The following is a 114709-nucleotide window of genomic DNA, read 5'->3' as shown; positions in this document are numbered from 1 at the left end:
TGGTACGGCCTGAACCGCATACTCGAACCGATCTACGGCCCGATCCGCCGTATCCTGCCGAATATGGGCGGGCTGGATCTGACCCCTCTGGTCGTGCTGATCGGGGTCTATGCAGCACGGATTATCTTGATCAACAATGCGGGCTATTTCGTCTGACCTCTTGTTCACCGAATCTTAGTGTGTGATTGTCCTGTCTAAAGAGCAGATAAACCTTAAAACAGGGCAACCCCGCACATGTTCGACGCCGCACCCCTGCTGCGAGATGTCTTTGGATTCGACGACTTCCGCCCTGGTCAGGAAGAGATCGTCGATGCCGTGACCGCAGGTGAAAACGTGCTGGCCATCATGCCAACAGGCGGCGGTAAATCCCTGTGTTATCAATTGCCTGCACTGCTGCGCGACGGTGTGACGGTCGTGATCTCCCCTTTGATCGCTTTGATGCGCGATCAGGTCCGAGGCCTGCAAGAGGCCGGGGTTGAAGCCGGCGCGTTGACCTCGGGCAATACACCCGAAGAAACCGACGCGGTGTGGGAGGCGTTGGAGTCCGGACGGCTCAAACTCCTCTACATGGCGCCCGAGCGTCTGGCGGCCGGGTCTGCGCTGGGCATGTTGCGTCGGATCAATGTCAGCCTGATCGCCGTGGACGAGGCGCATTGCGTCAGCCAATGGGGCCATGATTTCCGCCCCGACTACCTGCGGATCGGAGAATTGCGGCGCGCCCTGAACGTGCCTCTGGCCGCGTTCACCGCCACGGCGGATGCCGAAACGCAGGATGAGATCGTTGAGAAACTGTTCGACGGCACCGCCCCACGCAAGTTTCTGCGGGGGTTTGATCGGCCCAATATCCATCTGGCCTTTGCCGCCAAGGACGGACCACGCAAGCAGATCCTCGATTTCGCCGCCGCGCGCAAAACCCAATCCGGCATCGTTTATTGTGGTACCCGCAACAAGACCGAAGTTCTGGCTAAGGCTCTGCGCGACGAAGGGCATTCGGCCTGTCACTATCACGGCGGCATGGACCCCGAGGACCGGCGCATCGTCGAAACCCGTTTCGCGCGCGAGGACGGGCTGATCGTCGTCGCCACTGTGGCTTTCGGGATGGGCATCGACAAACCCGATATCCGCTGGGTTGCCCATGCGGACCTGCCGAAATCCATTGAGGCCTATTACCAAGAGATCGGCCGCGCCGGGCGCGACGGAGGCCCGGCTGAAACCCTCACACTGTTTGGCCCTGATGACATTCGCTTGCGTCGATCGCAGGTGGATGAAGGCCTCGCCCCACCCGAACGGCGCATGGCGGATCACGCACGTCTGAACGCTCTGCTGGGTCTGGCCGAGGCGCTGGTGTGCCGCCGTCAAACTCTGCTGGGCTATTTCGGAGAAACGGCCGAACCCTGCGGGAAATGCGATCTCTGCGACACCCCACCCGAGGTTTTTGATGGCACAACCCCCGTCCGCATGGCGCTGTCGGCGATCCTGCGGACCGAGGAATGGTTTGGCAGTGGCCATCTGATCGACATCCTTCTGGCCAATGAAACCGATAAGATCCGCGCCCGCCGCCATGATACGCTGTCGACCTGGGGTATCGGTAAGGACTGGTCGCGCCCGCAATGGCAGGCGATCTTCCGGCAGATGATGGGCCATGATCTGGTCCGCCCCGACCCCGAACGCCACGGCGCCCTGCGCATGACCGAGGCCGCCAAACCGATCCTCAAAGGCGAGGCGCAGATCAACCTGCGCAAGGATACGATCCGCAAAGCCACGCGCCGCCCTGCGGTCAAGGCGATGGTGGCTGAAGAAGACGCGCCGCTGCTCTCTGCTCTTAAAGCCAAACGCCGTGCTTTGGCCGAAGCCCAGCGTGTTCCGGCCTATGTCATCTTCCCCGACCGCACCCTGATCGAAATGGCCGAGAAACGTCCGCAAACACTGGACGACATGGCCCGGATCGGAGGGGTCGGGGCCAAAAAGCTTGAACGCTATGGTGACACCTTCCTTGAGGTCATCGCCGGGGCCGTCGAAGCGTTCCACCCTGCGCGGCGCAAGCTGGCTGGGCGCGAGCAGGGCGAGATTTACGACCGCCTGCTCGAGGTGCAGTCACAATTGTCCCGCGGGCCAGAGGGGATCGACAAGCCGCTCAGCTGCACGGCTTCGCAACTGGCGAAGGTGGCGCAGATGCGACCCGATGACTCGCACGGGGTCGAACAGGTTTTGGGCGATCGTCGTCACGAAAGGTTTGGGGCGGCCTTTCTGGACGTGCTTCGGCAAGCAGGGTAGGTCGTTTCACGTTTCAAAGGCGTCAAAAGACGCGACCTCTCCCTACGGTCGACCTCGCCTTTTGACAAAATCTCTTTTGGTGAAACGTAAAACGACCTAGATACCCCAGGACAGGCAAGGAACGAGGGCGGATATGCTGGTAGTGATTTCCCCGGCCAAGCGGCTGGACTGGGCAGAACGGGATGTTGAGGCCACGCAGCCCGACTTTCAGGACGATGCGATCCGTCTGTCCAAGACCGCGCGCAATCTGACACTGGGCGACCTCAAGAAACTGATGGACCTCAGCGATGATTTGGCCCGGCTGAACCGGGACCGCTATCGCGCCTTCACCGACGCGCCCAAGCTTGAGGCCACCCGCCCCGCCGCATTGGCCTTTGCCGGTGACACCTATCAGGGGCTAGAGGCAGCCTCACTGGACGCTGATGAGATGGCATGGGCGCAGGACCACTTGCGGATCCTGTCCGGCCTCTACGGTGTACTTCGCCCTCTGGACGCGATTCAGCCCTATCGGTTGGAAATGGGCAGTAAGCTGAAAACTCGGCGCGGAAAGAACCTGTATGAATATTGGCGCGATCAGCTCAGCAAAGCACTGAATGCGCAAGGGGCCGAGGTTGGCAGCGAGGTCCTGGTGAACTGTGCCAGCCAGGAATATTTCGGGGCGGTCGACCTGAAATCGCTGAACCTGAATGTCATCACTCCAGTCTTCATGGAAGACAAAGCCGGTACGCCCAAAATCGTCAGCTTTTTCGCCAAGAAAGCGCGCGGTGCGATGGCGCGGTATATCATTCAGCATCGCCTGACTGATCCGGCCGGTTTGCTGGAATTTGACAGTGGCGGTTATGAATACCGCCCCGATCTATCGGAGGACGACAAGCCCGTTTTCGTACGCCCTTACACCGCGTAGAGGGCAGGAAGCGAGGGGCCAGCCCCTCGCGCTCCCCGAGATATTTTTGGCCAGATGAAGGTGGAATCCCTTTTCAAGGTTCTTGTACCTGATCACTGCCTCCAGGCGTGATAGGTTTGGCGTCTTCGGGGCAATGGTCCAAGATCATTTGCTGGATGAGGGTCTTTTGCAACGGCTTGGTCAGGTAGTGATCCAGACCAGCCTCTAGAATACCTTGATCATCCCCCGCCATGGCGTGCGCCGTCAGGGCGACGATCGGCACGTGACGACCGGTTTCAACCTCGCGGCGGCGGATTTCGGCAGTGGCTTGTTTGCCATCCATCCGGGGCATCGAAATGTCCATGAAGATCAAATCGGGTGAAAAGTCCTGATAGAGGTCAACGGCCTCTTGCCCGTTACCTGCGAAACGCAATTCGATGTTCAGATCCTTAACCATTTTCTTCAGGATAAGCTGGTTGGTCCGATTATCTTCGGCCGCCAGAACGCGCATAACGCGGTTCCCGTTTGGGTGAGTCTCAGGCTCGGGCTTCGGTCGGGTATCTGGCTGAGATGCAGGGTCCCCCAAAGCGATAAGTCGGCTGTATAGCTCAGACCGAGGAATGGGTTTTTGCAGAACTCCTTCGATCAGGTGCCGTGCAGGGCTGGCGTGAATGACCCCCGGATTGGTGGACATGATGACCACCGGCAATTCAGCCCAGCCGCGGTCGTGCAGGATGGTCGCAAGCTCCATCCCGTCCATGTCAGGCAGGTCATGATCGCATAGGAACAGATCAATCGAGGAATCCAGTTTCGACAGCGCTTCCCCTCCGGAATCGCAGACCGTGACCTTTGCCCCAAGGCGCCCCAGTTGCTTGGCGAGGATGGCCCGGTTCGCCGCCATATCCTCGACCAGCATCACGTGTTTCAGATGCCCTTGCAAGTCGGGCGGAGAGGGTTGCGGCCCCTCGGCAGTGGGCAGAGACACCCGAAAACCAAAACACGACCCTTGCCCAACTTCGCTTTCGACCCAGACATTGCCCCCCATCATGGTGATCAGGCGTTTGGTGATCGCGAGGCCTAGCCCTGTCCCTTCGAATTGGCGATTGCGTTCATCTTCGACCTGATTGAACTCACCAAAGATTTGGTTGATCTTGTCGTCCTCAATCCCGATGCCGGTGTCTTCGATGGCGATATGGACATCGCAATCCTGCCGGTCCGGATGGGGCACACCGGTCACTCGGATCAGCACATGCCCTTCGCTTGTGAACTTGACGGCATTGCCCAGGAGGTTGGTCAGAACCTGCCGCACACGGCCCGGATCCCCCACGAAAAGAGTCGGCAGGAAGAGGTCATAGTCCACCAGCAGGGTCAGGCCCTTGTCGCGCACGCTGGGCTGCAGCAGCATCGCAACCTCAAGGATGCAGCGTTCAAGGTCAAACTGCTCGGGGTGCAGGATCAGCTTGTCCGCTTCGATTTTGGAATAGTCCAGCACATCGTTGATGATGACCAGAAGGGCCTCACCCGAGTTGCGGATCGTATTGACATAAAGGCGCTGTTCTTCGTCCATCGGCGTTTCGGACAGCAGTTCGGTCATGCCGACGATGCCATTCATGGGCGTCCGGATTTCATGGCTCATATTCGCGAGAAAGGCCGATTTGGCGCGGTTCGCAGCCTCGGCCCGGTCGCGTGCAGCCTGCAATTCCGCCTCATGCCGGACGGATGCAGTGATGTTCAGGGCAAGACTAACCACATCACCGCCGCTGCCACGCTGGTCGATCAGGCGGATATATTGACTATTCCATAGTTGGATCACTTCGGGTGGCGGATTGGCCCGTGCCCAGCGTCTCTGCATGCGGGCCTGCCAGTCCCCGGCCTGCTCCGCGCCGGTGTCGACGATGCCTTCGTTGGTCAGCAATTCAAGAATGCGCGTGTACGAGATACCCTGCGCGACCTCATCCAGACCTTCGAACACGCTCAGATAGGCAGTATTAGCCCCGATCAGGCGACTGTCACCGTCGAAAAAGGCAAACCCGTCCTGAATGGTCTGGATCGAATGCCACAGGCGGCGCTCGGCCACTTCGACCTTGGCATGGGCCTCGGTCAGGTCGGATTTGACCTTTTCATTCTCATCCCGGACGGTTTCAACCTCAGCCTGGGTTTCGCCGATGCGTTTGGTCAGGGCCATCGCATGGCGGCCCAGTTTGCGGTTGGCCGAGGACAGCTCGGCCTGTTTCAACGCCAACATCCGTTCCGCCGCCAGGCGCGCGCGCCGTTCCTGTGCCAGTTTTTGTGCAAGGCTCATGATGCGTGATTCCGGTCTGCTCTGCCGTCAGCATCCGGGCAATCGGTGAAAAAGTGTTTAAGCCGTTGCCTGAGGGGCACCGCACGTGTCAAGTTGACCTGAAACAGGAGGTCACAATGCACCGCTTTGTATTTTTTTCAATAACTTACATCATTTCCACTTTCGCCCTAACCCTGGGCACGCTGGCTCAGACTGCCGTGCCCGAGTTCCGCTATATCGCGACCCGAGACGCGGATTTTTACGGCTCGGATCTGGATGCGCTGTTCGATACAGATTTGAAGTCCTGCATTCGCGCGTGTTCGGCCAATCAAAGCTGCACGGCCTTTACCTACAACACGCGATCGGATGCCTGTTTTCCCAAAAACGGCGTGAACCGGCAGGAGCCTTATCAAGGCGCAGTGTCGGCACAGAAAGTATTCACGCCAGAACAGACCCTAATATTAGGAGAAATGCGCGCCGAGGCCCTCACATTCCTTAGCCAGAAAGACCTGAGCGAAGCGTTTCAACAAGCCCGCGATCTTGGGTTTCGCCACTCTGCTGGAGGGCGTGACCTACAGACCTTGCTGGAGTCAGCACTCAACGCAGATACGGACCGGCTTGCGATGTTGTGGACCGGGGCGGCCGTGACTCTCAGCGATGCGTCTGACCTATGGGTTGAATACGCCCGGCTGCTGCTACGTCTGAACCCGAATGGATATCAGGAGCGGCAAGAGTTCCGCACTCGCGCGTTGAACGCCGCCATCAACGGATATCTGCGCGCGGACACACCGGGGGCCCAAATCGCGGCGCTGATGGTGATGTCGGATTCGCTGGAAGCGGTCGAACGCGGGCGGGATATGGTGTCGGCACTGCGGCTGGCCGAACAGGTCCAACCGCGTGAGGATGTCCTGGCGGCTTTGGACGATGCGATCGGTAAATACGGTTTCCGCATCATCGACAGCACGGTGGAAAGCAACGTCGCCGCGCCGCGAATCTGCGTTGAGTTCTCGGAACCCTTGGTCAAGGCGGGGGTCGACTACGACCCGTTTGTGCAACGCAGTGACGATGGGCTGGTGATGCAGGTCGATGGTAAAAGCCTTTGTCTGGATGGCGTTGCGCATGGTCAGCGCTATCGCTTTGCCCTGCGCGAAGGGCTTCCGGCGGCCTCGGGTGAGGCCCTGAACCGGACTGTCGAGTTGACGCACTACGTCCGTGACCGTGCTCCGTCGGTCCGGTTTCCGGGGCGCAGCTACGTGCTACCGAAATCGGCGGATGCAGCCTTGCCGGTCGAGACGGTCAATACCGGCTCTCTGGACTTGACCCTGCGACGCGTCAGCGACCGCAACCTGATCCGGGCGGTCCAGCAGGATTTCTTTGGCCGCCCCCTCAGCGAATGGCAGGAACGTGAGTTCTCGGACGAGATTGCCGAGGATGTCTGGACTGGCACAGCCGAGATCGCAAACGAACTGAACCAAAGCATGACCGCCCGCCTGCCCATGGCAGAGGCGATTGCCGATCAACCCGCTGGGATCTACGCCCTGACTGCACGCGTCCCCGAGGCCGATCCCTATGACGATCCGGGCGCGACACAGTGGTTTGTGCTGACCGACCTGGGGATCAGCACGGCTCTTGGCACCGACGGGCTGCATGTCACCGTACGCGGCCTGCACGACGCAACCCCGCGCGAGGGGATCGAGGTCTCGCTGGTTTCAAACGCCAACGCAGTGATTTCCAAGGCGCAGACAGATGCCAGCGGATATGCGCAGTTCGAAGCGGGCTTGACCCGCGGCAAAGGTGCAAGCGCACCGGCTTTGGTGATGGTGGCTGATGGGGATTCCGATTTCAGCTTCCTCTCTCTGACCGATCCCGCCTTTGACCTGTCGGATCGCGGGGTCGAAGGGCGCGCGCCTGCGGGTCCTGTCGATGTGTTCCTGACCACCGACCGGGGCGCCTATCGCGCCGGAGAGGTCATTCACATCACAGCCCTGTCGCGCGACAACACAGCTCAGGCCATCGAAGGCCTGCCCCTGACTGCCATTCTCTATCGTCCCGATGGCGTCGAGTATCGCCGCGCGGTCTCGGATGGCGGTGTTGCCGGGGGGCATGTCTTCAGCCTGCCCGTCGCCCCGGACGTGCCGCGCGGGACGTGGAAGATCGAGATCAAGTCCGACCCCAAAGCCGACGCTCTGACCCGTCAAACCGTGCTGGTCGAGGATTTCCTGCCCGAGCGCATCGACTTTGACCTCAGCCTGCCGGACGCGCCTCTGCGCCCCGGCGATACGCCGCCCTTGCAGATCGACGCCCGCTATCTTTTTGGCGCGCCGGGGTCGGATCTGAGCATTGACGGTCAGGTCATCGCCCGCCCAACTGACGCCGTTCCGGGTTTTGAAACCTATCACTTCGGCCGCTACGACGCCGAGACTTCAACCAAAAGCACCTATTTCGGCGATGCGCAGACGGATGCCTCTGGAAAGGCCTCGATTGCCATCGAAATCCCTGTGTTAGAGACAAATGGCAAACCTCTTAAGGCCGAAATCATCGCCCGACTGACGGACGGATCGGGTCGCCCTGTCGAACGCCGCCTGACGGCTCCGGTCCGATCCGCACAGGCGATGATCGGTATCCGCCCCCTGTTCGAGGATGTGATCCCCGAAGGCACCGAGGCCGCGTTCCAAATCATCGGCCTGTCTCCGGACTTGATCATTGAACCCATGCGCCTGCGCTGGACTTTGAACAGGCTGGAAACCCGCTATCAATGGTATCAGCTCTATGGCGATTGGAATTGGGAGCCGACCACGCGCCGCACCCGTATCGCCACTGGCGAGGTTGAGGCAGGCGCTGAGCCGCTGAACCTGTCGCAGCCGGTTGACTGGGGACAGTACGAACTGGTGGTCGAACGCCTCGACGGCGCCTATGCGGAAACCGCCGTGAAGTTCAACGCGGGCTGGTATCAGGCGGCAGACGCCTCAACCTCGCCCGACCGACTGGAGATGTCGCTGGACCGCGACAGCTATCGCCCGGGTGAGACGGCGCAACTGCGGATCGTGCCGCGCATGGCAGGCGTGACGCAGATCGAGGTCCTGTCGAACCGGCTGATCCACCGCCAGATGGTCGACGTGCCAGAGGGCGAAACCGTGATCCCGATCGACGTGACCGAGGATTGGGGCGCCGGAGCCTATGTCACCGCCACCGTGATCCGCCCCATGGATGTCGCAGCCGGCCAAAACCCGGCACGGGCTATGGGTGTGGCACACGCAAAGGTTGAGCCTGTCGGGCGCACGCTGGATGTGAGCATTGATGTGCCACAGGTGACCTCTCCGAGAAAGATGCAAAAAGCCTTAATTAGGGTCGAAAATGCACCGCAAGGAGAGCCTGTTTGGCTAACCCTGGCCGCCGTGGATATCGGCATCCTGAATCTGACCGGTTTCGAAAGCCCCGATCCGCAAGGCTACTATTTCGGCCAGCGCCGTCTGGGCGTGGACCTGCGTGATGTCTATGGCCGCCTGATCGACGGCATGAACGGTGCAATGGGCACGATCCGCTCGGGCGGTGACAATTCGGGGATGCAGAGGCAATCCCCTCCGCCCACACAAGAGCTGATGGCCGTTTTCAGCGGCCCGGTTCAGGTGGATGCAAACGGAGAGGTCGAGGTCGACATCCCTCTGCCCGCCTTCAACGGAACCGTACGGCTGATGGCGGTCGCCTGGTCGGCGGCAGCCGTTGGACAGGCCGAGGCCGAGATGATTGTGCGCGACCCCGTGGTCGTCACAGCCAGCCTGCCCCGTTTTCTGGCCCCTGGCGACCAAAGCCGGATGTTGCTTGAGATCGTCCACGCCGATGGCCCATCAGGTGAGATGGCGCTGGGACTGACCGCCTCATCCGGGTTGGAGTTGGGAACAGCGCCCACCAGCTTTGTTCTGGAGGATGGCGGCAAAGCGGTGTTCGAAGTCCCGCTTCGCGCGCTTGCCGTCGGAGACCCGGAAATCAGCGTGGCGATCACGACGCCTGATGGGCGTGACTTGTCACAAACCCTCCGGATGCCGGTACGCGCAAACGACCCTATTGTGGCTCAAACACGGCGCTTTTCGCTGGGTACGGGCGACAATTTCCTGTTCACCCAGGACGTGTTCGATGGCTTCCAGCCCGGCACCGCAAAGGCGATCTTATCCGCGGGAGCTTTGGCAAAGTTCGACACGCCCGCCCTGCTGGATCAGTTGAACCGCTACCCCTATGGCTGCACCGAGCAGATCACCAGCAAGGCTCTGCCGCTGTTGTACCTGTCGTCCGTAGCGCAAGCGTCGGGGCTGGGTGACGGGCCGATTGTGGATCAACGCATCGGCGACTCGATCCGCAGCATCCTGACCCGGCAGACCCCGAACGGAGCGTTCGGCCTCTGGCGTGCAGAAAGCGGGGATTTCTGGTTGGACGCCTATGTCACCGACTTCCTCTCACGCGCCCGAGCGCAAGGCCACCCGGTGTCGGACCGCGCCTTTGCTCAGGCCATGGATAACCTGCGCAACCGCGTGAACTATGCCCCAGACTTCGACGAAGGCGGTGAGGATATCGCCTATGCTCTGATGGTGCTGGCCCGCGAAGGCGCAGCCTCGATGGGTGACCTGCGATACTATGCCGATACCAAGGGTGACGCGTTCGACACCCCGCTGGCCGCCGCGCAACTTGGGGCGGCGCTGGCGTCCTACGGAGATCAGACCCGTGCCGATGCCATGTTCGCCCGTGCGGCCCAGCTGCTGCAGCGCCGACCCGCGCAGGAGCGCTACCTGTGGCGAGTCGACTACGGCACAGATCTGCGGGATGCCGCCGGTCTTCTGACCCTTGCGGTCGATGCTGGCAGTCAGGCAGTGGACCGGGACGCGCTGATCCAACGTGTCACCTCAAGCCGCGCGCATTTGTCGACGCAGGAGGCCACATGGTCCTTGTTGGCCGCGCATGCGCTTGTATCCGACCCATCCGGCTCGGGGTTGATGGTAAACGGCGCGCCGGTCTCGGGCCCCTTCGTTCAGGTGCGTGAGGCAGGGTTTACGGATGACCTGAACATCTCGGCCACCGCAGCCAACCCAACCGATATCACACTTACAGTGACGGGCATCCCAATCACTCCGCCGGAGGCCGGAGGCACCGGATACGCCATAAACAGAGCCTATTACTCGATGGAAGGCGACCCTCTGGACCCGTCCACCTTCACCGCCGGCGACCGCTTTGTAACCGTTCTGACCGTCACACCGTTCGAGAGCGGCGGCGCGCGGTTGATGATCGATGACCCTCTGGCAGCGGGGATCGAGATCGACAACCCCAACTTATTGCGATCAGGCGATGTGCGCGCGTTGGATTGGCTGGACCTGTCCGACGCGACCCATACCGAGTTCCGCGCAGACCGCTTCCTTGCGGCGGTCGATCTGTCCGGAGGCGAGACGGTGACGCTGGCCTATGTAGCCCGCGCCGTTACGCCCGGTACGTTCCACCACCCGGCCGCCTCGGTCGAGGATATGTATCGCCCGCAAAACCGCGCGCGCACGGATACTGGGCGGGTTGAAGTGCAGTGATCCCGCGCCCTCCAAATCGGCGCAAAGGGTTCGCCCCGGCGCTGCTGGCGCTGGCCTCTGCGCTCTACCTGACCGCCTTTGCGCGGGACCGGTTGGATGCGTGGGTAGACGCGACCGTCCTGCCACCTGTTCTGGCCGAAACCTCGGTCGAAGTCAGGGACCGGGACGGAGCCCTTTTGCGGGCCTTCCCGGTCGAAGATGGCATCTGGCGCATGCGCCCCGGACCGGTGGATCCGGCCTTTGCCGAGATGCTGATCCGGTATGAGGATAAACGGTTTTGGTCGCATTCCGGTGTCGACCCGGTCGCGTTCCTCCGCGCTGCCGGGCAAGCCCTATGGAATGGGCGTGCCGTTTCGGGTGGGTCAACCCTGACCATGCAGGTCGCGCGGTTGATCGAGGATGGCTCAACCGGACGTTGGAGTGGCAAAATTCGCCAAGTTAGGGTCTCATTGGCGCTGGAACGGCGGCTGAGTAAGCAGCAGATCCTTGACCTCTATCTGACCCACGCCCCTTATGGTGGCAATCTGGAAGGCCTCCGCGCAGGCAGCCGCGCGTGGTTTGGAAAAGACCCGGCGCGGTTGACCCCCGCACAGGCTGCTCTGCTGATTGCCCTTCCGCAATCGCCCGAGGTCCGGCGCCCGGACCGTGCCCCTTTGGCCGCCCGAGACGCGCGAGATCGGGTTCTGAAGCGGATGCAGTCTTACGGGGTTCTGACCGCGTCCGAGACGCACAGCGCGCTGACCGAAAGCATCCCGGATCAGATGCGCGCATTTCCCCGCTTGGCCCCTCACCTGACAGACCGAGCGCGGCGTGAAAACCCGGAAGCTGAGGCTTTGGACCTGACACTGGAAGCCGGGCTGCAGGAACGGCTGGAGCCTCTTGTCGCACAGGCGGCGGCGCGAGCGGGGCCACGTATTTCAGGGGCGCTGATCGTGGCTGATCACCGCAGCGGAGAGATTCTGGCCTCGGTCGGATCCGCCGGTTACACGGGGGCGCGGCAAGGGTTCGTGGATATGGCGCGGGCGCTGCGCTCACCGGGGTCGACGCTGAAACCTCTGGTCTATGGGCTTGCCTTCGATCAGGGACTGGCCCATCCTGAAACTTTGATCAGCGACAGTCCGGTTATGTTTGGCCGCTACGCGCCACGCAACTTCGATGGCGTATTTCGCGGCGATGTGCGGGTTCGGGACGCGCTGCAAATGTCGCTTAATATTCCAGTTGTACGCCTAACGGATGAGCTTGGGCCTGCGCGCGTAATGGCCGCCCTTAAGCAGACCGGAGCCCACCCGAAACTGAACGGAGGCACCCCAGGCCTTGCCATCTCACTTGGGGGTGTCGGGCTGAGCCTGCACGATCTGGTGCAACTCTACGCCACGCTGGCCGCAGGTGGGCAGGGGCCAAGCTTGCGCCACGAGGCCCTGGCGGCCCGCACTGAGACGCCTCGGGTTCTGTCAGATGCCGCGGCATGGCAGGTGAGCGATATTCTGGCCGGTCTTGCCCCTACAACAGGAGCCGCCGCATTTGGCTTGGCGTATAAGACCGGCACGTCTTACGGGCACCGGGATGCCTGGGCGATCGGCTTTGACGGCCAGCACGTGATCGGCGTCTGGCTCGGGCGCGCGGATGGTACTCCGGTCCCCGGCGCCTTTGGTGGAGAGCTGGCGGCCCCACTGCTGTTCGAAGCCTTCGGCCATCTGAAACCAGCTGCCACGCCATTGCGACCTCCGCCGCCATCGACCTTGATTGTGGGGGCCGCCGAACTGCCGCAACCACTGCAACGCTTTACACCCCGAGGGGCAGCGTTCGACGATGACCCAAGCGCCCCGGACCTGATCTTTCCGCCCAATAACTCTGTGTTAGAGATGGATGGAGGCCCGGTGACCGTGAAAGTGCGCGGCGGCGTTGAACCATTCTCGCTTTTGGCGGATGGCGTTCCGGTATTGACTGGGCAACGGCATCGCGAGTTCGACATCCCGAACCCGGGTCGCGGGTATTCCGCACTCGTGGTGGTAGACGCCCATGGCGCGTCGGATCGGGTGTCAGTTCGGATCGACTAGAGCGTTTCGGGTTTGACCCGAAGCGATCTAGCGACGGCCTTCGCGAAGCCATCCGCCCAGCAAGAACCCACCAGCCAGCAGCAGTACCAGCCACGGCGGCAGCAGCCCGGCTTGAGTAACGTCCCGCGTCTCATAGGCGTCGCGCGGGGTAAGACCGATCCAGCCACGCCCCGCCGCCGGACGCCCAGCGCGGACGTTGCGGATTGAGGGTAAACCCTCTTCCAGCCGGATCACGCCACCGCGCATTGCGGCGATCACGGGTTCCAACACGTCTCCTGTTGCGATGGTGCGCTCGAACTCTTTCGGTGCCGCAGGACCGAGGCCGATCACGGCCATCAAATTGCCTTCCTGCAAGCGATAGAGGCCAATCTCGGGTCCGAAATACTGCGCTTCGAACCGTCCGGGCGAGACCTCTTCAAGGGTGATCTCAAGCGTTTCGCCATTGGGCCGGGTGATCGTGACCGGCCCGACCTCTTCTTCGAGTGTCTGGCGAATGATCCGCATCGACTGGCCATTGGCCTCGGCCCAAAGCGCCTCCTCCTCAAGCTCGGGCTCTTTCATCATCCAATGGGCCAGACGGCGCAGCAGTTCCAACTGAGGCCCACCACCCTCAAAACCGCGGCTCCACAGCCAGGCGTGGTCTGACGCCAACAGGGCGACCCTCCCTTCACCCACCCGGTCCAATACCAACAGCGGCCGGTCCTCAAGGCCGGTCATCAGCACCTGGCCCGAGCGCTCATTCACGTCGATCTGGCGCAGCCACGCACCCCAATCCTCGGAGTTTCCCAGATTGGTGGTCACAGGGTGTCGATGCCCCAGATCGCTGACCATAGGAACATAACGCTCTTCGATCACCCGTGCCGTCGGTTGCGCTGGCAGACTACCTGCAAGGGGTGAGCGGAAAATGCTGTCTGCAGTGGCGAAATCGGGGCCTGCTGCAATCAGCACAGCGCCGCCGTTGTCGATATAATCAGCCACGTTATCCAGATAGATCGCAGGCAGGATGCCCCGGCGTTTGTAGCGATCAAAGATGATCAGGTCGAAATCGTTGATCTTTTCGAGGAACAGCTCGCGTGTCGGGAAGGCGATCAGAGACAGTTCATCCACCGGGACACCATCCTGTTTCTCGGGCGGGCGCAGAATGGTGAAATGCACCAGATCGACCGAGCTGTCGGATTTCAGCAGGTTGCGCCAGGTGCGCCCGCCGGGATGCGGCTCGCCCGACACCAACAGAACGCGCAGGCGGTCGCGCACGCCGTTCATCTGGATCAATGCGGTATTGTTCCGGTCGGTCAACTCACCCTCGGCCTCCGGGACCGTGAATTGGATGACGTTCCGCCCACCATGCGGCAGAGAAATCGGCAGTTCGACATCCACGCCAATGGGTATACGGAATTCCTCTGGCTCGCCCCCATCAACCGAGATCTCAAGCGGCGCGCTGGTGGCCCCGCCAGGAGCCGCCCCGCTGTCTTCGACACGCAGGGTCAGGGTTACAGGTTCACCAATGATGGCAAAGGCAGGCGCGTTGCGGACGATGAGCCTGCGGTCCCAGTCGTTCTCACGCCCGGTCTGCAAAAGGTGCAGCGGCGCAGGCAAGTCGGGCGCTTGATCCACGTCATGAACGATCCCGTCCGAGACCACAAGTATACCGGCCACCCGCGCACGCGGCTCCTCGGCCAGGGCCGCATTCACCGCGGCCATCACTTGCGTGCCTTCGTCGCCATCGCCGTCGCCCACGCGGATGCGGCGCAGTTCGGTATTGTCACGAGACTCGATCTCGGCCGCCAAGGCCTCAGCCGCTTGGGCGGTTTGGTCGGCCCTGTCCGAGAGCGTCTGGCTGGCGCTTTCATCCTCGATCATCAGAACGATATCTGTCAGCGGCGCGCGGTCTTCGACCTGATAGACCGGACCGGCAAGTGCCGCGATCACTACCAACACGGCCAACCCACGCAACGCCCATCCGGACAATCCCCGCCAGACCGCCAAGACTACGCCTGCAACGGCGATCGAGGCAACCAAAAGCAGAACGGGCCACGGGATCAGCGGATCAAAGATAACGGTTCCTGTCATTGTCCCAACCTGTCCAGCAGAGCAGGCACATGGACCTGATCGGATTTGTAGTTCCCGGTCAGCACATGCATCACCAGATTGACCCCGAAGCGATTGGCCAGCTCGCGCTGACGCTCCCCCGCATAGCCACGCCCGACCGGCAGCAGGGCTTGCCCATTGCGATCCACCGCCCAGGCCCCGGCCCAGTCATTGCCGCCGATCACCACGGGCGTCACGTTGTCGTTGAGGTTGCGGAAGGGCATACCTTCGATCTGTTCCGCATCCAGCGGAGCGGCCTCGACCCAGACATCAGTTCCGGCGTAGCGGCCAGGGAAATCCTGCAGAAGATAGAAAGTCCGCGTCAGCACGTGATCGTTCGGAATCGGCTCTAGCGCGGGGATATTCAGCGGGGCAGCCAGTTGCTGCAGCTTGCGCCCATTGGGGCTGGAGGCGCCGAACCCCGCGATATCCGCATCGCGCGTGTCAAACAGGATCATACCGCCCGAGCGCAGATAGGCATTCAGCTTGGCATAGGCCTCATCCGAGGGGCGCGGCTGATCCTGCGTGATGGGCCAGTAGAGCAGCGGGAAAAAGGCCAACTCGTCCCGTTCCAGATCAACGCCAATCGGCGCAGCGGGTTCGACCGAGGTGCGGTAGTTCAACGTCTGGGCCAATCCCTGCAACCCAGCTTGCGCGATGTCGTCCACCTGGCTGTCGCCAGTTAGCACATGAGCCAGAACCAGTTCATGGGTCGCGGCGAGGGCAAAGTCGGTCTCATCGGGCGTCTGCGCCTGCGCCTCGGGCGCCATCAGCACGGCCCCTAAAGCAACCGCCGCCGCCTTGGCCAGCCCCAAACGGCCCGACAAGGCCAGGGACGCGATGACATCCACGGTCAGCAGGACCAGCGCGAGACTCAACAATATTCCCCCGAGAGGTGTCTCGGTTGAAGCCTCCTGCCCGCGGATCGGAACATCTGCGGGCCAGACAACGGGGCTGAGCGTCGTCTCCTCGGACAAAACGTTCCGCGCCAGCTTTTGCTTCCCACTTTCATAGAGGCCAGGACGAAGGTCGGGCCCAATCTGTCCTGACACCAGCTCAACCCCATCCACACCCGCCAGCGTACCGGCATCGGACAACGCGCCGAACCCATCCATGATCTGGACCGGCTCCCACGTGGTGCCCTCCAATTGCGCGACCTGACGCGATTTCGCGGCCGAGGCAACGGCCAGACGGTCCAGCATTTCCACGAACAGGCCAGACAGCGGCAGGCTGGACCATTCCGCATCGGCGGTCACGTGGAACAGGACAACCTGCCCCAAACCCAGCGCCTTGCGGGTGACCAGAGGAGTACCGTCCGACAGCGACGCAATCACGCGATCGGCCAAGTTAGGGTCTGGTTGCGCCATGACCTGAGTAGACACGGTCACGTCATTTGGTATCTGCAACCCGTAAAAGGGCGAGTCCTCGGGGAACGGTGCCAGTGTCTTGGACTCCCCCCAGCTCATCGCGCCGCCAACGGTGCGCCCGCCGCTGCGCAGGCGAACGGGCAGCAGCGTATCCTCTTCGTCGCGCCCCAGATCACTCGCCGCCATGCGGGGTCCTGCAAACCGCAGCAATAGACCGCCCTGTTCGACCCATTCGATCAAGCCAACCTCTTCCGGACCCGAGATCTGGGCGACATCCGACAGCACAATTACATCGGGATTTGCAGGTAGAACCTCGGGCAGGCCGCCCTCGACAAATTCGGCGGTCGGGATCAGAACCTGTGTCAGGTAGTGCAGCGGCGACAAGAGTTCCAACCCCTCGCGGTTGAGGGTTCCGGCGATCAGCGCAACTTCGCGCCGCCGCAGGCTGTCATCGGTCAGGGTCACCGCCCCGGCAGAGCGCTGACCCTGCAGCTCGAACCGTGTGATCCGGGCGCGAAGTTCGGACGGCAGGGCGAGGTCGATTTGGGCCTGTGTCTTCCCGGCGGCAAAAGTCATCTCGGCCGATTGCAATACCCGTGCCGTGCCTGCCGGGTCACGGCCTTGTGCCAGAACAGTCACACTCTCCTCAGGGCCCGGTTCGGCCCGTAGTGCGGTCAATTGAATGACGCCGTCCTGATAAACGGCAGGCAAAAGCGCCAACGCCGCCGCGTTCGATCGGTAGACGGTGACCTGCCCGCGAGACTGCAATTCAGACACTAACTCAGGGTGTTTTTCATAGCCCAAGCGGTCACTGAACCAATGCGTATCAAACCCGCCGTCGACCTGATCCAGCGCGGCGATGACTTGATCAACTTGATCCTCGTTGGGCTGCCACGGGTTCGGAACAAGGCCCGGCAAACGGTTGCGCCACGCCTCGGCCGCCTGAAACACGGGCGGTTCCGGCTCGGTCAGGCGCAGGATCGAAACGGGGCGGCCCGCGCGTCCGGCTTCGGTCAATTGCGCGTCGATCTGGTCCAGCGTTGACGACCAGCGCGTGGCCCCGGCCCAGCTTGCATCCAGCACCAGCATCAGGGGGCCAGTGCCCGTCTGATCGCGCGACGGGTTCAACACGGGACCGGCCAAACCGATGATGATCGCCGCCGCCGCCAGCATACGCAGCAAAAGCAACCACCAGGGTGTCCGGTCCGATACGCTCTCATCGTCTTTGAGGCCGAGCAGCAGTGTGACCGCCGGGAACATCCGACGGATCGGCGCAGGTGGGACCGCGCGCAGGATCAGCCACAGGATCGGCAGGGTCAGCAGACCCAACAACACCCATGGCGCGGTGAAACCGATGCCCGCCAAAACGGTCATTGAACACCCCCGTCCAGCGCACGATAGAGCCACAATAGAGCCGATTGCGCGCTTTCTCCGGTGTGGTGCAGACCCAACTGCCAGCCGGTCGCGCGGCACAGATGCGTCAGCGCATCCTTGCGTGCAGCGAGGCGGTCCAGATACCGGTCGCGCAGCTCTCCGGCCTTCAGCGTTTCATGCCGAACGGTGCCGCCGACGCTTTCAAAAATGGTGCGGCCCGCGAAGGGAAACGTCTCTTCCCCCGGATCGAGGACTTGCAACAAAACGCCCCGAACGCCGCGATCTGCGGCTTTGGTCAGGGCCAGTTCAACCTCATCCATCGGGCCAAGAAAATCCGAGATGAACACCGCGCGGGCATGAGGGATCATGGCGCGGTGTTCCGGCGGGGCGTAGTCGACCTCGGAATCCTCGGACCAGGCCTGCGCCAAACGAATGATCTGCGCATTCCCGCGTCGGGGCGGCAGGGTTGTTCCTGTCAGGCCAACACGCTCGCCCCCGCGCACCAAGAGGATCGCAGTCGCCAGACCCAGCAGTCGGGCGCGATCCGCCTTGGAGGGCAGCACCTTATCCGACGTAAAGCGCATCGACGCCCCCTGATCGACCCACAGCATGACCGATTGCGCGATCTGCCACTCGCGTTCGCGCACAAATTGCTGATCCCCGCGCGCTGAACGGCGGTGGTCGATCATCCGGCGGCTGTCTCCGATCTGAGCGGGACGATATTGCCAGAAGTCATCCCCCATGCCGGATCGCCGCCGGCCATGGTCACCCAACAGAACAGTGCCTGCCAGATGCTCGGCGCGCGCCAATAGGGGCGGCAGCCGGGACGCCTCGGCCTCGGAACGTTGACGAAGGGTCAGCGCAGCATTCACGCCGCAGCCTCAGTGCGGATCAGGCCAGCCGCAGTGCTATCGATCAGGTCGGCAAGGCTGTCGCCCCGCGCGCGTGCCGCGAAGTTCAATGCCATCCGGTGGCTGAGAACCGGGCGGGCCATATCCAGAACGTCCTCGGCATTCGGGGCCAGACGCCCTTGCAGCATCGCCCGTGCCCGAACAGTCATCATAAGCGCCTGCGCCGCACGCGGACCGGGACCCCAAGCAACGGTTTCAGCGACGCGATCCGAGACACCCGCTTCCTCGGGACGGAACGCGCGGACCAGATCGAGGATCAGTTCCACAACCGAATCCCCAACAGGCATCCGGCGCAGCAGGACTTGGGCGGCCAACAGCTCTTCCTTGCTGAAAATCTGATGCGCCTCGTCCTCGGCCACGCCAGTGGTGGCCAGCAGGATGTCCCGCTCGGTCTGGCGATCGGGGTACTCTACGTCGATCTGCACAAGGAAACGGTCCAGCTGAGCTTCGGGGAGCGGATATGTGCCCTCTTGCTCAATCGGGTTTTGCGTTGCCAACACGTGGAACGGCGTACCCAGCACGCGGTCTTCGCCCGCCACGGTCACCGTGCGCTCCTGCATCGCCTGCAGCAAGGCCGACTGCGTCCGAGGGCTGGCGCGGTTGATCTCATCCGCCATCAGCAACTCGCAGAAGATCGGCCCCGAAATAAACCGGAAATGACGCGTGCCGTCATCGGCTGTGTCCAAAACCTCGGACCCCAGAATATCGGCCGGCATCAGGTCGGGCGTGAACTGAATACGGTTGCCATGCAGGCCCATCACGGTGGACAGCGTCTCGACCAGTCGGGTTTTTCCCAGACCCGGCAAGCCAATCAGCAGCGCATGCCCCCCGCACAGCAGCGCCGTCAGGGTTAGATCCACGACCCTCTCCTGCCCGATGAAGCGGCGGGTGATCGAGGATTTCGCCTCTTGCAGCTTGTTTTCCAACGCTTCGATCTCGGACACGAGGTCGGCAGGTTCGGACATGACATTCCCTTCCGTGGACTATTATAGATGAAGTCTATCGCGCTGAGAGGAAATGGCAAAAGCAATGAGCGGACAAAAACCTGTGAAACCTTCCCCTGACGGTCTTGCGGCCTCGATCAAAGCGACCAAAACCAAGGGTTTACCCCCCGTTCACCTCTGGAATCCCCCTTTTTGCGGCGATCTGGACATCCGGATCGCCAAAGATGGCACTTGGAGTTATTTAGGCTCGCCCATCACCCGTTTCGAGCTTGTGAAGCTTTTTTCCTCAATTCTTAAGCTGGAGGACGGGAAATACTATCTGGTGACCCCAGTCGAGAAGGTGGGAATCACCGTCGAGGATGCGCCGTTCATCGCGGTGGACGTCGATGCCTCGGGCGAGGGGCAGGCGCAGGCTCTGGCTTTCACCACCAAGGTTGGCGATGTCGCGGTGGCCGGGCCAGATCATCCGATCCGCGTTGTCATGGACCCGCAGACCCAGGAACCCTCTCCATACATTGTGATCCGCGACGGCCTTGAGGCCCGGATTGACCGCAAGAGCTTTTACCGATTGGTCGAGATGGGAACCCACCATGAGGGCTGGTTCGGAGTTTGGTCCGAACAGCGCTTCTTTCCGTTGATCAAGTCAGAAGACCTGCCGGACTAGGCCGCTTTTACAACTTTCCGATCCTGCGCCAGCACGACGGCCACCGCAACGACACCTGCGCCCAAAGCGCGGGTCCAGTTCCACTCTTCCCCCAGCACCAGCATGATCAGCATCACGTAGAACGGTGCGATGTTGATGTGGAATGAGGCTAATGCAACGCCCAGTTTCCCAACGGATCCGACAAACAGAACCTGGCTGAGGCCCATAGACACAAGAGCGTAGATCCCAAGCATTCCGACCTGTTGAACATCAATCTGCGCCGTTGGCATGACATCCATACCCACTTGGCGTGCCCCGAAGAACAGCAACAAAGCGACGACCAAGCCGCCGAAGAACGTAATAGTGCTGCGCCCGGTTTGGCTCAGTTCGGGAAAATCCCGCGCCGTTGCCATGGTCGCCCAGCAGAACAAACCGGTGGACACGATGGCGCAGATCGCGCCCAAACCTAGTTGCGCGGGCGCCACTGCACTGGTCGCGATCAGACCGCCAATGATGGACACCACAACGCCCAGCGCAAAATTCCAACGCAACCGCCGTGTCCCGGTCGCGAGTTCAATCAGAGTGGCAAACAAAGGCGCGCATGAAGCAATTATGGCAACCGTCACCGGATCTGTAAGCTTCTGCGCCACGATGATCAGGAACATCCCGGCCCCGAGTGTCCCGCCAACAAGCATCGCATGACCCCAACGGGCGCGCAAAACCCGGCTTGGCCCGTCGATCAGGAACCACAGAGGCACCATGACCGCCACGGCGAGCGTCAGGCGCGCCACGAACAGCGCGACCGGAGGCCAGGTCTGCAACAACACTTCAGCCGCGGGAAACCCCGCCGCCCAGGTCAGCATGGAGGCCACAGCCAGACCGTTTCCAGACAAGGCCGAGCTACGGCCAATGGACATAGGAAGAGTGTTCCCGCGCACAGGATCAGGGCTCATCGCCATGGGATCGGACCTTCTGTTGGAACGGCGCAGAAAAATGATTCGCCGTGTTAGCCCAAACATCCGCCGGTTTGGGCCTGCCTTCTTGTCGATTTTCGACAATCTGTCGTTTTCAATCCCTTTCCTCGAAAATCGGTGGAGACTAAGCTTGGGCGGATCACCGACCCAAAGGCCTCTCATGCCCAAATTCGCTGCCAATATCTCTCTGCTTTTTGCCGAACTCCCCTATCTGGAGCGGTTTCAGGCCGCGGCCGAGGCGGGCTTCAAGGCCGTTGAAATTCTGTTCCCCTATGAGCTGGCCGCGAAAGAGACCCGCCGTGCCCTTCTGGCCAACGGGCTGGAGCTTGTGCTGATCAACGCGCCTCCGCCAAACTACACCGGGGGTGAGCCGGGCTATGCCGCCGTTCCCGGCGGTGAGGCGCGGTTCCAATCCGATATCCGCCGCGTCTTGCGCTATGCCGATGTGCTCAAACCCGGCCTGATCCACATCATGTCCGGCTATGCATCGGGGCCTGAGGTGCTGGATTGCTTTGTTCGCAACCTGCAATGGGCCGCCGATACGGCCCCCGGCCAGACCTTCACCATCGAGCCGCTGAACCAAGTGTCCCAACCCGACTATTTCCTCAACGACTACGATTTGGCCGCGGAGGTTTTGGATCGCGTGGATCGCCCCAATCTGGGCCTGCAATATGACAGCTTTCACGCAGAGATGATCCACTCGGACCCGCTAGAGATTTGGGACCGCTTTCACAATCGCGTCATCCACGCCCAGATCGGCGCAGCACCCAAAAGGTCCGAACCGGGTAGCGGAGATCTGGATTTTCAGACCCTGTTCAAGGCGATGGAGGTCTCTGGCTATGAAGGATGGGTCAGTGCGGAATATACTCCCTCAACAGCTTTGACGAGCTCATCCCTGGATTGGATGCATAAGGCAGCTCTTGCCAATGCAGATCTCTGATCCGCAGATAGCGCCGCCCGTCCTACCTTAGATACCAAGGAAACGCCTTATGATCCCTGCCCGCTACGCCCGCGCCGTGTTCAGCCTGATCATGTCCGGGTTGATGTCCTGCATCGTCACCGGGATCGCAACAGTCAAAGCCATCGGCTTTGGCCCGTCCACCCTCAGCGATTGGATGGCCTCATGGGCCTTTTGTTGGCCCATCGCCTTCACCGTAATCCTGCTGTTTGGCCCCAGTGTGCAACGGTTCGTCAACCGCATGGTCAGGCCGCAGGACTGACCCGCTGCGAAGAGGGCCCGCCGGGCCTGATGAGCAGCGCCCTTTAGTGCGCTTCGGCCCAGTTCGCCCCCTGGCCAGCATCCACAACCAACTTCACGTCCAGCTTCACGGCAGGGTCCGAGGCGCCCTCCATCACATCCCGCGCAACGCCGATCACCTCATCCACCGCATCTTCGGCGACTTCGAACAGCAATTCGTCGTGGACCTGCAGCAGCATTTTGGCTGGTAGCCCCTTGATTGCCTCAGGCATCCGCACCATCGCACGTCGGATCACATCCGCCGCCGTCCCCTGAATCGGGGCATTGATCGCCGCCCGACGCGAGAACCCGGCATGAGGCCCCTTGGCGTTGATCTCAGGCGTATGGATCTTGCGCCCGAACAGCGTCTGCACATAGCCATTCTCTTTAGCGAAGGCGACCGTGTCGTCCATGTAGGCTCTAATACCCGGGAAACGCTCAAAATACCGATCGATAAAACCTTGCGCTTCGGCCCGCGGAATCCGTAGATTGCGCGCCAGACCAAAGCCCGAGATGCCATAGATCACACCAAAGTTGATCGCCTTGGCCTGACGGCGGATATCCGGCGTCATCTCGTCCAGTGGCACATCGAACATCTCAGACGCGGTCATCGCGTGGATGTCCAGCCCGTCTGCAAAGGCCTGCTTCAACGCCGGTATCTCAGCAATATGCGCCAGAATCCGCAGCTCGATCTGGCTGTAGTCGAGGCTGACCATCACATTGCCCGGCTCAGCGATGAACGCTTCGCGAATACGACGGCCTTCCTCGGTCCGGACGGGAATGTTCTGCAGGTTCGGATCGGTCGAGGCCAAACGTCCCGTGTTCGCGCCGGTGATCGAATAAGACGTATGCACACGGCCCGTGTCCGGATTGATATGGGTCTGCAGCGCATCCGTGTAGGTCGACTTCAACTTGGACAGTTGTCGCCAGTCCAGCACCCGGCGCGGCAACTCATGCTCGGTCGCCAGATCCTCGAGAATATCGGCCCCGGTCGAGTACTTCCCGGTTTTCCCTTTCTTGCCGCCTTCCAGGCCCATCTTGTCGAACAGGATCTCGCCCAACTGCGCGGGCGAACCGACGTTGAAGTTCTCACCGGCCAATTCGTGAATTTCAGCCTCTAACCCGGCCATTTTCTGCGCGAAGGCGTTCGACATCCGGCTGAGGACATCGCGATCCACCTTGATACCGTGCATCTCCATTTCTTTGAGAACCGGCACCAGCGGGCGTTCGAGCGTTTCATAGACGGTCGTCACCTGAACCTGATGCAGTTGCGGCTTGAACAACTGCCACAGGCGCAGCGTGATATCCGCATCCTCAGCCGCATAGGCCGTAGCCTCATCAATTGCGACCTTGTCGAAGGTGATCGCCGATTTGCCAGATCCCAGCAACGGTTTGATCGGGATCGGCGTGTGGCTCAGGTAGCGCTCGGACAGTGTATCCATCCCGTGCCCATGCTCACCGCCATGCATGGCGTAGGACATCAGCATCGTGTCATCGATCGGAGCCACCTCGATGCCATAGCGCGCAAAGATCTTGGCATCGTATTTCATGTTCTGCCCGATCTTGAGGATCGAGGGGTCTTCGAACAGCGGTTTCAACAGTGTTAGAGCCTCTTCCAGCGGCATCTGCCTTTCGGCCAGCGCGTCCGAGCCGAACAGATCATCCGCCGATCCGTCGCGATGGGTCAGCGGGATATAGCAGGCCTCTCCGGCTTCGATACAAAGCGAAATGCCAACCAGATCGGCGATCATTTCGTTCAGCCCCGTGGTCTCGGTATCTACCGCAACCCAACCACGCTCATAGGCCTGATCAATCCACTTCTGCAAAGCGCTGGCGTCCCGCACGCATTCGTATTTCGACGCGTCGAACGGAAGGGCCTCGACCTCTTCCGCCTCGACCGGCGCGGGCGCATCGGCGATAACCGGGGCCTCGGCCCCTAGCTTGTCGGCAATCCGTTTGGTGAGGGTGCGGAACTCCATTTCCGCCAGAAAGCCCAGCAGGGTATCGGGGTCAGGGTCCTGTACTTCGAGGTCGTCGAGTGTGAAATCCAGCGGCGTGTTTTCATCCAACTGCACCAGCTTCTTCGACAGCTCGATCTGATCGCGCTTTTCGATCAGCGTCTGGCGGCGTTTGGGCTGTTTGATCTCTTCCGCGCGGTCCAGCAGGGTTTCCAGATCGCCATATTCGTTGATCAACAGAGCCGCCGTCTTGACGCCGATCCCCGGGGCCCCTGGCACGTTGTCAACGCTATCCCCGGCCAGAGCCTGCACATCGACCACGCGATCTGGCCCGACGCCGAACTTCTCGACCACGCCATCCGTGTCGATGCGTTTGTTCTTCATCGCGTCCAGCATCTCAACGCCGCCGCCGACCAACTGCATCAGGTCCTTGTCGGAACTGACGATGGTCACGCGCCCGCCGGCCTCGCGCGCCTGCACGGCCAGCGTGGCGATGATGTCGTCGGCCTCATAGCCCTCAAGCTCTTTGCAGGCGATGTTGAACGCCTTCGTCGCCTCGCGGGTCAGCGGCATCTGCGGGCGCAAATCCTCGGGCATCGCCTCGCGGTTGGCTTTGTAGAGGTCATAGAGATCGTTGCGGAACGTATGCGAGCCCTTGTCGAAAATCACCGCCACATGGGTCGGCGCATCGGGGCCGGCATTTCCTTCGACATATTTCTGCAGCATGTTGCAGAAGCCCGACACAGCGCCAATCGGCAAACCATCCGACTTGCGCGTCAGCGGAGGCAGCGCGTGATAGGCCCGAAAAATAAAGGCCGATCCGTCGATCAGATGCAGGTGACATCCTTTTCCGAAATTGCTCATGCGCGTGCTCCCTGTCGGTCAGGGATGGTTCTGCCACAGGGCCGCGCGACTGACCAGTGAGGAACGTCAGTTAACCGCCAAACAGACCGCTGAACACGTCCGAGAAGCTGTTCAACAACGCCATGATCACCAGCACGCCGAGGAAGGCGAAGAAAGCCATCGCAAAGAACTGGAACAGGATCGCGCCGATGCCAATGGCAACACCCGCGATGGCCGGGCGCATCCGTTCGTGGCGCAGGATGCCAATAACAGAGACAACAATGGCCAAACCGCCCAGCATGGCGACACCGATCTGCAGGAAATCGTCCAGATCACGGGTTTGGGCGACGGGTTCTGGCTGCTCCAGCCCGGCAGCGGCGCGCAGGGTGGATTTCCCAAGCTCGGCCGCCAGCTCCCCGAGTGACACGCCGGTGGATTGCTGCGGCGCGAAAGGCCCAGCCCAGAACACGAACAGCGCCGCGAACAAAGCCATCGCTGCAAGGCAAAATCCGATCCAGCCGAACACAGGATTGGCAGTCTCAGTTGCAGTCATGTCAGTCATCACACTCACCTGCGTTGGTCTCGGCAAAGAGTTACCATTAAAAACGCGGCGAGATTGGGGCACCCCCCCCGTTTGGGCGGGCAATCAGTTTTGCTCTGTGCCCTTCAGGACATATTTGCAATCGCAATAGGGGCATTCGACCCAACCGGTGTCTTCCGGAATCTGCAGCCACACCCTCGGGTGTCCCAACGCGCCTTCGCCGCCATCACAGGCAACACGAGAAGTTTCCACGATCTTCGTTTCCGGCGCTTCGATTGTCACGGCTGGCGATCCTTCACTGGTTGTCGGCCTCGCGGGCATGCATTAGGTGCGTTTATGAGCGATGAGCAAACCGGGGGCAAGAGCCACATGAGCGATGCGGCAATCAGGATCGAAGGGCTGCGCAAGACCTATCGCGGCGGCAAAGGCCAGCCCGAGAAACACGCGCTGAAGGGCGTCGACCTAACCGTGCCGCGCGGGTCGGTCTTTGGCTTGCTGGGTCCGAACGGGGCCGGTAAATCGACACTCATCAACATACTTGCCGGATTGGTGGTGAAATCTTCCGGCCATGTTTCGATCTGGGGATATGATCAGGATAAGAACCCACGCTCGTCCCGCGCCGCCATCGGTGTCATGCCGCAAGAGCTGAATCTTGACCCCTTTTTCACCCCCCGAGGCGCGTTGGAGGTTCAGGCCGGTCTCTATGGCGTGCCCAAAGCCGAACGCCGCAGTGATGAGATTCTGGAACTGGTGGGCCTCAGCGACAAGGCCGAGGCCTATGCCCGCACACTGTCCGGCGGGATGCGGCGTCGACTGTTGCTGGCCAAGGCGCTGGTGCATCACCCCAAGATTCTGGTGCTGGACGAGCCGACGGCGGGTGTGGATATCGAGCTTCGCCAGATGCTCTGGGCCAATGTGCGCAAGCTGAACGAGCAAGGCATGACCATCATCCTGACCACGCATTACCTGGAAGAAGCGCAAGAGATGTGCGACGAGATCGCCATCATCAATCACGGTGAAAAGATCACCCAGGACAGCACCGCCAACCTGCTGGGCCGAATGGACAGCCGGACGATGGTGATCGCCCCTGACAGCCCCGTCACCGATTTGCCCATGACGGATGGCGTCGAGGCCACTTTGCGCGACGATGGCAGTCTTGTGCTGCAGTACCGCAGCGCACAGACCAGCGCTGAGCAGGTTCTGGAATCGGTGCGCGCCGCCAATATCCGCATCCGCGACGTCCGAACCGAAGAAGCAGACCTCGAGGATGTATTCCTTGCGCTGACCTCATCGCGTGCGGATGACACTCCGGCCGAGGATCAAGATCAGCCACGCCGCGGCATGCACCGGGTCAAGCTTTAGGCCCGATCGATCCGCGCCTGATAGCAATTGTTCCGCGCTGATCGGACGTGGATGTAGGCGATGTCCGGTTTGGCAAAGATATCAGCGATTTTGGCTCCGATCTGTTCGGTTGGCGTGATGGCACCAGTACCGTAGACGATCCGATCGTCCTCACCATAGCCCTTTATCAGGTAGTCGGGGGAAGAGGTCAGGATCTCCGGCAATGCATCGCCTTCATACCGGTCGCATGGTTTGGCACACAGGAAGATTGGTCCGGTTTCTGCATAGGGATGTGGCTCTAAAAAGGGCCTATGCGCCAAAATTAGCATGTCCTGCCCCTCGGGAATGTTCTGTAAGCAATGACGACAGGGATTACCTGCGCCAGTGGAAACAGCCCGCTCTGGCGTGGCGCCATATGCGTCCGGCCCGCCCGCCTGCAGGGCGCGAACTTCGTCAGTGGGGAGTGCGGTGATCTTGAACATTTCGGGTCTCCTTTTTTCCCAATCATGCCCATCCGATCAGCCGCAAGCGACCCGGTTCCTGCGCAAAGGACTCGAAAAAGAACAAAACGTGAATATAATAGTGACTCGCCATGTATGCCGAGCTGTCGATCACGTCAAACTTCACCTTCCTCACCGGGGCCTCTCACCCCGAGGAGTATATGGAGCGTGCCGTGACCCTGGGCCTGCTCGCCATCGCAATTGCCGATGACAACTCGGTCGCCGGGATCGTCCGTGCCCACACCCAAGCCCGCGAGATCGCACGCAAGGTGCATGAACGGCTGGAGTGGGAGGCGCAGAACACCTCCATTGGCCCGCCCTGCCCCGATCACATTCCCAAACCGCCGTCCTATCCGATCCACGCGGTGCCGCGCCTGATCCCAGCAGCGCGGCTGATCTTCACCGACGCGCCCACCGTCACCGCCCTGCCCCTGAACCGACAGGGCTGGGGAAACCTGTGCCGCATCCTGTCCAAAGGCCGCCTACGTGCGGAAAAGGGCGATTGCATCCTGCACCTGTCCGACCTGCTCGAATTCTCCGACGGCCTCCACCTGCTGCTCTGGCCACAAGCAGACCGGTCAAAGGGCGGCGCGAGCGGATGGCGGACACAAGCGCAACAGCTGACGCGCCGCTTTGGTGGGCGGATACATCTACTGATGCACCCTCGATATGATGGCGCAAATAGTACATATTTCTCTTTGTTAGAGACTGAATCAAAGCAACTCGATATCCCCACCCTCGCCAGTGCCGCGCCGATGATCCACCACGGCGCGCGTCGCAAGCTGGCCGACGTGCTGACCGCCATCCGCCTGCGCCGCAAGGTGGATGAGCTGGGTCGCGACGCGCTGGCCAATGGCGAACAGCGGTTGCGCTCCGAGGGAGAGATGCTGCGGATCTTCAAAGGTCACGAGGGGGCCGTCACCCGCGCCTATGACCTCAGCGAGCAGCTCACCTTCTCGCTGGATGAGCTGCGCTATGAATACCCCAGCGAAGGCAGTGAACAGGAAACCCCGGCCCAACGCCTGTACCGCCTGGCGCATGAGGGGTTGAAATGGCGCTATCCGGCAGGCGCATCCGAGAAGGCCCAAAAGATGCTGGCCCATGAGCTGAGGCTGATCGGCAAGCTGAAATATGAACCCTATTTCCTCACCGTCCGGGATATCGTCCATTTCGCCCGCTCGCGCGATATCCTGTGTCAGGGGCGTGGCTCGGCGGCCAATTCGGTGGTCTGTTTCTGCCTCGGCATCACCGAGGTCAGCCCCGAGATGGGCACGATGGTTTTTGAGCGCTTCGTATCCGAGGCCCGCGACGAGCCGCCCGATATTGACGTCGATTTCGAACACGAACGTCGCGAGGAGGTGATCCAGCATATCTACGACCGCTACGGCCGCGAACGCGCGGGCCTCTGCGCCACGGTTGTTCACTATCGCGGCAAGCGTGCCATTCGTGAGGTCGGCCGCGCCATGGGTCTGACCGAGGACACGATCTCGGCCCTGTCCTCACAGCTCTGGGGCTTTTTCTCGACCAAAGGGCTTGAGGCGCATCGGATGCGCGAAATCGGCCTCGATCCTGAAGATCGACGGCTAAAACAGACTCTAATGCTGGTTTATGAGATCGATGGCTTCCCCCGTCACCTGTCACAGCACGTGGGTGGCTTCATCATAACTGAGGGGCGGCTGGACGAGCTTGTTCCCATCGAGAACGCCACGATGGAGGGGCGCACGGTCATCTGCTGGGACAAGGACGATATCGACTCCTTGGGTATCCTGAAAGTCGATGTCCTCAGCCTCGGGATGCTCACCTGTATCCGCAAGGCGTTCGACCTGATCGGACAGCATCATCAGACCGGCTATACCCTCGCCACCCTGCCGCCCGAGGACCCCGAGGTCTATGATATGCTGTGCAAAGCAGACTCTATTGGGGTGTTTCAGGTGGAAAGCCGGGCGCAGATGAACTTCCTCCCCCGGATGCGACCGCGCAATTTCTACGATCTGGTGATCGAGGTCGCTATCATCCGCCCCGGCCCGATTCAGGGCGACATGGTCCACCCCTATATCCGCCGCCGGAACGGAGAGGAGGAGGTCAGCTTCCCCTCGGACGCATTGGGGGATGTGCTGGGCAAAACACTGGGTGTGCCGCTGTTTCAGGAGCAGGCGATGCAGATCGCCATTGTCGGCGCGGGCTTCACCCCGGAACAGGCGGACCGGCTGCGACGCTCACTGGCGACCTTCAAGAAACATGGCAATGTCAGCGAGTTCCGCGCTCTCTTTTTACGCGGGATGAAACGCAACGGTTACGAACAGGATTTCGCGGAGCGCTGTTTTTCCCAGATCGAAGGGTTCGGATCTTATGGTTTTCCCGAAAGCCACGCGGCCAGCTTTGCGCTGCTGGTCTATGCCTCGGCTTGGATCAAATGCCACCATCCGGGCATCTTCGCCTGCGCGCTGCTGAACTCGCAACCGATGGGCTTCTACGCGCCCGCCCAGATCGTGCGGGATGCCCGCGAACACGGGGTTCAGGTGCGGCCAGTCTGCATCAATGCGAGTTTCTGGGACAATGTGATGGAACCTGATGGCCATGGTGGGCTGGCCCTACGGCTGGGGTTCCGCCAGATCAAGGGCCTCAGCGAGGAAGACGCCAGTTGGCTGACCGCCGCACGGGGCAACGGCTACACCCAAGTGGATGATGTCTGGCGCCGCGCGGGGCTGGGCCCGGCGGTGATCGAACGGTTGGCTGAGGCCGATGCCTTTGCCGCCTGCGACCTGACCCGGCGCGAGGCTCTGTGGCAGGCCAAGGCGATTGCGACCGCGAAACCTCTGCCGCTGTTTTCACAGGATCTGGAAGGCGAGACGCTGGATGAACCCGAAGCCTACCTGCCGCAGATGACATTGGGCGAACAGGTGGTTGAGGATTACGTCGCCACCCGCCTCAGCCTGAAGGCGCATCCAGTGGCCCTGATCCGGCATCTTCTGACGCCCGAGCCGCGCGACAAAACCACACCTGTTGCCTGACCTCCGCCCCAGATATGTCCCGGACTAGAGTCGAAATCCGAGACCACCATGACCAGACCCACCTTGCCCCCGCGCTTTCCCGCGACACCAGACCAGATCAACGCGCAGGTTCACGCTTTCTATGCCCGCGTGCGCGAGGATGCCGTTCTGGGACCGGTGTTTAACAAGCAAGTCAACGACTGGCCCGCGCATGAGGACAAGATCGCCGCCTTCTGGCGCAACGCCATCCTTTATGAGCGCAGCTACAACGGCAATCCGCAACGGGTACATAGCGAAAGACCCGACGTGCAGCCCGAGATGTTCGCTCATTGGCTGGACCTGTTTGAGGAGGTCGCCACCCAAACCCTACCCGCTGAGATCGCCACCCCTTGGGTCGCGCTGGCCCGACGGATCGGTGTGGGGATGAAGGCAGGCGTGCAATCCGCACGACAGCCCAAGGACGCGCCGCCGATCCTGCGTTGATCTCACGACATGGCGGCTTTGCTGTGTTAGCGGTAAAATAGGGGCTATGCGGTCCGGGAAAATGCGTCTACTCAGGGAAAAGACAGCACATTTGGCTGCGCCGGCTTAAAGCCACCACACCGACATCGCCTGAGGCCAGATCATGAGCACTCAAAATACCACCCTCCGGGGACTTGGTTTCGCGTTTCTGGGATTCGCGGTCTTTGCCAGCCATGACGCGCTGATCAAAGTGCTGGGTGGGACCTATTCGGTGATGCAGATCATCTTCTTCGCCACGCTGTTTTCCTTTGTGCCCATGGCAGTAACGATCCTGACGGACCGCACGACCGGGAATTTCCTGCCACACCACCCATGGCTGGTCTTGCTCCGGTCGGCGCTGATGGTCACATCCATGGTCTGCGCTTTCTATGCCTTTTCGGTCCTGCCTCTTGCCGAGGTCTATTCGCTGCTATTTGCCTTCCCCCTGTTCGTCACAGTCTTGTCGATTCCGATTCTAGGAGAGGTCGTGCGTTTCCAACGTTGGGCCGCGGTTGGCGTCGGGTTGATCGGTGTTCTGATCGTCCTGCGCCCCGGAGCGACGGATATCACGCTAGGCCACATGGCCGCCCTGACAGCCGCGTTTTGCAGCGCGTTAGGCTCTGTTCTGGTGCGCAAGATCGGGAATGAGGAACGCTCGGCCGTGCTGATCCTCTACCCGATGCTGCTGGCTATCGTGGTCATGAGCTTGATGCAACCGGCAGTCTACCAGCCGCCTTCGCTGCTACATCTGGCGATGATGGCGCTGGTCGGCGTGTTCTCGGTGATCGCACAACATCTGATCATCCTGGCCTATCGTGCCGCGCCAGCGGGCGTCGTGGCCCCCAGCCAATACAGTCAGATCATCTGGGCCACCTTGTTCGGCATGATCTTCTTTGGCGAACACCCGGACGGCTGGGTCGCGGTCGGCGCAAGCGTCATCATCGCCTCGGGCATCTTCGTAGTCTGGCGCGAAAGCCGGTCGAACACCACCTCGGTCAACACGCCGGTGCTGCGAGTGCGGTCACCGCGATCGGATACGGGTGCATCGCGACCCGGCGAATGAAAAACGGCGCGCCAGACAGCGCGCCGCTTAGGCAAATTCAACTGGTTTAGAGCCTTAGTAGACAACCACCGAGCGGATGCTCTCGCCTTTATGCATCAGGTCGAAACCGTGGTTGATGTCATCCAGACCCATGGTGTGGGTGATCATCGGGTCGATCTCGATCTTTCCTTCCATGTACCAGTCGACGATCTTCGGCACATCGGTCCGGCCCCGCGCGCCGCCAAAGGCGGTGCCGCGCCAGGAACGTCCGGTGACCAGCTGGAACGGACGGGTCGAGATCTCAGCCCCCGCAGGTGCAACGCCGATGATGATCGACTCACCCCAACCCTTATGCGCTGATTCCAGTGCATCGCGCATCACCCCGACATTGCCGGTCGCGTCGAACGTATAGTCCGCGCCGCCTTTGGTCAGGTTGACCAGATAGGGCACCAGATCGCCTTCGACCTCTTTCGGGTTAACGAAATCGGTCATCCCGAACTTGGTGGCCATTTCGACCTTCGATGGGTTCAGGTCGACACCGACGATCTGATCGGCACCGGCCAGGCGCAGGCCCTGGATCACGTTCAGGCCGATACCGCCCAGACCGAACACGATGGCACGGCTGCCGATTTCCACTTTGGCGGTATTGATCACGGCGCCGATGCCGGTGGTGACACCGCAGCCGATGTAGCAGATCTTATCGAAGGGTGCGTCCTCACGCACTTTGGCCAGCGCGATTTCAGGCAGGACAGTGTGGTTGGCGAAGGTCGAGCAGCCCATGTAGTGCAGGATCGGATCGCCATCCAAGGTCGAGAAGCGCGAGGTGCCATCGGGCATCAGGCCCTTGCCCTGAGTCTCACGGATTGCCTGACACAGGTTGGTCTTTGGATGCAGGCAGTATTCACACTCCCGGCATTCGGGTGTGTAGAGCGGGATCACATGGTCGCCCGGCTTCAGGCTGGTGACGCCCGGGCCGACCTCGACCACGACGCCTGCGCCTTCATGGCCCAGAATGGCCGGGAACAGGCCTTCGGGATCTGCGCCGGACAGGGTGAATTCATCGGTATGGCAGATGCCGGTGGCCTTTACTTCGACCAAAACCTCGCCCGCCTTGGGGCCTTCGAGGTTCACCTCCATCACTTCCAAAGGTTTGCCAGCCTGAACGGCGACGGCTGCACGGGTGCGCATGGTGCTTGTCTCCCAGTCTTGTTTGACCCGACCCTGCGTCAAATGCAGGGTGTTTTCAACTCCACTTTCATGGCAGATTGGCTAAACATTTGATATTGCAGAAACGACATTGTCATACTGGGGAACGCCAATGCACCGATTTATCCCGATCCTGATCCTTCTAGCCGCCTGCGCCGAAACCTCTACATTGGATGGAGCAGACCTTGCGCCCGAGGCCTCGCCTGTGGATCTGGCCTTCTGCAAAGGCGATCCGTTTGCGGACTCCATCGGTCAGCCGGTTTCTACCATTCAAGCCAGCCTGCCCGAGCGCGCGCGGGTGTTGGGACCCAATGACATTGCGACACAGGATTATCGTATCGACCGGCTGAATGTCTTCGTGAACGGTGCGGGCATCATTCAGCGCCTGACCTGCGGGTAGGGGTGGACTCGGGCGCTGATTCTCGGGCAAGAACAAAATAGGAACATTTTGATGTCTGCCGATGCCAAAACGCCGAATACTCTCACTCTGGTTTCCCCGACTGGGGGCTGAACGGCTGATCCGCGCCGCGCGGGGGCTGCATGTCGGACCTTTGGCTGTAGTGGCCGAGCAGTCGAACATGCAGGTGATCACCTCTCTGAATGCGGAAGCTCAGGCCGCCGGGCTACAGGTGGGTCAGCCGGTGCGCGATGCCCATGCCATGTGTGCGTCCCTGATCACGCGGCACCGCAACGCCCCGGCCGAGGCCGCGTTCCTGACCGCGTTGCGCCGCTGGGCAGGCAAATTCAGCCCTTGGGTCGCTGAGGAATCACCGGACGGGCTGATCGTTGACCTCTCGGGCTGCGCGCATCTGTTTGGCGGGGAAGAGGCGTTACTGCGCGTGCTTGAGGTCGACTGCGCCGATATGGGTCTGAGCGTGCAGATGGGCATTGCCGACACGTTGGGCGCGGCCTGGGCGCTGGCGCGCTATGCCGGGCAAGAGGCCATATCCGACCGCAACGGCGACGCCATCAGTCAAGAGGCCCGCGCCACCCGTGCCCGAGCCAGCAAGCGACGACACTGGACCAAGGGCGGAGCCGCACCGCAAGTGGTGGCCTTGGGCGGCGGCGCCCGGATCGCAGCCCCGGGGCAGTCTTATGGCGCGCTCAGCCCGCTGCCCATCGCGGCGCTGCGGCTCGAGGATCAGGTCGTCGCGCAGTTGAACCGTCTCGGCCTGCGCCGGATCGGGGATTTACTGGGCCAACCGCGCGCCTCCCTCGCCCGCAGGTTCGGGCGGGGGCTGGTCTTGCGGCTGGATCAGGCGATGGGCAGCGCGCCCGAGCCGGTCTCTCCGGCCCGCCCGCCGCATCACTTCGCGGTGCGGATGACTCTGCCCAATCCGATTGGGCTGGTCGAGGATGTGATGGCCGCCATCGACCGGGTTCTGCCGACACTCTGCTCCAAGCTGGAAGAAAAGGGCCGCGGCGTCCGGACCCTACGGCTTGAGGCTCATCGTGCCGATCAGGCGGCCGAGGTACTCGAGGTTGGGCTGGCCCGGCCAACTCATGACAAACACCGCATTCGCCCTTTGTTAGAAATGAAAGTTGACAAGATCGACGCGGGCTATGGCATTGACATGCTGCGGCTTGAGGCGGTGCAGACGGAACCCATCCACGCCCGCACCATCGCCGGTCATGCCGAGGCCCGCCGTGTGGCCCGCAACCGGCTTGAGGGCCACACCGCCGTCGAAGACCTTATGGCCAAACTGGGCGCACGGGTGGGGCTGGAGGTCATCACTCGGCGTCACCCTGCGGCATCGCATATCCCCGAGAAAACCGCGCAGGTGCTCGCGGCGGCGTGGTCCGAACCGGCGCGAGACTGGCCTGCGCCGCCACGCCCGCGCCCCCTGCAGATGTGGCAGCCCGAGCCGGTGATGGCCCCGGAAACCCCGGATGTGCCCTCCGCCTTTCGCTGGCGCGGGCGTGATTGGCAATTGGCACAGGCCACTGGCCCGGAACGGATCGCGCCGGAATGGTGGCTGGATGACCCTAACTGGCGCAGCGGTGTGCGCGATTACTGGGTTGTGGTGACCGAACAGGGGGAGAGGCTCTGGCTGTTTTATGGGCACGGCGGCACCATGTCCGCAGGCTGGTTCTGCCAGGGGCAATTTGGCTAGACGCTATAATTAGGGTCTATTTTCCACGATAAATCAGGATGTCGGGCAGATAGTCCAGCAACCGGATCACCCAGGAAAACGGGGCCGGAAAATCAGTACGGAACCGGCGGCGCGACATCGCTTTGATCACACGCTCTGCCGCGTCTTCGGCCGACATCAGCATGGGCATCTTGAAATTGTTCTTCTCGGTCAGGCGGGTTTTGATAAAGCCAGGATTGACGATCCGAACCGTCACGCCCGTACCCGCCAGATCGAACCGCATGGTCTCGGCCAGCGAAACCAAGGCCGCTTTGCTGGCCGCATAGCCCACCGCCGCAGGCAAACCGCGATAGCCGGACAGAGAACCGATCAGAGTGATATCCCCGCGTCCGGCGCTAACGAAGCCCGGCACGGTTTCACCCAACACCCGAAGGGCACCGGTGTAGTTCACGTCGGTCATCGACAAGACCGCCTCGGTATCCCAATCACCGGTCCGCATCGGCTCATAGGCTCCGGCGTTGTAGACAAGACCATCGACCTCTCCGACTTCAGCCACGGCACGGCGCACGGCCTCAAGGTCGGTCACGTCGAAAGGCACCGCACGCGCATTGGGAAGGGTTTCGCAGATCTCGGCCAGCCGATCCGCATTGCGCGCCGACAGGACAAGATGCGCACCACGCTCGCTTAGCCCTTGCGCCAAAGCGCGCCCGAGCCCTTCGCTCGCGCCTACAATCCAATACGTTTTTCCTTCGAAACCGGTCATGCCTGCCCTATCGTGGAACCATGAAACAACGCCCTGTGCGCGGTTTCGGTTCTGCTTCAGCTATCATGTATATTTTACGACCAAGCCAACCGGTCGGATCATCCCCAGCTGAGTGAATTTTGCCACGAAGTCACAATATAATGCGTTGGGAAATATAATCTAACCTGATTGATCCGCGTCAGAACCTGCTACGTATCCCTAGATAAATGTCGCACTTAAGGGGATCACATGTTCGACGAAACGCGAGGCGAGCGCAAGAAAATCGCAGTCATAGGTGCAGGCATTTCAGGACTTTCCGCAGCTTACTACCTTTCAGAACAGCACGATATTACCGTTTACGAGGCCGAGCCGCGCCTTGGCGGTCATGCCCGAACGGTGATGGCGGGCAAGAACGGAGACCAACCGGTCGATACCGGCTTTATCGTCTTCAACTACGCGACCTACCCCCACCTGACCAAGCTGTTTGATGAGCTGAACGTCCCCGTCGAGAAAAGCGAGATGAGCTTTGGCGCGACCATCGACAATGGCCGCATTGAATACGGTCTGAACACGCTGCGCACTCTGACAGCTCAGAAACGCAACCTGCTGCGTCCGTCTTACTACAAGATGATTTCGGACATCCTGCGCTTTAGTAAAGAAGCCCCGGATGCGGCGAAGGATGATGACACAACCATCGGAGAACTGGTGGACCAGATGCGTCTGGGTCATTGGTTCCGCCACAACTACCTAATGCCGATGTGCGGCGCGATCTGGTCCACGCCGGTTGAGTTTGTGGATCAGTTTCCGGCCCGCTCGCTGGTGCAGTTCTTCCGCAACCATGCACTGCTGGCCAGCGGCCGCGCCAACCAGCATCAGTGGTACACGGTCAAAGGCGGAAGTATCGAGTATGTGCGCCGAATTGATGCCGCGCTGCGGTTGCGCGGATGCGACATCCGTCTGGCGGCTCCGGTAGATCACGTACAGCGTCATGAGACCGGCGTCACGGTCACCAGCCAGGGCCATGCCGATCAGTTTGACGAGATCATCCTTGCGACCCACTCGGACCAATCGCTGGCCATTCTGGGCGACAACGCCACGGCGGGTGAAGCCGCGGCCCTTGGCGCGATCCGTTATCAGCCCAATCACGCGATCCTGCATTGTGACGAAAGCCAGATGCCAAAGCGGCGCGCCTGCTGGTCCAGCTGGACCTATCGCTCGCAAGCCGGGGATGTCGGCGTGACCTATTGGATGAACCGCTTGCAGAACATCCCGGACAGCGATCCGCTCTTTGTATCGTTGAATGCGTCTTCGCAAATTGACGAGGACAAGATTTATGACCAAGTCGAGTTCGCCCACCCGGTTTTCGACAAAGCCGCGCTGAAAGCTCAGGGGCAAATTCGCGATATGCAGGGACAGAATCACACCTGGTACGCCGGAGCTTATAACCGGCACGGGTTCCACGAAGACGGGATCGCCAGCGCGATGCATGTCGTCGACCGCTTGCGCGGCGCCCCGCAGATAACCGGAGCTGACAATGGCATTCTTGAAAAAGATCCGGCCATCCATGTGGCCGCCGAATAGACCTAGTTTCCGCGCAGCACTGCTGTCTCTCGCCTTGCTTTCGTCAGGTGAGGCAGTGGCGTCGCCTCTGTCCAGCGAACTGAGTGATCCCAAGCTTTTGGGCAGCTCGACATTTAGGTTCTTGGGCCTGCCTGTCTATGACGCCAAGCTTTTCACGCCTGCTGGAGCGGCATTCAATTGGACCGAGGATTTCGGGTTGCAACTGACTTATCGAAAAAACCTCGCACAAAAGGCTCTTGTAGAGTCGACGCTGGATGAGATGGCGAGGCAAGGCAATCCCGCGCCGACAAAGGCCCAGCTAGAGACCTGTTTTCAAGCAGTCAGCAAAGGTGACAGCTATCTCGCCATATCCGAAGGACCTAACAAAGTTGGGTTTTGGCGCAATGGTGTACAAACCTGCACACTAACCAACACCGGCATCAAGAAATCGTTCATGTCGATTTTTCTTGGCGACAACACTCGGTCCGCCAGTTTTACACGGCAATTGAAGGGGCAGTGATGCTGTATCCCCGGGTCAGCCTCTATGCGCTGATGCTCGCTGCGGCGGGTATCCCGCTCTATATTCACCTGCCGCGTTTTGCGGCGGTGAATTTGGGCATTGGCCTTGGGGTGATCGGAACCGTGCTGCTGGTGATCCGGCTGGTCGATCTGGTGCAAGACCCGCTGATCGGCTGGGCCATCGACCGCTGGCCGGGCGCGCAGCTGCTGTTTGCAGCTCTGGCGGCGCTGGGGCTGGCGGTCGGGTTTCCGCTGCTGTTCGGCCTGCCGGATGGGGCAAGCGTTGGCGCGCTGGTCGCCATCCTCGTGCTTCTATTTTCGGCCTACAGCCTAGGCACCATCCTGCTTTACGGGCGCAGTGCAACTTTGGCCAAACAGGCCGACCCGCAAGAGCTGATGCGCCTCGCCGCCTTCCGCGAAGGCGGGCAACTGACTGGAGTCGTTCTGGCTGCCAGTGCCCCGGCCCTGTTCGTTGCCTTCGGCGCGCAGGGGCAAGGCTACCCCGCTTTTGGCCTGTTTCTGGGCGCGCTGGCGTTGCTCACCCTGATCGTCACCATACCAATGTGGCGACGCAAACCGATCACGGGCGAGGGCATCTCGTTCACCGCGCTCGGACAATCCGGCGCCCTCCGGCTGTTGTTTCTGGCGCTGATCAACAGCCTGCCGGTCGCCCTGACCGCCACGCTGTTTCTGTTCTTCGTCGAGGACAAACTGCAACTTTCCGGAATGGCCGGCCCATTGCTGATCCTGTTTTTCCTAAGCGCTGGGGCTAGCGTGCCCCTCTGGGCACGGCTCAGCAATCGGATCGGCCCGAAACAGACCCTTATGATCGCAATGCCGCTGGGCATCGCCTCCTTCATAGGCGCGGCCACCCTCTCAGCTGGAGAGCTGACCGCCTTTGCCCTGATCTGCCTAGCCTCCGGCGCAGCCGCAGGGGCGGATATCGTGATCCTGCCCGCCATGTTTTCCGTGGTGCTGACACGCGCGGGGCTGAATGCCTCCGCCGCGTTTGGCATCTGGTCTTTTGCTGGCAAGCTGGGCCTCGCGCTCGCTGCCTTTTTCACCCTGCCCCTGCTGGAACGCAGCGGCTTTTCACCCGGTCAAGCCAACTCGGCACAGGCTCTAAACACACTCACATTCGCCTATGCCCTGCTGCCCTGCATCCTAAAGCTGGGCGCTTTCGGGATGGTCTTGACCCTGCCTACGGAGGTCCCAGCCAAATGAATACGCTTGTTGTGATTTTGCTCGCCATCCTCGTTGTCGTGGCGATCAAAAGACGGTTCCTGAGCTTTCGCTCACAATCCCCGGCTGACTATTCGGGAACGGGACCAGAGTTTTCCCTGACCAAGCACTTGAACGGAGATATCCTGTCCGAGGGGCTGATCTATGGCCCCAACGGCAAGATGTCGAACAGCTTTGTCGCGCGCATGGTCGGCGAATGGGATGGAAACACTGGCACTCTGGCCGAGTGGTTTACCTATTCCAACGGCAAACAGATGACCCGAAAGTGGTATCTGACACTGGGCACCGGCAACACGTTCACAGCCACAGCAGACGACATTGTCGGTGAAGGCAAAGGCGTGATCTCGGGCTCGACTGTCAAGCTGTCCTACCGGATCATCCTGCCAGAAGACGCCGGAGGGCACACGCTGGACGTGACCGACTGGATGTACCTGACCGAGAACGGGGCGATCATGAACCGCTCAGAGATGCGCAAATTCGGCCTCAAGGTGGCGGAACTGGTGGCAACCATGCGACCCGCGCCCGAGGTGCAGACCGCTCATGTACCCGGAGCAAACGGGTATGATGCGGATGCGGAAAACAGGCCGCTGCAATGACCCGGTTGCGCTTTCTGATCTCACTGGTCGCAATCACCAGCCTGACGCTGCTCGCGGCCTGCTCGGCTAAACCGCGGGTGCCCAAAAGCTTTCTGTCCGACCGGCAGTTGAACCTCGAAGAGTTCTTCGAAGGCAAAACCGTGGCTTATGGTCAGTTCCAGGACATTCTGGGCAACGTGCCACGCCGTTTCACAGTTGAGATTGACGGCACATGGGACGGAGAAACCCTGACCCTGGTCGAGGATTTCGTTTACGATGACGGCGCAACCGAACAGCGCATCTGGACTCTGACCAAAACCGGCGAAGACACTTGGACCGGCACCGCGCCGGGCGTTCTTGGTGTGGCCGAAGGGATCGAGCGTGGCGATACCTTCAACTGGAAATACAAGATCGACCTGCCGATCAAAGATGGCACCATGCGTGTAAACTTCGACGATTGGATGTGGCTTCTGGAAGACGACCGCCTGCTGAACCGCGCCTATGTTTCGCGTTTTGGCGTCCGTATAGGCGAGGTCATCCTGTTCTTCGAGAAACTGTGACGGCCCGACGGGGCCTCGGCGCGCTGATCCGGCTGCTCCGCCCTGTCGCGTTCATAGAAGATAAACTCATCAACCCAACCGAATATCTTGTTCGACTCGGGTCCATGCGGCTCAGGGGGCGGAGGCGCAGCTTTGGCTTTCACCTGCGCCCGCTCGACCTCGGCCCACAAGAAGAACAACCCACGCCGCGTGCCGTTGAGATGCTCGGGTATTTTGACCCACACCACTTGTGAGGATTTGCCTGCTTTCTGCTCGATTTTAGCCCCCGGGTTTCTAACGCCCTTTGGCCAAAGGATAGCAAATCTAGGTGAATCTGCCAATTTTTTCGAAGCGCGCAGGCAGAAATCCACTGGAAAGTCTCCGATTAACACGTTTGAATATAAGTGAAATTCTCGCAAGCAACCAAAGGTGGTGCTACTGACGGGCACCGCCACCTAGGTGCTTTCCGTTTTAGAGGAGTAAAAGCCGATCCACAAAAACCCGGCATGGACGCACAAGAGTTTCGCTTGGATACAAGTCTTCCGCTATGGGCGAAAATCACTCTAGTCCATTCCTTCGATCTCTCTGAAAACAGTGGTGAGCCGTGCAGGACTGCGTGGAGAGAGATAATTCAAAGGGTTAAGTCGGCGAACCTCAAATTTCCACCCACTGAAATCATTGGCCATTCTGGAGCTTTGACGAACCTCGCATGGTTCCCAACACAGCAAAAAGCCGCTGACGGGGCTGCCACCCGCGTCAACGGCCAATTCAAAAAGTTTGCGGGTAATCAATATCATCTCGCGGCCTTGACTGCAATCGCGGGAGGTCTCGATGGCTAAACTAAATCGGTTCGAATGGCTAAAGGCTGTCACACAGCGTAGCGACCTTAATTCCTCCACAAAGGCAGTAGCGACGGCTCTGGCAGTTCAGTTCGCGAATGACAAAACAGGCGAGCTGAACCCGTCCCAGGAAACCTTAGTCGAATATCTCGGCAACTTGTCGCTAGCGACGATCAAGCGTTGCATCCGTCAGCTCGTTGAACTTGGTTGGCTGTTTCGTACTGAGGGGCGCGGCGCTGGCAACTTCACCAAATATGACCTTCGCGCCCCCTGCAAAATCATCCCGTTTCGCCATAAGAAAAAGGGATCACCAGCGAGCCTTTGCGAAGACGAAAAGGGGTCACTGGTGACTCACAAAGCGGTCACCAGTGAGCTTTCCTATATAGAGGAAGAACAATCCCAAGAACAAAAGGCTGAGGTTGAACCGGATTTGCCCGACGAAAGGCAATCCGATCCATCGCAACCATACGGCGAGCAATTGATCTTCGTTCCAAGAGGCATCTGCTTTGTTCGGGATTGGGATAAGCGACTGGAATGCGTGGGTATGCAAACACTCGAACGCAGCCTGCCTTTGTCTCGACGCAAGCATCATCTCGGATTTTGGCTGCCCGCCCGCACTCCTGCACCAATGGACAGCGCTGAATGGCGATCACAGCTCCGGTTTGTTCGAGCTGCGATAGCCGAGGCTCAGAGTGTTGGCGAGCGGCGTTTGGCAGGCTGAGCGTAGAGATTCCGGGGCTGTCTGCCCCGGACCCCGAGGATATTTCCCGAAGGTGAGAGACATGCTGGAAGAGAAATCGGCGCTGGATGAAGCCTATCGTCGGCGCGTTACCAAAACGAAAGGCGGAGGCGGTTTCAGCAAGCCACGGCCCACTGGCGACGCTAACGGCAGTGACTTTGTCATTCTGAGAACGACCAAGATCAAGAAGCTTGGAAACATGGGCGCAAGCCTCCAACACACATTCAGAGAACGCGAAACACCAAACGCGGACGATGCACGGCGAACGCAGAACCAAGTGGTTATGGGCCCTGACAATAGTCAGGAGGTACTGGACGCATGGAAAGCGAACGCGCCCGAGAAAGTGCGGAGCAATGCGGTTGTAGGCATTGAGTACTTAGTTTCGGCCAGCCCTGAAGCGATGGCGCGGATGAGCCGATCAGAGCAAGACGAGTACTTTGCCAAGAGTATCAACTGGCTGAAAACCCGACACGGGGCTGAGAACATCCTGTCAGCAGTTATTCACCGGGACGAGACCACGCCGCACCTGACCGCCATGGTCATGCCCAAAGATACGAGAGGCAAGCTGAATGCCCGCCACTTTCTCGGGGGCGCATCCAAATTGCGCGAAATGCAAAGCGACTTTGCCGAGCGCGTCGGCAAATCACATGGCCTGATCCGGGGCGTTCAGGGCAGCAAGGCAAAGCATCAACGGGTCAAATCCTACTATGCAGCGCTGAACCGCTCCGAGGCCGAAACCATCCAGCTCCCAGCTCGGCAAAAGGGCAGCATGATGGGTCGCGGCGGCGAAACCGACGAAGAGTACCGTCAGCGTATATCTTCCACCGTCAACGCCATAGTTCGCGGCGCAGCCGACCGCACACATGCTCTGATCGAGGAACTGAGAACGCGGGCAAACCAGGACGAAGCACTGCTTCGCGCCCTAAAATCCGAACGCGATGTGGCGCGCGAAGACGCCGAGCACATCAAGCAAATGGGCACAACGATCTATGCCGTTGAACGCCTTCTCAACGCGTTCGAGCGTGAGGCGAAACCTATTGAGCAAGAGGCTCTGGCGACGGTTGCGCAGGCGATCACAAGCTTGAAGGTGAAGCCAGCCGAGGAAGTCCAAAAAGATATTTCTCAGCGCCTCATAAGCCTTGGCTACCGCGAATTTTCGGACCGCAAAGCGGATCAGACCGATCAACACCTAGACGAGCTGGGGCACGCGCCACCTCAGCGCAACGACCCAGGGCGGTCACGATAAAACACCTTTCAATTTCTTGGAGATCAAAATGCTTAGAAAACAAATTGCCTCCGCGCACAATTCCAGTGTCTCAGCTATGCCCGACAACCTAATTCTCTGGGCCGAAATTGGTGGTCAGAAGAAGGTTGTTGCTCAGCGGTATCGCTCGCCCAAGGGCAAACTCCGCATCGACTGGTTTGTGTCTCAGCACCAACGCCGAAACCTTCTCAGCGTTTACTTGCAAGATGCGAACCCGCCGAAATGACCGCGGCTATGAGCAAGACCAATGTGATGCGATTGCGCCTAATGGCAAGGGCCTGGTCACGTCTGTGCGGCGGCTATGGCTTTTGGGGCCAATGGCGGGGCGTAATGAGATGCGTCTGGATCGTCAGCATTTCATGGACCGTTCTTGTCGCCGTCCCCCGCTTGTTTCAGCTCAGTCGCCAAGGTGGCTGCCGGTCTGTTGGATGCCCCCTTACCGCTGATGATTTGCAGGTCCTGGTGGCGCTCTCAATCCCGCTAGCCGCCGGACTCCTGATCACCGAACTGCTGATCAAGCCATGGGCGCGTTCAATGGCAGTTTCTGACGAGCTGCGATCCCTTGCCGCCAATGGGAAGCCGGAGGCGGCACTCGCATTGGCTGAGCTCTACGCAGATCGAGGCGCAGACAGCCAGTCAAAACTCTGGATGGCCAAGGCCGCTGAGCTTGGCCACCGAACCGCAATCAAACAATTGAAAAGGTACAAACTATGAAGCTGAATCTATTTCTCACCGCCGCAACCATCGCCCTGGCTCAGCCTGCATTCGCGCAAGGTGTCCCGGTGATTGATGCCACCCAGATTGCGAACGCGAAGCAACAATTTGCACAAGAAATCGCACAGATGGTGAAAGAGCTGGAAGAGGCCAAACGGCTGTATGATTCCGTCAACGGCATCACCGACATGGCCGATATCGCCAACGCTCTCAATGATCCGAAGGTGCGGGAACTTCTGGGGCCGGAGGCATCAGAGATTGCCAGTTTGCTTGAGGTAGATATAAACGGTCTGGGCGACCTGTCCGGCACTGCTAACAGATATCTGGATCATACGCGTGTCACCTCGGCCGATATCTCCGCAGAAGAGTTCTACCGGCAAGAGCTGGACCGTATCGGCGCGCAATCGGCCCGTGATGCGGCTCTTGGCGACCGCATCGTACAGTCCGCAGATGACCGCCTTGCCGGGCTGGAACGTCTGCGGCAGGCGATTGGTGGGGCCTCGACACAGAAAGAGATCGATGCGCTGTCAGCACGTCTCCAGGTCGAGACCGCAATGCTCCAGAACGACACCAATCGCATTCAGGGTTTGGCCATGCTGCAACAGGCTCAGGCCAGAGTTGAGGATCAGCGGCAAACAGAAACTCTGCTGATCAACAGCCAGCAGAACGTTGCGATAGCCCAAGAATACTTCGGAGACTGAGCATGAACAGATTGGTCATGATGGTATGTCTTGTCGCCCTCACCGCGTGCAAAGAAGAGGAAAACAAGACCGTTGAATACTTCACCGACAACCCCACGGAACGAGCTGAATCTCTGGCGAGCTGTGAAACGCAGGACGCCGCCCAGGCCGATGCGAACTGCACCAATGCGCAGACCGCCGAAAGCATCGCTGAGAGCGACGCGAACCTCGATGCTGCTCAGAAATACTTTGGAGATTGAGCATGTGGCAAAACCTCTATAGCGACTTCATCGACGCCATCACCAACACGGCAAACACCATTGCGGGCACCATGTCGGCGGAGCTGACTGCGCCTCTGACGGCTGCAATGACGCTCTACCTCATCCTTTATGGCATCGGGATCATGAAAGGAGCGATCCAGGAACCTGTTTTGGACTTCGCTGTTCGTGGGATCAAATTGGCGATCATCTGGAGTCTTGTATCTTCGGCAGGGGACTATACTGCGTGGGTGGGCGACGTCATCAACAGAGACCTGCCCGACTTTGTTAATGCGTTGACCGGCGGCTCCGGTACCGGACAGTTGCCCTCTGATCCAGTGTTCTCAAAATCGGTAGGAGTCGCCGAACGCGTCTATCAGCATCACGTGTCGCAAGGTCTCGCAGGCAAAATCATTGGGCCGGTCTACTATGCAATCGTTATGCTCTTAGGTGGTGTTATCCTCTCTGGCGTGGCGCTAGTGTTTTCACTTCTGGCGACAGTCGGCCTGACGATAATGGCGGCGATAGGTCCGCTGTACATCTGTTTTGCGCTGTTTGATGCCACACGCGGCTGGTTCTTTTCTTGGTTGGGGCAGATATTGAACTTTCTTATGTTCAAGCTGTTGCTCTACGTCCTGTCGCTCGTCATCATCTTGATGTTGGAACGGGCCGTGCTGCAAACTGACGTTCTTACGGCGACACTGGCTATGTTCTATTTCGCAGGCGTCACCGTCACCGGTGTCATCTTCTTCTTTCTTCTGCCCTCTATCGCCGCCTCGCTGTCAGCAGGTGCCCAGGCGTCCACCGGAGCGCTTCAAAGAGGGGCAGAACGATATCTTGGTCGTCGCCTGCCGGGCGGCGGAAACGGAAACAACCCAGCAGGGAGCGCTAGCAGACGATGACTAAGGGAAACGACCATAGTTTCACCCGAGCTGATATTCACGGACCTGAAGCCAAATCCACAGCCAAAGCCAAAGTTAAGGCGTTGAAAGAAGTCCTTCGTCGCCACGGCGAGACACCTGAAGGCCAAGCTAAGATTCGCGAATTGCTGAAATCGCTCGGCATAGATGTTGAGAATGCGCAGGCTGGCACAGAAAATCGGATGCAGGTTAGTACAGAGGCCGTGTCCGACGAGGAGCTTTGGGAAAATACGCCGGCGCAATGGCGGCACTTACTGCCTCCCGAAATTGTGGAGCGCTTCAAAGAGTAAGTGGCACGGTGACCCTGCAATAGGTTCGCATCAGCTAGCCTTAAGCACACCAGTCTTATCTCCAGCTTCCAGCCGAATCCTGTAAAATGCTCCTTATTTGGTGGAATTTTTTCACACTTTTTAAACACGAGAATCCACTTGTCTAATATTTTTCCACCTATTGGTTGAATTCGACTGCCCGACGTGATAACTTAGCCTTAACCAAGATGGGAGACCGCCATGATTACTGAGTTTGGTAAGGCACTAAGAAAGCTGCGCATCGAGGAGGATGAACGCCTTCTCGATATGTCCAAGCGCATACAAAAATCTTCCGCATTTATCTCGGCTGTTGAACGTGGCGATAAAAGTCCACCGATGGATTTCGAAGAGCTCGTAATTTCCGCCTACAAATTGACAGAAGGTGCTGCCAACGCACTTCGCAAGGCCGCTGACGCTTCTCGCAAAGCCTTTACGATTGAACCGAAATCATCGCTGGAACGAGATACTGCTGGGTTGATGGCACGAAGAATGAATTCACGGATGAACACGCTCTCTCCCGATGAGCTAGAGAAAATCCTGGCCATCTTGCGTAAAGAGGGTAGCGAGTGATGAGCGATGCTTACGACTATAGAGTAACCCCGCTAAAATGGGCGCAAGTGGATGGTGTTGCGTACCGTTTGCGAGAGCTACTTCACTTGACAGACAAGCCTTACTTTCCAGTTGTGGAAGTGTTGGAAAAAGTGCTTCCCCAAGTAGTTGGCGATGAAGCGGATTTCAGCTTCCAGGTCGGCACGGTTGACGAAATGGGCAACGCAGAAGGTCTGACATGTCCCGAAGGATCATTCATTCGTATTCGTGAAGACGTGTACGAAGAAGCCTGTTTGGGAGGCCGGAGGCCCCGCTACACCCTAGCGCATGAGCTGGGCCATTTCTTGCTCCATACCGGTCAGAATCAACCTTTCGCGCGTACCAGTGGATATGAAAAGCTGCGGGCTTTCGAATCTGCGGAGAAACAAGCTGATCGATTTGCGGCCACACTGTTGATGCCGGAGCAGCACATTATGGCTTTCGACAACACAGACACCATAATGGAGCGTTTCGGTGTATCAAAAACAGCTGCGAGAATTCGTCTCGAAAAACTAGGGAAAGGGATAGCTATCTGACAAAGAAGGCTCAGGTTGCAGCCCGAGCCCTCATATGAATTCTGATATCGTGCATAAGGGGCTAGACGATGCAGAGCCTCCCGTGAATGCAAATCAGTCTCCTAGCAAAGGCTGCTTTAGCGCATTTCGGGTCAAATGGCAAGATACGCCCCGAAGAGGATAGTGAAATGACGAAGCGTTCTTTCACTCCGCCGCCCGGATACCGGTATGTCTTTCGCCCTTGGCGAACATGCCCCAGCTCCGGCCAACGCCTCTACGCGAAAGCGTATGGGTTGCGCGCATGGCCTATTCTGATCCCAGAATGAGCCGATGCCTTGAAATCACTAGCAGGCGGTACGCCGCCTGCTTTTAAGTAGCACTTGCCGAAAAGGAATAAACACATGGCAAAGAAAACATTTAAGGTTGGTCGCAGCGCTAAAACGGGCCGGTTCACAACCGTCAAACAAGCGAGGATCAAAAAAGCCACGCATGTTGTTGAGACCATAAAACGCAAAAAGTAAGTTTGAATGGCTGCCTATAGGCGGCCATTCAACACTTCCCACTACGCTATCAGCGATCAACCGCAGAAGGTGTTGAGTTTTTTGGCGCATTCTCGCAACTGATTTGCCACGCAATCCACTTGCACTGATGGGTGGAGTTGATATTGCGGCAAAAAATACTCGGGAGCATTAATTGGGGATACTAATAGAAGGAAGGAAGGTGATCGTCGATCACCGGGTACCTGACCACCTCCATACCACACATAATGGCAACCCCACTGAGGAAACAGTCGATGGAATGTTGGTACACAGCATCTTCAAGAGGCTGAAAAACTCGCAGAAATTATCCAGAGATCGCGGGCAAAAGAAAGTTGGCGACAACTGCCCTCTAGTCTATGCCTTGAAGGGTAAGCACGAGCTTGAAACAAGTATTGGAAGTATCAAGGCGCTGCTGGACGATTTCCCTTTGATCCTTGATGAAATATGCCAAAAACTTGCGTCAGATTTTGATGCGGTCGTGCCAATGCCGTCGAGCTTTCCATTGGCTAGATGCTTGGCAACTCGAATTGGCAGGCACACTAGTTCCACAGTCCTCGATGGGATGTTTCGCAAGTCAACCAATCAAGAGGCGGCCGCTGCGATCGAAGCTCGCTTTCAAGCTAACCCGAAGAGTTTTCCTCGTGACGACGCAAAGCAGCTAAGGAACTCATTGAAGAGGACCAGAAAAACGCCCAACGACAGCTTTTCTGCCAAGAATGTCGGCATTGGAATCAGGCAGCATTTTGAACCGCTACAACCTGAATGCTTGCCAGCAAACAGAGCGTGTCGGCTACTCTTGGTTGACGACCTTCTGGCCACAGGTGAAACTTTGCTCTGTGCGAGACGGCATTTGGTTGCAAATGGTTTCCAACAACCGATACATGCTGTAACTTGGTTTAGTAGTGTTTAGATGTGGTTACCCCTGCGTTCGAACAAAACGACGAAGTATTTTTGACTCGACAAACCGTCCAGTATATGAGCATATAAAGTCTGAGCGTGTTTGATGTGCCCCGCTCATTAAAGATCAGAAGCATACCGCGTAGCGCTCCACAGCCGGATCGTAAAGGTCAAGATGTGGGAAACTGGCAGCGGCAGTTGAACTATGGAGAAGGCAGGCTAGGCGCCTGCTTTTTTCTTTTAGGCAGCAGGCATTGCAGATCTTCATGTTGTGATTGACGATCTAATGCTACACGCTTTTGGTGGCCGAAAAGAAGTGCATTGCGGTCAATTGCTGCACTTTATCATAAGGTCAACATTTCAGCGTAGTCTCTCATTGACCCGATGTTTAGGAAGACGGGGTTCAACGGGAAGCTTGACTTCCGCCTAGGTCGAAATACCACACGAACTTCCTTTTGGTAGGTGTAACCAAAGTGTTTCGCCAGCATTGGCTCCCGAAATTTCGAATAGTCCCGGTAAGGATCGTAGTAGATCACAGGCCCCGCCTCTGGCACGAAGTCGGGATGCCGCGCAAGAAATGTGGTTATGAGCCGTTGTTTGAAAAGTTCTGGGTTGTGGATCACGATAGCGGCATCGGCGTTAAAATCAGTCGGCATCCGGTAGTGGATACTGTCGCACAGGCTAAACAGGTAGTAGTCATCAAACACTAGGGGCAGCACCACGTCGTCGTCATCGTAGGCTTGTCTCATTCCTTGGAACTCTAGGTGCGTCTTTCCGGCTAGCCGCTCGTGATATGTAGGAAGAAAAAACGTCCGGCTCGTTTCGTCGTCCCGGACGGCGTCAAGAAATCCTGCGTCGTTGTAAAGGCCTGCATTAGCGAGCCGTAGTTCTCCCTGGTTTAGCATAGGCTCCAAGTGTCTACGCTTGCCATACTTGACTAAAATCGGCTTTGACGGAACTCTAAAGCCTTCAAACAATCGAACGCCTAGCGGTGTACCGTCTTCAAAATACTTAGTTATTGGAGCGGTTGCCCGCTCAATTAATTTCGGCGTAGGCATTGCGCCGGTCCTGAAGGCATACTCTTCTAATAGGTGAGTGAAGGCTTCCATAAACTCAGGATTTGTATTCAGAGAAACAGGCCTAACCTTACCATCCTCGCCAAGCTCTGCGACATTACGAAAAACGTGACAGAAACGCTCATCGAGCCGTTCATCTGGTGCGCCCAGTAAGTATGGGTTCTGAGCATACACATGCCGCCAGTAGTCATCCCATCGAAGTCGTTGGGAGGGCCCAGCCCTGCGCTCCAGCTGCGTTTGTCGATCATGTGCAATTGCTCGACGGGCGCGCAGTTCTTCAATCGATACTTTTCCCATGGCTGGGACATAGGCGCTATTTGCGCGAAGCGAAAGCCGGTGGTTCGAAGTTCATGGGCGACAGCCTATTCGGGCTTCATAAGGCGGTCCGCAGATAGTTTTCACCAGCTTTCTCACCTTCATGAAATATCCTCGGGGTCCGGGGCAGACAGCCCTGAAAAAAGTGGCGCGCATCGCGCGGCAGCATTAATTATTAAATTGTGTACTCACTACACAATTTCCGAGGAAATTGTAGGTTTGCCAATATGCGGTTCCGAAACATGATTTAGAAATCAATAGCTTATAGATTGGCGAAGCAAACAGGAGTAACCAAGTCTAGGTATTAGTCCTTCTCGTCTGTCTAAGCGCATTCCTAATGGCAGCTCGGGCTTTACGTGTTGCTGCCAACTCTAACCAGCCAGGTTGTGGTGACTGGCCATCAGCGGTGATGATCTCGACCAATTGCCCGTTCTTGAGCCGAGTCCAAAGCGGCACCCGAACCCCATCTATTTTACTCCCTACGCAAGTATGGCCGATTTCAGTGTGGATGGCATAGGCAAAGTCAATCGGTGTCGCTCCGCGCGGCAGATTGACCACTTCGCCATCTGGTGTGAAGCAGAATACCTGGTCGGAGTTAAACGCCGGTCTATCCGCGTCGAGGAAGTCTTCGTTGCCCTCTTCGATACCAAAGGGCAGGGTTAGGTTAGCGATCCATTTCATAGGATCCAAAGCAAAAGGGTTTTTCGACCGAACACCGTCGCGATAGGTCCAACAGACTGCAACACCAATTTCAGCCACTTCATGCATTGCACGCGTTTGAATCTGCGCTTCGATCCGTTTCCCGTCGCTGTCCAAAACCGCTACATGGATCGAGCGATAGCCATTCAACTTCGGCTCGCTAATGTAGTCTCTAAAACACCCCTGCACTGGTCGCCAGCATCGTTGGACAACCTCTGCAGCTCGATAGCATTCTTCTTCAGTTTCGGTAATGATGCGGAACCCGCTGATGTCTGAAAGGCAGGAGAAAGCCACATCATCTTTTTCCATCTTGCGCCAGATTGAATAAGGCTTCTTTGCACGAGCAAACACTTCTGCCTCGATGCCAGCATTCGCCAGCTCATCGCGGAATTCGCCGGTAATGCGGTGGACCACACCGGCGGTTTCGCGCTGTAGCGTTATGTAACGGCGGATGATTGCCTGGCGTGCTGCGGGATTGAGTATGCGAAAGGCGAGGTCTTCCAGTTCCTCTCGCATCCATTGCATACCCAGCCGCCCGGATACCGGCGCGTAAAGATACATCGTTTCTTGTGCTTTGGCGATTTGCTGTTCAGGCCGCACGGCCTTAATCGTGCGCATATTGTGCAAACGGTCGGCGAGTTTGACTAGAATGACCCGCAGGTCTTTTGACACGGCCATGATCAGATTGCCAAGGTTTTCGGCCTGTTTTAATTCACGGTCGGTCAGTTGTAGATTGGTCAGATTGGTGGCGCCCTCTACCAGCCTGGTAACCTCATTCCCGAACATCCCGGCGACAGTTTCATAGCTGGCTTGGGTGTCTTCGATCGTGTCGTGAAGCAGACCTGTGATGATGATTGCATCATCCAGTCGCTGCTCAGCCAAGATGGATGCAACGGCGACTGGATGGGTAAAAAAGGGCTCGCCGGAATGGCGGAACTGCCCGTCGTGCATCTTCTTGGCGAATTCGTAGGCCTTTGTGATCTGTTCTGCATTTGCCTTGGGATTATAATTGCGGACTAAGTTAATCAGGTCGTCTGCACTCAAGCCATCTATCGGTTCTTCGAAGGTTTCTTCGGAAATTAAAGGCCCACTTCCTTCCTCAGAAGGAATCTGAGGAGCGGGCGATCGTACATCTATGGCTCTTTCCAATATTGGGCCGGTCGCCTCAAATGAACTAACTTGGTCTGGTCGGAGCACAACGTGGCGTATCCGAGTACCTTGGAAAGAAACACCGGTTATGTCACTTCTTCGAAGATCAAGATAATCAAAGTATCCATATTTAAAGAACGTTCCCTTGTCATATCCGAGTTTGTCTACAACGCCAACTGGATCAAAAAAACTATCTTTTAGTATCAGGTCGACAGCTTGGGTTTCCTTGTCAGATAGGCGAATCGTGTCGTTCATGTTTTTATCGGAGCTCGGCTAAGCAAGTATGCGCGTTCATCTTTTGCGAGACGAAGGCGAAGTATGTTTGCGATAAAGTGTCGCCGCATGTTCGATCTGGCCTGATCCTGTTCCGTTTTCTCTTGCCATTCACCAATCGGTCGAAAATCAATCTCGAAATCATTCTTGTCGGCCTCCACGGTCAAATACATTTCGCTATCGGTTTTGTGCATTGCCGAAGCGAGACGTGTCAGATCGAGAGACCCAACCAGGACCTCACCGCGACCAGCCTCAACCATCCATCGACCTGCACAAGCTGGGTCGTCAGAGACACGAACACCCTCGGCTCGCGCATAAGGGTCAGTCTTGTCCGGAGCAATCAGGGTGACAATTGGAGTTATCGGGCCGTCTGCTTCCAGTTGTATGTCCGCCCGCCTTAGACCAATTATGGCAGATCCAATTTCCCTCACTGCATGCTTTTGGGGAAGCTTCCACTTTTCGTCCGCACACCAACTCGCCTCCACGCGCAGCGTACGGCTGCGCCGGAAGGCCACGCGGCTACAGGATACTTCATACTTTTCATGGCCATCATCGTCTGTTGTGTTGGAGATAGCTCGTGCTGCCGGTTCACTGGCAATGATCACGAGTTCTGTGCTGTTGTATTCATCTGAAAGAATACTCCCTGGAGTCACGTCAATACCGGTGATTGTTTTTACAGCAATGCAAGTTTCCCGCGAAAGTGGAATCGTCTTCGAAGGAGCAAGCCGCTTCCAATCGTTCCATGTATTCTTGCTTTGAGGCAGGGCCTTTAGTGCGTCAGAGTGCCCTCGAAGCGTGAGAATACCCTTGACACTCTCTATGAAGACACGATCGCGCTCCACGCCCTTTTGCTTTTTGAGGCAATCCTGCCAGGCGTAGTATGCTGAGGCGAGCTTCCGCTTTTGTACGTCATAAACGGGTTCCAATGTAGAAGCAGCTCCTAAATTCTTTTGGTGTTGTGCTTCCAATTTGAACGATTTGTAGATCTTGCGTCTATACTCGATCAGGAATCCGGTCGTTAATTCGAAAATCCGGTCGTCAAAGCACCACTAGCCCCGCTGTCTCCGGTCGTCTTAAGTTCATAAATCCTCTGTATCGAAACAGAGTAAAGGTACAAAAAATGGAGATTATTGAGCGTGTGCCCGACATGGTGCAGTCTGTATCCGCGGTGGCGTCTTTGTTAGTAGGAGTTCTGACCTATCGGTATATGAAGAAGAAAGACGATGGAAAGTAACCACATCGCATAGTTTCTGCCTTCCTCTTGGTTGGGCCTTTAAGTTGTCCGGGTTTGGCAGATTTCACACAAGTGTAGCGATCCCAAGCGCCGCGAGTTCCTGAACACGAAGCATAAGGTTACAAGTTGGTCGAACTAGACAGAATGTCTGAGTAATCGAGCAAAAATCGAGTTTGATTTGAGATCAATTTACTACTGATACTCGGACACTCGTGTCTGCCATTTTTGGAGTCTGTCTATTCTTGTTTGGATCGCCCTGATGTTGGATGATGGATTGGCCTTCGCCGATACGGACTAATGGGAATGTTTCCGCGAGGCTCGTAACCTTCGTTTGCAACTAAATTGAATGTCGCTCATCCGCAACTGACCCTTAAAACAGAGGTGGGTCGATACCAACGTGCTTTTTGATTAAGCGGTGAAACATTTCGGACAAAAAGACACTGACAAAGCCCACCCCAGCAATGATTGCTAGGCATACTGTGAAAAGATCCCACCTCCACGCTTCTGTACCAAAAATAGCGACAGAGACGCAGCCAGCTACCATCAGCAACGATGCACCGCTTACACGTAAAATCCTAACCCACCTGAAGACAGCCACTACAAAGTCATCCGGCGCTTTAAATTCGTATTTCATTTCATAATCCTAATCACCGCCGCCGCCTCGTCGCTCGCTGGCGTGCCCTTTCGCACAGACTGCTCAGCCACATAGCCAGTCAATTGAGCAACTTTTTCATTAGAAAGCTGTTGTTCCATCTCGGAACACTCATTGAGTACCGCCAGTGCTGCCTCTTCAACTACGCGGGGCAATTGAAGCTCCACAGGATGCCCATCTCCGAGAAGGAGCCAGCGGATATCTATCTCGAACAATTGACAAAACTTAACTGCTGTAGCCACAGGAAGCTCGCGTCGGCCAAGCTCGTAGAATTTGTAAGTCCGATCCGCAATATCGAGCTTTGCCGCCATGACAGACTGCGTGAAACCATGCTTTTTGCGAATTTCGAGCAATCTAAGCCCGATACCACTCAACTCCATTGACAGGCCGCCCCGTTTGTACACATAAGTTATCAAATGACAACTTATGATCGATTCTGCGTCATTCTGTGTGATCCTAGCTCGAATGATCACAAATGGTAAGTAGTGAGGAAACGTATGACCATACATCTCGAAAGTCCCAAAGAACTGGCCGAGCGCGTGGGCATTTCAGTCTCAAACATCCGCTATCTCATTAAGGAAGACATGTTGGATCACATCTATACGGCTCCGGGCAGGAGAAACCCCAAAATACCTTCGGGCGCATGGGAGCGGTACGTTGAGAAGTTCACCATCAAAGCAGAAACCAGGCTTTCTAAAGTATCCAAGTAGAGGAAACGCTATGGCTATGCCCCGCGCTTCGTTAACACAAACTGAACTTACACGTTACCTTAAGGCATACCGAGATGCTGGCATTCCCGTGGTTCGCTCCGAGATAAGTCGCGACGGAAAAGTCGTGATCTATAGCACCGAGGACCCTCCCCAGGGAGATAACAACCCATGGGATTGAAATTAAAACGCCAGAAACAATTTCCCGGCGCGACGGCATATTTCGACCGGCACGGCAAGCGGCGTTGGCGATTTCGGAAGGGTGCTTTTTCAGCCGAATTGGGGAGCGAATACGGCTCCAAAGAGTTTATCCAGCGATACGAAGACGCTGTGAATGGAAACAAAACGCGAGGGCAGACCGGGGCGGACCGTGTGCAACCATACAGCATCAGCAAACTCGTCGCGCTCTGGTATCGCTCACCTGAATTTCTGGATCTTGAAGCAAGCACACAGAAAGTCTACCGTGGGATCGTCGAAAAATTCCGTGAGGAACACGGCGACAAGCCAGTGCGACTGATGCAACGTCGGCACGTTCAGTCGTTGCTAGCTGATAAAGCAGAAACACCGGCGGCAGCAAACAACCTGCGCAAGCGGCTGATCCAGTTAATGGATTTCGCTGTCTCGTTGGACTGGCGCAGTGATAACCCTGCACGGGCTACGAAACCATTCCGCGTGGGCGGTGACGGCTTTCATACTTGGGACGAAGATGAGCTGGCGCAGTTCTTCGCGACTCACAAACAAGGATCGCTAGCACATACGGCAGTTACGTTGATGCTCTACACCGGTGCAGCGCGGGTTGATGCGGTGAAGCTGGGGCCAAAAAACATCCGCGATGGAAAGATCGGCTATCGGCGACAGAAGACACAACGCTCTGGTGGCGTGCTGGTTTCCGTGCCGATCCACCCGGACTTGGCCGAAGTGTTAGAAGGGTTGCCTGGGGACCGCCCTTTTCTTGCCACTCAGAAAGGGAAAGTGCGCTCCGCCGGTGGGTTAGGGAATCTCATGCAGCGCTGGACAGAGGACGCGAAACTACCCCAGTGCTCCGCCCACGGCCTGCGCAAGGCCTGTGCGCGTCGTTTGGCCGAGGCTGGAGCCACTGCGCATGAAATCGGTGCAGTTACCGGCCACAAAACGTTAGCTCTCGTGCAACGCTACACCGAGGCCGCAGGTCGCGAGGGGATGGCCGATTCCGCGATTGAGAAACTGATCGCTCGCCCCAATGGTGAGCGTAACTTGGCGAACCCTCCGAAGAGGTTCGTCAATTCTGATACCAAACCCAAGCAAGGAAAGGGAAATTTATGAAAAGTGGTGAGCCGTGCAGGATTCGAACCTGCGACCCACTGATTAAAAGTCAGTTGCTCTACCAACTGAGCTAACGGCCCACTCTTTTGTCTGGATCTTTACGATCCGTGGCGCTCTTTAAGGCATTTTCCCAACCGGGTTCAAGACCTTATTTTGCACCTCGTTTCGCCGGCGTAATCAGTGTTTCCGGCGACCCGATAGGCGGCCTAATTAGGCAGGTGGCGCAGGGGGGTCAAGCCCTTTTTTCAGGAATCTACGCCACAGGGTGGATTCATCGCAGGACCAACGTTATATGCCCGCCATGCAACAGAGACTCGATACCGGTTTGCCCTTCATGAAGATGCACGGGCTGGGCAATGACTTCGTTATTGTCGACGCGCGCGCGCAGGCGACGCCGATCAGCGCTGCATTGGCGAAGGGAATCGGACACCGGCAGTTTGGTGTGGGATTCGATCAGTTGGCCGTGATCGAAAACGGAGCGGCCGACGCGCATCTCGTGTTCTACAACGCGGACGGGTCGACCTCGGCCGCTTGCGGGAACGCCACACGGTGTATCGCCCGTTTCCTGATGGAAGAAAGCGGCAAAACAGACCTGACCCTAACAACCGAGCGCGGCACCTTGTACGCGCGGGATGCAGGCAACAGCCTGACCTCGGTCAATATGGGACAGCCTCAATTGGACTGGCAGGACATACCTTTGGCTGAAGAGATGGACACGCTGGAACTGCCGATTGAGGGCGCACCCTCGGCAACAGGCATGGGCAACCCCCATTGCACGTTTTTTGTGGACGACGCCGAAGCGATTCCCCTGGTCGAGTTCGGCTCGCGGTACGAACACCACCCCCTTTACCCCGAACGCACCAATGTGCAGGTGGCGCAGGTGATTGGACCGGACCACATCCGTATGCGCGTCTGGGAGCGTGGTGTGGGCATCACGCTGGCCTCAGGGTCCTCGTCCTGCGCCACGGCTGTTGCTGCGGCCCGGCGCGGTCTGACGGGGCGCAAGGTTCAGATCGAGCTGGACGGCGGCACAATCTGGATCGACTGGCGCGAGGATGGCGTCTGGATGACCGGGCCGACGGCCCATGTGTTTTCGGGCACTCTGACCCCGGAATTCCTGAGGTCACTGGGATGAGCGCCCCGAAATTCACCACTCTGGGCTGTCGCCTGAACGCCTATGAGACTGAGGCGATGAAAGAGCTGTCTCAGCAAGCGGGTCTGCAAGATGCGGTGATCGTGAACACCTGCGCTGTGACAGCCGAGGCCGTGCGCAAGGCCCGGCAAGAGATTCGCAAGCTGCGCCGAGAAAACCCCAACGCGCGCCTGATCGTGACCGGATGTGCCGCGCAGACGGAACCGCAGACCTTCTCGGCCATGGACGAGGTTGATGCCGTGATCGGCAATACCGAGAAGATGCAGCCTGATACCTGGAAAGGCATGGCAGCTGACTTCATCGGCAAAACCGAAACCGTTCAGGTCGATGACATCATGTCGGTCACCGAAACGGCAGGGCACCTGATCGACGGGTTCGGCACCCGCTCACGCGCCTATGTGCAGGTCCAGAATGGCTGCGACCATCGCTGCACCTTCTGCATTATCCCCTATGGCCGCGGGAACTCTCGCAGTGTACCCGCTGGTGTGGTCGTGGATCAGATCAAACGGCTGGTCGACAAAGGCTATAACGAGGTCGTCCTGACCGGTGTTGACCTGACCTCATGGGGCGCTGACCTGCCCGCACAACCCAAACTGGGCGATCTGGTCATGCGCATTCTGAAACTTGTGCCAGACCTCCCGCGTCTGCGCATCAGTTCGATCGATTCGATCGAGGTGGACGAAAACCTGATGCAGGCCATCGCAAGCGAGCCTCGCCTGATGCCGCATCTGCACCTGTCTCTGCAGCATGGCGACGACCTGATCCTGAAGCGGATGAAACGCCGCCACCTGCGCGATGACGCCATCCGTTTCACCGAAGAGGCGCGCAACCTGCGGCCCGACATGACCTTTGGCGCTGACATCATCGCTGGCTTCCCCACGGAAACCGAGGCGCATTTCGAAAACTCTCTAAAACTGGTCACGGACTGCAACCTGACCTGGCTGCACGTCTTCCCCTACTCCAAACGCGAAGGCACGCCAGCGGCACGAATCCCACAGCAGGTCAACGGCAAGATCATCAAGGACCGCGCCGCCCGCCTGCGCAAAGCCGGAGAGGCGCAGGTCGCCAAACACCTCTCGGCCCAGATCGGTCAAACCCATCGCATCCTGATGGAAAACCCGCAAATGGGCCGCACCGAACAATTCACTGAGGTCAGTTTCGACACCCCCCATCCCGAAGGCCAGATCATCACCGCGACGATCACCGGACAAACAGCAACCCAGCTTCAAGCCTGATCCTTTCTTCATCTGGCCAAAAATACCTCGGGGTGAATTGGCCGCAGGCCAAGAGGGGCTGGTCCCACTGCCCCCTGAAAAAGAAAAACCCCCGCAACCGGATAGGCGCGAGGGTTTTCAGTTTCAAAAGCTCAAAAGCTTCACTGCTCGCGCAGCTTGCCTTTGTGCGGTGCCCACAGGCGCTTGTTGACCAGATACAGCAGCACCGACAGGACGGTCAGGAAGATCACGCCGACAAAACCAGCGTTCTTTCGGTCCGTCAGCTTGGGCTCCGCAGCCCACATCAGGAAAGCTGCAACGTCTTCGGACATGGCTTCGACAGTGGCCGCGTGGCCATCGGCGAATTCAACCTGATCTTCGGACAGCGGCGGGCCCATCGAAATCCAGCCTCCGGGGAAGGCCTTGTTTTCGTACAGGATGGTGCCTGCCTCTTCCTTCTCTTCACCAGTGTAGCCGTCCAGCAGAGAGGCGATGTATTCCGCGCCGCCCATGCCTTTGACCAGCTGGTTGATGCCAAGACCATAGGGGCCGTGGAAGCCCGCGCGGGCTTTTGCCATCAGGCTGAGGTCCGGCGCGCCAACACCGTTATTCGCCGGGAAGTGGTCAGTCGGGATCGCCGGGCGGAAATCGTCCAATTCGGGGTCGAAAACCTCGAAATTGTCCGCCGCATAAGTGATCACCTGCTCTTCACTGTAACCTAAAGCTTCCAGATCGCGCAGAGGAACGTATTGCAGGCCATGGCAGGCCGCGCAGACTTCGGTATAGACCTGAAGACCGCGTTGCAGCTGGTTCTGGTCCCAGGTTCCAAACGGACCCTCAAACGAGAAGTCGAAATCCTCGATATGAGTGTCATAGTCGCCTGCCGCAAAAGAAGCGGCAGGGGTAAGGGCCAGGGCAAACGCAGCGCCGATTGCAAGTTTCTTGAACATGTTTCCGGTCCCTCTTCTTACTCGGCCGGCGTGGCGTCGGCGTCAGCCTTGCCATAATGCGCGTTGAAGTCTTCTTCGATGGTCTCAGGCGGGGCCAGAGGTTTCTCGATCACACCAAGCAGCGGCAGGATTACGAGGAAATACGCAAACCAGTACGCAGAGGCGATCAACGAGAAGGTCGCATAGGGCTCTTCCGCGGGCATCGCACCCAGCCACATCAGGGCAAAGAAGTCGATGATCAGCAGGTAGAACCACCATTTGAACATCGGACGATACCGACCCGAACGCACGGTCGAGGTGTCCAGCCAAGGCGCCAGCGCCATGGCCAGGATCGCACCGAACATCGCCAGAACTCCGAAGAATTTTGCATCAATGATGCCGCCGGTGATGAAGCTGGCGAACTGAACAACCCAGACCTCGCCGGTGAAGGCGCGCAGGATCGCATAGAACGGCAAGAAGTACCATTCGGGCACGATATGTGCAGGCGTCACAAGCGGGTTGGCTTCGATATAGTTATCGGGGTGACCCAGATAGTTCGGCATGAAGCCAACGATGGCCCAGAACACGACCAGGATGACCGCCAGAGCGAACAGATCCTTGATCACGAAATACGGCCAGAAGGGCAGCGTGTCTTTCTCGGCCTCGGCCTTTGAGCCGCGACGCACTTCAACACCCGTGGGGTTGTTGTTACCGGTGGTGTGGAAGGCCCAGATATGCACGATAACCAGCGCCGCAATGATGAACGGCAGCAGATAGTGCAGCGAGAAGAAGCGGTTCAGCGTGGCGTTATCCACTGCGGGTCCGCCCAGCAGCCATGTCTGCAGCGCATCACCCACAAACGGGATCGCACCAAACAGGCCGGTGATCACGGTCGCACCCCAAAAGGACATCTGACCCCAAGGCAGAACATAGCCCATGAAGGCGGTGCCCATCATCATCAGGTAGATCAGCATACCGATGATCCACGTGATCTCACGCGGGGCTTTGTAGGAGCCATAGTAAAGACCACGGAACATGTGAATGTAGACCGCAACAAAGAAAAGCGACGCGCCGTTCATGTGCAGGTAGCGGATGAAATAGCCGCCATTCACGTTACGCATGATGTGTTCGACGCTGGCAAAGGCCAGATCGACATGCGGCGTGTAGTGCATAACCAGCATGATGCCGGTGACGATTTGCAGCACCAGGCAGAAGGCCAGAACGATGCCCCAGATCCACATCCAGTTCAGGTTCTTGGGCGTGGGGATCATCAGGGTGTCGTACATCAGGCCGACAATGGGAAGGCGGCTGTGCAGCCACTTTTCGCCGTTTGACTTCGGCTCGTAGTGATCGTGGGGAATGCCGGACATAAGTTGGGTCTCCCTTAGCCGAGTTTGATGGTTGAAGCGTCGACCCACTCGACCGGTGGGATCGGCAGGTTCTCAGGCGCGGGGCCTTTGCGGATCCGGCCTGCCAGATCGTAGTGCGAGCCGTGGCAGGGGCAGAACCAGCCGCCAAAGTCGCCTGCATCACCCAGAGGCACGCAGCCCAGGTGGGTACAAACGCCCATCTGAACGATCCACGCGCCTTCTGCCTCGCCTTCGGGCGATGGCATCACGCGGTTAGCGTCGGTCGCGGGTGCATCTGCGTTGATGTTGAAGTTCCGGGCCAGCGGGTCAGGCAGGTTACCTACCGCTTCTTCGTCCTGCTGCTGCGCTTCGGCGATTTCAGCGCCGGTGCGGTGACGGATGAAGACCGGTTTACCCAGCCACTTGACCGTCAGCTGTGTACCCGGCTCAACCCCGCTTACATCCGTACGGATCGAGGACAGAGCCTGCACATCCGCCGACGGGTTCATCTGATTGATCATAGGCCATACCGCAGCACCGGTCGCTACGACCCCTGCGCCGCCCGCGACGTAGTACAGGAAATCTCTGCGGGTGCCTTCGTGGTCTTCTACGTGGGACACGAGGTTTTCTCCGATTGTCTAGCGCCCGTGCGAACGGGCCAATAGCTGGAACCCGGCACGGATGCCGGGTCTTAGCGGAATTCTCTACCGAGCAGAATAGTATTCGTCCAGCGGTGTTGAATGCGCAATACGCCGCATCTGCGTAATTTATCATCGCACGGGGCAGTCTTTTTGATGTTTCTTGCCCTCATGTTTCGACGACGCGTCGAATCAGCCCCATTTGATTCGCGCCCTGTGACCCCGATCTAACCGGGGTCAGCGCACCCAGGCCGACAGCATAAGCGGGTCGCATTGGTGCAAAAATCTGAAAAATCCGACATACGAAACCGGGTTTGTTCAGCAACAAATCATATGCCTGAAATAGACGATTTTTCGCGCTGCGAACGAGCCTGTTTCCTGTTGCACTTATTGCGCGAATATCTGATGCCCGGTTTCGCGCGAACGCCGATCAGGAGACCCCCATGCCAAAGACCCACTTGGCCGCCGTTCTGTTAACGATTTCTGTGTCGACCCAAGCCGCCGCGGCCGGAGACCCCGCCAAAGGCGAAAAGCTCTACAACCGCTGCTCGGCCTGCCACGCGATCATCAAGGATGGCGAGGTTCTGGTCAAAGGCGGCATCACAGGCCCCAACCTATACGGGGTCGTGGGCCGCACCGCCGGATCCGAGAACGACTATCGCTATGGCAGCGAACGCCTACCCATCGGCATGTTCACCGACGACATGATCCGCGCCGGTGACGCAGGTCTTGTCTGGACCGAGGAAAACATCGCCGCATACTCCGAAGACCCGATCGGGTTCATCAAAGAGTTCCTGCAGGACGATACCGCCCGCCCCAATATGAGCGTGAAGCTCAAGAAAGGCGCGGACGACATCGCAGCCTATCTGGCGACATTCAGCCAGTAAGGTTTACGTCACAGGGCGCGTGGCGACCATGCTCGGACGCGCGTCAAACTCGGCAAACCAGGTTGCGAGGGCATCATTGCCCTTGCGCCAGCCCCGCGCGTCATGGCGCAGATCCAGATAGCCCAGCGCGCAAGCCACGGCTACTTGTCCCATGTCCAGCGGACCCGACAGATGCGCCATCCAACGCTGGTTCAACACGGCACAAGCGCGTTCGACCTTGACCCATTGCGAATCCACCCATTCATCCCATTGTTTGTCTTCGGGACGCAGTCGGCTTTCATATGTCATCAGCAGCGCGGCATCCAAAATGCCATCTGCCAGCGCCTCAAGCGTCAGAACATCCCAGCGCCGCGCACCCTCGGGATAAAACCGCCCCCCGGCGCGGTCATCCAGAAAGGCGCAGATCACGCGACTGTCGAACAGGGTCGGGCCGTCGGGCCGCTCCAGCGCCGGAACCTTGGTCAAAGGAGCCTTTCCGATTAAGGGCCCTGCCGGGGCCAAAGGTGTACCTGCCACCGTTTCCAACTCAACATCCTCCAGCTGTTCTGTTTCATGCAACAAAACCATAACCTTACGGACATAGGGTGAAGTCAGACTGTGATAGAGTTTCATGCGCGCACTCCTTTGTTTGGGCCGACCTTACAACAGGTTACAGAAAACAAAAGCTGTCATTTCCCCGAGGGCTCCACAGCGCGCATCAACGCCTGCAAGGCCTGCACTTCCGAGCCGATTCCAAAATTCCCGACCTGCTCCGCCGCCCGCATCCGAACGTCATCAGGTTTGTTCTGGTTCAGCTTCCACGTGCCTTGAATATCCTCAACCCGCATCCGGCAGGGCAGAATCATCCGCCTCATCCGCTCCAGCGCGTCGTCATCCATCTTGCTGCTGTGCCAGGGCGGCTTCGGGCGCAGCCGGTCTTCGAAAAACGCCGACTGCCGGTCTAGCAGGTCTCGCATCTCCTCCGCCGGGCGCAGTTCCAGAATGCCGGTTAGGTGAACGGCGACATAGTTCCACGTCGGCACCTGATCGCTCACCTCATACCAATCGGGCGAGATATAGCTGTCGGGCCCCGAAACTGCGATCCGCGCCGCCTGCGGTGCCTTCAGCAGCCGAACAATCGGATTCGACCGGACAAGATGCAACTCAGCCACCGCGCCATCCTCAGACAGTAAATACGGTACGTGGCTGATCAAAGGCGCGGCGTCAGTAGACACAGCCAAAACGCCAAAGGCGCGATCACGGGCAAAGGCGATATGTCGGCTGATCTCCTCAGCGCGAAAAGCGGGATTCGGGTGCATGAGTTTCCTCCTGCCAAATCTCTTGCAGAGGAGGCCCAATCTATGCAAGGTCCGCCTCGTTCTCAGGGCGGGGTGAAATTCCCCACCGGCGGTATGCGGGCGTTGATCCGCAAGCCCGCGAGCGGCCTCGCCGTGTTTACGGAGGGGTGTCAGCAGATCTGGTGAGAGGCCAGAGCCGACGGTTAAAGTCCGGATGAAAGAGAACGTGCCAGATGCGTCGGTGAAACGGCGTGTCTGCTCGTGATCGCCTTGGGTGAAGTGTCTGTTTTGCTAAGGAGATCCTGATGACACACACCCGCTATGCTTTTGTCAAAGCCAACTGGCATTCCGATATCGTCGATCGCGCGCTCGAGGGGTTCCTAGAACTCATCCCTACCGATCAGGTTGACGTGTTCGACGTCCCCGGCGCGTTTGAGATGCCTCTGATCGCGCGTGATCTGGCACAAACCGGCCAATATGCAGCCGTGGCCTGCGCCGCCTTTGTGGTTGATGGTGGTATCTACCGGCATGATTTCGTGGCCCAGGCCGTGGTTGACGGCCTGATGCGCGCAAGCCTCGACACAGGCGTCCCGGTCCTGTCGGTCTCGCTCACTCCACACCAATATCAGGAAACCGACCACCACAACGCCATCTACCGCGACCACTTCGTGCAAAAAGGGCGTGAGGCCGCCAACGCCGCCCTCAACATCACAAAAACCCGCCAGGCGATCAAGGCAGCCTGATCCTTCTTCTGTTTGAAAATACCTCGGGGGAGGCGCGCTTGCGCGACGGGGGCAGAGCCCCCTCCCCCTATATCAAATGCAAATTCGCTTGAGGCCAAAGGCTCTCCCCGCTAATCACAACCCCGCAAAGGAGCCCGCCCCATGTCGATGAACAGCTTTGGACACCTCTTCCGCGTCACCACCTGGGGCGAAAGCCACGGGCCCGCTTTGGGCGCGACGGTGGACGGCTGTCCTCCGGGCGTGCAGATCGACGAGGCGATGATCCAGCACTGGCTCGACAAGCGCAAACCAGGGCAGAACAAATTCACCACCCAGCGGCGCGAACCTGATCAGGTCAAAATCCTGTCCGGCGTATTCGAAGGCCAGACCACCGGCACGCCCGTTCAGCTGATGATCGAGAACACCGATCAGCGCTCAAAAGACTACGGTGATATCATGGAGAAGTTCCGCCCGGGACATGCCGATATCACCTACTGGCAGAAATACGGCATCCGCGACTATCGAGGCGGCGGGCGCAGTTCGGCCCGTGAAACCGCCTCGCGCGTCGCAGCCGGAGGGCTGGCGCGCGAAGCGATCAAACAGATCGCAACCAATGTGCAGATCACAGGCTATATGACCCAAATCGGCCCACACAAAATCGACCGCGCCAATTTCGACTGGTCGCAGATCGAACAGAACCCGTTCTGGACACCCGACGCACATGCAGCCGAGGGCTGGGCCGCTTATCTGGACGATTTGCGCAAATCCGGCAACTCGGTTGGCGCTGTGGTCGAAGTCGTCGCGCGCGGCGTCCCCGCCGGGCTGGGCGCACCGATATATGCCAAATTAGACACTGATCTGGCCGCCGCGATGATGTCGATCAACGCCGTCAAAGGGGTCGAGATCGGCGAAGGCATGGCCGCTGCCGAACTGACAGGTGAGGCCAATGCCGATGAGATTTTCATGGGTCAGAATGGCCCGCAATACAGCTCTAACCACGCGGGCGGAATTCTGGGCGGAATCTCCACCGGACAAGACGTCGTGGTGCGGTTTGCGGTAAAGCCGACCTCATCCATCCTGACCACGCGCAAGACGATCACCAAATCGGGTGAGGAAACCGAGATCATCACCAAAGGCCGCCACGACCCTTGCGTCGGTATCCGCGCTGTGCCTGTTGGGGAGGCAATGATGGCCTGCGTGATCCTCGACCATCTGCTGCTGCACCGAGGCCAGATTGGTGAGAACCGTGGACATATTGGCTGATCTGCGCACACGCCTGCGCGGCATCGTCGCGCAGCGTATGCAAACCGATCCGGCCCATGATCTGGCGCATCTGGATCGGGTCTGGAACAACGCACAGACCATTGCGGACGAACAGACTGACATACAGGTCCTGATGGTCGCGTGCTATCTGCACGATCTGGTGAACTTACCTAAGAACGACCCGAACCGGCATTTGGCATCGCGCCAATCAGCGCTTGAATCAGAGCCTATATTGAGGGAATTGGGCTTTGATGACCCGGCGATCCGCTCAGCCCAACATGCAATTGAGGCGCACAGCTACTCGGCAAAAATCCCGCCGCGCTCGCCTGAGGCCCTCATCCTTCGTGATGCAGATCGGCTGGATGCTCTGGGTGCGGTTGGGATAGCACGCTGTTTCGTTGTCGCCGGTGCCTTGGGTCGCACGCTTTATGACATCGAAGATCCCTTTGCCGAGACCCGCGAACTGGATGACCTGTCGTTCGCGATCGATCATTGGAAAATCAAGCTGCTCGGCTTGCCCGCCGACATGCTCACAACCGGCGGACGGGATTTCGCCAAGAAGCGCGTCACTCAGATGCTAGTGTTTCTGGAGACACTGGCGGATGAAATCGGCCACCCTGTCCCCGACGCCTGGAAATCTCCCTGATTGGTACAATCCCGTCGTTGATCTTTCCGCTCCAAAAGCGCAGTTTCCCGACCAATGGCACAATCCTTGACATCGCACCGCCCCGCACTTGCTGTGGGCCTGAAATTGACCGCGTTGATGCTGTTCACCTTGATGTCGGCCTTGGTCAAAGCGTTGTCCGAAGATTTTCCACCGGGTGAGTTGGTCTTTTTCCGGTCTCTCCTGGCGATTCCCGTCATCATCGCCTGGCTGATCTGGCGCGGGGAGCTGTCGCAGGGTTTTGTCGTCAAGAAACCCATGGGCCATTTCTGGCGCGGTGTTCTGGGCACCAGCGCAATGGGCCTGACCTTTACCGGCCTCAGCCTGCTGCCTTTGCCCGAGGTCACCGCCATCGGCTACGCGACCCCGATTTTCACCCTCGTCCTAGCCGCCCTGCTGTTGGGTGAGCGCATTCGCATGATCCGTATCGGTGCGGTGATGCTGGGGCTGGTGGGGGTTCTGATCATGCTCTGGCCACGGCTCGGTAGCACGGAGATGGAGGTGGCGGCAACGATTGGAGCCCTTTGCGTTCTGGCCGCAACCATCGCGCGGGCCTTTGTACAAATCCATATCCGGCAATTGGTCAAGGTCGACCACCCCGCCGCCATCGTGTTCTATTTCTCGATCACTGCAACACTGCTGTCATCGCTGACCGTGTTTTGGGGTTGGACCATGCCGACACTGGATCAGGCTCTGCTATTGGTCGTTGTGGGCCTGATCGGTGGGGTTGCGCAGATCCTTGTCACTTCGTCCTATCGGTTTGGTCAGGCGTCGATGCTGGCACCTTATGACTACACAACCATGCTTTTCGCCATTGCAATCAGCTATTTCTGGTTCGATGAATTGCCAACGCTGGCGATCTTGCTGGGTGCGGTGCTGGTGATTGCAGGCAATGTGGTCGTAGTCTGGCGCGAACATCAGCTGGGGTTGGAGCGCGGCAAGGCGCGGTCTTTGACCGACCACAAACCGTGACTTTACCTTTCGCCAACTTCGCTTAGTTTGAGCGCAACAATCAATGAGGGCTCCGCATGAGTGACGCACAAGACCACAAGGAAAAGATGCAAGAGGTGCAGGCCAAGCACCGCAAGAAAGTGTCCGAAGCGGTCGACCCTGACCGCGGCCTGGTGCTGATCAATACCGGCAAGGGCAAGGGCAAATCCTCGGCCGCTTTTGGTGTGGTTATCCGCGCGCTTGGCTGGGGCCAGAAGGTTGCCGTTGTTCAGTTCATCAAGGGCAAATGGAAAACCGGAGAGCGGCGCTTTTTCGAAGAACGCGATCTGGTGACATGGCACACAATGGGCGAAGGCTTCACCTGGGACACTCAGGATCGCGAGCGCGACATCGCCGCCGCAACCGCCGCGTTCGACAAGGCCTGCAACCTGATGGCCAGCGGAGACTACGATCTGGTCGTACTGGATGAGATCAACATCGCACTGCGCTACGAATACCTGTCGGTTGAGCGTGTGATCGAGGGGCTAAACGGCCGCTCCGACAAGACCAGCGTATTCCTGACGGGCCGCGATGCCCCGCAAGAGCTGCGGGACTATGCCGATCTGGTCACCGAGATGACCGAAGAAAAGCACCCTTTTCAAGCCGGAATCAAAGCCCAGCGCGGCGTGGACTACTGATCGCGCGCCCTTTTGGGTGTTTCACTGACAACATCGAACGAGGGCTGTTCGTCTAGCTCTCGGCATTTTTCTGCGTCGCAGGTTTTGCGATCCAGATAGGCCTCGACATCCGAGGCCAGCGCGTCGCAATCGCAGGACGCGCAACACGGGTCGGATAACAGCTCTTCAAATCTGGTACGCATCGGTGCCCTCGGTCGTTCCCGGAACGGTGGCAGGCCATCACGACTGAACTTGCTGAGCCCACTGACCGCCCCGGAACCTTGTGCTTGATCGGTTCATCTGGCGTTGCTTTTATCTGACTGTTTTTGTCGGCTTTTGCAAGGAAAAACGACGGAGCAAGCCAGTGAGCCTGTTTTGCCCGGAATAACAGACCCTAAAAAAGGAAAAACCGCGCAAGGTAGCGCGGCTTTTAGCAGTGGGGGATAGACAGGATCAGACCGCTGCAGTCTGTTCAGGCGCGCTGAGCGAGATCACTGCGACAACAGCGGCCCCGTTCAGCCAGTAGAACAGCGCGTCGATTCCCGAAAAACCGAGCAAGCTGGGGGCCAACAGGAAGGTCACGCCAACGGCCAGATCCACCGCGAGGTGCAGTTTGTAAGGCAACACCCGCCAGATCCCCAGATGGTGGTCGGTGAGCACCGTCAGGACGAAAGCGGCAACGCCGGTGACAACAGACAGCCATAGCGCCAGCGGGTTGGATTGGCCCAGACCAAGCACAAAGGGCAGCACCATCAGCGCAACAGCAACGGGATAGTCGAGATAGGCGTGAATATTGCGGGTAACAAAACGGAGGGACATCTGGATTTCCTTTCCTCAATCAGAGACAGATCAAGAATAGGACCTACACTGGGAACGCAGCAGCCCAGATCGTTTGCAAAACATTGCGGATCGTTCAGGAATACCGGGGGATCAGTGCATCTCGCGATAAGCGGCCGGGGACACTCCAACCTGTTTCTTGAACACCCGCGAAAACGCCGCCTCAGACGCATATCCGGCCTCGGCTGCGGCGTCGGCCACATTCCAGCGCCCCTCGGTCAGACCGTGGCAGGCGATCTGCATCCTCCAGTCCGTCAGATATTGCATCGGGGTGGTTCCCATCTTCTCGGCAAAAAGCTGGGCAAAGGCCGTGCGCGACATCGCGGCCTCATTGGCAAGGCTGGCCACGCTCCACTCCTGCGCGGGGGCCTGGTGGAACGCAGTCAAAGCGCGAGAGATTCGCGGGTCTGCAAAACCAGCCAAGGCGTCATCGTCAGGGCTTTGATGTTCCAAATAGGCCCGGATCGCCTGCGCAAACAGCACTTCGGACAGTTTCAGAGCAATCAGGTCGCCGCCAATCCGCGCGCCGGACACTTCTGTGCCGATCATGCGCAGGGTGGCCTCGATCCACGATCCCGCCTCTTCTCCATAGTTCTGGATCAGGATGTAGGGCGGCAGCCGGTCGATCAGCATATGACCGGTGCCATTCCGGCCAGCCGGTCCTGTGAAGGAAAAGTGTCCGCAGATCAATTGGGTATCGCGTTCTTCGTCCCCGCCGCCATAGACTAGAACGCCGTCACCGGTATAGCCCGCAATGTCGAGGACCTGTTCCAACGGCAGCGCGTCAAATGGCCTGACCTCGTTGCACAGCAGCGCGTGTTGCGCGCCATGCGGGATTACGATCAGGTCACCCTGTTTCAGACGCACGGTCTCGCCAGTTGCCGGGATGTGGACCTTCAGCTCTCCGCGCTGGACGAAATGAAACCGGGCCACGTTTTCAAAACCGGGCACCTGAATCCCGAAAGGCGGGGTGAAGGAGGTTCGGAAATAGAACGTGCCGCGCAAGGACAGGCGGGTGAGGATATCGCTGAGTAGGTCCAACATAGGCCAAAGATACAGCGCAGCACGTCAAGGTCCATGCTGTTGAACGATCTGCAAGATAGTCTGCACGATCTGCAACAAAAACCCCCGCCGAAGCGGGGGTTCAAGGTCTTATCAGGCGCGAACGAGTTTCTCGTAGTCTTCCGCGATTTCGCGGGTCAGATCGCCCACTTCAAACGTGTAGTCGCCAATCTGCCCGACCGGAGTGACCTCGGCCGCCGTGCCCGTCAGCCAACACTGTTCGAAGTCAGCCATTTCCTCGGGCTTGATGCGGCGTTCGTGGACGGTGATGCCCTTGTCTTTCAGCATCTGGATCACGGTCTGACGGGTAATACCGTTCAGGAAGCAATCCGCCAGCGGTGTGTGAACCTCACCATCCTTGACGAAGAAAACGTTGGCACCCGTGGCCTCCGCCACATAACCGCGCCAATCCATGAACAGCGCATCCGAGCAGCCCTTGGCCTCGGCCTTGTGCTTGGAGATGGTGCAGATCATGTAAAGACCCGCCGCTTTTGCATGCACGGGGATGGTTTCCGGGCTGGGGCGTTTCCATTCGGCGATGTCCAGCTTGGCACCTTGCATCTTGGCGTCGCCGTAGTAGGCCCCCCACGGCCAGACGGCGACGGCCATCCGCACGGGATTCTTGGCCGAGGCCACGCCCATATCCTCGCCCGACCCACGCCAGACCAGCGCGCGGACGTAAGCGTCCTGCAGACCGCTGGCTTTCAGGGCCTCTTCCTTTGCGGCCTCGATCTGATCCACATCGTAAGGCATCGGCATGTCCAGAGCCTCGGCCGAGGCGATCAGACGTTCGGAATGTTCCCGGCTTTTGAAGATCTCGCCGTTATAGGCGCGCTCGCCTTCGAACACGGACGAGGCATAGTGCATCGCATGTGTCAGGATGTGAACATTGGCCTCGCGCCATGGGACCAGCTTGCCATCCAACCAGATGGTGCCATCACGATCATCATACCCCGCCATGCGAAACCTCCTGAACCGGGTTGAATTTGCGAATGTTGCGCTAGTTAGGACCGGAGCGGACACAATCTTGCGCAAAAACTGCGATTCGATACCTGTCTGCCCTTGGAATGTCAATAAGGCTGACTTAAACTGTAAACCGAGTAACGCATGAGGCATTATATGTCCGAAATCCGCCCCGCCCCGATATATGGGGGTGAAAGCCTGTTATTCCTAACCGATGAGCAGTTGCGGCAGGGGATTGAAGCGATGTTTTTCGCCTATCGGGGGTTCACGGCGGATCCGGATCGAATCCTGTCGGACATGTCTTACGGGCGGGCGCATCACCGGGCGATCCACTTCATCAACCGCGCCCCCGGCACGACGGTCAACAACCTGCTGGCCATTCTGGGCGTAACGAAACAATCCCTGAACCGGGTGCTGCGGACCCTGATCGAAGACGGCATGGTCGAAAGTCGGGTTGGGACCGTCGACAAGCGCGAAAGGCATCTTTTCCTGACGGAAAAAGGCCACGCGCTTGAGGCAACATTGTCCGACGCTCAGCGCGCGCGCATGCGGGCCGCTTACAAGGATGCGGGGCCCGAGGCCGTGGCCGGTTTCCGCAAAGTACTTGAAGCAATGATGGATGCTGATATGCGTCATGCTTACAAGAAGTTGCGGGATACGACCTCATGAGCGATATGGATGCCCACCTGCTGATCGTCGATGATGACGAACGCATTCGCGACCTGCTGAAAAAATTCCTGATGCGGAACGGGTTTCTGGTGACCGCCGCGCGCGACGCGGCGCATGCGCGGCGTGTTCTGTCCGGGCTGGACTTCGACATGATCGTTCTGGATGTGATGATGCCCGGCGAGGACGGCGTAAGCCTGACCAAAGCGCTGCGCGAGACCCACAGCACTCCGATCCTTCTCTTGACGGCGCGTGGCGAGACCGAGCATCGGATTGCCGGGCTTGAGGCCGGGGCCGATGACTATCTGGCCAAACCGTTTGAGCCGAAAGAGTTGTTGTTGCGCATCAACGCCATTCTGCGGCGGATGCCCGAAGCTCCGGCCCAGGATGCAGCAGCGAAAATCCTGACCCTTGGCCCGATCCGCTATGACATCGAGCGGGGAGAGATGTGGCAGGGCGAGGACCCCGTGCGTCTGACCGCAACCGAAAGCCAGTTGATGAAGATCTTCTCGGCCAAACCGGGTGAGCCGATCAGCCGGGCAAAACTGGTTGAGGATCTAGGACGCGACAAGGGGCAGGCGCAGGAACGGGCGGTCGACGTGCAGATCACGCGGTTGCGCCGCAAGATCGAACAGGACCCCAAGCAGCCCCGATACCTGCAAACCGTTCGCGGCGCAGGGTATATGCTGGCACCGGATTGACCGGGCCGCTGCGCGGCGATTTTATGCCTTCGGCGAGGATATTTTTAGCCAGATGAAGAGGGGATTCTGATGAAGACGGCCTTGTTGACCCATGCAGATTGTCTGGGCCATGTGACCCCGGATGGCCATCCTGAGCGGGTGGCGCGGCTGGAGCATATACTACATGCGCTGGAGGCTTTGGATCTGGATCGCAGGACCGCTCCGATGGTGGCGGATGACGATTTGCTGCGGGTTCACCCCGAGGACTATATCCGCGTTATCCGGGCCGCGCGGCCTGAAGAAGGGTATGCACAGATTGATGGGGATACGTTTATGTCTCCGGGGTCGGTCGATGCCGCGTATCGTGGCGCTGGGGCCGTTGTTCGGGCGGTGGATCTGGTGCTGTCTGGCGAAGTACCTAATGCGTTTTGCGCCATTCGGCCTCCGGGGCATCACGCAGAGACCGACAAGGCTATGGGGTTTTGCCTGTTTGGCAATGCAGCTTTGGGTGCGAAACATGCGTTGGACCATCACGGGCTGGACCGTGTCGCGGTGGTGGATTTCGATGTGCATCACGGCAATGGCACGCAGGACCTGTTGTGGGACGAAAAACGTGCGCTCGTGATCACCAGCCAGCAGATGCCCTTATGGCCCGGGTCCGGTCGACCCGATGAAACCGGGGTTTACGACACGGTTCTGAACATACCCCTGCCACCTGCAAGCGTTGGGGCTGAGATGCGCGCAGCCTATGAGTCGCAGGCCTTCCCGCGCCTGAGAGCCTTCAAGCCCGAACTGATCATTATCTCGGCCGGGTTTGATGCCCATCAGGACGATCCACTGGCCAATCTCAACTGGTCCACGGGCGACTTCGCCTGGATCACGTCTGAGCTGTGCAAGATCGCCGACGAGGTTTGTGAGGGCCGTATCGTCTCGACTCTCGAAGGCGGGTATGATCTGAACGCATTGGCCGAGGCGACACACGCCCATGTGGAAGAACTGATGAAGGCAGCACGATGACCGATACCCCCGTTGAGCAGATGACGTTTGAACAAGCGATGAAAGAGCTTGAGGCCGTAGTCGGCCAATTGGAACGCGGTGACGTGGCGCTGGATGAATCGATTGCGCTCTATGAACGCGGCGCGGCTTTGAAAAAGCGCTGCGAAGATGAGTTGAAGCGCGCTGAGGAAAAAGTGGCCGCTATCACGCTGGACGCCAGCGGGCAGCCAACCGGGACGACTCCAATCGAAGGTCAGTAAATGTTTCGCGACAGGCTGGCGCAGGATGCGGCGCGGGTTCAGAGCCATTTTGATCTGGTTCTGGGGGCGCTTGACGATCTGGATGTGACGCGGGCCATGGCCTACGCTACCGATGGCGGAAAGCGTCTGCGGGGGTTTCTGGTTCTGGAAAGCGCGCGCCTGCATGGCGTTAGTGCCACGCAGGCGATCTGGCCCGCGACCGCGATTGAGGCGTTGCACGCCTATTCTCTCGTCCATGATGACCTGCCCTGTATGGATGACGATGACCTGCGACGCGGGCGCCCAACGGTTCACGTGAAATGGGACGAAGGCACTGCCGTTCTGGCCGGGGATGCTTTGCAGACCCTGGCGTTTGAGCTTTGCACACGGCCCGAAGTCGGCAAGCCCGAGATTCGCGCCGAACTGGCGATGACTCTGGCCAAGGCAAGTGGGGCGCAGGGCATGGTTCTCGGTCAGGCACTGGATATTGCGGCTGAAACGGCGTCTGCCCCGCTGTCGCTGGACGAAATCACGCGGCTGCAAGCAGGCAAGACAGGGGCGTTGATCGAATGGTCCGCTTGCGCGGGCGCTCGGTTGGCGCAGGCTGATCCGACCCCATTGCGCCAATATGCCCAAGCCCTTGGGCTTGCTTTTCAAATCGCCGATGACATCTTGGATATTGAGGGTGATGCCGAAAAGGCCGGAAAACGGCTGCAAAAAGATGCAGATGCGGGCAAGGCAACCTTTGTTTCGCTTCTAGGACTGGATGCAGCCAAGGCCCGCGCAGCAGAGCTGGTGGGCGAGGCCTGCGCCGCGCTGGATGGGTATGGTACTAAGGCGGAAACCTTGAAGGACGCTGCTCGCTTCGTTATTGCCCGGGACAGCTAAGCCAGGAACGCGCCAAATGTCTGACCGTCCGAATACGCCACTGCTGGACCTTGTGAACCGCCCTGCGGATCTGAAGCAGTTCTCGGACGCGCAATTGCATCAGGTGGCGCAGGAATTGCGGGCCGAGACGATCTCGGCCGTTTCGGTCACCGGCGGGCATCTGGGCGCAGGCCTGGGTGTCGTTGAGCTGACGACGGCGTTGCATGCGGTCTTCGACACACCGCGCGACAAGATCATCTGGGATGTGGGGCATCAGTGCTATCCGCACAAGATCCTGACCGAACGCCGCGACCGTATCCGCACCTTGCGCATGAAGGATGGCCTCAGCGGCTTCACCAAACGCAGTGAAAGCCCCTATGACCCGTTTGGCGCGGCGCATTCCAGCACCTCGATCAGCGCCGCTTTGGGCTTTGCCGTCGCCCGCGATTTGGGCGGAGTAACACCAGAGGGGTTGGGCGATGCGATTGCGGTGATCGGCGATGGCTCGATGTCTGCGGGCATGGCGTTTGAGGCGATGAACAATGCAGGCCACCTGCGAAAGCGCCTGATCGTGATCCTGAACGACAATGAGATGAGCATCGCGCCACCTGTGGGCGCTCTGTCGACCTACTTGTCGCGCATTTACGCCGAGGAACCATTTCACGAGCTGAAGGCCGCCGCCAAAGGCGCGGTCTCTCTGCTGCCCGAGCCGTTCCGCGAAGGAGCCAAACGCGCGAAAGAGATGCTCAAAGGGATGGCTGTTGGCGGGACCTTGTTCGAAGAGCTCGGGTTCTCTTACCTCGGCCCGATTGACGGGCATGACATGGACCAGTTGCTGCCAGTTCTGCGTACCGTCAAGGCACGGGCGACGGGGCCAATCCTGATTCATGTGCTGACCAAAAAGGGCAAAGGCTACGCCCCGGCCGAGCAGGCCCGCGACAAGGGTCACGCAACCGCCAAGTTCGATTTGGTCACAGGTGAGCAAAAAAAAGCGCCCTCAAACGCGCCATCCTATACCTCGGTCTTTGGCAAAACGCTGGTGGAAGAGGCCGCGCGGGATGACAAGATCGTCGCCGTCACCGCCGCAATGCCCGATGGCACCGGATTGAACCTGTTTGCGGAACGCTACCCCTCGCGCTGTTTTGACGTTGCGATTGCAGAGCAGCATGGCGTGACCTTCTGTGCCGCGCTGGCTGCGGGCGGGATGAAACCCTTCTGCGCGATGTATTCGACGTTCCTGCAGCGCGGCTATGATCAGGTTGTGCATGACGTGGCGATCCAGCGCCTGCCGGTGCGCTTTGCCATCGACCGTGCCGGCCTTGTTGGCGCGGATGGGGCCACCCATGCCGGGTCCTTCGATATTGCCTATTTGGCTAATCTGCCGGGCATGGTCGTCATGGCCGCCGCAGATGAGGCCGAGCTGATGCATATGGTGGCCACCGCCGCAGCCCATGATGACGGCCCGATTGCGTTCCGCTATCCCCGGGGCGAGGGCGTTGGCGTCGATCTGCCCGAACGGGGCGAGGTTCTGGAAATCGGCAAGGGCCGGTTGATTCAGAAAGGAGCGCGCGTGGCTTTGTTATCCTTCGGCACCCGTCTGGCCGAGGTACAGAAAGCGGCTGAGGCTTTGTCTGCACGCGGCATCACCCCGACAATAGCGGACGCACGTTTTGCCAAGCCGCTGGACCGTGATCTGATCATTGATCTGGTCGAAAACCACGAGGCGCTGATCACCACCGAAGAAGGCGCCGTGGGCGGTTTCGGCAGTCACGTCGCGCAGCTCTTGGCCGAGGAAGGCGTGTTTGATCGCGGGTTCAAATACCGCTCGATGGTCTTGCCCGACATCTTCATTGATCAGGCCAGCCCGGCGGACATGTACGCTGTGGCGGGCATGAATGCCGAACAGATCGAAGCCAAGGTTCTGGATATTCTTGGCATTGCGACCATCGGCGAAAAACGCGCCTAGCGGCCTCGTCTAGCCCAGTTCTTTCAACCCCAGCCGCACGGCCCGGTTGGGGTTTTGTTTCAGGATATGCGCACCAAGGCGGCGGGCGAGGTCCTTGTGCCCTTTCTTGACTGCACGATTGAACAGCTCTCGCTGGTAGCGCGGGAATTGTCTTCGGGCGCGCAGAAGGGTGTAGAACTCAGCCTCGGTCAGGGTTCCGTTCAACGCCCCCAGAATGATCGGGTGCAGGATACCCATTTGCAGCAGAGAGGACCCCAACCGATGCCCCAACAGCGGCGCGCGCAGATGCGAGACGTTGGCGTTCGTGAACCGCGCCGCGTGGCCCGCATCCAGCGGCTCATAGGGATCATAGAGGATCGATACCCTTCGCGCCGCATGACTGACCTGCGCGGCATCTCCGTAGGGGCCGGTAAAGTCCCGATCCCACACGGTTTTATAGCGCGTCTCCCACGGGACAACGGACTTGTCGACCGTGCTTTGTGGTGAGATCGCGACCACATCGCAGCCCGGTGCTGCCGGAGAAAAGGCGCAGGCCGCGTAGCCGCCCATCGAGGCCCCGTAGAACACAACACGCTGAAACTGCTGGAAGAAACCACTCTGCTTCAACTCATCGAATTGGTCATAGACCCACGGTTCGCGATACCAGGTCCAGCCTCCTGCAATGGCCGACAACATCGACCAGTTCTGCTCTTTGATGAAGGAGTAACCCCACGGGCGTCGGTCTTTGCGGTTGTTCATCGCCACGTCCAGATTGTCGAAAGTCACGACCAGAGTGTCCTTGGACCGTGGCATAAAAAGCAGCGAGTGCCCGTTCTCGCCCGGCCTGTACCAGCCGTCCTTGCCTGCAAGATCCGTCGCGATCCGCGCCCAGCTGCTTTCCGCATCGGTGGGTTCTGGCGGTTTTGGCAAGACCTTCACGCGGGTGACCTCGTGCCCATCAACCTCATGCGTGGCGATCTTTTCATTGGTCCCGAAGGCCTTGAGGAAGGGAAACGCGCCCGAGCCTTTCCGGATATCCATGAACAGCCGCGTGTCGGAATGCAGCATCTGGGTCAGGAATTTCTCAAGGAACGGCACCTTGTAGCGATCGCCGAATCCTTCGAGATTGCACAGCACATCCACCGGCTTCAGCCGATCCTCGGAAGTGATGATTTCGATCCGGTCCGGGTCGACCTCATGATCGGTCAGAAAGGTGACATAGTCGGCAATCCACGGCTCCTCTTCGGGTTTGAACTTGCCGCGGCGGTTCACGTCGACCAGCTTGACGTCGCAATCGAACTTGTGATGCAGCGCAAGAACAAAGCTGCGCGCCTTGCCGGTCAGATCCGCGACCGAGCGGACCTCGGTCAGGTCGACCTCATCAATCAGCGCGCCGTCAAACACCGTGTGCCCACGCCCTTTGATCGGGGCGAGGACGGGGTTGATGCCCGTCTCGGCCACAAGTTTGGCGAGATAGGTGCCCTTGGGCGGCAGGCCGTTGTGATGGTTGCCCAGCTGACGTTTGTTCGAGGCCCACAGATGCAGCGCCGTGGTGTCTTCGGTCATCAGCTGCTTGGCCAGCGCCACACGACGCATGAACTTGTACCGCTCGGGGAAGGTAACCGGGTAGAAAGCGCTGACCGGCAGGGCGTGATGTTCCAAACCCATGGCGTGAACAAAATGGGTCACCATCATCGGCCCCCAGACACCCCATGGCTGCTGCGAAATGTGAACCGGACTACCGCCTTCCGCCGCCTGCTGCATGGCGCGCTGTTTCGCCTTCGGCAGGAACGGCGCGATGGAATAGCGATCCTCGGTGAAGTCCAGCATCTGGCGCAGCAGCTCACTGTCCGAAGGCATCCCCAGCACCGCGTTGTTGATCCGAGGCGAGTCCGGGAGCTCATAGCCAAAGACATAGTCGCTGTCATAGGTCATGGGGCGGTGGCAGAAGACATCCGTGTCGATCCAGATCATGCCGGGACATTTCTGGATCATGTGCAGCCGGAACCAATCGGCGAACAGCGCGAATGAGTTCTTCTGTTCGTATTTGATGAAATCGTCGGTATCTATGATCTCGCGCCCGTCACGACGGATCACGCCATCAGGGACGTTGGGGATATCCTCGTAGGAAAACAGGGTAATCTTCTGCCCTTTGTCCACAAAGGATTTCAGGCACAGCTGTTCAAGCCAACTGAGCGGGCCACCGATCCATAACGTGCCGACCTCGCGCGTGCGTGCCATCCGCGTATCCTTGTGCCTGCGTGTATTTTGGCACACGCGTCGTTTTCTTGATCCTAAGGTCTTGCGCCGCGCTTGGGTACCGCCAGATTACGCAGCAGGCGCGAATAGTTGGCCGGGCGTGACCTTGCTGCATCCCGTTTTGCGCCGCATAGACAAGACCCAGACGCCACGGCAGGCAAGCGAGCAGACAGTCATGAGCAACGAGACTTATACAGTCGTCTCAACGATGAAAAACGAAGGCCCCTACATCATCGATTGGGTGGCGCATTACAAAACGCTGGGCTTTGACCATATTCTGGTCTGCACGAATGATTGCACCGACCCCACCGTCGAAATCCTTGTGCGCCTGCAAGAGATGGGGCTGGTCACCCAGCACAACACGATCATTCGCGGCGGCGGCATTCACCGTTCGGCCCTGCGGCAGGCCTCGCGCCGCTATGACATCGTGATGAAGGCCAAATGGGTGTTTGTCTGCGATGTGGATGAGTATCTGAATATCCATATCGATGACGGCTCGGCCCGCGCGCTGGTCGAAGGCTCCGGCGCGGATGCGGATGTGATCTCGGTGCCGTGGCGGATTTTTGGCCCGGACCATATCGAGCGCTTCGACGATGCGCCCGTCACCCAGCAATTCACCATGGGTGAGTTTGAATGGGACGCGAAGGAGCGGCCCAATACCGGTAAATTCGTCAAATCCATTTACACCAACCAGCATAAATTCAAGCGGATGGGCCTGCATGCGCCGGTGTCTCTGGATGAGCATGTCTCGGACACCAAGCGCGTTCTGCCCGGCGGCGCGGACTACGTCGTAAATGGCGCCCGCACCGAGAACCCGCCCCTGTTCACCCACGCGCAGGTCAACCACTATGCGCTGCGCTCGATGGAGAGTTTTCTGATCAAACGCGCGCGCGGGCGGGCGAACCACAGCCATCACGTGCTGGGCATGGAATACTGGGACAGGTTCAACCTCAACGACGAGAAAGACACCTCGATCGAGCGCTACGCACCCCAAAGCAACAAGCTGGCGGATGAGCTGAAATCGGACCCGGTTTTGGGCGATCTGCATGCGCGGGCGGTCGAATGGCACCGGCGCAAGGCAGCCTCGATGAAGCTGGATCCGGAAATGGACGAGCTGGTCAACGGGCTAAAAACCGCGCTTTAGGGTCTAATGCTGGGTTTCCCCGTCATGATCGACGGTAAAGAACCAATCTTTGTCGGGGTCACGCTCCAGCACGTCATCCGGAATGGATGAGGGGCCTTTGAGGAACACATTGGCCCCGAAATGCCGGTGCAGACGCGCAAGCTTTTCCAGGCGCGCGCCGGTCAGTTCGGCGTAGAACGCGGCGTAGTTCGGCGTGGCCTTCAGCTCCGCGATCTTGGCGCGGTGGCGATCTACCGAATGGGCATGTGCGGCGGCGATCTCGGGATCGCTGAGCAGCCGATCCAGTTCGGCCCGCATTGCAGGCACCATACGCGCGATGGAATGATCCTCGGCGTAGTTGTTGTTCATGCGGAACCAATAGGCGAGGCCCTGATCCCGCTCAACATGGTTCACCCGGCCCCTGTCACGCTTGACCAAAAAGCTCTCGGCCGAGCGGACGGCATAGTGGTTCAACTGCACAAGATCGTAGCCATAGGTGTTGATCGTGGACCGCCAGCCATTGCGAAACATCGAACGCGGCATCGGCGCGCCGGACCCGTTGACCCAGTTGATCTCCTCCCACAATTGCGGATTGAGGCCCTTGGGGCGATGTACACCCAGCTTTCGAAACAGGCCGATATTGCGGAACAGCGTCTTGAACCCCCAGGCCTGATGCGGCTTGCGGGCATATTCCGGGGCGCAGCGCTGGAATTGTTCGATGACGGGCCTGTCCTCGAACCCGTGCAGATCGCCATTGCCGAACAGACGCCAAGTCATCGCGATCATGTTGGCGTCAGGCACAGCGGCAAACAGAGCGTCCAGAGTGCCGTCGCCGCATTTGATGTTCACGTATTCATCCACATCAATGCAGGCGACCCAAGTGGCATCCTTGACGATCTGCTCATCATCCGCGGAATGCAGGGCCGCGTGCTGCGGGCGCATGCCCATCTGCCGGAACGGGTTGTCGCGATGCTGAACCAGGCCCTTGCTTTGCAGCATCTCCAGCATCGTATCGGTGCCGTCTGTGCAGTCATTGGTGTAGATCAGGAAATCATCAAACCCTATGGCCCGATGATAGGCGAGCCATTCCAGAATGAACGGACCTTCGTTCTTCATCGTGGTCACAATGGCACACCGCCCACGCCCTGTTTCCTTTGAGGTGACCTCCAACTCGGGCATCCGCACCGGTTTGTGCCCCCAGGTCGTGGCGGACAATTGCAACAGCGGCTCATGCTCGATCAGAGAGGTCTTGGGCACGATCTTCGAGATCGAGCGTGTAGGGTGCCGCAACAGCATGTGACGGTAGAACCCGATAGTTAGGGTCGAATCTGGACGCGCATTACCGACCCTGACCAGCCGCCAAACCGCTTCAGGGGCGGATTTGGCAGGCGCGATGCACCAACGCTGCCGACCACCCGTCGCATCGAACTGTACGCAGATATGATCGCCGAAATGCGCCTTTTGGCCCGCACGAACGCGCCACGGATAGCAATGCCGTCCGAACAGCGCGACTAGCCCGCCCTCGGCTGCGACGGCTGCGTCGAAGACGGATGTATCTGTTTCGACCATAAGGTCATGCACGTCGATGTTGGCCACGGCGCGCGCCTGCGCCAGAAACCGTATGCGCAAGATTTCGTAGACCGAAAACGCGCCGAGTGGGCTGTCCCATGGGCTGGGGGGCGGGACCTTCATCCGGTCCTTGCCCGGAGACTCGCCGACGCAATAGGGGTGCGCCTCGGGCGGCAGGTCGGGTTTGCCCAGCGGCACAGGGCTTTGGACCAGAGCCACCTGACAGGGCAAGGCATGGCTCTTCAGACCCTCGCCAAGCGCGGCGGCAAACCCATCCTCGGCACCGGGAGGGGCACGGTCGAGGATCACGGCAGCCTCAAGCCCCTGTGTTTCAATGTGGTAGGCCAACCACTCCAACACGATCTCGGCGCGTTCACCGTTGCGCTGGGCAATGAACGCGTTCTTCCCCACAAACAGCGCGCATTCGGAGGGTGCACAGGTCAGATCAAAGGCCTCCCCGCAGATCGTGAACCGAGGGCGAGCGTCCTGCGGCAAGCGATATCGCAGAATGCGCGCGTCGCCCACGGCGCCTGCCTCCTCAGCTACGCTGCCCTCAGGGGGGATGACTTCCTCAGCCGCGATCAAACGATCAAAGAACAACGTGACGACCTGCGCGCCATCGTCCTGATGCACGACCGCATCGAGCAGGATCGCGACACCCAAATCCTGACCTGCAAGCTGCCGTTCGATCAGCCCCATCACTCGGCCGCCTTTGACAAAAGCGAGACCTGTCGGGCAACAAACGCAGCCCCCTCTTGAGAGGAGGGAGGGATGCTGTTGACCAGCCCTAGGCGGAACTCCAGCCGCACGGCCTCGATATCTTGCTGCAAAGCCGCATAGGCGGCGCCGTGCCAGTTCAGGCAGGCCTCATGCGCGGCGGCTACGCCGGGCAGGTCCATCAGGTCGGCATAAACAGCCCGGGTCGCATTCATCATTGTGGAAATGCTTGTCTCTTCGACCGTATTCCAGTTGCGCTCGGCCCAATAGGTCACCCCGATCTCGCGCTCCATGTGGTTCGGCAAACCGCGGGCGCGTTTAACCATGAACTCTTCGCGCGAGCGCAGGGCATAGTGGTTCAACCAGACCTGACGCGCGCCCATTGGCAGACCATAGAGCGAAATCGCGCCGTCATTCCCCGCGAAGCCCGTAGGCAGTTCCGCTCCATCCGAGCCGATCCAGCGCGCGGGTTTTGACGGTTTACTGCGGGGCCGATGCACCCCCAGCTTTTGAAACGACGCCGGACGGTGGAGCGTTTTGAATAGGTGGCCGAGCGGAAAATGCAGGTTCTCGGGTGCGGCTTGCGTAAATCTCTCGGGCGTCAAACCGCTGCCGCGCTGTACTTGACCACCCGTGCCAAAGAACCGCCATGGCAAGGAAAGAGCATCAAAGGGCCCCGACGCCGCCTCAAACCGGGTCAACAAATCCGGCAGAGTGGCATCCTGTAAACACAAGAATTCATCACAATCGAAAAACAGCGCCCAGTCGGCCGAAGCGTAAGCCGGGTGATCCGAGGCGTGTTTCAACGCCTGCCACTGCACGGCCTTGTTGCCTTTGGGGGTGAAAGGAAGATGCTCAATCCGCGCGTCTTGAGCCAGCGCCTGCAACAACGCATCCGACCCATCCGAGCAGTCGTGGCTTAGAACCAGAAACCGGTCGACGCCCGCTGCAAGGTGATGGGCCAGCCATTCCACCAGAAACGGCCCGTCATCCTTCTGACATGTGATGCCCAATAGGGTCATGCATGACCTCTGACTGCTCTTGGTCTTTTCATCCACTTATAGGCGGATCAGAACAAGAAAGCCACGCGGTTGATCAGGGAAGGGAGCCCTTGGGTAGCGCCAAAAAAACAACGCCCCGCGTCTGGAGGAACGCGGGGCGGATGTTGCGGCAGTCAGGGAGGAGGAGACCGCCGCAAGAACTTAAGGCGCGTTAGTTCACGGCCTTGGCATCAACCACATCTTTTTCTATGGCCTTGCCCGAGGAAATCTGAATCCGGCGCGGTTTCAACGCTTCGGGCACTTCGCGCTTGAGGTCAATGTTCAGCATGCCGTTCTCATGGCTGGCACCTGTCACGCGGACATGGTCGGCCAGGGCAAAGCGGCGCTCAAACGCACGGGTGGCGATCCCGCGGTGCAGATAGCTGCGGTCCTTGTCCTCGGCGGCTTTCTTGCCTGCCACGATAAGTGCGTTTTCCTTCACTTCGACGGACAGGTCTTCTTCGGAAAAACCGGCGACAGCGACGGAAATCCGATAAGTGTCGGCGTCGGTTTTTTCGATGTTGTATGGGGGATAGCTGGGCTGTGCCACGTCGTTGGTCAGAACGCGGTCCATCATGTCGGCGATCTGGTCGAAACCAATGGTGGCGCGGTGCAGCGGTGCAAAATCAAAACTACGCATGTGTCGTTATCCTCATCCTTGAGCGATTTACGATTGTAGCCCTCCGATCTGGACGGGCGTTGGGTTATACCGGACCCCGTTGTGGCGATCCGATACAAATCACATGGGTAACGATTTGCGTAAGTTCAACCCCCGCCCGAGCTGATGAATTTCGCGCCTGACTCGGACTTGCCCGAACCCACCTGCAATCTGCGGATCTTAGCTTCGGGCCGGGGTGCATCGCGCCGCATGATCGCCTTGAGTTCGGAGACGACCGGAGATAGCTCCATCCCAAAGCCGATCTTGCGCCCCCCACTCTCGCCAATGGCAGAGACAACCGACAAAATCTGCCAGCGCGACCCGTTTTTGGTGAGAACAGCCGACCCTGATGAGCCAAAGGTGACATCGCAATCAAAGGTGATCAGCCCGTCTCGCCTATCCAGGATTCGACAGGATTTTTCGCGTGTTATGGCCTCGGACCGGCCTCGACCGTAAGAGGCGATACTGAGTTCGGAGCCGATGACGGGCCCCTGATACAGGACAAAAGGGTCGGCAATCGAATAGGGGATCGGTTCATCCAGCCGCATCAGCGCCACGTCTTCGCGTACACCCTGAGACGACAGAGGATCGTTGGCCCCATAGCTTGGAAGCGTGGCAATCTGAACCACCTTGCGCTCGGCCAGGGCGACGCCATTGCTCAGCCCGGCGCGGAACGTCACCTCGCCCGGCTCATAGGCCTGTCCGGTGCGTTTGTCCAAGGCACAATGGGCGGCTGTCAGGACCATATCCTGCGCAATCAGCGTTCCCGTACAGAAAGACCGTTTGCCCACATCCAGGCGGCCGATCGCCTCCCACCCATAGAGGTCATCGCGATCGGTCAGCGTGCGTTTGTTGCTTTGGGCCTGCGCCGCCGTGGTCACTAAAGAGGCGCACAAGATGAGAAGTGCCAAGGCGCGTTTCATGGCCGGATAAACCTTGCCCCGACATTCTTGCCAGACCCGGTGCTGCCCGAAGACAGGCCAAACCCATTTCCATTGGACAGTTCCGCCTGCAACAACTGCAGCGATCCATCCAGCGCGGTGCCCAGCGATACGTTTTCCCCGTTAAGCTCGGCTTTGGCCGACACCACAGATACGATTCGCGGACGCTCACCACTCAGAGAGAAAATCGGCGCGCCAGAGGCCCCGAAATCAACGTCGCAGGACATTACCAAAACGCCCCGATGCCCGGCCATAACCGAGCAAACCTGCTGCAACGACGGGGCCTCGGCCCGGTCATGCGCGTAGGACACGACACCCACCTGCTCGCCTTGGTCGGGGCGCGCGCCGGTCTCAAAAGGAATAACGGTGGTGTTGCGAACCGGCTGCCAGAGTTCGATCAACGCCAGATCATAGCGGACACGGTCGCTGGTGGCCCTGCCATTATAGACATATTTCGGATGAATCACCGCCTGCCGCGCCGGACGATAGGCCGAAGCGCTCCCACGTCGCCATCCCGCCAGAAACTCGATCCGCGACGGGTCGATTCGCTTCTTGGTGTGTTTTTCGAACAGGCAATGCGCGGCTGTCAGTACCAGCGTGGGCGAGATCAGCGCGCCGGTGCAAAACCCGGTGCCATCAATATCCAACCGCCCTACGGCCATCCATTGCCGCCCGGAATCAGACGTCTCAAGGCTTTTCAGCCCGGTATCCTGCGCCGAGGCGGCCATTGGCAGCACACTCAGCACGATGGCCTTGATCCAGTTGCGCACGCGGTTCTCCGGCTATCCGTTCCGGTCAACTGTTCTACGGGTCGCGTGGGGCGAAAATAGGGCAGGTCGGCTTGGCGGAAATTTCCTGTTCAACTGATGCCAAGGCGCATCATCGCTGCCTAGCGCAAAATAGGCACCTCGGAGGTCGCTCCACCCGCCTGCAAACCACGCGGCTCGGGACCTCCGGTGGCCCAATCCAGAAGCTCGACCGTATGGACGATCGGCAGCTCGGTTCCCGATCCGATCTGCATCATGCAGCCGATATTTCCGGCAGCGATCAGGTCGGGCTTCTTCGCCTCAAGCGTTCGCACCTTGCGCTGCTTCAGCTGGCCCGAGATCTCGGGTTGCATCAGATTATACGTGCCCGCACTGCCGCAACACAGATGGCTGTCAGCAGGTTCAACAACCTTGAAGCCAGCGCGTTTCAGCAGGTCTTTCGGGTAGGTCTTTATCTGCTGCCCATGCTGCAGGGAACACGCCGCGTGATAGGCCACGGTCAGCCCTGGATCTGATTGCTCGGGCAGGTCCAATTGCATCAGGACCTCACTGACATCCATCGCAAGGGCCGACACCCGTGCCGCGTCCTCTGCCAGAGGGTCATTTCGGAACATGTGCCCATAGTCCTTGACCGTCGTTCCACAGCCCGAGGTGTTGATGACGATGGCGTCCAGCCCGTCCCCATCCATCTCACGCACCCAAGCACGAATATTGGCCGCCGCCGCCGCGTGGCTCTGCTTGCTTTTGCCCATGTGGTGGGTCAGTGCACCACAACATCCGGCCCCTTCGGCCACCACCACCTCGCACCCCAACCGGGTCAGCAGACGGATCGTGGCATCGTTGATATCGGTGTTCAGAGCCTTTTGCGCACAGCCCGTCATCAAGGCCACGCGTTTCTTGCGGGCGCTCGACGGCGCAAAGCTCTGGGGGTCGTCATTGCGACTGACTGGAGGGATATGTTTCGGCGCCATATCCAGCATCGCCCGCAGCCGAGCATCCGGCATCAAAAACCGGAACGGACGCCCCAGCTTGGCCCCGATCAAGGCCCAGCGAAATCGCATCGGATAGGGCAAAATCTGTGCCAGAACCCAGCGCAACACACGATCCGACAATGGGCGCTTGTAGTTGTTTTCGATATACTCGCGGGCGTGATCGACCAGATGCATGTAGTGCACGCCCGACGGACAGGTCGTCATGCAGGCCAGACAGGACAGGCACCGGTCGATATGCTTGACCGTCTTCTCGTCCGGTACACGCTCATTCTCAAGCATATCCTTGATCAGGTAGATACGGCCGCGCGGGCTGTCCAACTCATCCCCCAGCACCTGATAGGTGGGGCATGTGGCGGTGCAAAACCCGCAATGAACACAGCTGCGCAAGATCTCGTTCGCGCGTTGAATGCCTGGGTCCTGCAACTGTTCTTCGGTGAAAGTCGTCTGCATCGGCCTACCCCATCAATCCCGGATTAAACAGGGCATGCGGATCGAACCGCTGCCGCAAACCATGGCTCAGGGCCGCAACCGGTGCGGGCTCCGGTTGGAACCGGCCCAGCGCCTCAACGGTCTCGGGTTTCGCCCGCACGATCGAGGCATGGCCCTGAAAACCGCCAAGCCGCGCACGGACATCGGTGCCCTCATCCACCAACGTCCAGATCAAACCGCCGCCCCAATCGAGCAGGAGTTTATTGGCCTCAAGCCGCGCAGTGATTTCCGGCGCATCGCTGGGCTTGACCGAGATACGCCAGACATCGCCCTCTTTCCCCGCAAACGGAGTCACGTCCCGGATCGCGCGCCATGTGGCATCTGAGTCCTCAACAACGGCGACCTCGCCGAACCCGGACAGCACGTCCTGCAAGCGTCCGACACGATACGCAACCGAGTCCGCAAACCCCTCAATCCGCAGCAAGGCCTGACCCGTTTCAGGGGCAAAGGCAGCCCCGCTCACCTCATAAGGCGACCTCAACGCGGCAGACAGAACTTCAACCGCACCCGTGGCATGGGCAACCGGCACACCCAGGGTCACGACCGCTTCGGGTTTCGGCAACACTTTCAACGACACTTCGGTCAGCACCCCCAGCGTCCCCCAGGAGCCTGCCATCAGCTTGACCAGGTCATAGCCGGTGACATTCTTCATCACCCGCCCGCCATTCTTTACGACCTGCCCTTGCCCGTCGACATAGCGCACGCCCAGCAGAAAATCCCGACACGCCCCGGCCTGCACCCGCCGCGGCCCCGAGATATTGGCGGCAACAACCCCGCCAATTGTCGGCTCACCCGAGGTGCCCAACAGCGCGCGATAGTCCGCAGGCTCGAACGCCAGTTGCTGACCTTCGGCCTCCAGCGCGGCGTCAATCTCAGCGACCTGGGTTCCCGCCTGCGCAACCAAAGTCAGCGCGCCGGGTTCATAGAGCGATATCCCACGTAACCCATCCACATTCAAAACCACCCCCGGTCCATCCACCCCGCGCGTCCCGCCACCTGCGATACGCACCGGCCCCTGCAACCCGGCCACGATCTCGGCCAGTTTCGTTTCTGTCTCAGGTCTCATGACACTTCTTCTGTTCTAAAATACCTCGGGGGGATGGGGGCAGGGCCCCCTATTCCGTAGCCATCCGACGCGCCTGTGACACGTCCAACGGGAACACCTTGGCCGGGTTCAGCAGCCACTGCGGGTCGAACACATCCTTCACCGCCATCTGCGCCTCAAGATCGGCCGCGCTATATTGATGCGACATCAGATCCCGCTTTTCGATGCCCACCCCGTGCTCTCCGGTCAGGCAGCCGCCCACATCGACGCAAAGCTTCAGGATATCGGCACCAAACGCCTCGCATTTTTCCAGATCACCGGGTTTGTTGGCATCGAACAGGATCAGAGGGTGCATATTGCCGTCGCCCGCGTGGAAAACGTTGCCGACGGGCAGGCCATAGTCCTCGCTCAACTCTCCGATGCGGCGCAGAACCTGTGGCAGCGCCGAGACCGGGATTGTGCCGTCCAAGCACATGTAGTCGTTCATCTGCCCCATCGCACCAAAGGCCGATTTCCGACCCAGCCAGATCTTGGCGCTTTCTTCAGCCGACTGGCTTTCACGCAGTTCCACCGGATTGTGGCGCTTGGCGATCTCGACGATCTTCGACAGCTGATGGTCGATCTCGGCATCCGAGCCTTCAACTTCGACAATCAGCAAGGCGTGGCAATCGGGATAGCCGGCATGGGCGAAGTTCTCACAAGCCTTGATGCAGAGCGTGTCCATGAATTCGATCGCGACCGGCAAGATACCCGACTTGATGATGTCCGAGACGCATTGACCGGCTACCTCATTGTCATCGAACCCCATCAGAACAGGCCGCGCGCCTTCGGGCCTGCGCAGGATGCGCAGCGTCGCCTCGGTCACGACGCCAAGCTGCCCTTCCGAGCCGCAGATAACCCCCAACAGGTCTAGCCCGCCGGAGTCCAGATGCGCGCCGCCGATCTCGACCACGCTGCCATCCATCATCACCATGGTCACGCCCAACAGGTTGTTGGTGGTCACACCGTATTTCAGGCAATGCGCCCCGCCCGAATTCATCGCGATGTTCCCCGCAATTGCACAGGCAAGCTGGGATGATGGATCGGGCGCGTAGAAGAAATCCTCCTCTTCGACCGCGCCGGTCACGCTCAGATTGGTGCGGCCGGTCTGAACGCGGATGAAGCGGTTGTCATAGTCCGTCTCCAACACGTCATTCATGCGCGCCACGCCAAGGATCACACAATCCGCCGTCGGCAGCGCCCCTCCAGCCAACGAAGTCCCTGAACCGCGCGGGACCACCGGCACGCCTTCGTCATGGCAAATACGCAGCACGTCCGAGACCTCCTGCGTGGTCGATGGCAGCACCGCCAGCATGGGCGGGCAACGATACGCGGTCAGCGCATCACACTCATAGGCCCGAGTCTCTGACGGGTCGTGAATCACCGCATCCTCAGTCAAAACCTGCAGCAATCGCGCCAGAACGGCCTGCTTTCGCGCAAGCACTTCAGGATTTGGCTGGGGCATTTCCATGGCTGATCCTCCAATTTGGTAAAATAATATTACCAATTTCTCCGTCTGGCAAGTTTTATGATCTGACCCTACTGTCGCGCCATGACCTGGATTGATCGCGCGCTTATGTTTTCGACGCTGGACTATGCCGCCGTTCTGCTTTTGCTGGCGGCCTGGCAAGGGATCGGCTGGAAGATCGAACACCCCTCGCCGGGCAAACTGTCTGTCGCGATGATGATGGATGATTTCCGCCGCGGTTGGATGCACGAGATGGTCACCCGCCAGCCCCGCATGTTTGACGCACAGGTCGTTGCAGCCATGCGGCAGGGCAGCACCTTCTTCGCCTCAACCACGATGATCGCCATTGGCGGCGGGCTTGCGTTGTTGGGCAATACCGAGCAACTGGCAGGCGTCGCCAGCGATCTGGCCATCGGCAGCGCCCCTGCATTGGTGTGGGAGATCAAGATCCTCGTTGTGATCCTGTTTCTGGCAAACGCGTTTCTGAAATACGTTTGGGCGCACCGCTTGTTCGGCTACTGCGCCGTCCTGATGGCCGCCGTGCCGAATGATCCCGATGACCCGGAAGCCTACCCGCGCGCCGCGCAAGCCGCCGAGATCTGTGTGACCGCCGCCCGCAGCTTCAACCGCGCGCTCAGGGCCACCTACTTCGCGCTTGCCTCGCTCGCGTGGTTCTTAGGCCCCATCGCGTTGATCATTGGCACCGTGATCACCTTTGGTGTTCTCTACCGGCGTGAGTTCGCCTCGCATTCGCGAACGGTGCTTCTGACCTTACCCCCTGACACCAAGACGTGATCCCTATTTCGTAATCAATTCCTTAAGATCTGCCCATGCGCTACCTGATTCTGAACGCTTTCCTTGCCACGCCCGTTCTTGCCGATCCGCCGACCATCGAGAGCGTCTCGGCCAGCCGCAGCGGAGATACGTGGCGTTTTGATGTGACGATCCGGCATCCGGATACCGGATGGGATGACTACGCCGATGGTTGGCGTGTGCTGGACATGAAGGGGGCCGAACTTGGCATGCGCGTGTTGCATCACCCGCATGTGGACGAACAGCCCTTCACCCGCTCGCTGAGCGGCGTCTCGATTCCCAAAGGTATCACGCAGGTGCAGATTCAAGCCCGCGACAATGTCGGTGGTTGGAGCGAAGACACCACGATCATCGACTTGAACTGAGGATCAAAACACCCCAAGGCTCAGCCCCGCCGCCATAGCCGCGCCGATCTCGCGGCACTGATCCAGTTGGTCTTCGGGGATTGTCTTCTCAGCCAGTATCGCCTCAGGCGATTGAGCATGAGTGCAAATGATCAAAGGCGGCTGCACCTCTTTCAACCGCCAGCCGGTGGCGATGCGGGCGGTTTGACGGGCGGCGTTCTCTCCGTCAGACCCGGCACACACCATCTGAGCGTAGGGGCGACCTTCGATCCGGCCCAGAACGGGATAATAGCTGCGATCGAAGAACTCTTTCATCAGGCCCGAAATCGCGGCGAGGTTTTCGGGGGCGCAGAAAATGTAGCCGTCAGCGACCAGCAGATCGTCGGGCCCGGCCTGATCTGCGGTTTTCAGGACGATATCTGCCTCATCCCTACCGGCCTCGGCCGCTGCTTCGGCCATTTGCCGAGCACCGCCGGTGCGCGAATGATAGACAATCAGAAGCTGCGCCATGTCAGACCCGTTTCAGACCCGGTGATAGGGGCCGCCCGACAAGATGGTTGCGGCCCGGTAGAGTTGCTCGGCCAACATCACACGGACCAGCATATGGGGCCAGACCATGGACCCGAATGAGATGGAAAAATCCGCCTCGGCGCGCAATGATGGGTCAATTCCATCTGCTCCACCGATGATCAGCGCCAGATCCTGCCGCCCGGCGTCGCGCCAGCCGCCCAGCTTTTTGGCAAAATCCGGTGAGGACATAAGCCGTCCCCGCTCATCCAGTGTACAGATCACAGCGCCTTTGGGCAGCGCCTTTCGCAGTAATCCGGCCTCTGCGCCCATCCCTGCGTTTTTCTTGTCTTCAACCTCGATCACCCGCGCAGGACCAAGGCCCAGGCCACGGCCGGTGCGGTCAAAACGGATCAGGTAATCGTCAAGCAGGGTTTTCTCGGGTCCGGCGCGCAATCGCCCGACCGCAACTATGCTGATACGCATATCTCTCTCGCCTCCGGCCCTTCAATAATGGCCGGGATTGCGCCTCAGTTGGCTGAGGCGCTGCCGCCCGCAGGCTGCCACATCTTTTCCAGCTGGTAGAATTCACGCACTTCGGGGCGGAAGATATGGACGATTACATCGCCCGTATCAATCAACACCCAGTCGCCGGCATCCTTGCCTTCAACCTTCGAAGTGAAACCGAATTCCTGCTTGATGCGATCTGTCAGCTTTTCCGCCATGGCTGCGACCTGACGGGTCGACCGACCCGAGGCAATCACCATGTGGTCCGCAACAGAAGACTTACCTTGCAGGTTGATCTGCACGACGTCTTCGGCCTTGTCGTCGGAAAGTGAGGAAAGGATACGCTCAAGCAGCTTGTCGCTGATTGACTGAGAGTGGGCCATTACACTGGCCCCGTCATCGGCGGGCAAACCCGCCTGGGTATGTAGAGACAGGACATAGTCCTCCTTTGCTGCGCGCCGTAAAACCCGGCGCAGGGTAAATTCAAGGTAGCAAGCGACCCATGACATTTCAATGAAGCACGCCTGATGCCTCGCATGAATGTGCCCTGATGGCATCTGGGGGCCTTACAAGACCTTGATAGACTCGGCCAGTGTCTATATCTGACCGGAATATGAGACTCAATGTAGCCCAACTTCAGAATCTGGAAGACCGCGCGCGGTTGCGCGAACGGTTCTATGGGGCTGCCCGCACGGTTCTGGCCCGCCTATCGGCGGCCTAAGCCACCTCGCCAGCTATTTCTCATTACATACGGGAGAGGACCGATGTCCCCCAAAACACTCTATGACAAGATCTGGGATGCCCATGTCGCGCATGAAGCCGATGATGGCACCTGCCTGCTTTATATCGACCGCCACCTGGTTCACGAAGTAACCAGCCCGCAGGCGTTCGAAGGCCTGCGCATGGCAGGCCGCAAGGTGCGCGCGCCTGAAAAGACGATTGCCGTGCCGGACCACAACGTTCCGACCACACCGGACCGCGTGAACGGGATCGAAAACCCCGAATCGCGCATTCAGGTCGAGGCTCTGGACAAGAACGCCAAGGACTTTGGCATTCACTACTACCCGGTGCATGACGTCCGTCAGGGCATCGTCCACATCGTAGGCCCAGAACAAGGCTGGACCCTGCCCGGCATGACCGTTGTCTGCGGCGACAGCCACACCGCCACCCACGGCGCGTTTGGCGCTCTGGCTCACGGCATCGGGACGTCTGAGGTTGAGCACGTTCTGGCCACCCAGACCCTGATCCAGAAGAAGTCCAAGAACATGAAGGTCGAGATCACCGGCAAATTGCAGCCGGGCGTGACCGCCAAGGACATCACTCTGGCCGTGATCGGTGAGACCGGCACTGCTGGCGGCACCGGGTATGTCATCGAATATTGCGGCGAAGCGATCCGCGATCTGTCGATGGAAGGCCGTATGACCGTCTGCAACATGGCGATCGAAGGTGGCGCGCGCGCAGGCTTGATCGCGCCGGACGAAACCACCTTTGAATATGTCAAAGGCCGCCCGCATGCCCCGAAAGGCGCTCAGTGGGAAGCGGCGCTGGACTGGTGGAAAACGCTCTACACCGACGAAGACGCTTATTTTGACAAGGTCATCACGCTACGTGGTGAAGATATTGCGCCGGTCGTCACATGGGGCACTAGCCCTGAAGACGTTCTGCCGATCACAGCAACCGTCCCGCACCCTGAGGACTTTGAAGGCGGCAAAGTCGACGCGGCCCGCCGTTCGATCGAATATATGGGTCTGGAAGCCGGTCAGAAGCTGAGCGATGTCGAAGTCGACACCGTCTTTATCGGGTCCTGCACTAACGGTCGTATCGAAGATCTGCGCGCCGCCGCGGAAATTCTAAAGGGCAAGAAGATCAAGGACGGCATGCGCGCCATGGTCGTGCCTGGTTCGGGCCTCGTGCGCCTGCAGGCCGAAGAAGAAGGTCTGGCGGATATCTTCAAAGAGGCCGGTTTCGAATGGCGTCTGGCGGGATGCTCGATGTGTCTGGCGATGAACCCCGACCAGCTGCAACCGGGCGAGCGCTGTGCCGCGACTTCGAACCGCAATTTCGAAGGTCGTCAGGGGCGTGGTGGGCGGACTCACCTGCTGAGCCCGGCAATGGCTGCCGCCGCGGCAATCACAGGACGGCTGACAGACGTCCGTGAATTGATGTAAGGTCCCCTCATATCTAGATATTTGAGGGATTGAACAAATGAGTGACTGGATCAAATGGCTCCTGCTGGGGCTCCTATCCATAGCGTTCGGTATCTTTGTGCTGGGCGCACCTGTCGTGGCATCTGTCGCCGTGACGGTGGTAACCGGCGTGTTGCTACTGATCTCGGGCGTGCTGCAGGTTGTTGGCGGCTTCACAGTTGAAGGCGTTGGCAACAAAATCCTGTCACTCATCATGGGTGCGGTCATGCTGTTTCTGGGCTGGTCCTTTCTGGATCACCCGCTGCAGGGTACGCTTACGCTGGCGACCGTAATGCTGATCCTGTTCATGGCAGGCGGCATCGCGCGGATCATTCTGTCGTTCCAGATGAAGGGAACGCAGTTTTTCTGGCCCACGATGATCTCAGGCATCTTGTCGATCGTCCTCGCAGGCATCATCTGGAGCTATGTCGGGCAGCAACCGCAGGCCCTGCTGAGCATTCTTGGGATCTTCCTGGGCATCGAGATGCTGTTTAACGGGTTCGGATTGGTCTTCATGGCGTTCTTCGTCAAGAACGCACCCAAAGACGAAACAACTGAAGCGAAAGAAGCTTAAACGCGAGGCACGGGCGCGGCCCTACCCCGCAGGAGTGTAAACATGGAAAAGTTTGACAAAGTCCACGGGGTGGCCGCCCCAATGCCGCTGATCAATATCGACACCGATATGATTATCCCCAAAGTTCACCTGAAGACTATCAAACGGTCCGGCCTTGGTGTCGTTCTGTTTGACGAGATGCGCTATCACGACGACGGGCAGGAAAACGAAGAGTTCGTTCTGAACAAACCTGCCTATCGCGAGGCCGAGATTCTGGTGGCTGGCGACAATTTCGGCTGCGGCTCCTCGCGCGAACACGCACCTTGGGCCATCAAGGATTTCGGCATCAAGGTCGTGATCTCGACCAGCTTCGCCGACATCTTCTTCAACAACTGCTTCAAGAACGGCATCCTGCCCATCGTAGTTGAAGAAGAGCACCACGCGGTTCTGATGGATGACGCGCATAAGGGTGAAAACGCCCGCATGACCGTGCATCTGGAAGATCAGAAGATTACCACTTCGGACGGTGTTGAGATCACCTTCGACATCGACCCGCACCGCAAGCACTGCCTGCTGAACGGTCTGGACGATATCGGCCTGACGATGGAAAAAGACCATCACATCGACAAGTTCGAGGATCACGCCGGTCAGGCCCGTCCCTGGGTGTGATTCTGGGGACGAATCTGTTGATACTCAACCTAACGGAGTCGCCAAGGCGGCTCCGTTCGCATTCTTGGGGTTGAAAATCAGAGAAACACAACATGTAGGTCTCAAATTGAGATACACGTCGGATTTGCGTCGAAATTGATGCAATCCCGCACCAGTTGCGCCATCATTTTGCCCGAAATCACGTGTTATCTGCACCCTGGCTTGAGCGAATTACCGCTTATCGTCCATGTTTGGTCGAAAGAGGTATCCGTCATAAAACGCAGGCGACGGGCACAAGTTGGAATGAAGCCGACACAGAATTGGCTGGTTCCGGTTTGAAAAAGGGTTCGGATAGTGATTGCACGCACGACAGGGGCGGCGATACGTGGGATTTTGGTCGCCGTTATGGTGTTGACCCCCGCGTTGTACCTGCCAGTTTCATCGACGAACGGGACCGAGGTCATTGTCTTCCTCGCGATCCTCGCGTTCATCCTGACCTTTGCCGAATATAACTCGGCCTTCCCCAGCTTTATCGAATTCCGTGATGCGCCGCCGGTGAACCGTTTGCGGTTCGTTGGCCTGATGTCGATGGTCACGTTCCTGACGCTGATCTGCAAAAACGCCTATGCGCCGACTGAAATGACCCGCTTTTCCTACGCGATGGGCTTGTCCGTCGCGAATGTAGTCGATTTTCCCTATTCGCCGGTTCGGTTGATCGTTTTGATGCTGCCCGCAGATGCTGCCCAGCCGCTGGTTGAGCTTGTGCGTGTCGCTGCCAGCATCGCCTACATGGCCGCATTGGTGACCATCGCAAGCTTCGCCTATGCTGTGAAACTGCGCGGCTGGCCGACTGGAAACGGGGCGTTCAATGTGTGGACAAACCTGCCTCTGTTCGACCCGACCAAGGGCGGTGACGTGGTAACACGCTTGCAGCGCGATGGGCGTCTGAACATCTGCATCGGCATCCTGTTGCCTTTCCTGATCCCGGCTGTGATGAAGCTGCTGACAAATATCTTGCTCCCGATCTCGCTGAGCAACCCTCAGACCCTGATCTGGACCATGTGCGCTTGGGCCTTCCTACCCGCAAGCATGATCATGCGCGGTATGGCGACCCTGCGGATTGCCGGGCTGATCGTTGAGAAACGCCGCGCCTATTCCACGACCGAATCTACTCAGACCGCATGATCCGTGCCCTGATCCTGCTGATGCTGCCTCTGGCCGCAGAGGCAGAGACTGTGCGCGTTGCTACCTACAACACCGAACTCAGCCGTAAAGGCCCCGGGTTGCTGCTGCGCGATATTCAGCGCGATGACGCGCAGGTTCAGGCCGTCGTTGACGTCTTGGTGGCCGTCCAGCCTGACATTCTGGCGTTGCAGGGAATCGACTGGGATATGGATGGCCTGGCACTGACCGCTTTGGCCGATGCGCTGCGCGCGGAGGAGCTGGACTATCCACATCGTTTTACAGCGCAGCCCAATACCGGGATAGACAGCGGGCTGGACCTGGACGGCGACGGACGCACCCAAGGGCCAGGCGACTCGCAGGGGTGGGGTTTGTTTACAGGTCATGGTGGGCTAGCCGTTCTGTCCCGATACGAGATCGCACAGGACGAGACGCAGGATTTTGCGTCCCTGCTGTGGTCAGAACTTCCGGGGGCTGAACTGCCGGTCGTGAATGGCGCGCCCTACCCCTCAGCACAAGCGCTGGCGGCGCAGAGGTTGTCCTCCACCGGGCATTGGGTGGTTCCCATCACCACGCCTTTTGGTCATCTGAATCTGATGACCTTTCACGCCACTCCGCCGGTCTTCGACGGGCCAGAGGACGGCAACGGCCTGCGCAATCGCGATGAGATCCGGTTCTGGTCCCTGCTGCTGGACGGTCACCTTGGTCCCGCGCCGGAAGGCCCTTTTGTCATCGCAGGCGACGCCAATCTGGACCCCCGCGAGAGCGATGGACGCACCGAGACCATCGCTGCGCTTCTCTCCGATACACGCCTTCAGGACCCCCAGCCCAAGACCGCAGGGGGCGACGCCGCAACGGTGAACTGGAAAGCTGTCGGAGAACTGAGGGTGGACTATGTCCTGCCCTCAGCCGACCTACAGGTCATCGATTCAGGCGTATTCTGGCCCAACCCTGAGGACCCGATGCGCGAGACCGCCCAGCGCGCCAGCCGTCACCGGCTGGTGTGGGTAGATGTCGCTTTGCCATAAAAGGCCTAAAGCGGGCCGTTATAGGTACCACGCGCAGGATAGTTGTTTCCGAGGGTGAATTTCAGACCGCCAACAATATCCGCCATCGCCGGACGTCCAAACGGCGTTGTCTGCTGCCACGCGTAATACAGCGTCCGGTCTGTTGCGATGTAAAAATGCCCCGGCTCGGCAAAGAAAGCGGGCTCGGCACTGCCTTCACGCGCGGTTGAGATGTTCAGACCCCAATCCTCACGCGCGGCGGCAAGCGGCAGGCTGTGCCCGACACGCAGGCGCGATACACCGGCCTTTTCAGCGGCCTCAGCCGCGCGGTCGGCGGTATCTGTGGTGATCATGATGACCTCGACGCCCAGCGCGGCAAAATCATCCAGCGCCGCTTCGACCTCGGTCATCTGCTTGATACAGATCGGGCAATGCAGGCCGCGATACTGGATCACCAGCGTTCCATTTTCGCCTTTGTCGGCCTCAAGATCGAACACCCCGTGCCCGACTGTTTCAATTTTCAGGCCTGGGACGGGATTTCCCGGTATTAACATGTGTTTTCCTCGCGATTCATCCGGATCGTCTCATTGACCCGGTGCGGCGCAGACGCTAGGCCCTTTGCGACAAAACGCAAGGAGACTGTCGATGTCCAACCCCTCGCTCCTCATCCTGCCCGGAGACGGAATTGGCCCGGAAGTTATGGCCGAAGTGCGCAGAATCATCTCTTGGTTCGACACCAATCGCGGCCTTCACTTTGACGTGAGCGAGGATCTGGTCGGCGGTGCGGCCTATGACGCCCATGGCAAACCCCTGTCGGATGAGACCATGGCCAAAGCCCAAGAGGTAGACGCGGTTCTGCTGGGTGCTGTTGGCGGCCCGAAATACGACGATCTGGACTTCAGCCTGAAGCCCGAACGCGGGTTGCTGCGCCTGCGCAAGGAAATGGACCTCTATTCCAACCTGCGTCCGGCCCAGTGCTTTGATGCGCTGGCGGATTTCTCGTCGCTGAAAACCGATGTTGTGGCCGGTCTGGACATCATGATCGTGCGCGAGCTGACCTCGGGCATCTATTTCGGCGAGCCGCGAGGCATCTTCGAAGAAGGCAATGAGCGCGTGGGCGTCAATACCCAGCGCTATACCGAATCTGAGATCGAACGCGCCGCGCGCTCGGCCTTTGAACTGGCGATGCGCCGGAACAAGAAGCTGTGCTCGATGGAAAAGGCCAACGTCATGGAATCGGGCATACTGTGGCGCGAAGTCGTGAACGAGGTCGCCAAGGATTACCCCGAGGTCGAAGTCACCCACATGTATGCCGACAATGGTGCGATGCAGCTGGTACGCGCGCCCAAACAATTTGACGTGATCGTGACCGACAACCTGTTCGGCGACATCCTGTCGGACTGCGCAGCAATGCTGACCGGCTCGTTGGGCATGCTGCCGTCGGCGTCTTTGGGTGCCCCGATGGAAAATGGTCGTCCCAAGGCGATGTACGAGCCGGTCCACGGCTCGGCACCGGATATCGCGGGCGAAGGCAAAGCCAACCCGATTGCCTGTATCCTCAGCTTTGCCATGGCGCTGCGCTACAGCTTTGATCAGGGGGCCGAGGCCGACCGTCTTGAAGCCGCGATCGAGAAAGTGCTGGCCGACGGTGTTCGCACCGCAGACCTGCTGGCCGATGAAGGTGTGACCCCGGTTTCGACCTCGGAAATGGGCGATGCAATCCTGGCCGCGCTGGACGCCAGCGTCTGATCCACATTCAGTTTACATTGAAAAAGGCGGCACATCGGGTGCCGCCTTTTTTTGTGCATGGACCGCAGCGCGTTAGTTGCCGCCGAAGATATCCCGGATCAAGTTGTTGATGGCGCGCTCGAACCCTCCGCCCTGTTTGCGGCGGGGCTGAGGTTGCGCGACCTGCACAGGCGGTTCTGGCGCGACCATCGGCAGAGGCGTGGGCGTCATCCCTTCTGTCACGCGAAGCATCGTTTCTTTCCAGATCTCGGCCGGCAGCCCGCCTCCGGTCACGCCGGACAGGGGTGTGTTGTCGTCATAGCCCATCCAGACACCCGCCACGTAGTCGGCCGTGAACCCGATAAACCACGCATCCCGCGCTGCCTGCGTCGTTCCGGTCTTGCCTGCCACTTGCCACCCCGGCAGCTGGGCACGGCCTCCAGTGCCCTCGGACACCACACGCTCCATCATCCAGATCAGTTCCTTGGCGGCTTTGTCATTGATCACCCGCTCCCCAATCCCTGTGGTCGTCACCATCACCGGGGTTTCATCTCCAAGCAGTTTCAATTCGGTTAGGCCGTAGGGTTCAACCGACGAGCCGCCGTTCAGAATACCCGCATAAGCGCCCGTCATCTCGATCAGCGTGCTTTCCGACGCGCCTAACGCCAGCGCGGGGCCTTGCGCCAGATCGCTGGCGATCCCGAAACCGGTGGCGACCGTGCGCACATTATCGAGGCCCGAAATCTCGGCCACTTTCACCGCCGGGATGTTCAGAGAGTTCTTAAGCGCATCGGCCAGCGTGACCTGCCCGTAGTATTTGTTGGTGTAGTTCTTGGGACACCACTGCCCCGATCCGGGGATGTTCACGCAGTAGGGCTCGTCCATCACCGTGTCATAAGGCGAATACCCAAGCTCCAACGCGGTGGCATAGACAAAGGGTTTGAACGACGACCCGGTCTGCCGCAGCGCCTGTGTCGCGCGGTTGAACGCGCCCGAGACGCGGGTCTTGCGGCCACCAACCATGGCCCGCACCGCCCCATCCGCCGACATCACGACAATCGCGGCCTGCGCTTTCGACCCTTCCCGGACCTTCTCCTGAAAGATGAATTGCAGCGCCTCTTCCGCCGAGGTCTGGATGCGCTGATCCAATGTCGTGCGGATCACCACATCCTCGGTGGTGTTGCGGGTGAAGAACTCTGGTCCGCTGGCCATGACCCAATCGGCGAAATAGCCGCCTGCACGCGCGGCGGCGGCCTCGGAGAGTTGCGCCGGCCGGGCACGCGCCTCGCTAGCCTGCGCGCCGGACAGGTAGCCCTGCGCCTCCATCAGGCCAACAACCAACCGTGCGCGATCTTGCGAGCGTTGCAGGCTGTTGGTCGGCGCATAGCGCGTCGGAGCTACCAGAAGACCGGCAAGCATCGCGGCTTCCGCCGGAGAAACCTCGGCCGCGGACTTTCCGAAATAGCGCTGGCTGGCCGCTTCGAACCCACGTGCTCCAGCCCCCAGGAATGCGCGGTTCAGATAGATCGTCAGGATTTCGTCCTTGGAGTATTTCACCTCCATCGCGAGGGCATAGATCGCTTCTTTACCTTTGCGCCAGAGCGAGCCCTGACGGCAATCCGCTTCATAGGCGGCCTCCGACTCCCATTCGGCTGGGTCATAAGGCACACCCAGACACAGCAGCTTGGCCGTCTGCTGCGTGATGGTCGAGCCGCCATGGCCCGAGAGCGGACCGCGTCCTTCGCTCAGGTTGATGCGCACCGCGCTGGCCACACCACGCGGGCTGACGCCGAAATGGCGGTAGAACCGTTTATCCTCGGTCGCGATGACCGCGTTTTTGAGATGGGGAGAGACGGTATCGGCGGTGATCACCCCACCGAACTGGTCCCCGCGCCAGGCAAAGACCTTGCCATCGCGGTCCAGCATCGTCACCGATCCGCGCGCGCGACCATCCAGCAAGGCATCGACATCGGGCAGCGAGGTATAGACCACCCCGACCGCCAGCGCGATCAGCATGGCGACCACGGCCCCAACGCGCCATGTCACGCCCCAGACCAGCCTCCAGATCCAACGAAACAGACGACGGAAAAAACCGCCACCATTGCCGCCCGACCGCTTACGCGTCTTCTTCCGTGCCGTCTTGCGGGTCGCGGTTTTTCGGGCGGTCGACTTCTTGCCCGCAGGCTTGGCAGCCCGCTTGGTCGTCGAAGGTTTGCGCGCCTTCGAAGGGTATCTTTTATCCGCGACCAGTGTCGGTTTGCGGCGCTTGGACTCAGACATGCTCAAACTCTGCCCGTTTATACTTTTGCCTCACCATACCCTGACGTCCCGCCCATGTTGAGGTCCGATTTTCCAGAACTACCCTTCCCTTTTTCGCCTATTTTTTAATCATCAAGTACTGTTTGTGCAAAAATTGTGCAATATTGCGTCATTTTCAGTCGGTTTCACGTCGGGGAATCGTTCCTTAACGCCCCGACACGCGCTCTTTTTCTGCACGTGCAAACAAGCCGGCCCGATCCGGAGTAGTAGAGGGGACAGACGTGAAACTGATCATTGCGACAATCAAGCCGTTCAAGCTCGAGGAGGTGCGCGAGGCACTGACCGAAGCGGGCGTACGCGGCATGATGGTGACCGAAATCAAGGGCTTCGGCTCGCAATCCGGTCACACTGAAATCTACCGTGGCGCGGAATACGCCGTGAACTTCGTACCCAAGATCAAACTCGAGATCGTGGTACCTGCAACGATGGCCGATCAGATCGTTGAGACCATCACCAACACCGCCAAGACCGGCAAGATCGGTGACGGCAAGATTTTCGTCCTCGATGTCGAGCAGGCCATGCGCGTGCGGACTGGGGAAACGAACGAAGAGGCGCTGTAAGGCGCCCACACTCACTATCATTCGAGGACTGACTATGAACCTGATGAAATCTCTCATCCCTGCTGCCGCGATTGTCGCGCTGCCGCAGATGGGTCTGGCGCAAGAGGCTGCCGCCGAAGGCGAAGCTGCGCTGCACACCCAGTATATCTTCACCACCCTGCTGTTCCTGATGGCGGGCTTCCTGGTCTTCTTCATGGCGGCAGGCTTTGCCATGCTAGAAGGCGGCCTGGTGCGTTCCAAGAACGTGGCCATGCAGATGATCAAGAACGTGGCGCTGTTTTCCATTGCCGCGATCATGTATTGGCTGGTTGGCTTCAACACGATGTACCCGGGCGACTTCAACGGCTTCTTTGCCATCGGTGGCCCAACCGTGCTTGACCCGGTTGGTGTTGACCCTGCCGAGGCTGCTTTGGACTATGCCTCGATCGGGTCGGACTTCTTCTTCCAGCTGGTCTTTGTGGCTGCAACCGCGTCCATCGTGTCGGGTGCTGTGGCCGAGCGGATCAAGCTGTTCCCCTTCCTGATCTTCGTAGTCGTTCTGACCGGTATTCTGTACCCGATCTCGGGTTCCTGGCAGTGGGGCGGCGGCTGGTTGTCTGAAGCTGGCTTCTCGGATTTCGCTGGTTCGACCGTTGTACACTCGGTCGGTGGCTGGGCAGCACTGGCAGGCGTGATAGTTCTGGGCCCGCGTATCGGCAAGTACAAGGACGGCAAAGTGCATCCGATGCCCGGTTCGAACCTGGCGCTGGCAACTTTGGGTACGTTCATCCTGTGGCTGGGTTGGTTCGGCTTCAACGGCGGCTCGCAGCTGGCGATGGGCACCGTGGGCGATGTAACGGACGTATCGCGCATTTTTGCCAACACCAACATGGCCGCCGCTTCGGGTGCTGTTACAGCCCTGATCCTGACCCAGCTTCTGTACAAAAAGCCTGACCTGACCATGGTGCTGAACGGCGCGCTGGCCGGTCTGGTTTCGATCACCGCTGAACCTCTGGCCCCGACCCTGTTCGGTGCGCTGTGGATCGGTGCAGTTGGCGGTATCATCGTGGTCTTCACTGTCCCGATGCTGGACAAGTTCAAGCTGGACGACGTTGTCGGCGCAATCCCGGTTCACCTGTTCGCAGGTATCTGGGGCACCATCGCCGTCATCTTCTACGGCGAGGCGTCTCTGGGCACCCAGCTGCTGGGTATCGCGGCCTACGGTGTGTTCACCTTTGTTGGCGCACTGATCCTGTGGACCATCCTGAAAGCCATTGTTGGCATCCGCGTCAGCGAAGAGGACGAGATCAACGGCCTCGACATGGCGGAACTGGGCATGGAAGCTTACCCCGAGTTCTCAAAAGGGTAAGTGCCACTTACAAAACCATTGGAATGGCTCGGCGCAATGCCGGGCCATTTTACTTTTGGTTGATCCCTTGCACCCTCAACTCTGGTATATGGCTGAACACTGAAAACAGCCGACCAATCAACGGTCGCAAAGACGTACATCAGATCGGGAGAGAGTTATGTACAAGGTGCTGGACCAAAGCGAGGGCAATATCCTTGGCCTAGAAATTTCCGGCAAAATCGACATCACGCAGGAACGTGAGTTGATCGAAAAAGCCGAGGACATTCTAAAAGATCACGCCAAGATCAGCGTGCTCGTGGTCGTTGACAAAGGGGTCTCTGCCACATTTGAGGCCGCAATGACTGATCTGAAATGGATCATCAAGAATATGAAGAAACTTGGTAAGCTGGCGATTGTCGCTGACAGCGTGTTCTTGGGTCACCTGGTCGAGATCGACGCGAAATTTGCCGCCATGCTCGATATCGGTGAAAAGCACTTTACCACCGACGAACTTGATAAAGCCTGGGCTTGGATCAAGTCCTGACCGCCAAAGAAAAAAAGCCGCGAATTTCGCGGCTTTCTTGTTTTCCAAAGGGTGGCTTAGCAGCCCACATCCACGATCGCTTTTGCCAAAATAGGCACTGTGTTTGCGTTCAGACCGGCGATGTTCAGGCGGCTGTCGCCGACCATGTAGATCCCGTGGTCCGCACGCAGTTTCTCGACCAGCTCAGGTGCTGCACCTAGACGTGAGAACATACCGCGGTGCTGGGCGACAAAGCTGAACCTATCCGACCCGGTCAGGCGCTGAAGCTCATCCGCCAGCTGCTGACGCAAGCCCAGCATGGACAGGCGCACCTCTTCCAGTTCGGCCTGCCAATCAGCGCGCAAGGCGTCATCGGTCAGGATCGTGGTCACAACGCGCGCGCCGTGATCCGGCGGGAATGAATAGTTCTGCCGGTTCAGGAAGGCCAGCATCGACTGGTTCAGCGAGGTCTGTGCCGCGTCATCGCTGATCGCCATCAGAAGGCCGGTACGCTCACGGTATACGCCGAAGTTCTTCGAGCAGGACGCCGCGATCAGGCAGCGCTTGACCGACGAGGCCACCAGACGGGTCGCCTGCGCGTCTTCTTCAAGACCGTCGCCAAAACCCTGATAGGCGATATCGATCATCGCCACGAGGCCAAGCTCGTTGATAAGATTGACGACCTCTTGCCACTGCACGAGGTTCAGGTTCGCGCCGGTGGGGTTGTGGCAGCAACCATGCAGCAGAACCACGTCGCCCGGTTTGGCGGTTTTCAGGTCTTCGATCATGCCATCGAAATCGACGCCGCGAGTTTCGCCGTCGAAGTAACGATACTGGACAGTCTCCATGCCCAGATAGTTCAGGATCGACAGGTGGTTCGGCCATGTCGGGTTCGACACGAATACGCGAGCTTCGGGGTTGGCCATGCGGATCATCTCGAACGCCTGACGGCAGGCGCCGGTGCCACCCGGGGTCGCAACGGCGGCAATATTGGCGCGCGGTACTGCGTCGCCGAGGATTAGACCGATCATCGCATCAGCATAGGCCGGGTCACCTGCCAGACCGGTATAGGCTTTGGTTTCCTGCTCTTCGAGAATGCGCTTTTCCGCGGCCTTGACGGCGCGCATCACCGGGGTCACGCCCTCGGCGTTCTTGTAGACGCCGACGCCCAGATCAATCTTCTGGTCGCGCGGGTCTTCACGGTACATCTGCATCAGCGCCAGGATCTTGTCGGCTGGCTGTGGCTTGAGGTTCTCGAACATCAGTTGTCTCCGGTTGCGACGGGCAGGGTTGGGAAGGCACCCCATTCGGCCCAGGACCCGTCATAAAGCGAGTGGTCTTTCTTGCCCATGCGCTCCAGCGCAAGGCTGAGGATCGCTGCCGTCACGCCCGACCCACAGGATGTGATCGCGGGTTTCGACAGATCCACACCTGCGGCCTCGAACACGGCGCGGCAATCCTCGGGCGATTTCATCGTACCGTTCTTGTTCAGCAATTGGCCAAAGGGCACATTGCGCGATCCCGGGATGTGGCCCGAGCGCAGACCTTCCCGCGGCTCCGCCTCGGTGCCCGCGAAACGGGGGGCTGAGCGGGCGTCGATGATCTCATGATCGGCCAGCTTGGCGGCTGCCGAGACCTGGGTCACATCCCGAACCAGATGGTTCTGCACCCGCACCGTCATATGGCGATCCCGGATCACAGGCGGCAGGTCTTCGACCTCGCGTTCCTCGGCCTGCCATTTTGGCAAACCACCATCCAGAACGGCGATGTTTTCCTGACCCATCAGCCGGAACAGCCACCAGACACGCGCGGCCGACATCAGCCCGGCCCCGTCATAGACCACCACCTGATGGCCATCGCCCACCCCCATGGCGCGCAGGCGCGACATGAATTTCTCGACCGGAGGGGCCATATGCGGCAGGTCTGAACGGTGGTCTGAAATGTCATCGATATCGAAGAACCGGGCGCCGGGGATATGTACCGCGTCATATTCCGCCTTGGCATCACGGTTCTGCGCAGGCAGGTACCACGATCCATCCAGGATCCGCAGATCCGGGTCCTTCAGATGGGCAGCAAGCCAGTCGGTAGAAACGAGGGTTTTGGGATCGTCTTGCATCAAAGCCTCCCCTAAGCGCGGTTGGGTTTTCCCTATACGCGCAAAGGGCCGTATTCAAGCCGGGTTAGCGCTATTCCGCGCCCCGTTTCAGCCGGAAATACTGAATTATCCCGATCACGCTGATAACAATCCAGAACCCCTCGATCAGCATCGAAGCCAGATTAAAGTTATGCAGCAGAGAGTAGGCAATCAGCACCGACCCCAGCAGATTGATCACCGGAAAGGCCAGATCGTCGGAATTCATCATCCGCATCTGCGTTGCAAAATAGGCCGCGACCACGACAAGCGCGCCGGCTGATCCCACGGCATCTACGATAGTCAGGCTGTTCAGCACATCCGTCATTGCAAATTATCCTGAAAGGCCGGGCTACCCGACCGAGGCCAGCTCGGCCGGTTGAAAATAGTGATGCATGTTCAGAAAGGCCGCCCCATCTGGCCCAGCGCGATACCCATGCGGCAGATCGGCGGCAAAGCGCAGCCCCTCACCGGCTTTTAGGGCGACCCATTTGCCATCCTGCAAAACCTCTAGTGCGCCGTTCAGCACGAAGACCTCCTCGGTCACCCCGGCGGCGTGGGCCGGGGATTCGTGGCTTTGATTGGCGGCCAGTTCGACATGGAAGGTCTCGGCCCCAAGGGCGGGATCGAAGGGAAAGACGATCTTGACCTGAATGCTGCCCGGAAAGGTTACGGTCCGGAACACGCCCTGCACGCGCGCGTCCGAAGTCCCGATCAAGGCGCTCAGCGGAACCTGAAACCCCTTGGCAATTTTCCACAGGGTCGCGATGGTGGGGCTTGATTCGCCACGCTCAATCTGGCCCAACATGGCTTTGCTGACACCCGTCAACTCGGCCACTTTGGACAGGCTGAGGCCCGATGCCGCCCGCACTTCCTTTAGTTTCAGCGTAATTTCGTCCGATTCCATATCCGCGCCCAACGATTTGTCTTGTGCGTTATAACGCACATGTGGTACGTGCGCTATAACGTACGCACCCCGCATATCGCAACCGGGGCAAAAGGGAAACAGCATCATGCCAATGTACCGATCCAGAACTTCTACCCATGGCCGCAATATGGCCGGTGCCCGCGGCCTGTGGCGCGCCACCGGTATGCAGGATGACGATTTCGGCAAACCGATCATCGCCATCGTCAACTCGTTCACCCAGTTCGTGCCCGGCCACGTTCACTTGAAAGACCTGGGCCAGATGGTTGCGCGCGAGGTTGAGGCCGCCGGTGGTGTCGCCAAAGAGTTCAACACCATCGCCGTGGATGACGGCATCGCCATGGGTCACGACGGCATGCTCTATTCGTTGCCCTCGCGTGAGGTGATCGCGGATTCGGTGGAATATATGGTCAACGCGCATTGTGCGGACGCGATGGTCTGCATCTCGAACTGCGACAAGATCACCCCCGGCATGCTGATGGCTGCGATGCGCCTGAACATCCCGGCGATTTTCGTCTCAGGCGGACCGATGGAGGCTGGCAAGATCGACATCGCCGATCTAGACGTTAAAAAGATCGATCTGGTCGACGCGATGGTTGCCGCGGCAGATGACAAGTACACCGACGAACAGGTCAAACATATCGAGGAAAACGCCTGCCCCACTTGCGGCTCCTGCTCGGGCATGTTCACCGCGAACTCGATGAACTGTCTGGCTGAGGCGCTGGGTCTGGCCCTGCCGGGCAATGGCTCGACCCTTGCCACCCATTCGGACCGCAAGGAGCTGTTCCTCGAAGCCGGTCGCCGCATCGTCGAGATCACCAAACGGCACTACGATCTGGACGAGAAGGGCTTCCTGCCCCGCGAAATCGCCACCTTTGATGCGTTCGAGAACGCAATGTCGCTGGATATTGCGATGGGTGGATCGACCAACACTGTTCTGCACCTGCTGGCCATTGCCAATGAGGGCGGCGTCGATTTCGACATGTCCGACATGGACCGCCTCAGCCGCAATGTGCCGTGTCTGTGCAAGGTCGCGCCCAACACCGAGAACGTGCATATGGAGGACGTCCACCGCGCAGGCGGCATCTTCTCGATCCTCGGAGAGTTGAGCCGCGCCGGGCTGCTGCACGAAGACTGCAGCACCGTGCATTCAGCTACCATGGGCGAAGCGATTGCCAACTGGGACATCAAGGTAGCCAACAACCCGAAGGCACAAGAGCTGTTCAAGGCGGCCCCCGGCGGCGTCCGCACCACGCAGGCCTTCAGCCAGTCGAACCGCTATAAAGAGTTGGACACCGACCGCGAAGGCGGCGTCATCCGCTCCAAGGAGCACGCGTTCAGTCAGGACGGTGGTCTGGCAGTTCTGTTCGGAAATATCGCCCGTGACGGGTGTATCGTTAAAACCGCGGGTGTGGATGAGAACATCCTGAAATTCACCGGTACGGCCTATGTCTGCGAAAGCCAGGATCAGGCCGTTAGCGACATCCTGACCGGCAAGGTGAAAGAGGGCGATGTGGTGGTTATCCGCTATGAGGGTCCGCGCGGCGGGCCGGGCATGCAGGAGATGCTGTACCCGACCTCGTACCTGAAATCCAAAGGTCTGGGCAAAGCCTGCGCCCTGTTGACTGACGGCCGTTTCTCAGGCGGTACATCGGGTCTGTCAATTGGTCACGTCTCGCCTGAGGCGGCTGAAGGTGGCGTCATCGGCCTGGTGCAAACCGGCGACAAGATCGAAATCGACATCCCTGCCCGCTCGATCCATCTGGCGGTCTCGGATGAGGATCTGGCCGAACGGCGCAAGGTTCAGGACGAAAAAGGCTGGGCCCCGGCAGCACCGCGTAAACGCAAAGTGTCCACTGCGCTGAAAGCTTATGCCAAGCTGACGACCAGCGCAGCAAAAGGTGCCGTGCGCGAGCTGTAGCGTCTTCGGGAGCGAAATCCAAAGGCCCTACCCGCCAGGCGGGTGGGGCCTTTTTTGAGGCGCATGGAGCAATCCCTCAGTCGGACATTCCTCTCAGAGATACAGTCATGCGACCGACACGACTCAGAAGTCATTCAGAATACGGAAATTAGCCGTCAGCACCTCGCTCACGAACTGAGCGTCCAGTGAACCCCAACTCCCGGTACGCTGGGATTCGATACCTTGCAATCAATACAACAATCCCAAACGCTCCCGCGCCCGACCCGCGCCATCGGCTTCGCCGATACCCCGTTCAGACTTGGGCCCGGCGCCGCGCTTTGCGCGGCGCCGGGCCCAACCCGAGGAGAGGTCTCGTCAGAGACATTGACGATGGGCGGGAGCGTTCCCCTGCCCCAAATCAGCCAGAACTACGACCCGAGTTTCGCGTGGATTTCATCCAAGTCGATCTCACCTATGGGCATCTTGTTTGCCGGGTTCTCGAAATCGTATTTGAACAGCTCAAAATCCTGTTTGTAGATCTCGTAAACCAGATGCATCGAAAGATCGTCGAAATAGTCCTCGACCGAGTGAGCGCGCTTGGGTCCGTGGCCTTCGGATTCGTTAAACCTCGGGATCTCGGACAAGGTTACGGTATGCGAGGTCTCGATGTGGTTCAGAACGTCCTGCATCCCGTCGTTGAACTTCTCGGTCCAGAAAATGTTGTCGTAGCGCCCGCCATTGACCACGAAGGTAGACACATGCCCCGACATGGCCGACCAGTGAATATCCGGGTCCATGGGCCTGCGCCACCGGATCGTATCCCGCGCAAACAGAAGGAAGCGGCGGAAACTGGCGATCTGGTCGAACTCCCCCTTTCCATCGTCGCCGCCAACCTCGATCCCGTAATTGTAAACCAGCGTCGGCACCAGCTTGCCCCGGTACCGCTTTCCGTTGCGCTGAATGCCACAGATTTTGTCGAAGAATGAGCTGAGGATACGCGTATAGGGATTACGCACGCAGGTGAACGCATAAGACCCATGATTGCGCACATTAGCCGAGATCATGCCCTGGCTGTGGTCAAAGGCCCATTTGTGCATCCCATCCTTGGCATCATGAATGTCGCCATCAAAAAACTGGCCATGGTCGGAATAGTACATGATCTGGCCAATGGTCGAGCAGGCACATTTCGGCACAACACGGTACACCATGCTCTCGCTCTCGGTCATCCAGGTGCCGGGGAACCCCATCTGCTATGCCTCCTCAAAATCTCGGAACTTGTTACGCGCAAGTCGTTTTACAAGCAAAGAACCAAAACTATTCGGTTTATTCAATCGCTCATCCTCAGTATCACGAGTGTAAACGGGCAGAAACGGAAATAGCGGACCCACATGGCGAAGATTGCCTACATATTGCTGTGTCACAAGGACCCCGACGCGATCATCGCGCAGGCTGAGCAATTGACCGCCGTCGGCGATTATATGGCAATCCATTTCGATGCGCGGGCCAAGGCATCGGACTATGACCGAATTCGCACCACCCTGAAGGACAACCCAAACGTCACCTTCGCCGCCAAACGCATCAAATGCGGCTGGGGTGAGTGGTCTTTGGTGCAAGCCACCCTGCACGCCCTGCAAGCGGCCGAAAGCGCCTTTCCCCGTGCCACGCATTTCTACATGTTGTCGGGCGATTGCATGGCCATCAAGACCGCGGAATACGCCCATAACTTTCTGGACGAACACGACACGGATTTCATCGAAAGCCACGACTTTTTTGCCAGCAACTGGATCAAGACCGGCATGAAAGAAGACCGGCTGATTTACCGCCACTACTTCAACGAACGCACGCAGCCCAAGCGGTTTTACACCTCTTACGAGCTGCAGAAACGGTTCAACGTCACACGCGACATCCCCGACGATATCCAGGTGATGATCGGCAGCCAGTGGTGGTGCCTACGCCGCCGCACGGTCGAGATGATTTTGGATTTCCTGAAACAGCGGCGCGATGTGGTCCGGTTCTTCTCCACCACCTGGATTCCCGACGAGACCTTCTTTCAGACGCTGGTCCGGCACCTGATCCCGAAGAACGAAATCGAAAACCGCACGCTGACCTTCCTGATGTTCTCGGATTACGGCATGCCGGTGAGTTTCTACAATGATCACTTCGACATGTTGCTGGGGCAGAATTACCTGTTCGCCCGCAAGATCAGCCCCGAAGCGCATGAGTTGAAGGAAAGGCTGGGCACGCTCTACGCCAGCACTGGTGTCGATTTCCCGATCTCGGATGAGGGGCGCAACCTCTATGCCTTCCTTGCCGGGCGTGGGCGTGTAGGCCGCCGGTTCGGTCAACGGTTCTGGGAGGCCGGGAATACGCTGGGCCCGGAACGCGAGCTGTTTCTGATCGTCTGCAAAAAGTGGCATGTTGCAAAGCGGCTGGTGGATCAGATCGCTTCGGTCACCGACATCCCTTGCCTCGAGTATCTGTTCAACGAGCAGGACACTCCGCTGCCGGATCTGGGCGGGATCGAGACGACTCTGACCAAACGTTCACGTCATAGGCGGGCCGTTGTGCGAATGCTGTTTGATCATTTCGGATCGAACCAACTGGCGCTGTGCCTCGATCCAGCCAATCTGGACGCCATTCAGGATTTTTGCGGCGACGCCGCCAAGACCCATGTGTTGGAAATCGAGTGTCAGTATTCCGACGACTACCTGATCGGCCATGCGCGCCGGGTTGGCCTCGCGGGTGAAAACAGCCCATCCGAGACCGTTGCGCGCCTGCTGCCCACCCTGCGAAATGATCTGGCACACGAATCCGAGGAAATCCGCAAAGCCGGAATTGATGACTATCTGCGCCTACGCGAGACATCGGATCGGACCGAGAATGAGGCCGCAATCACCAAGTTCCTTGGGGTGAATTCCGAGACAGCCCAATCCATCATGCAATTGGACTACCTGTTTTCAGATTGACGGCCCGGCGGCGCGACCCCGCCGCCGGACGAGCGTTCAGATGTCGAACTTCACACCCTGCGCCAGCGGCAGCTCTGCCGAATAGTTCACCGTGTTGGTCTGACGGCGCATATAGGCCTTCCACGCGTCCGAGCCGCTTTCGCGCCCGCCGCCGGTTTCTTTTTCACCACCGAAGGCGCCACCAATCTCAGCCCCGGACGGGCCGATATTGACGTTGGCGATACCGCAATCCGATCCGGCTGCTGTCAGGAACTGCTCGGCCTCACGCATATTCAGGGTGAAGACGCATGAGGACAGGCCCTGCGGCACACCGTTCTGAAGCTCGATGGCATCGTCGAAATCGTCATAGCCCATGACATACAGGATCGGCGCGAAGGTCTCAGTTTTAACCGTTGCTGTCTGGCCCGGCATCTCAACAATGGCAGGCTCCATATAAACGCCACCCGGCACGCCCTCGGTGACGCGCTTCCCACCAAAGACCACACCGCCTTCGGCTTCTGCGGACTTCAGTGCCGCTGTCATCGCCGCGCCCGAGGCCTCATCGACCAGCGGACCGATCAAAGTGCCCTCGGCCATCGGATCACCAATGGGCAATCCGGCATAGGCTTTCTTCAGACGCGCGACCAGCTCATCCTTGATCGAGTTATGGACGATCAGGCGCCGCAGGGTCGTGCAGCGCTGACCCGCCGTTCCGACCGCCGAGAAGACAATCGCCCGCACCGCCATTTCCAGATCCGCCGACGGACCGACAATCATCGCATTGTTCCCGCCAAGCTCCAGAATGCACTTGCCGAACCGCGCCGCCACAATCGGCGCAACAGCGCGGCCCATACGCGTCGAGCCGGTGGCCGAGATGACTGGCACGTCTTCGCTGGCCACCAGGGCTTCACCCAGAGCAGCACCGCCAATCAACGTTTGCAACAGGTTGTCGGGCGCATCCCCGAACCGGGCCAGCGCACGTTCAAAGATCTTCTGGCAAGCCATAGCGGTCAACGGTGTCTTCTCAGACGGTTTCCAGATCACCGGATCGCCACAGACAAGCGCCAGCGCCGCATTCCACGACCAGACGGCAACCGGGAAATTGAAGGCCGAGATCACGCCGACCGGACCTGCCGGGTGCCAAGTCTCCATCATCCGGTGGCCGGGACGTTCCGAAGCGATGGTCAGACCGTAAAGCTGCCGCGACAGGCCAACGGCAAAGTCGCAGATGTCGATCATCTCCTGCACTTCGCCCAAGCCTTCCGAGGTGATCTTGCCCGCCTCCCAACTGACCAAAGCGCCCAGATCGTCCTTGGCGGCGCGCAACTCCTCGCCCAGCAGGCGGATCAGTTCCCCCCGCCGCGGGGCGGGCACGGTGCGCCACGCTTTGAAGGCGGTTTTGGCATTGGCCAGGATAGCCTCCATGTCAGAGGCCGGTGTTTCATGCACGTCAGCCAGGGTGCGCCCATCGATCGGAGACCTCACCGCTGACGCACCCCCTGTCAGCTCTGCTGCGGTCAGGTCGAGGTTTGCCAGCGTGGTTTCTGCAGTCATCACAACGTCTTTCATCTTTTACGCCGCCTTGTTCTGAGGGGTTACGTCGCCCGCCCGATAGAGCCGGCCAAATTCGGTATTGAGGAAATCGGACAGCTTCACCTGCTCCTGCCGGACAAAGCCGGTCGAGGGCAGAACGCCCGTACGCATCAGGTCAACCACACCCAGAACGCCTGCGGCGGTGGTGACCTGAATGGCGCTCCAGACCTGCCCGTTGATCTCACGCGCGAAGCTTTTGTTGATCAGGGATTTTTCGCGCAAGGCGCCGTCGATCTTGCCCTTGGCGGTGCAATAGACAAGCACCACATCCTGATCCGTGCGCGGAAGGGCGGCCTCAAAAATCTCTTTCAGAAGATCGCGGCGCTGTCCCAAACCCAGATCGTTCAACAACAGTTTCAGGATATCGCAGTGACCCGGATATCGGATCGAGCGGTAGGACACCGCCCGCGCCTTGCCCTCGAGGGTTTCGGGAAGGGTTCCAAGGCCGCCTGAGGTGTTGAAGCACTCATACTCCACCCCGTCATGGCCGAGAACCTCATAGTCCTCCAACGGAGCGGTCTTCACCCGTTCGCCGTTCACGATGGCATCGCACGGGTTGCAGTATTCATTGATCAGCCCATCGGTCGACCAAGTCAGGTTGTATTTCAACGCGTTGGTCGGAAACAGAGGCAAGGCCCCAACCCGCATATGCAGGCTGTCGATCTCATCAAACTCAGCCGCCAGCGACGCCCCCGCTATTCCGACAAAACCAGGCGCCAACCCGCATTGGGGCATGAACGCGGTCTTGCTGTTTTCCGCCAAAGCGCGCACGGCATTGGTGGCCGCGACATCTTCGGTCAGGTCAAAATAATGCGCCCCGGCCTGCTGGGCCGCTTGCGCGATATTCGGTGTCAAAAAGAACGGAGCGGCCGAAATCACCGCGTCAAACGCCCTCGGCCCTTGCGCCAGACCTTCAATATCCGAGGCATCAATCTGCTTGGTCGCTACCCCAATTTTAGCGATGTCGCCCAAGGCCTTGAGATCATGATCCGCAACCGTGACGCTGTAGTTTGGCGACCCCTTCAACAGCGTGGCGATCATCTGCCCAATCTTGCCAGCCCCAACGATGCAAATATTCCAGCCCATAACGCGCCTCCTCCTTCTGGTTTTCAGTCCAGAGTGGCGGAGAATATCGTCATTTCGCAGGAGCTAAATTGACGAAGTAACGGTATTTATCATCAATTTGATGGAGCTTATGTTTTTATGACGGAGCGAATGCTGAGCTAGGGTCATGTGGGTTGCCACAACGGCGGCAAAAAACGTGGTTAAGCAAATAATGAACGTGCCCCGCATTTCCACCCGCCTTGCTTCGACAGCGCTCCAGTGGGGATGGCGCAAATAGAAGTACCGCCCTGAGGGCGGCTTGTTCGGGGCTCTATTCTCCAACGCTGGTTGCGGGAGCAGGATTTGAACCTGCGACCTTGAGGTTATAGGCCTGACGAGGTGAGAACGCTAAGCGATTGATCCAGTGGATCAATTGTAGTCTGAACGGG

The 114709-nt window shown here is 59.0% G+C and carries 107 protein-coding genes, 1 tRNA gene, 1 pseudogene and 1 riboswitch (1 of these 110 cut by a window edge); of the genes and pseudogenes, 61 read left to right on the top strand and 48 right to left on the bottom strand.

Annotated elements, in window-relative coordinates:
- The 3 genes from ACR0AI_RS18735 to yaaA all read left to right on the top strand — a co-directional run.
- Positions 1-156: the 3' portion of a YggT family protein gene (locus ACR0AI_RS18735; protein WP_170472916.1), read on the top strand. 132 nt of this gene lie to the left of the window's left edge; only the last 156 of its 288 coding nucleotides appear in the window; the start codon falls outside the window, past its left edge; it ends in the stop codon at positions 154-156.
- Positions 157-234: 78 nt separating this feature from the next.
- Complete coding sequence (recQ, locus tag ACR0AI_RS18730; RefSeq protein WP_480676282.1) at positions 235-2274, top strand: DNA helicase RecQ; 2040 nt, start codon at positions 235-237, stop codon at positions 2272-2274.
- Between the two features lie 133 nt (positions 2275-2407).
- Positions 2408-3178: a peroxide stress protein YaaA gene (yaaA, locus tag ACR0AI_RS18725; RefSeq protein ID WP_480676280.1), complete on the top strand. Its 771-nt coding sequence runs from the start codon at positions 2408-2410 to the stop codon at positions 3176-3178.
- Positions 3179-3251: 73 nt separating this feature from the next.
- On the opposite strand, the gene ACR0AI_RS18720 is transcribed toward yaaA, so the two are convergent.
- Positions 3252-5459, bottom strand: coding sequence for a response regulator (locus ACR0AI_RS18720; protein ID WP_480676278.1), 2208 nt, complete (start codon positions 5457-5459; stop codon positions 3252-3254).
- Positions 5460-5575: 116 nt separating this feature from the next.
- Here ACR0AI_RS18720 and ACR0AI_RS18715 point away from each other — a divergent pair, with 116 nt between their 5' ends.
- Both ACR0AI_RS18715 and pbpC read left to right on the top strand, forming a co-directional pair.
- Positions 5576-10999, top strand: a complete 5424-nt coding sequence (locus ACR0AI_RS18715) for an alpha-2-macroglobulin family protein (protein WP_480676276.1) — start codon at positions 5576-5578, stop codon at positions 10997-10999.
- A complete protein-coding gene (gene pbpC, locus ACR0AI_RS18710) occupies positions 10996-13056 on the top strand; it encodes a penicillin-binding protein 1C (RefSeq protein WP_480676274.1) in 2061 nt (686 codons plus the stop codon). Before ACR0AI_RS18715 ends, pbpC begins: the two co-directional genes overlap by 4 nt.
- Before the next feature lie 27 nt (positions 13057-13083).
- Here the strand turns inward: pbpC and ACR0AI_RS18705 are convergent, their stop codons facing one another.
- From ACR0AI_RS18705 to ACR0AI_RS18690, 4 genes are read right to left on the bottom strand one after another with little or no spacing between them, the layout of a single operon-like run.
- Positions 13084-15126, bottom strand: coding sequence for a hypothetical protein (locus ACR0AI_RS18705; RefSeq protein WP_480676272.1), 2043 nt, complete (start codon positions 15124-15126; stop codon positions 13084-13086).
- A complete protein-coding gene (locus tag ACR0AI_RS18700; RefSeq protein WP_480676270.1) occupies positions 15123-17885 on the bottom strand; it encodes a DUF4159 domain-containing protein in 2763 nt (920 codons plus the stop codon). The genes ACR0AI_RS18705 and ACR0AI_RS18700 overlap by 4 nt, the downstream gene beginning before the upstream one ends.
- The gene (locus ACR0AI_RS18695) at positions 17882-18757 is read right to left on the bottom strand and encodes a DUF58 domain-containing protein (RefSeq protein WP_480676268.1); all 876 of its coding nucleotides are present in this window, start codon (positions 18755-18757) and stop codon (positions 17882-17884) included. The genes ACR0AI_RS18700 and ACR0AI_RS18695 overlap by 4 nt, the downstream gene beginning before the upstream one ends.
- Positions 18754-19761 carry an AAA family ATPase gene (locus tag ACR0AI_RS18690; protein WP_170667281.1) on the bottom strand — a complete coding sequence of 336 codons (1008 nt, stop codon included), beginning with the start codon at positions 19759-19761 and terminating at the stop codon, positions 18754-18756. The genes ACR0AI_RS18695 and ACR0AI_RS18690 overlap by 4 nt, the downstream gene beginning before the upstream one ends.
- A 64-nt stretch (positions 19762-19825) precedes the next feature.
- Between ACR0AI_RS18690 and ACR0AI_RS18685 the strand changes: the two genes are divergently transcribed.
- Positions 19826-20404 carry a DUF1285 domain-containing protein gene (locus tag ACR0AI_RS18685; protein WP_480676266.1) on the top strand — a complete coding sequence of 193 codons (579 nt, stop codon included), beginning with the start codon at positions 19826-19828 and terminating at the stop codon, positions 20402-20404.
- Here the strand turns inward: ACR0AI_RS18685 and ACR0AI_RS18680 are convergent.
- Positions 20401-21342, bottom strand: coding sequence for a DMT family transporter (locus ACR0AI_RS18680; protein ID WP_480701435.1), 942 nt, complete (start codon positions 21340-21342; stop codon positions 20401-20403). The genes ACR0AI_RS18685 and ACR0AI_RS18680 overlap by 4 nt on opposite strands.
- Before the next feature lie 175 nt (positions 21343-21517).
- Here ACR0AI_RS18680 and ACR0AI_RS18675 point away from each other — a divergent pair, with 175 nt between their 5' ends.
- Together ACR0AI_RS18675 and ACR0AI_RS18670 are read left to right on the top strand one after the other, a co-directional pair.
- Positions 21518-22297 carry a hydroxypyruvate isomerase family protein gene (locus tag ACR0AI_RS18675; protein ID WP_480676262.1) on the top strand — a complete coding sequence of 260 codons (780 nt, stop codon included), beginning with the start codon at positions 21518-21520 and terminating at the stop codon, positions 22295-22297.
- 49 nt (positions 22298-22346) lie between these two features.
- The gene (locus tag ACR0AI_RS18670) at positions 22347-22577 is read left to right on the top strand and encodes a DUF2798 domain-containing protein (protein ID WP_170379529.1); all 231 of its coding nucleotides are present in this window, start codon (positions 22347-22349) and stop codon (positions 22575-22577) included.
- 43 nt (positions 22578-22620) lie between these two features.
- Here ACR0AI_RS18670 and polA read toward each other — a convergent pair whose 3' ends face one another.
- The 3 genes from polA to ACR0AI_RS18655 form a co-directional block, all read right to left on the bottom strand.
- Positions 22621-25416 (bottom strand): DNA polymerase I, encoded by a 2796-nt coding sequence (gene polA / locus ACR0AI_RS18665; RefSeq protein ID WP_480676260.1) that lies wholly within the window; start codon positions 25414-25416, stop codon positions 22621-22623.
- A 70-nt stretch (positions 25417-25486) separates the two neighbouring features.
- Entirely contained in the window at positions 25487-25957 is a 471-nt protein-coding gene (locus tag ACR0AI_RS18660) for a hypothetical protein (protein ID WP_480701433.1), read from the bottom strand.
- 84 nt (positions 25958-26041) lie between these two features.
- The gene (locus ACR0AI_RS18655) at positions 26042-26218 is read right to left on the bottom strand and encodes a zinc-finger domain-containing protein (protein WP_170459503.1); all 177 of its coding nucleotides are present in this window, start codon (positions 26216-26218) and stop codon (positions 26042-26044) included.
- An 87-nt stretch (positions 26219-26305) separates the two neighbouring features.
- On the opposite strand from ACR0AI_RS18655, the gene ACR0AI_RS18650 reads away from it, so the two are divergent.
- Positions 26306-27298, top strand: coding sequence for an ABC transporter ATP-binding protein (locus ACR0AI_RS18650; protein WP_480676462.1), 993 nt, complete (start codon positions 26306-26308; stop codon positions 27296-27298).
- On the opposite strand, the gene ACR0AI_RS18645 is transcribed toward ACR0AI_RS18650, so the two are convergent.
- Entirely contained in the window at positions 27295-27759 is a 465-nt protein-coding gene (locus ACR0AI_RS18645; protein ID WP_480676256.1) for a DUF1203 domain-containing protein, read from the bottom strand. The two genes, ACR0AI_RS18650 and ACR0AI_RS18645, sit on opposite strands and share 4 nt — an antisense overlap.
- Positions 27760-27869: 110 nt before the next feature.
- Between ACR0AI_RS18645 and ACR0AI_RS18640 the strand changes: the two genes are divergently transcribed.
- From ACR0AI_RS18640 to ACR0AI_RS18630, 3 genes are all read left to right on the top strand, one after another.
- Complete coding sequence (locus tag ACR0AI_RS18640; RefSeq protein WP_480676254.1) at positions 27870-30788, top strand: error-prone DNA polymerase; 2919 nt, start codon at positions 27870-27872, stop codon at positions 30786-30788.
- Positions 30789-30836: 48 nt separating this feature from the next.
- Positions 30837-31250 carry a group III truncated hemoglobin gene (locus ACR0AI_RS18635; protein WP_480676253.1) on the top strand — a complete coding sequence of 138 codons (414 nt, stop codon included), beginning with the start codon at positions 30837-30839 and terminating at the stop codon, positions 31248-31250.
- 142 nt (positions 31251-31392) lie between these two features.
- Entirely contained in the window at positions 31393-32331 is a 939-nt protein-coding gene (locus ACR0AI_RS18630) for a DMT family transporter (protein WP_170667262.1), read from the top strand.
- A gap of 54 nt (positions 32332-32385) precedes the next feature.
- On the opposite strand, the gene ACR0AI_RS18625 is transcribed toward ACR0AI_RS18630, so the two are convergent.
- Positions 32386-33498 (bottom strand): S-(hydroxymethyl)glutathione dehydrogenase/class III alcohol dehydrogenase, encoded by a 1113-nt coding sequence (locus ACR0AI_RS18625; protein WP_170379545.1) that lies wholly within the window; start codon positions 33496-33498, stop codon positions 32386-32388.
- Positions 33499-33628: 130 nt separating this feature from the next.
- Between ACR0AI_RS18625 and ACR0AI_RS18620 the strand changes: the two genes are divergently transcribed.
- Both ACR0AI_RS18620 and ACR0AI_RS18615 read left to right on the top strand, forming a co-directional pair.
- Entirely contained in the window at positions 33629-33916 is a 288-nt protein-coding gene (locus ACR0AI_RS18620; protein ID WP_170459491.1) for an I78 family peptidase inhibitor, read from the top strand.
- Positions 33917-33977: 61 nt separating this feature from the next.
- Positions 33978-35630: a DUF6504 family protein gene (locus tag ACR0AI_RS18615; protein ID WP_480676252.1), complete on the top strand. Its 1653-nt coding sequence runs from the start codon at positions 33978-33980 to the stop codon at positions 35628-35630.
- Between the two features lie 16 nt (positions 35631-35646).
- Here the strand turns inward: ACR0AI_RS18615 and ACR0AI_RS18610 are convergent, their stop codons facing one another.
- Positions 35647-36372, bottom strand: coding sequence for an SDR family NAD(P)-dependent oxidoreductase (locus ACR0AI_RS18610; protein WP_480676250.1), 726 nt, complete (start codon positions 36370-36372; stop codon positions 35647-35649).
- A 228-nt stretch (positions 36373-36600) separates the two neighbouring features.
- On the opposite strand from ACR0AI_RS18610, the gene ACR0AI_RS18605 reads away from it, so the two are divergent.
- The 16 genes from ACR0AI_RS18605 (at position 36601) to ACR0AI_RS18530 (ending at position 49059) form a co-directional block, all read left to right on the top strand.
- Complete coding sequence (locus ACR0AI_RS18605; protein ID WP_480676249.1) at positions 36601-37932, top strand: NAD(P)/FAD-dependent oxidoreductase; 1332 nt, start codon at positions 36601-36603, stop codon at positions 37930-37932.
- Positions 37933-38053: 121 nt separating this feature from the next.
- A complete protein-coding gene (locus ACR0AI_RS18600; RefSeq protein ID WP_480676247.1) occupies positions 38054-38431 on the top strand; it encodes a hypothetical protein in 378 nt (125 codons plus the stop codon).
- Positions 38431-39654 carry an MFS transporter gene (locus ACR0AI_RS18595; protein ID WP_480676245.1) on the top strand — a complete coding sequence of 408 codons (1224 nt, stop codon included), beginning with the start codon at positions 38431-38433 and terminating at the stop codon, positions 39652-39654. The genes ACR0AI_RS18600 and ACR0AI_RS18595 overlap by 1 nt, the downstream gene beginning before the upstream one ends.
- The gene (locus ACR0AI_RS18590) at positions 39651-40268 is read left to right on the top strand and encodes a DUF3833 domain-containing protein (protein ID WP_480676243.1); all 618 of its coding nucleotides are present in this window, start codon (positions 39651-39653) and stop codon (positions 40266-40268) included. Before ACR0AI_RS18595 ends, ACR0AI_RS18590 begins: the two co-directional genes overlap by 4 nt.
- Positions 40265-40807 (top strand): DUF3833 domain-containing protein, encoded by a 543-nt coding sequence (locus ACR0AI_RS18585; RefSeq protein ID WP_480676241.1) that lies wholly within the window; start codon positions 40265-40267, stop codon positions 40805-40807. Before ACR0AI_RS18590 ends, ACR0AI_RS18585 begins: the two co-directional genes overlap by 4 nt.
- 383 nt (positions 40808-41190) lie before the next feature.
- Positions 41191-41625 (top strand): hypothetical protein, encoded by a 435-nt coding sequence (locus ACR0AI_RS18580; RefSeq protein WP_480676239.1) that lies wholly within the window; start codon positions 41191-41193, stop codon positions 41623-41625.
- On the top strand, positions 41618-42346 hold the full coding sequence (locus ACR0AI_RS18575; protein ID WP_480676237.1) for a helix-turn-helix domain-containing protein: 729 nt from the start codon (positions 41618-41620) through the stop codon (positions 42344-42346). The genes ACR0AI_RS18580 and ACR0AI_RS18575 overlap by 8 nt, the downstream gene beginning before the upstream one ends.
- A gap of 61 nt (positions 42347-42407) precedes the next feature.
- The gene (gene mobV / locus ACR0AI_RS18570; RefSeq protein ID WP_480676236.1) at positions 42408-43610 is read left to right on the top strand and encodes a MobV family relaxase; all 1203 of its coding nucleotides are present in this window, start codon (positions 42408-42410) and stop codon (positions 43608-43610) included.
- A 252-nt stretch (positions 43611-43862) separates the two neighbouring features.
- The gene (locus ACR0AI_RS18565) at positions 43863-44342 is read left to right on the top strand and encodes a hypothetical protein (protein ID WP_480676232.1); all 480 of its coding nucleotides are present in this window, start codon (positions 43863-43865) and stop codon (positions 44340-44342) included.
- A complete protein-coding gene (locus ACR0AI_RS18560) occupies positions 44339-45043 on the top strand; it encodes a TrbJ/VirB5 family protein (RefSeq protein ID WP_480676230.1) in 705 nt (234 codons plus the stop codon). The genes ACR0AI_RS18565 and ACR0AI_RS18560 overlap by 4 nt, the downstream gene beginning before the upstream one ends.
- Positions 45044-45045: 2 nt before the next feature.
- The gene (locus ACR0AI_RS18555; protein ID WP_480676228.1) at positions 45046-45282 is read left to right on the top strand and encodes an EexN family lipoprotein; all 237 of its coding nucleotides are present in this window, start codon (positions 45046-45048) and stop codon (positions 45280-45282) included.
- A 2-nt stretch (positions 45283-45284) separates the two neighbouring features.
- Positions 45285-46181, top strand: a complete 897-nt coding sequence (locus ACR0AI_RS18550) for a TrbL/VirB6 family protein (protein WP_480676226.1) — start codon at positions 45285-45287, stop codon at positions 46179-46181.
- Positions 46178-46489, top strand: coding sequence for a hypothetical protein (locus ACR0AI_RS18545; RefSeq protein WP_480676224.1), 312 nt, complete (start codon positions 46178-46180; stop codon positions 46487-46489). The genes ACR0AI_RS18550 and ACR0AI_RS18545 overlap by 4 nt, the downstream gene beginning before the upstream one ends.
- 219 nt (positions 46490-46708) lie before the next feature.
- Positions 46709-47077, top strand: coding sequence for a hypothetical protein (locus tag ACR0AI_RS18540; RefSeq protein ID WP_480676222.1), 369 nt, complete (start codon positions 46709-46711; stop codon positions 47075-47077).
- Entirely contained in the window at positions 47077-47631 is a 555-nt protein-coding gene (locus ACR0AI_RS18535) for an ImmA/IrrE family metallo-endopeptidase (RefSeq protein WP_480676220.1), read from the top strand. Before ACR0AI_RS18540 ends, ACR0AI_RS18535 begins: the two co-directional genes overlap by 1 nt.
- Positions 47632-48330: 699 nt before the next feature.
- Positions 48331-49059 carry a phosphoribosyltransferase gene (locus ACR0AI_RS18530; RefSeq protein WP_480676218.1) on the top strand — a complete coding sequence of 243 codons (729 nt, stop codon included), beginning with the start codon at positions 48331-48333 and terminating at the stop codon, positions 49057-49059.
- Positions 49060-49390: 331 nt separating this feature from the next.
- Here the strand turns inward: ACR0AI_RS18530 and ACR0AI_RS18525 are convergent, their stop codons facing one another.
- From ACR0AI_RS18525 to ACR0AI_RS18505, 5 genes and pseudogenes are all read right to left on the bottom strand, one after another.
- Positions 49391-50419 (bottom strand): hypothetical protein, encoded by a 1029-nt coding sequence (locus ACR0AI_RS18525; RefSeq protein WP_480676216.1) that lies wholly within the window; start codon positions 50417-50419, stop codon positions 49391-49393.
- A gap of 327 nt (positions 50420-50746) precedes the next feature.
- Positions 50747-52180, bottom strand: a pseudogene (locus ACR0AI_RS18520) (RelA/SpoT family protein); the annotation flags it as partial.
- Positions 52181-52536: 356 nt separating this feature from the next.
- Positions 52537-53484 carry a hypothetical protein gene (locus ACR0AI_RS18515; RefSeq protein WP_480701431.1) on the bottom strand — a complete coding sequence of 316 codons (948 nt, stop codon included), beginning with the start codon at positions 53482-53484 and terminating at the stop codon, positions 52537-52539.
- 678 nt (positions 53485-54162) lie between these two features.
- On the bottom strand, positions 54163-54426 hold the full coding sequence (locus ACR0AI_RS18510) for a hypothetical protein (RefSeq protein ID WP_480676212.1): 264 nt from the start codon (positions 54424-54426) through the stop codon (positions 54163-54165).
- Positions 54423-54824, bottom strand: coding sequence for a helix-turn-helix domain-containing protein (locus ACR0AI_RS18505; protein WP_480676210.1), 402 nt, complete (start codon positions 54822-54824; stop codon positions 54423-54425). Before ACR0AI_RS18505 ends, ACR0AI_RS18510 begins: the two co-directional genes overlap by 4 nt.
- Before the next feature lie 117 nt (positions 54825-54941).
- Between ACR0AI_RS18505 and ACR0AI_RS18500 the strand changes: the two genes are divergently transcribed.
- Entirely contained in the window at positions 54942-55154 is a 213-nt protein-coding gene (locus tag ACR0AI_RS18500; RefSeq protein ID WP_118069224.1) for a MerR family transcriptional regulator, read from the top strand.
- Positions 55155-55322: 168 nt separating this feature from the next.
- Positions 55323-56453, top strand: coding sequence for a site-specific integrase (locus ACR0AI_RS18495; protein WP_480676208.1), 1131 nt, complete (start codon positions 55323-55325; stop codon positions 56451-56453).
- A 4-nt stretch (positions 56454-56457) separates the two neighbouring features.
- On the opposite strand, the gene ACR0AI_RS18490 is transcribed toward ACR0AI_RS18495, so the two are convergent.
- Positions 56458-56533: transfer RNA gene (locus ACR0AI_RS18490), tRNA-Lys, on the bottom strand.
- A gap of 212 nt (positions 56534-56745) precedes the next feature.
- Between ACR0AI_RS18490 and dapF the strand changes: the two genes are divergently transcribed.
- Both dapF and mtaB read left to right on the top strand, forming a co-directional pair.
- Positions 56746-57588, top strand: a complete 843-nt coding sequence (dapF, locus tag ACR0AI_RS18485; protein WP_480676206.1) for a diaminopimelate epimerase — start codon at positions 56746-56748, stop codon at positions 57586-57588.
- Entirely contained in the window at positions 57585-58841 is a 1257-nt protein-coding gene (gene mtaB, locus ACR0AI_RS18480) for a tRNA (N(6)-L-threonylcarbamoyladenosine(37)-C(2))-methylthiotransferase MtaB (RefSeq protein WP_480676204.1), read from the top strand. The genes dapF and mtaB overlap by 4 nt, the downstream gene beginning before the upstream one ends.
- A gap of 140 nt (positions 58842-58981) precedes the next feature.
- Here the strand turns inward: mtaB and ACR0AI_RS18475 are convergent, their stop codons facing one another.
- The 3 genes from ACR0AI_RS18475 to petA are packed head-to-tail and all read right to left on the bottom strand — an operon-like array spanning position 58982 to position 61718.
- Positions 58982-59770, bottom strand: coding sequence for a cytochrome c1 (locus tag ACR0AI_RS18475; RefSeq protein WP_170644066.1), 789 nt, complete (start codon positions 59768-59770; stop codon positions 58982-58984).
- A 17-nt stretch (positions 59771-59787) separates the two neighbouring features.
- Complete coding sequence (gene petB, locus ACR0AI_RS18470) at positions 59788-61119, bottom strand: cytochrome b (protein ID WP_170379706.1); 1332 nt, start codon at positions 61117-61119, stop codon at positions 59788-59790.
- Between the two features lie 14 nt (positions 61120-61133).
- A complete protein-coding gene (petA, locus tag ACR0AI_RS18465) occupies positions 61134-61718 on the bottom strand; it encodes a ubiquinol-cytochrome c reductase iron-sulfur subunit (protein WP_170379708.1) in 585 nt (194 codons plus the stop codon).
- A gap of 461 nt (positions 61719-62179) precedes the next feature.
- Between petA and ACR0AI_RS18460 the strand changes: the two genes are divergently transcribed.
- Positions 62180-62623, top strand: coding sequence for a cytochrome C (locus ACR0AI_RS18460; protein WP_480676202.1), 444 nt, complete (start codon positions 62180-62182; stop codon positions 62621-62623).
- A gap of 3 nt (positions 62624-62626) precedes the next feature.
- Here ACR0AI_RS18460 and ACR0AI_RS18455 read toward each other — a convergent pair whose 3' ends face one another.
- Both ACR0AI_RS18455 and ACR0AI_RS18450 read right to left on the bottom strand, forming a co-directional pair.
- A complete protein-coding gene (locus ACR0AI_RS18455; protein ID WP_480676200.1) occupies positions 62627-63235 on the bottom strand; it encodes a glutathione S-transferase in 609 nt (202 codons plus the stop codon).
- Between the two features lie 56 nt (positions 63236-63291).
- A complete protein-coding gene (locus tag ACR0AI_RS18450; protein WP_480676198.1) occupies positions 63292-63921 on the bottom strand; it encodes an FMN-binding negative transcriptional regulator in 630 nt (209 codons plus the stop codon).
- Between the two features lie 54 nt (positions 63922-63975).
- Positions 63976-64130, top strand: a riboswitch (FMN riboswitch).
- Positions 64131-64205: 75 nt separating this feature from the next.
- On the opposite strand from ACR0AI_RS18450, the gene ACR0AI_RS18445 reads away from it, so the two are divergent.
- From ACR0AI_RS18445 to cobO, 5 genes are all read left to right on the top strand, one after another.
- Positions 64206-64643: a 6,7-dimethyl-8-ribityllumazine synthase gene (locus ACR0AI_RS18445; RefSeq protein ID WP_480676196.1), complete on the top strand. Its 438-nt coding sequence runs from the start codon at positions 64206-64208 to the stop codon at positions 64641-64643.
- Between the two features lie 141 nt (positions 64644-64784).
- Positions 64785-65885 (top strand): chorismate synthase, encoded by a 1101-nt coding sequence (aroC, locus tag ACR0AI_RS18440; RefSeq protein WP_480676194.1) that lies wholly within the window; start codon positions 64785-64787, stop codon positions 65883-65885.
- The gene (locus ACR0AI_RS18435) at positions 65869-66531 is read left to right on the top strand and encodes an HD domain-containing protein (protein WP_480676192.1); all 663 of its coding nucleotides are present in this window, start codon (positions 65869-65871) and stop codon (positions 66529-66531) included. Before aroC ends, ACR0AI_RS18435 begins: the two co-directional genes overlap by 17 nt.
- A 54-nt stretch (positions 66532-66585) precedes the next feature.
- Entirely contained in the window at positions 66586-67521 is a 936-nt protein-coding gene (locus tag ACR0AI_RS18430) for a DMT family transporter (protein WP_480676190.1), read from the top strand.
- A gap of 56 nt (positions 67522-67577) precedes the next feature.
- Positions 67578-68177 (top strand): cob(I)yrinic acid a,c-diamide adenosyltransferase, encoded by a 600-nt coding sequence (cobO, locus tag ACR0AI_RS18425; protein WP_480676189.1) that lies wholly within the window; start codon positions 67578-67580, stop codon positions 68175-68177.
- Here cobO and ACR0AI_RS18420 read toward each other — a convergent pair.
- The 4 genes from ACR0AI_RS18420 to ACR0AI_RS18405 form a co-directional block, all read right to left on the bottom strand.
- Positions 68171-68359 carry a hypothetical protein gene (locus tag ACR0AI_RS18420; RefSeq protein ID WP_480676187.1) on the bottom strand — a complete coding sequence of 63 codons (189 nt, stop codon included), beginning with the start codon at positions 68357-68359 and terminating at the stop codon, positions 68171-68173. The genes cobO and ACR0AI_RS18420 overlap by 7 nt on opposite strands.
- A 250-nt stretch (positions 68360-68609) precedes the next feature.
- The gene (locus ACR0AI_RS18415; protein WP_480676185.1) at positions 68610-68975 is read right to left on the bottom strand and encodes an SPW repeat domain-containing protein; all 366 of its coding nucleotides are present in this window, start codon (positions 68973-68975) and stop codon (positions 68610-68612) included.
- Positions 68976-69086: 111 nt separating this feature from the next.
- Positions 69087-70037, bottom strand: coding sequence for an AraC family transcriptional regulator (locus ACR0AI_RS18410; protein WP_480676183.1), 951 nt, complete (start codon positions 70035-70037; stop codon positions 69087-69089).
- A gap of 111 nt (positions 70038-70148) precedes the next feature.
- Positions 70149-71015, bottom strand: coding sequence for a branched-chain amino acid aminotransferase (locus ACR0AI_RS18405; RefSeq protein ID WP_480676181.1), 867 nt, complete (start codon positions 71013-71015; stop codon positions 70149-70151).
- A gap of 159 nt (positions 71016-71174) precedes the next feature.
- Between ACR0AI_RS18405 and ACR0AI_RS18400 the strand changes: the two genes are divergently transcribed.
- From ACR0AI_RS18400 to dxs, 6 genes are all read left to right on the top strand, one after another.
- Positions 71175-71687: a MarR family transcriptional regulator gene (locus ACR0AI_RS18400; RefSeq protein ID WP_170555238.1), complete on the top strand. Its 513-nt coding sequence runs from the start codon at positions 71175-71177 to the stop codon at positions 71685-71687.
- Positions 71684-72385 (top strand): response regulator, encoded by a 702-nt coding sequence (locus ACR0AI_RS18395; protein ID WP_170379735.1) that lies wholly within the window; start codon positions 71684-71686, stop codon positions 72383-72385. The genes ACR0AI_RS18400 and ACR0AI_RS18395 overlap by 4 nt, the downstream gene beginning before the upstream one ends.
- 69 nt (positions 72386-72454) lie before the next feature.
- Positions 72455-73381, top strand: a complete 927-nt coding sequence (locus ACR0AI_RS18390; RefSeq protein WP_480676178.1) for a histone deacetylase family protein — start codon at positions 72455-72457, stop codon at positions 73379-73381.
- Positions 73378-73620: an exodeoxyribonuclease VII small subunit gene (locus tag ACR0AI_RS18385; protein WP_170667224.1), complete on the top strand. Its 243-nt coding sequence runs from the start codon at positions 73378-73380 to the stop codon at positions 73618-73620. The genes ACR0AI_RS18390 and ACR0AI_RS18385 overlap by 4 nt, the downstream gene beginning before the upstream one ends.
- Positions 73621-74487 carry a polyprenyl synthetase family protein gene (locus ACR0AI_RS18380; RefSeq protein WP_480676176.1) on the top strand — a complete coding sequence of 289 codons (867 nt, stop codon included), beginning with the start codon at positions 73621-73623 and terminating at the stop codon, positions 74485-74487. It begins immediately after the preceding gene.
- A 16-nt stretch (positions 74488-74503) separates the two neighbouring features.
- Positions 74504-76432: a 1-deoxy-D-xylulose-5-phosphate synthase gene (dxs, locus tag ACR0AI_RS18375; protein WP_480676174.1), complete on the top strand. Its 1929-nt coding sequence runs from the start codon at positions 74504-74506 to the stop codon at positions 76430-76432.
- Positions 76433-76441: 9 nt separating this feature from the next.
- Here dxs and ACR0AI_RS18370 read toward each other — a convergent pair whose 3' ends face one another.
- Positions 76442-78652 carry a hypothetical protein gene (locus ACR0AI_RS18370; protein WP_480676172.1) on the bottom strand — a complete coding sequence of 737 codons (2211 nt, stop codon included), beginning with the start codon at positions 78650-78652 and terminating at the stop codon, positions 76442-76444.
- Positions 78653-78845: 193 nt separating this feature from the next.
- Here ACR0AI_RS18370 and ACR0AI_RS18365 point away from each other — a divergent pair, with 193 nt between their 5' ends.
- Entirely contained in the window at positions 78846-79814 is a 969-nt protein-coding gene (locus tag ACR0AI_RS18365; RefSeq protein WP_480676170.1) for a glycosyltransferase family 2 protein, read from the top strand.
- Between the two features lie 3 nt (positions 79815-79817).
- On the opposite strand, the gene ACR0AI_RS18360 is transcribed toward ACR0AI_RS18365, so the two are convergent.
- The 8 genes from ACR0AI_RS18360 to ACR0AI_RS18325 form a co-directional block, all read right to left on the bottom strand.
- Complete coding sequence (locus ACR0AI_RS18360) at positions 79818-82061, bottom strand: glycosyltransferase family 2 protein (protein WP_480676168.1); 2244 nt, start codon at positions 82059-82061, stop codon at positions 79818-79820.
- The gene (locus ACR0AI_RS18355) at positions 82061-83101 is read right to left on the bottom strand and encodes a glycosyltransferase family 2 protein (protein ID WP_480676166.1); all 1041 of its coding nucleotides are present in this window, start codon (positions 83099-83101) and stop codon (positions 82061-82063) included. Before ACR0AI_RS18355 ends, ACR0AI_RS18360 begins: the two co-directional genes overlap by 1 nt.
- A 190-nt stretch (positions 83102-83291) precedes the next feature.
- On the bottom strand, positions 83292-83759 hold the full coding sequence (locus ACR0AI_RS18350; RefSeq protein WP_170484927.1) for an Hsp20 family protein: 468 nt from the start codon (positions 83757-83759) through the stop codon (positions 83292-83294).
- 125 nt (positions 83760-83884) lie between these two features.
- Positions 83885-84688 carry a trypsin-like serine peptidase gene (locus tag ACR0AI_RS18345; RefSeq protein WP_480676164.1) on the bottom strand — a complete coding sequence of 268 codons (804 nt, stop codon included), beginning with the start codon at positions 84686-84688 and terminating at the stop codon, positions 83885-83887.
- 8 nt (positions 84689-84696) lie between these two features.
- Entirely contained in the window at positions 84697-85488 is a 792-nt protein-coding gene (locus ACR0AI_RS18340; protein WP_480526893.1) for a trypsin-like serine peptidase, read from the bottom strand.
- Positions 85489-85607: 119 nt separating this feature from the next.
- A complete protein-coding gene (glcF, locus tag ACR0AI_RS18335; protein ID WP_480676162.1) occupies positions 85608-86927 on the bottom strand; it encodes a glycolate oxidase subunit GlcF in 1320 nt (439 codons plus the stop codon).
- Positions 86928-86931: 4 nt separating this feature from the next.
- Positions 86932-88032: an FAD-binding protein gene (locus ACR0AI_RS18330; protein ID WP_480676160.1), complete on the bottom strand. Its 1101-nt coding sequence runs from the start codon at positions 88030-88032 to the stop codon at positions 86932-86934.
- A 49-nt stretch (positions 88033-88081) separates the two neighbouring features.
- On the bottom strand, positions 88082-89521 hold the full coding sequence (locus ACR0AI_RS18325) for an FAD-linked oxidase C-terminal domain-containing protein (RefSeq protein WP_480676158.1): 1440 nt from the start codon (positions 89519-89521) through the stop codon (positions 88082-88084).
- 81 nt (positions 89522-89602) lie between these two features.
- On the opposite strand from ACR0AI_RS18325, the gene ACR0AI_RS18320 reads away from it, so the two are divergent.
- Positions 89603-90313: a DUF599 domain-containing protein gene (locus tag ACR0AI_RS18320; protein WP_170484917.1), complete on the top strand. Its 711-nt coding sequence runs from the start codon at positions 89603-89605 to the stop codon at positions 90311-90313.
- Positions 90314-90348: 35 nt separating this feature from the next.
- Entirely contained in the window at positions 90349-90696 is a 348-nt protein-coding gene (locus ACR0AI_RS18315) for a hypothetical protein (protein ID WP_480676156.1), read from the top strand.
- A gap of 3 nt (positions 90697-90699) precedes the next feature.
- On the opposite strand, the gene ACR0AI_RS18310 is transcribed toward ACR0AI_RS18315, so the two are convergent.
- Genes ACR0AI_RS18310 through rsfS form a run of 3 tightly spaced genes read right to left on the bottom strand, consistent with a single transcriptional unit; the run spans position 90700 to position 92072 of the window.
- A complete protein-coding gene (locus ACR0AI_RS18310; protein WP_480676154.1) occupies positions 90700-91185 on the bottom strand; it encodes a flavodoxin family protein in 486 nt (161 codons plus the stop codon).
- Between the two features lie 12 nt (positions 91186-91197).
- Complete coding sequence (gene rlmH / locus ACR0AI_RS18305) at positions 91198-91668, bottom strand: 23S rRNA (pseudouridine(1915)-N(3))-methyltransferase RlmH (protein ID WP_170555207.1); 471 nt, start codon at positions 91666-91668, stop codon at positions 91198-91200.
- A 44-nt stretch (positions 91669-91712) separates the two neighbouring features.
- Positions 91713-92072: a ribosome silencing factor gene (gene rsfS, locus ACR0AI_RS18300; protein WP_170379770.1), complete on the bottom strand. Its 360-nt coding sequence runs from the start codon at positions 92070-92072 to the stop codon at positions 91713-91715.
- Positions 92073-92302: 230 nt separating this feature from the next.
- On the opposite strand from rsfS, the gene ACR0AI_RS18295 reads away from it, so the two are divergent.
- The 6 genes from ACR0AI_RS18295 (at position 92303) to ACR0AI_RS18270 (ending at position 97286) form a co-directional block, all read left to right on the top strand.
- Positions 92303-92410, top strand: coding sequence for an isopropylmalate isomerase (locus ACR0AI_RS18295; protein WP_152611973.1), 108 nt, complete (start codon positions 92303-92305; stop codon positions 92408-92410).
- A 43-nt stretch (positions 92411-92453) separates the two neighbouring features.
- Positions 92454-93857, top strand: coding sequence for a 3-isopropylmalate dehydratase large subunit (gene leuC, locus ACR0AI_RS18290; protein ID WP_480676152.1), 1404 nt, complete (start codon positions 92454-92456; stop codon positions 93855-93857).
- Between the two features lie 37 nt (positions 93858-93894).
- The gene (locus tag ACR0AI_RS18285; protein ID WP_170379776.1) at positions 93895-94449 is read left to right on the top strand and encodes an HdeD family acid-resistance protein; all 555 of its coding nucleotides are present in this window, start codon (positions 93895-93897) and stop codon (positions 94447-94449) included.
- 42 nt (positions 94450-94491) lie between these two features.
- Positions 94492-95097: a 3-isopropylmalate dehydratase small subunit gene (gene leuD, locus ACR0AI_RS18280; RefSeq protein WP_170472726.1), complete on the top strand. Its 606-nt coding sequence runs from the start codon at positions 94492-94494 to the stop codon at positions 95095-95097.
- A gap of 333 nt (positions 95098-95430) precedes the next feature.
- Positions 95431-96261 (top strand): hypothetical protein, encoded by an 831-nt coding sequence (locus ACR0AI_RS18275; RefSeq protein ID WP_170555195.1) that lies wholly within the window; start codon positions 95431-95433, stop codon positions 96259-96261.
- Complete coding sequence (locus ACR0AI_RS18270) at positions 96258-97286, top strand: endonuclease/exonuclease/phosphatase family protein (protein WP_480676150.1); 1029 nt, start codon at positions 96258-96260, stop codon at positions 97284-97286. The genes ACR0AI_RS18275 and ACR0AI_RS18270 overlap by 4 nt, the downstream gene beginning before the upstream one ends.
- A 5-nt stretch (positions 97287-97291) precedes the next feature.
- On the opposite strand, the gene ACR0AI_RS18265 is transcribed toward ACR0AI_RS18270, so the two are convergent.
- The gene (locus ACR0AI_RS18265) at positions 97292-97819 is read right to left on the bottom strand and encodes a redoxin domain-containing protein (protein WP_480676148.1); all 528 of its coding nucleotides are present in this window, start codon (positions 97817-97819) and stop codon (positions 97292-97294) included.
- Positions 97820-97910: 91 nt separating this feature from the next.
- Between ACR0AI_RS18265 and leuB the strand changes: the two genes are divergently transcribed.
- Positions 97911-99014, top strand: coding sequence for a 3-isopropylmalate dehydrogenase (gene leuB, locus ACR0AI_RS18260; RefSeq protein ID WP_170379785.1), 1104 nt, complete (start codon positions 97911-97913; stop codon positions 99012-99014).
- Positions 99015-99086: 72 nt separating this feature from the next.
- On the opposite strand, the gene ACR0AI_RS18255 is transcribed toward leuB, so the two are convergent.
- Positions 99087-101273 carry a transglycosylase domain-containing protein gene (locus ACR0AI_RS18255; protein WP_480676146.1) on the bottom strand — a complete coding sequence of 729 codons (2187 nt, stop codon included), beginning with the start codon at positions 101271-101273 and terminating at the stop codon, positions 99087-99089.
- Positions 101274-101533: 260 nt separating this feature from the next.
- On the opposite strand from ACR0AI_RS18255, the gene ACR0AI_RS18250 reads away from it, so the two are divergent.
- From ACR0AI_RS18250 to ACR0AI_RS18240, 3 genes are all read left to right on the top strand, one after another.
- A complete protein-coding gene (locus tag ACR0AI_RS18250) occupies positions 101534-101872 on the top strand; it encodes a P-II family nitrogen regulator (RefSeq protein ID WP_170379789.1) in 339 nt (112 codons plus the stop codon).
- A gap of 34 nt (positions 101873-101906) precedes the next feature.
- Positions 101907-103220, top strand: a complete 1314-nt coding sequence (locus ACR0AI_RS18245; RefSeq protein ID WP_170555187.1) for an ammonium transporter — start codon at positions 101907-101909, stop codon at positions 103218-103220.
- 157 nt (positions 103221-103377) lie between these two features.
- Positions 103378-103743, top strand: a complete 366-nt coding sequence (locus tag ACR0AI_RS18240) for a SpoIIAA family protein (protein WP_170640710.1) — start codon at positions 103378-103380, stop codon at positions 103741-103743.
- Positions 103744-103799: 56 nt separating this feature from the next.
- Here ACR0AI_RS18240 and ACR0AI_RS18235 read toward each other — a convergent pair whose 3' ends face one another.
- The 4 genes from ACR0AI_RS18235 to ACR0AI_RS18220 form a co-directional block, all read right to left on the bottom strand.
- Entirely contained in the window at positions 103800-104984 is a 1185-nt protein-coding gene (locus ACR0AI_RS18235) for an amino acid aminotransferase (protein ID WP_480676144.1), read from the bottom strand.
- Positions 104984-105838 carry a 3-mercaptopyruvate sulfurtransferase gene (gene sseA / locus ACR0AI_RS18230; protein ID WP_480676142.1) on the bottom strand — a complete coding sequence of 285 codons (855 nt, stop codon included), beginning with the start codon at positions 105836-105838 and terminating at the stop codon, positions 104984-104986. The genes ACR0AI_RS18235 and sseA overlap by 1 nt, the downstream gene beginning before the upstream one ends.
- A gap of 70 nt (positions 105839-105908) precedes the next feature.
- Positions 105909-106181: a CBU_0592 family membrane protein gene (locus ACR0AI_RS18225; protein ID WP_480676140.1), complete on the bottom strand. Its 273-nt coding sequence runs from the start codon at positions 106179-106181 to the stop codon at positions 105909-105911.
- Between the two features lie 24 nt (positions 106182-106205).
- Positions 106206-106760 carry a helix-turn-helix domain-containing protein gene (locus ACR0AI_RS18220; RefSeq protein WP_480676139.1) on the bottom strand — a complete coding sequence of 185 codons (555 nt, stop codon included), beginning with the start codon at positions 106758-106760 and terminating at the stop codon, positions 106206-106208.
- A gap of 106 nt (positions 106761-106866) precedes the next feature.
- Here ACR0AI_RS18220 and ilvD point away from each other — a divergent pair, with 106 nt between their 5' ends.
- A complete protein-coding gene (ilvD, locus tag ACR0AI_RS18215) occupies positions 106867-108699 on the top strand; it encodes a dihydroxy-acid dehydratase (RefSeq protein ID WP_480676137.1) in 1833 nt (610 codons plus the stop codon).
- Between the two features lie 407 nt (positions 108700-109106).
- Here ilvD and ACR0AI_RS18210 read toward each other — a convergent pair whose 3' ends face one another.
- Positions 109107-109925, bottom strand: coding sequence for a sulfotransferase family protein (locus tag ACR0AI_RS18210; RefSeq protein WP_480676135.1), 819 nt, complete (start codon positions 109923-109925; stop codon positions 109107-109109).
- A gap of 141 nt (positions 109926-110066) precedes the next feature.
- Here ACR0AI_RS18210 and ACR0AI_RS18205 point away from each other — a divergent pair, with 141 nt between their 5' ends.
- Positions 110067-111644: a DUF5928 domain-containing protein gene (locus ACR0AI_RS18205; RefSeq protein WP_480676133.1), complete on the top strand. Its 1578-nt coding sequence runs from the start codon at positions 110067-110069 to the stop codon at positions 111642-111644.
- A 36-nt stretch (positions 111645-111680) separates the two neighbouring features.
- Here the strand turns inward: ACR0AI_RS18205 and amaB are convergent, their stop codons facing one another.
- The gene (amaB, locus tag ACR0AI_RS18200) at positions 111681-113177 is read right to left on the bottom strand and encodes an L-piperidine-6-carboxylate dehydrogenase (RefSeq protein ID WP_480676460.1); all 1497 of its coding nucleotides are present in this window, start codon (positions 113175-113177) and stop codon (positions 111681-111683) included.
- Between the two features lie 18 nt (positions 113178-113195).
- Complete coding sequence (locus ACR0AI_RS18195) at positions 113196-114302, bottom strand: saccharopine dehydrogenase family protein (protein ID WP_480676131.1); 1107 nt, start codon at positions 114300-114302, stop codon at positions 113196-113198.
- Positions 114303-114709: the final 407 nt, after the last annotated feature.

The organism is Ruegeria sp. BG3, from assembly GCF_056538485.1.
The sequence above is the reverse complement of the archived record's forward strand: the minus strand, read 5'-3'. Positions and strand labels throughout refer to the sequence as shown.

Excerpts from the sequence above, each read along its gene's own strand:
- ACR0AI_RS18650 (WP_480676462.1), top strand. The coding sequence starts at position 26,306 with ATGAGCGATGCGGCAATCAGGATCGAAGGGCTGCGCAAGACCTATCGC.
- ACR0AI_RS18320 (WP_170484917.1), top strand. The coding sequence starts at position 89,603 with ATGACCTGGATTGATCGCGCGCTTATGTTTTCGACGCTGGACTATGCC.
- ACR0AI_RS18355 (WP_480676166.1), bottom strand. The coding sequence starts at position 83,101 with ATGACCCTATTGGGCATCACATGTCAGAAGGATGACGGGCCGTTTCTG.
- ACR0AI_RS18495 (WP_480676208.1), top strand. The coding sequence starts at position 55,323 with ATGGGATTGAAATTAAAACGCCAGAAACAATTTCCCGGCGCGACGGCA.
- ACR0AI_RS18645 (WP_480676256.1), bottom strand. The coding sequence starts at position 27,759 with ATGTTCAAGATCACCGCACTCCCCACTGACGAAGTTCGCGCCCTGCAG.
- ACR0AI_RS18660 (WP_480701433.1), bottom strand. The coding sequence starts at position 25,957 with ATGACTGACATGACTGCAACTGAGACTGCCAATCCTGTGTTCGGCTGG.
- ACR0AI_RS18220 (WP_480676139.1), bottom strand. The coding sequence starts at position 106,760 with ATGGAATCGGACGAAATTACGCTGAAACTAAAGGAAGTGCGGGCGGCA.
- ACR0AI_RS18590 (WP_480676243.1), top strand. The coding sequence starts at position 39,651 with ATGAATACGCTTGTTGTGATTTTGCTCGCCATCCTCGTTGTCGTGGCG.
- ACR0AI_RS18540 (WP_480676222.1), top strand. The coding sequence starts at position 46,709 with ATGATTACTGAGTTTGGTAAGGCACTAAGAAAGCTGCGCATCGAGGAG.
- recQ (WP_480676282.1), top strand. The coding sequence starts at position 235 with ATGTTCGACGCCGCACCCCTGCTGCGAGATGTCTTTGGATTCGACGAC.
- ACR0AI_RS18595 (WP_480676245.1), top strand. The coding sequence starts at position 38,431 with ATGCTGTATCCCCGGGTCAGCCTCTATGCGCTGATGCTCGCTGCGGCG.
- ACR0AI_RS18310 (WP_480676154.1), bottom strand. The coding sequence starts at position 91,185 with ATGGCGCAGCTTCTGATTGTCTATCATTCGCGCACCGGCGGTGCTCGG.
- ACR0AI_RS18385 (WP_170667224.1), top strand. The coding sequence starts at position 73,378 with ATGACCGATACCCCCGTTGAGCAGATGACGTTTGAACAAGCGATGAAA.
- ACR0AI_RS18295 (WP_152611973.1), top strand. The coding sequence starts at position 92,303 with ATGAGACTCAATGTAGCCCAACTTCAGAATCTGGAAGACCGCGCGCGG.
- ACR0AI_RS18235 (WP_480676144.1), bottom strand. The coding sequence starts at position 104,984 with ATGTTCGAGAACCTCAAGCCACAGCCAGCCGACAAGATCCTGGCGCTG.
- ACR0AI_RS18285 (WP_170379776.1), top strand. The coding sequence starts at position 93,895 with ATGAGTGACTGGATCAAATGGCTCCTGCTGGGGCTCCTATCCATAGCG.
- ACR0AI_RS18270 (WP_480676150.1), top strand. The coding sequence starts at position 96,258 with ATGATCCGTGCCCTGATCCTGCTGATGCTGCCTCTGGCCGCAGAGGCA.
- mobV (WP_480676236.1), top strand. The coding sequence starts at position 42,408 with ATGCTGGAAGAGAAATCGGCGCTGGATGAAGCCTATCGTCGGCGCGTT.
- glcF (WP_480676162.1), bottom strand. The coding sequence starts at position 86,927 with ATGCAGACGACTTTCACCGAAGAACAGTTGCAGGACCCAGGCATTCAA.
- ACR0AI_RS18585 (WP_480676241.1), top strand. The coding sequence starts at position 40,265 with ATGACCCGGTTGCGCTTTCTGATCTCACTGGTCGCAATCACCAGCCTG.
- rsfS (WP_170379770.1), bottom strand. The coding sequence starts at position 92,072 with ATGGCCCACTCTCAGTCAATCAGCGACAAGCTGCTTGAGCGTATCCTT.
- dapF (WP_480676206.1), top strand. The coding sequence starts at position 56,746 with ATGCCCGCCATGCAACAGAGACTCGATACCGGTTTGCCCTTCATGAAG.
- ACR0AI_RS18410 (WP_480676183.1), bottom strand. The coding sequence starts at position 70,037 with ATGTTGGACCTACTCAGCGATATCCTCACCCGCCTGTCCTTGCGCGGC.
- ACR0AI_RS18510 (WP_480676212.1), bottom strand. The coding sequence starts at position 54,426 with ATGAAATACGAATTTAAAGCGCCGGATGACTTTGTAGTGGCTGTCTTC.
- ACR0AI_RS18705 (WP_480676272.1), bottom strand. The coding sequence starts at position 15,126 with ATGACAGGAACCGTTATCTTTGATCCGCTGATCCCGTGGCCCGTTCTG.
- ACR0AI_RS18240 (WP_170640710.1), top strand. The coding sequence starts at position 103,378 with ATGTACAAGGTGCTGGACCAAAGCGAGGGCAATATCCTTGGCCTAGAA.
- ACR0AI_RS18640 (WP_480676254.1), top strand. The coding sequence starts at position 27,870 with ATGTATGCCGAGCTGTCGATCACGTCAAACTTCACCTTCCTCACCGGG.
- ACR0AI_RS18690 (WP_170667281.1), bottom strand. The coding sequence starts at position 19,761 with ATGTCCGAACCTGCCGACCTCGTGTCCGAGATCGAAGCGTTGGAAAAC.
- leuD (WP_170472726.1), top strand. The coding sequence starts at position 94,492 with ATGGAAAAGTTTGACAAAGTCCACGGGGTGGCCGCCCCAATGCCGCTG.
- aroC (WP_480676194.1), top strand. The coding sequence starts at position 64,785 with ATGTCGATGAACAGCTTTGGACACCTCTTCCGCGTCACCACCTGGGGC.
- ACR0AI_RS18605 (WP_480676249.1), top strand. The coding sequence starts at position 36,601 with ATGTTCGACGAAACGCGAGGCGAGCGCAAGAAAATCGCAGTCATAGGT.
- ACR0AI_RS18500 (WP_118069224.1), top strand. The coding sequence starts at position 54,942 with ATGACCATACATCTCGAAAGTCCCAAAGAACTGGCCGAGCGCGTGGGC.
- ACR0AI_RS18685 (WP_480676266.1), top strand. The coding sequence starts at position 19,826 with ATGAGCGGACAAAAACCTGTGAAACCTTCCCCTGACGGTCTTGCGGCC.
- ACR0AI_RS18505 (WP_480676210.1), bottom strand. The coding sequence starts at position 54,824 with ATGGAGTTGAGTGGTATCGGGCTTAGATTGCTCGAAATTCGCAAAAAG.
- ACR0AI_RS18400 (WP_170555238.1), top strand. The coding sequence starts at position 71,175 with ATGTCCGAAATCCGCCCCGCCCCGATATATGGGGGTGAAAGCCTGTTA.
- ACR0AI_RS18555 (WP_480676228.1), top strand. The coding sequence starts at position 45,046 with ATGAACAGATTGGTCATGATGGTATGTCTTGTCGCCCTCACCGCGTGC.
- ACR0AI_RS18475 (WP_170644066.1), bottom strand. The coding sequence starts at position 59,770 with ATGTTCAAGAAACTTGCAATCGGCGCTGCGTTTGCCCTGGCCCTTACC.
- ACR0AI_RS18715 (WP_480676276.1), top strand. The coding sequence starts at position 5,576 with ATGCACCGCTTTGTATTTTTTTCAATAACTTACATCATTTCCACTTTC.
- polA (WP_480676260.1), bottom strand. The coding sequence starts at position 25,416 with ATGAGCAATTTCGGAAAAGGATGTCACCTGCATCTGATCGACGGATCG.
- amaB (WP_480676460.1), bottom strand. The coding sequence starts at position 113,177 with ATGACTGCAGAAACCACGCTGGCAAACCTCGACCTGACCGCAGCAGAG.
- ACR0AI_RS18535 (WP_480676220.1), top strand. The coding sequence starts at position 47,077 with ATGAGCGATGCTTACGACTATAGAGTAACCCCGCTAAAATGGGCGCAA.
- leuB (WP_170379785.1), top strand. The coding sequence starts at position 97,911 with ATGTCCAACCCCTCGCTCCTCATCCTGCCCGGAGACGGAATTGGCCCG.
- ACR0AI_RS18350 (WP_170484927.1), bottom strand. The coding sequence starts at position 83,759 with ATGCGTAGTTTTGATTTTGCACCGCTGCACCGCGCCACCATTGGTTTC.
- ACR0AI_RS18610 (WP_480676250.1), bottom strand. The coding sequence starts at position 36,372 with ATGACCGGTTTCGAAGGAAAAACGTATTGGATTGTAGGCGCGAGCGAA.
- ACR0AI_RS18460 (WP_480676202.1), top strand. The coding sequence starts at position 62,180 with ATGCCAAAGACCCACTTGGCCGCCGTTCTGTTAACGATTTCTGTGTCG.
- ACR0AI_RS18450 (WP_480676198.1), bottom strand. The coding sequence starts at position 63,921 with ATGCACCCGAATCCCGCTTTTCGCGCTGAGGAGATCAGCCGACATATC.
- ACR0AI_RS18680 (WP_480701435.1), bottom strand. The coding sequence starts at position 21,342 with ATGGCGATGAGCCCTGATCCTGTGCGCGGGAACACTCTTCCTATGTCC.
- dxs (WP_480676174.1), top strand. The coding sequence starts at position 74,504 with ATGTCTGACCGTCCGAATACGCCACTGCTGGACCTTGTGAACCGCCCT.
- ACR0AI_RS18405 (WP_480676181.1), bottom strand. The coding sequence starts at position 71,015 with ATGGCGGGGTATGATGATCGTGATGGCACCATCTGGTTGGATGGCAAG.
- ACR0AI_RS18430 (WP_480676190.1), top strand. The coding sequence starts at position 66,586 with ATGGCACAATCCTTGACATCGCACCGCCCCGCACTTGCTGTGGGCCTG.
- cobO (WP_480676189.1), top strand. The coding sequence starts at position 67,578 with ATGAGTGACGCACAAGACCACAAGGAAAAGATGCAAGAGGTGCAGGCC.
- rlmH (WP_170555207.1), bottom strand. The coding sequence starts at position 91,668 with ATGCGTATCAGCATAGTTGCGGTCGGGCGATTGCGCGCCGGACCCGAG.
- ACR0AI_RS18670 (WP_170379529.1), top strand. The coding sequence starts at position 22,347 with ATGATCCCTGCCCGCTACGCCCGCGCCGTGTTCAGCCTGATCATGTCC.
- ACR0AI_RS18225 (WP_480676140.1), bottom strand. The coding sequence starts at position 106,181 with ATGACGGATGTGCTGAACAGCCTGACTATCGTAGATGCCGTGGGATCA.
- ACR0AI_RS18195 (WP_480676131.1), bottom strand. The coding sequence starts at position 114,302 with ATGGGCTGGAATATTTGCATCGTTGGGGCTGGCAAGATTGGGCAGATG.
- ACR0AI_RS18560 (WP_480676230.1), top strand. The coding sequence starts at position 44,339 with ATGAAGCTGAATCTATTTCTCACCGCCGCAACCATCGCCCTGGCTCAG.
- ACR0AI_RS18395 (WP_170379735.1), top strand. The coding sequence starts at position 71,684 with ATGAGCGATATGGATGCCCACCTGCTGATCGTCGATGATGACGAACGC.
- ACR0AI_RS18370 (WP_480676172.1), bottom strand. The coding sequence starts at position 78,652 with ATGGCACGCACGCGCGAGGTCGGCACGTTATGGATCGGTGGCCCGCTC.
- ilvD (WP_480676137.1), top strand. The coding sequence starts at position 106,867 with ATGCCAATGTACCGATCCAGAACTTCTACCCATGGCCGCAATATGGCC.
- ACR0AI_RS18575 (WP_480676237.1), top strand. The coding sequence starts at position 41,618 with ATGGCTAAACTAAATCGGTTCGAATGGCTAAAGGCTGTCACACAGCGT.
- petB (WP_170379706.1), bottom strand. The coding sequence starts at position 61,119 with ATGTCCGGCATTCCCCACGATCACTACGAGCCGAAGTCAAACGGCGAA.
- ACR0AI_RS18245 (WP_170555187.1), top strand. The coding sequence starts at position 101,907 with ATGAACCTGATGAAATCTCTCATCCCTGCTGCCGCGATTGTCGCGCTG.
- ACR0AI_RS18330 (WP_480676160.1), bottom strand. The coding sequence starts at position 88,032 with ATGAGACCTGAGACAGAAACGAAACTGGCCGAGATCGTGGCCGGGTTG.
- ACR0AI_RS18415 (WP_480676185.1), bottom strand. The coding sequence starts at position 68,975 with ATGTCCCTCCGTTTTGTTACCCGCAATATTCACGCCTATCTCGACTAT.
- ACR0AI_RS18445 (WP_480676196.1), top strand. The coding sequence starts at position 64,206 with ATGACACACACCCGCTATGCTTTTGTCAAAGCCAACTGGCATTCCGAT.
- ACR0AI_RS18615 (WP_480676252.1), top strand. The coding sequence starts at position 33,978 with ATGCCAAAACGCCGAATACTCTCACTCTGGTTTCCCCGACTGGGGGCT.
- ACR0AI_RS18255 (WP_480676146.1), bottom strand. The coding sequence starts at position 101,273 with ATGTCTGAGTCCAAGCGCCGCAAACCGACACTGGTCGCGGATAAAAGA.
- ACR0AI_RS18210 (WP_480676135.1), bottom strand. The coding sequence starts at position 109,925 with ATGGGGTTCCCCGGCACCTGGATGACCGAGAGCGAGAGCATGGTGTAC.
- ACR0AI_RS18265 (WP_480676148.1), bottom strand. The coding sequence starts at position 97,819 with ATGTTAATACCGGGAAATCCCGTCCCAGGCCTGAAAATTGAAACAGTC.
- ACR0AI_RS18545 (WP_480676224.1), top strand. The coding sequence starts at position 46,178 with ATGACTAAGGGAAACGACCATAGTTTCACCCGAGCTGATATTCACGGA.
- ACR0AI_RS18525 (WP_480676216.1), bottom strand. The coding sequence starts at position 50,419 with ATGGGAAAAGTATCGATTGAAGAACTGCGCGCCCGTCGAGCAATTGCA.
- ACR0AI_RS18720 (WP_480676278.1), bottom strand. The coding sequence starts at position 5,459 with ATGAGCCTTGCACAAAAACTGGCACAGGAACGGCGCGCGCGCCTGGCG.
- ACR0AI_RS18360 (WP_480676168.1), bottom strand. The coding sequence starts at position 82,061 with ATGGGGCTGATCGAACGGCAGCTTGCAGGTCAGGATTTGGGTGTCGCG.
- ACR0AI_RS18380 (WP_480676176.1), top strand. The coding sequence starts at position 73,621 with ATGTTTCGCGACAGGCTGGCGCAGGATGCGGCGCGGGTTCAGAGCCAT.
- ACR0AI_RS18620 (WP_170459491.1), top strand. The coding sequence starts at position 33,629 with ATGCACCGATTTATCCCGATCCTGATCCTTCTAGCCGCCTGCGCCGAA.
- leuC (WP_480676152.1), top strand. The coding sequence starts at position 92,454 with ATGTCCCCCAAAACACTCTATGACAAGATCTGGGATGCCCATGTCGCG.
- ACR0AI_RS18625 (WP_170379545.1), bottom strand. The coding sequence starts at position 33,498 with ATGCGCACCCGTGCAGCCGTCGCCGTTCAGGCTGGCAAACCTTTGGAA.
- ACR0AI_RS18325 (WP_480676158.1), bottom strand. The coding sequence starts at position 89,521 with ATGGAAATGCCCCAGCCAAATCCTGAAGTGCTTGCGCGAAAGCAGGCC.
- mtaB (WP_480676204.1), top strand. The coding sequence starts at position 57,585 with ATGAGCGCCCCGAAATTCACCACTCTGGGCTGTCGCCTGAACGCCTAT.
- ACR0AI_RS18390 (WP_480676178.1), top strand. The coding sequence starts at position 72,455 with ATGAAGACGGCCTTGTTGACCCATGCAGATTGTCTGGGCCATGTGACC.
- ACR0AI_RS18205 (WP_480676133.1), top strand. The coding sequence starts at position 110,067 with ATGGCGAAGATTGCCTACATATTGCTGTGTCACAAGGACCCCGACGCG.
- ACR0AI_RS18455 (WP_480676200.1), bottom strand. The coding sequence starts at position 63,235 with ATGAAACTCTATCACAGTCTGACTTCACCCTATGTCCGTAAGGTTATG.
- ACR0AI_RS18365 (WP_480676170.1), top strand. The coding sequence starts at position 78,846 with ATGAGCAACGAGACTTATACAGTCGTCTCAACGATGAAAAACGAAGGC.
- ACR0AI_RS18635 (WP_480676253.1), top strand. The coding sequence starts at position 30,837 with ATGACCAGACCCACCTTGCCCCCGCGCTTTCCCGCGACACCAGACCAG.
- ACR0AI_RS18630 (WP_170667262.1), top strand. The coding sequence starts at position 31,393 with ATGAGCACTCAAAATACCACCCTCCGGGGACTTGGTTTCGCGTTTCTG.
- ACR0AI_RS18315 (WP_480676156.1), top strand. The coding sequence starts at position 90,349 with ATGCGCTACCTGATTCTGAACGCTTTCCTTGCCACGCCCGTTCTTGCC.
- ACR0AI_RS18700 (WP_480676270.1), bottom strand. The coding sequence starts at position 17,885 with ATGACCGTTTTGGCGGGCATCGGTTTCACCGCGCCATGGGTGTTGTTG.
- sseA (WP_480676142.1), bottom strand. The coding sequence starts at position 105,838 with ATGCAAGACGATCCCAAAACCCTCGTTTCTACCGACTGGCTTGCTGCC.
- ACR0AI_RS18420 (WP_480676187.1), bottom strand. The coding sequence starts at position 68,359 with ATGCGTACCAGATTTGAAGAGCTGTTATCCGACCCGTGTTGCGCGTCC.
- ACR0AI_RS18565 (WP_480676232.1), top strand. The coding sequence starts at position 43,863 with ATGAGCAAGACCAATGTGATGCGATTGCGCCTAATGGCAAGGGCCTGG.
- yaaA (WP_480676280.1), top strand. The coding sequence starts at position 2,408 with ATGCTGGTAGTGATTTCCCCGGCCAAGCGGCTGGACTGGGCAGAACGG.
- ACR0AI_RS18550 (WP_480676226.1), top strand. The coding sequence starts at position 45,285 with ATGTGGCAAAACCTCTATAGCGACTTCATCGACGCCATCACCAACACG.
- ACR0AI_RS18675 (WP_480676262.1), top strand. The coding sequence starts at position 21,518 with ATGCCCAAATTCGCTGCCAATATCTCTCTGCTTTTTGCCGAACTCCCC.